Genomic DNA, 114,447 nt, shown 5'->3' on the forward strand with positions numbered 1-114,447 from the left:
GATGTTTTCCGATGCGATCAGCTCGATTTCATCGCGCTGGCGGCCCAATTCGGATGTGATCGAGCCAAATAGCTCGGGGTCACGATCGGCAAGGGATTGGGTGAAGAAACCGGTATCACGAAGATTGGCGTTCATAATGGCTCCACAGGGCTGGGGTTTATCTGGCGGATTTCCTATCGGAAACGATAGAATTCAGAAAGGCTGTAAAGCGACGAATTGGCCTGCTATGGCGTCAAGTCTGGCCTATTGCGGAAAGGTATGTTTGTTTCGGAACCAAATGTGCAGCACTGGAAACCATAAAACATGACCAAGAGAATCGCCTTTCTGGCCAGCGATGCCAAAGTGGCGCAAACTGCCCGAGACTCTCTTGTGGCGTGCTATGGAAATGCCGCACCCAGGGATGCGGATGTGGTTGTCGCGCTGGGTGGGGATGGTTTCATGCTGCAAACGCTGCAGGGTATCCAGCATCTGAATACACCAGTCTACGGCATGAACCGCGGGACCATCGGGTTTCTGATGAACGAATATGCCGAGACCGATCTGATGGCTCGGCTTGCCGAGGCAGAGGAAGAGGTCGTCAACCCATTGGCAATGACCGCGATGGATCAGTCTGGTCAAAAACACGAAGCGCTGGCGATCAACGAGGTGTCGCTGTTGCGTGCAGGACCGCAAGCAGCGCAACTCAGGATTAGTGTGGATGGGCGTGTTCGCATGGCCGAGCTTGTGTGTGATGGCGCATTACTCGCTACGCCTGCGGGTTCAACGGCTTATAACTACTCCGCGCATGGACCTATTGTTCCGATTGGCGCAGACGTGTTGGCGCTGACACCCATCGCGGCATTTCGCCCGCGAAGGTGGCGCGGTGCTTTGCTGCCGAAAATGGCAAAAGTCAGGTTCGACGTGATCGATGCTGACAAGCGACCTGTTATCGTTGCGGCTGATTCAATATCTTTTCCAGATATCGACTGGGTCGAAATTAGGTCTGAAACGAGCATCCAACACCGGATACTTTTTGATCCGGGGCATGGATTGGAGGAGCGACTGATTTCCGAGCAGTTCACATAAATGTGAGCGAATTGATAAATTTCCTGTCGTTTGTGTGAACCAGTTCACATGCACACCGATAATGGTTTGTTAACTTCAACTTGCCCGGAGAACACGCCAAGGTGGAAGTGAGTGGCCATCTGACGGTGTTTTCGAATGATTGCGCAGTTTTTGCGCTGGCGAGGGTGGGTGGTGCTACGCTCGTCTTCTGAAATCCGGGCATATTTTATTATGCGGACCCCGGGCACAAAACCCCGGGGTCTATTTTTTGTAGCAAACTGCTACGTAGGCACAAGTTGGACCTAATTGCTCATTTGCTCCCATAAAATCGGGGCCATCTGCCCAACACGCTCTTCGATGGCGGTTGTGGCATCTACGGCCATGTCTTCGCGCCAGCGCCGGGCGGCGATCTGAATGTTGATCGGTTGGGGACCATTCGGCAATTCCGCAAGGCGTGCGGGAACGCTGGCAGCGGGCAACCCCAGAAAGTTCATCGCATAAGAATATACTGCACAGCCCAGCACCTCATGAACACCCTCCGCGCCTTCGGTGTCTCGATCAGGCTTGAAAAATGGCTGCGGCAGAAATGGAGACAGGACTAACGGATAATCCTGCAGGAACAATGACCATTCGCGCGCATGGTGGCTGCGCTGCGCAAGGGCCTGAATCAGATCGTCTCCGACAATCGGGGGAAACTCTTGGAAATAAACTTCAAAAATGTCGCGGATGGTTTGCGATCCGGCAGCTTCGATATCACCTTTCATCAGGGTCAGCACTTCACCCATCAGCGCGCGGTAGCCCAACCTGCCGCATTCGAACACATCTGGCGGATCAATCTCTTCAACCAGATATCCAGCATCTACTAAGGCGTCCCGTGCCGTTTCCAGCGCCTTGTCTACTTCTGGATGCAATGCGTAGCCGAACGTGTTTTTTGTGAAGGCGACCTTGATCGGTCCGTCTTGCATATTGCCGCGCCAGGGCAGCTGTACGTGAAAGGGATCCCGAAGGTCTGGTTCAATCAGGCTCGGCATAGACAGGTGTAAATCTGCGGCCGTTCGGGTAATCACCCCCTGAACAGACATCGACTGCGCCAGCATTCCCCGCTCGGCCTTTTGGCTTGGGTTCCACGCGGGTACGCGGCCAAGCCCCGGCTTCACCGTCACCGCACCATTGGCTGCGGCGGGAAAACGCAGGCTACCACCGATATCGTTGCCATGACCCAGAGCGCCTATTCCTGCCATAACGGCCGCGCCGGCGCCACCAGACGATCCGCCGGGTGAGATATGGCGGCCCCAGGGATTATGGGTGCGCCCATGAAGCGGGTTGTCCGTATCAGCACGGAATGAAAATTCGGGGGTATTGGTCCGCCCGATGACAATCGCACCTGCTTTTTGCAAGTTTGAGACCACAGGAGCATCATCTGGTGCAATGACATCCTTCAGGGCCACCACGCCATTGGTGGTTGCATGATCTTTCTGGTCCACATTCACCTTGATCGTAACCGGAACACCATGCAGCGGACCAGCCAAAGCACCATCACGACGGGCACGGTCAAGAGCGGATGCACGCTCCATCGCCTCCGCACCAAGATCTTCCACAACTGCATTCAACTCGGGGTTCACTTGATGCATACGCGCCAATGCATCCTTGACGACTCCCTCCGCGCTCAGATCGCCCTTTTTTGTCAGAACAGTCAGTTCGGTCGCACTCAGACGCCAGATCTCGCCGTTTGTCATGCTCGTCCTCCTCACCTCAACCTGAGGGGAGGCGGGACCAATGACAAGCCCCAGTAAGACAAAACGGATCCACCCTTCATCTGGCCGAAAACATCCCGGAGCGCGAGGCAGAGCTTCGCATTCGCGCTTTGGCGCAAATCAAGTGCGCCTTTTTGGTGCACTGTTGGATTCCATTGCAAAGTTACTTTGCGTAACCGATGGTTTGCAGGGCCGATTTGATCTCGTCCAGAATAACTGGATCATCGATGGTGGCAGGCATCTTGTATTCATTGCCATCCGCAATCGACACCATCGTGCCTCGCAGGATCTTGCCCGATCGCGTCTTGGGTAGGCGATCTACAACCACCGCATTCTTAAACGCAGCGACAGGCCCGATTTTGTCCCGGACCATCTTGACCACATCCGCCACCACATCCTGGTGGTTCCGTTCAGATCCGGCATTGAGGCACAAGAATCCAACCGGCATTTGCCCTTTTAGTTGGTCCGACACGCCAATCACGGCACATTCTGCCACATCGGGGTGCGCAGCCAGCACCTCTTCCATTCCGCCAGTCGACAAACGGTGGCCAGCAACGTTGATGACATCATCGGTGCGCGCCATGATATAAAGATAACCGTCTTCGTCGATCATGCCTGCGTCACCGGTCTCGTAGTAGCCCGGGAAATGCTCCAGATACGACTTCTTGAACCGCGCCTCGGCGTTCCAGAGAGTCGGCAGCGTACCTGGGGGCAATGGCAGCTTGACCGCGATAGCTCCCAGTTCACCTGGTTTCATGGGATGACCACCTTCGTCCAGAATTTGAACGTCATAGCCTGGCATGGGCTTGGCAGGTGAACCCAATTTGATCGGAAGTTCCTCGATACCAAGTGGATTACCCGCGATTGTCCATCCGGTTTCGGTTTGCCACCAATGATCGATGACCGGGACATTCAACGCATCCTGTGCCCAGATGATGGTGTCCGGGTCGGCCCGCTCACCTGCAAGATATAGCGCCTTCAGGTGGGAGAGGTCGTATTTCGACATCAACTCCCCATTGGGGTCTTCGCGTTTGACGGCGCGAATGGCTGTAGGGGCCGTGAAAAAACTTTTGACCTTATGTTCGGAGATCACGCGCCAGAAGGTGCCAGCGTCTGGCGTGCCAACGGGTTTGCCTTCGAACACAATGGTCGTATTGCCATGGATTAGCGGAGCGTAGCAAATATAGGAATGCCCCACGACCCAGCCCACATCTGAGGCTGCCCAGAATACGTCACCTGGATCAACGTTGTAGATGTTCTTCATCGTCCAATTCAGCGCGACCAGATGGCCAGCGGTCGGGCGCACGACACCTTTTGGAGCTCCGGTGGTGCCCGAGGTATACAGGATATACGCCGGATCGTTGCCGTTTACAGGCACACATTCTGCGGGTTCAGTTCCGTATTGGAACCCATGCCAATTGACATCGCGCCCTTCGATAAGTTGTGCAACCTCCTGTTCACGCTGGAAGATTACGCAGAACTCGGGCTTGTGGCTAGCAAGATCGATCGCGCCATCCAACAGCGGTTTGTAGTGCACGACACGACCCGGTTCCATCCCGCATGAAGCGGCGATGATCGCCTTGGGTTTCGCATCATCGATACGCACGGCCAACTCGTTGCTGGCAAAGCCGCCGAACACCACCGAGTGCACCGCTCCAAGGCGGGCGCAGGCCAGCATGGCCTCCAACGCTTCGGGGATCATCGGCATATAGATGATGACCCGATCCCCTTTCTCAACGCCTTTCGCGCGGAGCGCACCGGCCAGATTAGCGACCCTGTTGCGCAGCTCGACGTAGGAGATTTCGCGTTTGGTATGTGTGATGGGACTGTCATAGATGATCGCGGTCTGCTCGCCACGACCGTTTTCCACATGCCGGTCGACTGCGTTCCAGCACGTATTTACCTTGGCATCGCTGAACCATTCATAGAGAGGCGCATTGTCGTCGAACAGAGCTTTGCTGGGTTCTTGAACCCAGTCGATCCCTTTTGCGGCATCCATCCAGAATGCTTCGGGGTCGTTCTTCCAGCTCTCGTAGACGTCCTGATATGCCATGATGGCCTCCTCCCAAATTCCTCGCGTTTTGTGTTAGGCGCCGAAGGTGCCTCGGGCAAGCGACGCGGAATGCGGCGCGTCAGTTTATCGCAAAATCTTTGCAGAACCTTTCAGATTGGACTGCAAAGTTTTGCAAATTCTCTGATATTTATGACCTTCAAGTTGATCCATCTAAGGTTTTGCAAATCTGCAAACTCACCGCTGCAAAAGCGACAGTGCCAATAGAATCAACTTGGGCAACTGGTCAGGAGCCCGGTCGTGTATATCCTTTTACCGCCGCGCCCAGTTTACCCGTAATGTGCCACTGGCGTTCCGGCGATGGCCGCCATGTTCAACAGCCCCCGGGCGGTGATTGATGGCGTTACGATATGGGCTTTGTTTCCCATCCCCATCAAGATCGGCCCCACCTCTAGCCCGTCCGCTTTCATCTTGAGGATGTTACGCACCCCGCTTGCTGCATCCGCGTGTGCGAAAATTAGGACATTCGCAGCGCCATCCATACGCGAGTTCGGGAAAATACGTGCACGCAATTCAGGATCAAGGGCCAGGTCCAAGTTCATCTCGCCCTCATAGCTGAAATCGCGCGGCTCAGAATCGAGGATTTCAAGGCCCGCCCGAAGGCGCTTGCCCGATCCCTCTGCCTGATTGCCGAACTGCGATTGCGAACAGAATGCAATCTTCGGCTCCAGTCCGAACCGCCGCACGTGACGGGCTGCGCCGATGGTTGTTTCGGCCAGTTCCTCGGGGGTGGGCAGTTGCCGTACATGCGTGTCGGCGATGAATAGAGGGCCGTCTTCCAGAATCATAAGTGACAGCGCGCCGTGCGGGCGTAAATCGCCATTATCCAGAACTTGCTCAACATAATTGAGATGCCAGCGGTATTCACCGAATGTACCGCAGATCATGCTGTCAGCCTCGCCGCGATGCACCATGATCGCCGCAATTGCAGTATTGTTGGTGCGCATGATGGCTTTTGCGAGGTCCGGAGTGACCCCCCGCCGCTGCATGATCTGGTGATATGAGTTCCAGTAGTCGTAGTAGCGCGGATCGTCCTGCGGGTTCACGATCTGGAAATCCTGCCCAGGCCGAACCGTCAGCCCCAATCGTTCGCATCGCGCGTCGATTACGTCCGGGCGACCAATCAGGATCGGGGTTTCTGTGGTTTCTTCCAAAATAGCCTGAGCTGCACGCAATACCCGCTCGTCCTCGCCTTCCGCAAAAACGATCCGCCGGGAAGCAACTGCAGCGGCTTCAAATACTGGCCGCATCAGAAGAGCCGATTTGAACACAGTCTGATTCAGCCGTTCTTTATAGGCTTCGAGGTCATCAATGGGCCGTTTTGCGACCCCACTTTTCATGGCTGCTTGCGCAACAGATGACGAAACGACTCCGACGAGGCGCGGGTCGAAAGGTTTGGGGATCAGATAATCCGGCCCAAAGGTCAATTGCTCACCCTTGTAGGCTGCCGCAGCTTCAGCGCTGGTTGTCGCACGGGCCATGTCGGCAATTCCGTCGACGCAGGCGATTTGCATCTCGTCATTGATTTCAGTCGCACCAACATCCAAGGCACCCCGGAATATGAACGGGAAACATAAGACATTGTTCACCTGGTTCGGGAAATCGCTGCGGCCGGTTGCAATGATCGCATCTGGCGCAACTTCGCGTGCCGCTTGTGGCAGGATTTCCGGAGTTGGGTTGGCCAATGCAAAGATGATCGGGGTTTTGGCCATCTTTTCAACCATCTCGGGCTTCAACACGTTCGGTCCGCTCAGCCCCAGGAACAGATCGGCATCCGGGATCACATCATCCAGAGTGCGCAGATCGGTTTTTTGGGCAAACTGGTCCTTGTGCGGGTTCATATCCTCGGCGCGGCCCTCATAGACCAGACCGTGAATGTCGCACAGCCAGATATTCTCGCGTTTGACCCCAAGCTTCACCAACATGCTGAGGCAGGCGATCCCTGCGGCGCCACCACCGGTTGAGACAACTTTGATATCCTCAAACTTCTTGCCTGCCACATGCAGGGCGTTCTTGGCAGCGGCGCCAACAACGATCGCGGTGCCGTGCTGGTCGTCGTGAAAGACGGGGATATTCATCCGCTCTCGGCACAGTTTTTCAACAATGAAACAATCCGGTGCCTTGATGTCTTCAAGGTTGATCGCGCCAAAAGTCGGTTCCAACGCGCAGACGATATCTGCCAGTTTTTCGGGGTCAGGCTGATCCACCTCGATGTCAAAACAGTCGATGCCAGCGAATTTTTTGAATAGGACCGCCTTGCCTTCCATCACCGGCTTTGATGCCAGAGCACCGATGTCGCCGAGCCCCAGAACCGCAGTGCCGTTCGAAACAACCGCCACCAGATTGCCGCGCGCAGTATATTTTTCGGCATTGGCTGCGTCGCTTTTGATCTCGAGGCTGGCTTCGGCCACACCTGGCGAATAGGCGCGTGCAAGGTCCCGGCCGTTTGCCATCGGCTTCGTGGCCTTGATCTCAAGCTTTCCGGGCTTTGGATGGGCATGATATTCAAGCGCAGCCTGTCGCAGGTTCGGTGTGTCAGACATCGGCAATTCAACTCCGTTCCAATATTCGTTTGATGGTTAAACCATTTCTCAACGCTTGGCTATGTCGCCTCGGATTGCTGTCGAAATAAGGTCTCACGGATACGTTAAGGGGTCGCTGGTTGAGATTTGATGCTTTGCTTCTATGTACAGTCAATTCCCGACAATCTAACGGGCCTCAGAAGCGACGGATCTGGTCATGCGCAATAAAAACAAAGCTTGTGCTGATGCGCAAACGGCCACCGCTTTTGACAGGCTTGGCACCAAAGGGGGTGCCTTGGTTGGTTCGCTTTCTTTGGCTGTTGTTCTGCTTTGCGTGATCATGATCTGGCCTTTGCAGGCCGCAGCATTCAACCAAGAGGGCGGCTTGATCGAGACAATTTCAGCCACTGCGTTGCTGGCTGCCGGGCTGGTCGCGCTGGTGCGTTTTCCAGGTCTCTCGCGCTTATATATTGCACTTGTCTGCCTACTGTTGGCCGAGCGCGAGCTGGAAGCAGAGGTCTACACCGAAGGCAGCGTACTTTTCGTCGTGCTAGAATGGCTGGATTTACTGCTTGATGCGACCACAGTCCGGATCGCTTTGGGCGTGATTGTCATTGGTGGCTTGCTTCGGCACGGGATACCAAACGGAGTACGGGCACTTAAGATCCGCGCACCATTTCTGATGGTCTTTGCCCTAGCCGGAAGTGTTGCGGTACTGGCGCAGATACTCGAAGAAGTCAGTGGATTTTTCTCGGAAAGCCTTTCGGTCACGATGGCTACACGCCTGTTCGTGCTGGAAGAAACGCTGGAAATGTACTTTTCAATTGGCATTTTGGCCGCTGTTCTGATCGGATGGCCAAAAATCAGATCCGAAGAGATACAGAATGACAAGCGATCCGAAAGACTTCCAGACGCGCGCTGAAATCCGCCTGCCGACGCAGGAACTCCGCAACGATATTCCGTTCTATACCAAGGTGCTGGGGATGCGGATGGACATGATCTATCCAGCCGACGATCCAAATACCGCTGTGTTTTCCGGACATGGTTTGCGTTTGCGGATCGAGAAAGACGCACCCGAGTCTCCTGGGACCTTGCGCATTTTGACGTCTGACCCCGACAGGTTCGCTGACGGCCAGCGCAGTCTTGTCGCACCAAATGGCTCCCGGATCGAAATAGAGGAACTGGATCCACCGCTGGTTATGCCGGAAACGGTTCATTCATTTGTTGTTCGCCGCCTCAAAGATCAGGCGCCTTGGATCATCGGGCGGGCAGGAATGCACTATCGCGATCTGGTGCCTGACAGGTTGGGCGGTTCGATCATCGCCAGTCATATCCGCATTCCGGATGGCGGCCCGGTGCCGGACATGGTGCATTTTCACAAGGTCGGGTTTCAGCTTATCTTCTGCATCCACGGTTGGGTGGATGTGGTTTACGAGGATCAGGGAGAGAAAATGCGCCTGACAGCGGGTGATTGCTTTATTCAACCGCCCGAAATCCGTCACCGAGTGCTTGAGGCATCGGACAACGTGCAGGTGATCGAGATTGGTGTACCGGCTGAACATGTGACCGAGATTGACCACGAGATGGACCTGCCAACACCACACTTCCGACCGGACCGCGAATGGCAGGGCCAACGGTTTGTTTATAATCAGGCCAAAGACGCGGAGTGGATACCTTTCCGTCTGCCCGGATATGTCTGTCGCGACACAACCATTGCCGAAAACACCAAGGGTGTCGCGGGTGTGCAGGTCGTCCGTCGCGGGCAAGGTCAGCCAAAGTGGGCCAGCCACGATACTGATATCCACTTTACCTTTGTGATGGATGGCGAGGTCACACTTGAGGGTGAGGGGCGCGAACCCTATCGGCTGGAACAGGGCGACGCCTTCGTCATTCCACCTGGCATGAGAACTCGTTTGTCTGATCCAACTGACGATGTCGAATTGTTGGAAGTAACGCTGCCCGGCACATTCAATACGACCTTGGGCTAAATGCTTGTGATTATCCGCGCTCGGGGGCTTCAAATTCCCCGGCGCTTTCATTTAGGGTATGGCATTCTGACCAAGTGATCAAAAATTGGGAATCGTCATGTCTTTGAAAGATGCTGCTTTGGCTGTTCGTGAAAATGCGCACGCGCCTTATTCGAATTTCAAGGTCGGTGCGGCGATCCGGGCAGGTTCAGGCACGGTGTATATCGGCTGCAATGTCGAAAACGTAGCCTACCCAGAAGGAACCTGCGCCGAGGCCGGGGCGATTGCCGCGATGATCGCCGCAGGCGACAAAGAACTGACCGAAGTTTACGTGGTTGCGAGCAGTCCGCATCCGGTGCCACCCTGCGGCGGATGCCGTCAGAAACTGGCTGAATTCGGAAAAGGCGATGTGGTGGTCACTATGGCGACTGCCGACGGTCTGGAAACCAAAACCACAATAGCTGATCTGTTGCCGGGTGCATTTGGTGCCGCGCATATGGGGGACACCTGATCAGATGGATGCGCGTTCGATTATCGCCAAGCTTCGCCGTAACGAGATACCGACATCAGCCGAATTGCAGTGGTTCGCACAGGGGTTGGCTGATGGTGGCGTAAGTGACGCGCAGGCGGGAGCCTTTGCCATGGCGGTCTGCATGGGTGGGCTGGGGGCTCAGGGCAGGGCTGATTTGACGGTTGCCATGCGTGACAGCGGTGAGGTGCTGAACTGGGATGTTGATGGCCCGGTGATCGACAAACACTCGACTGGTGGAGTCGGGGATTGCGTCAGCCTGGTTCTCGCCCCGGCCCTGGCCGAATGCGGGGCCTATGTACCAATGATCTCGGGCCGGGGGCTGGGCCACACCGGCGGCACTTTGGACAAACTCGAAGCAATCCCCGGCGTGACAACACAGATCGGCCAGACAAGGCTGGCGCAGATACTGAATGAGACCGGCGCTGCGATTGTCGGCGCTACGGGGCAGATCGCACCGGCGGATAAACGGCTATATGCGATCCGCGATGTGACGGCGACGGTGGAAAGCCTTGATCTGATCACTGCGTCGATCCTGTCAAAGAAGCTGGCCGCCAGCCCGGATGCGCTGGTGCTGGATGTCAAGGTGGGCAGCGGGGCGTTCATGAAGACGCTGGATGAGGCGCGCAAGCTTGCTCGGGCGCTGACCGAAACGGCAAATACCGCGGGGTGCCGGACCTCAGCGGTTATCACCGACATGAATCAACCGCTTGCTCCAGCACTTGGCAACGCGCTGGAAGTTGCCGAAGTGATGAAGGTCATGACCAGCGGGCAAACCTCACCCTTGGCCGAAATTTCTGCTGAACTGGGTGGCGTGTTGATGGCAGATGCGGATATGTGCGCATCGGCGGAAGAGGGCCGGGCGCGGATCGCAGAAGTAATATGTGACGGGCGCGCCGCCGAACGGTTTGGCCGCATGATGGCCGCTGTCGGAGGACCTGTGCACTTCGTCGATACCTGGGCGCGATTCCTGCCCGAAGCAAACGTGATCCAAGAGGTACCTGCGCCCCGCGATGGCTACATCTCTGCGATAGATGGTGAGGCACTAGGACTGGCGGTGGTTGCCCTGGGTGGTGGACGCCAGGTTGAGAGTGATGAGATCGACCCGGCGGTTGGATTGTCGAATATCTTGCGGTTGGGTCAGCACGTTCAGAAGGGCGCGCCATTGGCCGTGGTCCACGCAGCCCGAGAAGATGCAGCGCGACTTGCGTCCGAGGCGGTATTGAATGCCGTAACGCTTGGCGATGCGCCAGTAGAACAACCTCCGCATGTACACGAAAGGATCAGCGCATGAGCCGCGCTTTCCTTGTTGTTATGGATTCGGTTGGTATCGGCGGCGCGCCAGATGCCGATCGGTTCTACAACGGCACCACGCCCGATACGGGTGCGAACACGGTGGCTCATATTGCGCAGGCCTGTGCCGAAGGGCGCGCAGAAGAAGGACGCTCCGGCCCATTACATTTGCCAAATCTCGACGCTCTGGGACTGGGCGCTGCAACGCGACTGGCCTCAAATGATGTCACGCCGGGGTTAGAAGCCACACCAGCAGGTCTCTGGGGATGCGCGCGAGAGTATTCGCCGGGCAAGGACACGCCTTCTGGCCATTGGGAATTGGCAGGCGTTCCGGTGCCGTGGGATTGGCACTATTTCCCGGATACGACACCTGCCTTTCCCGCCGAGCTGAGCCAGGCAGCGGCTCAGGCTGCAGGTACCGAGGGCATTCTGGGCGATTGCCACGCTTCTGGCACGGCGATCATCGCTGAATTGGGGGCCGAGCATATGCGAACCGGCTGGCCGATCTGCTATACATCTGCCGACAGTGTGTTCCAGATTGCCGCACATGAGGAGAGCTTTGGCCTCGACCGTTTGCTGGATTTGTGCAAGGTGCTTGCGCCGCAGCTTCACGAAATGAAAGTTGGCCGTGTGATAGCTCGGCCATTCATCGGAACACCGGAAACCGGATTTACCCGCACCACCAACCGCAAGGATATTGCCATCGTACCCCCAAAGCCGGTGCTGACAAACTGGGCGCAGGACGCGGGTCGGCACGTGTACGCAGTTGGCAAGATCGGCGACATCTTCTCGATGCAAGGGATCGATACGTTGCGCAAAGGTTCGGATGCCGAACTGATGACCCATCTTTCTGATCTGGTGGATGGGGCCGAAGACGGCAGCCTGACATTTGCCAACTTTGTCGAATTCGACAGCATCTATGGCCACCGTAGGGATATCAGCGGCTATGCCCGCGCGTTGGAGTGGTTTGACCGCGAGGTCGGGGTCATCCTGCAAAAACTGCGCCCGGGTGACCTGATGCTGCTGACCGCTGATCATGGCAATGATCCCAGCTGGATCGGAACCGATCACACGCGCGAACAGGTGCCGGTATTGAATGCCGGACATGGCACAGGTGAAATCGGCCGGATCAACTTTGCCGATGTCGCTGCCAGTATCGCGCATCACCTGAATATCCCGGCGCAAGGACCGGGGCGGAGTTTTCTATGACAGCGGCTGACCAACCCAAGATCGAACTTCACCTGCATCACGAAGGTGCAGCGCCACCCGCCTTTATTCGTCAGTTGGCCCATGAAAAGCGCGTGGATCTGAGCGGGATCTTCAAGCCAGATGGTTCGTATGATTTTCGCGACTTTGCACATTTCCTCAGTGTCTACGAGGCTGCCTGCGAGGTTCTGAAATCGCCAGAGGATTTTCGCCGATTGACGTTGGCCATTCTCGAAGAGAGCGCAGCCAACGGGGTGGTGTATTCTGAAACTTTCCTAAGCCCCGATTTTTGCGGCGGAGGAGATTTGCATGCATGGAAGGACTATTTGACCGCGATCCAGGATGCCGCTGATGAGGCCGAGCGCAAATACGGGATTACGCTGCGCGGTGTCGTGACCTGTGTGCGCCATTTCGGACCCGAGCAAGCCAAGCGCAGTGCACATTGTGCGGCCGAAACTGCTGGGAACTGGATCACCGGATTTGGCATGGGCGGCAATGAATCCGTTGGAACGCAGGGTGATTTCAAATGGTCCTTTGAGTGCGCGCGCGAGGCAGGGCTGCAGTTGACCACACATGCCGGTGAATTTGGGGGTCCCGATAGTGTGCGGGACGCAATTCGCGATTTGGGGGTCGAGCGTGTGGGCCATGGTGTCCGTGCCATCGAACACCCGGACCTAGTGCATGAACTGATCGACCGGGATATCACGTTGGAAGTGTGTCCGGGCTCGAACGTGGTTCTTGGCCTATTCCCCGATTTCGCGGCGCATCCCATTGCGAAACTGCGCGATGCAGGTGTCAAAGTGACCGTGTCTACTGACGATCCACCGTTTTTCCATACCACGATGCGGCGCGAATATGAGATGTTGGGTGCAGCATTCGGCTGGCAAGCCGAAGATTTTGCAGCCCTTAATGTAACGGCCCTTAATGCGGCCTTTTGTGATGAAGAGACCCGCGCGCGGGTCAAGAAAAGACTGGAGACATCATGAGCGATCACCTGACCGTCGTCGACCACCCGCTGGTGCAGCATAAACTGACGCTCATGCGGGACAAGGGCACCTCGACCGCCGTGTTCCGGCAGTTGTTGCGCGAGATCACGTTGCTGTTGGCCTATGAGGTCACCCGCGAGATGCCGCTGACGACGCGCCGCATCGAAACCCCGATGGAAGAGATGGACGCACCCATATTGGCGGGCAAGAAGCTTGCGTTGGTTTCGATCCTGAGGGCCGGAAACGGGATGCTGGACGGGGTGTTGGAGCTGATCCCCTCGGCGCGGGTCGGCTTTGTGGGTCTCTATCGCGATGAAGAGACGCTTAAACCTGTACAGTATTATTTCAAAGCCCCCGAAGGGCTGAAGGACCGTCTGGTCATTGCTGTTGATCCGATGCTGGCAACTGGCAACAGCTCGGCCGCAGCGATCGATCTGCTGAAGGAGCAGGGGGCCGCAGATATCCGTTTCCTTTGTCTTCTGGCTGCCCCCGAAGGCGTGGCTCGCATGAAAGAGGCGCATCCGGATGTCAAAATCGTGACTGCGGCGCTGGATCGTGAGTTGAACTCCAAGGGCTACATCATGCCGGGCCTGGGCGATGCCGGGGATCGGATGTTCGGCACCAAATAGGCGCTATTGCCCGCAGATATTCTGCAGCCGGACCCAATCGCGGTCCGGCAATACCTGTTCCAAAGTTCGACCTGCCATGGGGTCCGCCTCGATCAACCCGAGAACGGACTCGCCTGTGATGTCAACAGCATAAGCGTATGGTGTTGAGGGAAGGGCGGCCTGAGCGAACATTGCCAGCAGATCATCATCACTAATCTGTGTTTGAGGTTCTGCCAGGATTTCTTCGGTGTAGGTATCGACGATTTCAGTGGTCAACTCACCAGTCGTCAACAGTCGAAACGCGGTTGTTGGGCCCGTCCGATCTAACAGGTCGTCCAACGGTGCCTGTTGTGCCGCGCGAGCGCGCGCGGCGATAACATACCCCGCGGCAACGGCGGGGTCTTCATGATCCTCCACCAGCGCGCGATTCAGCAATACAGTCCCCCCCGGCAGGCTTAGGCTGTTGGACAAACCTGCGGGCAGAATCACGATCTGTCGAACACCAGTTCGGTTTGCAAGCCGGTCCAATGAGTCCTGCGCCTCGGGTGAATTGCATGCCTTGCCTGATACCCTTTCAATGCGCTGCAGGATCGTATCGCCGATCTCTTGCTGTTTGATCTCTGGCACGACTGAAACGACATGACGCTGCAAAGCGCCGGGCAACCACAGCAAAAGAACTGCCACAACGGCCAGCGCCACCCCCGCAACGCTGAGCCAGCGCAGACGACCGGGGTGCGGTCTGGCGCGGTCGATGGCACGTTGCAGACGATCGATGGCCTCGATCATCGTGGTTTCCGTTTCTGCAAGTTCCAGCGTTTCGCCAGGATCGCCGTCGGGACAATAGATGGCGGGATACGCACCCGGGTTTTGACGCTCTAACGCAGCCAAAGACCAATGCGTGAGCGCGCTGTCATTGAAATCCGAGATCGTCAGAGTGGCTTCGCCAATCGAAACCACAACCTCACGCCGCTGTTCATCGGGCGAAGGGCGCCACAAACCGGTGGCTTCGATCCGCTGGTACTGTTTGAGTGCGGTCATCGGTTAATGCTGCTCGAGTATTATTTTGCGCTAAGCTTAGCATGGCAAAAACCAGTGGCGCAAACCTGTTGCGTCAGGTTTGTGAAATGTGCTGATTGTAGCGGGTAGTTTTCTGGCCAGCACTGGCTAATCAAGCGCAGAGGCGGGAATGCAGTTACAACAACAATCCCATTCGATGCTGGCGTCTTTACTGATGGTCGCCTCGATGGCCATTATCGGCGTCATCGATAACTTTGTGATCCGGGTCGCCGAAAGCATTGGGCTATGGCAGTTTCATCTAAGCCGCGCGACGTTGATGTTACCCCTGATTGCGCTTCTTTCGGTTCTTGGCTTGGGCGGTTTGAAACCGCGCCGGTACGGCATCGTCGCGGTGCGTAGCGTATTGATAACCATGGCGATGCTTTTTTATTTTACAGCTCTGGCTCTGATGCCGATTGCGCAGGCGTTGGCAGGGCTGTTTACCTCACCGATTTTTGTGCTGCTGATTTCCGCGCTTTTTCTGAAGCAGCATATCGGCCCCTGGCGGATCGTGGCCGTTCTTTTGGGCTTTGCCGGAATACTCAGTGTTTTGCAGCCTGACCCCAATTCATTTGATCTCAAGACGCTGATCCCAGTAGCTGGAGGTTTTTTCTATGCTCTCAGCGCCGTTGTAACCCGCACGCATTGCCGTGATGAAAGCACCGTCGCCCTGCTGGCCGCGATGGTGGTGACTCTGGGATTGGCTGGGTTGATTGGTCTGATATGGCTGGCTGTATTTCCGGTTGATGTGCCCGAAGGCCCAGAGGGGTTTGCCATGCGCGGTTGGGTCTGGCCGATACATGAAGCCCTGCCTTGGGTGGTGATGCAGGCGATCGGGTCTACGATCGCCGTTTTCATGCTGATAAAAGCTTACCAATTAGGAGAGCCTTCCTACGTCGCCGTATTCGAGTATTCGGTCATGATATTCGGACCCCTCTTTGCATGGATTGCCTTTGGACAATCGGTAGGAGTGATGCAGATCGTCGGTATTGGCATGATCGCAACTGCAGGAATTTTATTGGCATGGAGAGAGAAGCGCACTGCCGGAAAGCTGCCCAAAGCTCTGCCAAATTGAGGACGTGTGTAGATAAAGCAAAGTTACTTGCACATCGCATATAGTTTCCAGGTGTCGTGCAAAGCGATCTTTGCTGCCAAAATTGTTCCGGTAAATCACATGAAATGTGGCCAAATGGTCCTTATTTCGCCGTAATTGTGGCAAAACTAAGCCAGCTCGTGGCACTTTAGCATGGTCAATCTGAGCTATGTCGAAGTGCCAAGAGGGGGGCGCAAGTGTTAGAGTTAGTGAGTGTTTCGGGGTATTCGAAACGTGAGGGTCAAGGCCCGCAACCTCTTCAAGAGTCAGCCGTTTCAGTGCGCCGCGGTGGATTGCTGCATGGGACCAGGGTTGCAACAACCCGTGGCTGGAAGCCGGTTGAAAATCTGGTTTCTGGCGAACTGGTGCGAACGCTGGATCACGGTTTTAAAGAATTGCGCCGTGTCTGCGCCGATAGCGTTGTGGTTCCAGGGGGGGAACGCAGGCCAGAGTATCTGCCGGTCCTTGTCCCGGCTCGCGCCGCGTATAATGGGCGGCCGGTCTGGCTGATGCCAGAGCAGGGAATGGCGCTGGATCAGACTAAATTGGATCTGGGAATTGAGGGGCTCTCAATTGTTCCTGCGCGTATGCTAAGCGGTGTTGGCAATCTCAGATCAAATACTCCGGCGCAAACCTTTGATGTGACGTCGTTGTATTTTGATCAGGATGAAATTGTCTTTATCGAGGGAGGATTCCAAGCCTACTGTCCTGCGGGAGGTATGGGACCGGTCTGCACATATGAAGTTGCCGACGAAGAAGATGCTGATCTGTTGATCGAAGCGGTGGCCATGAAAGGCGACATATCGGTTTTTGCAAACCCATTGGGTGCGCTGCCTGCGCCCATCCCGCAAGAACCAATATTCCCTATTCGCCCTCCTAAGGGCATCCGTCGGCCAGGGCGTCCAGGGCGTCCAGGGCGGCCTAATGCCCTGATCTTGTTTCTGCGATCGGACTGGCGCATCTGAACGTAATCTGCTGGTGCAAAACAGGTTGCGCCAGCAGTTCAATATCAGGCAGCTTTGGCCGCTGGGTTGAAGCGACCATAGAAACTCTGACCTTTCTCGGCCATTTCGCGCAGGAGCGGTGGGCACGCAAAACGCTCGCCATAGGCCCCGGTCAGTTGGTCGCAACGCTCAGCCGCATAGGGCGTGCCGATGATGTCCAGCCAACTGAGCGGACCACCGGACCAAGGGGCAAAACCCCATCCAAGGATCGCACCCACGTCGCCTTCGCGGATGTCTTCCAGAACACCTTCTTCCAACGCGCGAACCGCTTCCAAAACCTGCGCGAACATCAGGCGTTCCTGCACTTCGATCAGGTCGGGTTGTTCGGCAGCCAGCGGGTATTTGTCCTGCAAACCCTTCCAGTATTCGACGCGCTTACCCTTGTCGTCATAGTCGAAGAATCCGGCATTGGCCTTGCGGCCTAGACGCCCCTGTTCCTCCATCCAGAAGATCAGATCGTCCGAGGGGCTATCAGGATAGGCATCGCCCATCGCTGCTCTCGTGGCCCGTGCGATCTTGGCCCCGAGATCGATTGAGGTTTCGTCCGTCAACTGGATCGGTCCTACCGGGAAACCCAACTGCCGCGCGGCATTATCTATCAAGATCGGACTGACGCCCTCGGTGATCATCCGAGCACCCTCGTTGATATAGGGGATGATGCAGCGGTTGGCGTAGAAGAAGCGTGCGTCGTTGACCACGATCGGCGTTTTGCGGATCTGACGCACGTAATCCAGTGCTTTTGCCACTGCCCGTTCGCCAGTTTCCTTGCCCTTGATGATCTCAACCAGGAACATCTTCTCAACTGGTGAGAAGAAGTGGATGCCGATGAACTGCTCAGGCCGCACACTTGCCTTGGCCAGATCGGTAATCGGCAGAGTCGAGGTATTCGAGGCAAAGATGCAATCCTCAGGGATGATCGCTTCGACCTTCTTGGTCATCTCGGCCTTGACGCCCGGGTCTTCGAACACGGCTTCGATGATCAGATCGCAGCCTTTGAGGTTCTCTAGATCGGGGGTCGCGGTGATCTGGCCCAGCATGGCCTCTTTCTTCTCAGCCGTAACCTTGCCGCGCTTGATGCCCTTGTCCAAATAGGCCTCGGAGTAGGCTTTTCCTTTGTCGGCTGCTTCCTGATCACGGTCGATCAGAACAACTTCCATGCCCGCTTGAGCCGAGACCAGAGCAATGCCTGCGCCCATCATGCCAGCACCCAGAACGCCGACCTTCTTGACCCTCTGATCGGGCACATCCTTGGGCCGTACAGCGCCTTTTTCCAGCGCTTCCTTGTTCAGGAACAGCGACCGGATCATCGCCGACGAGGACGGGTTCATCAGGACGTTTGTAAACCAACGCGCCTCAATCTTCAGGGCGGTGTCAAAGTCAACCAAAGCGCCTTCGTAGATTGAACTCAGCAGAGCCTTGGCAGCGGGGAATGCACCTTGGGTTTTGCCGTTCACCATTGCGCTTGCGCCAACGAAGGTCATGAAGCCTGCAGGGTGATAGGGCGCACCGCCGGGCATTTTGTAGCCTTTCGCATCCCATGGTTTGACCAGATCGGAATCCTTGGCGTTCAGAACCCATTCCTTGGCCGCGGCAACCGGATCGTCCGCCACGGCGTCGATCAGTTGCGCACCTTTGGCCTTCTTCGGGTCCATCATCTTGCCTTCCAGCAGTACCGGAGCCGCCGCCATTGCACCAACCATCCGGCTGTAGCGCATGGTGCCGCCGCCGCCGGGGAAGATGCCCAGAAGGATTTCAGGTAAGCCGATTTTAGCTTTGGGATTGCTGGTCATCACGCGGTGATGGCAGGCCAATGCGATCTCGGTCCCGATCCCGGCGCAGGTGCCGTTGATGGCGCAAGCCACTGGTTTGCCGCCTTTTTTGGACTTGGGGTCCATGCCCGCCAGCTCCAATCGACGCAGGATGTTGTGGCCGCTCATGACAAAGTCGAACAAAGCCTGAGCCGGCTCGTCTCCGGCTTCCTGACGGATCGTGGCGAGGGTGCTCAGATCCATGCCGCCCGCAAACGACCCTTCCTTACCGCTGGTGATAACAATCCCTTTGATCTCATCATCTGCCAGCGCCTGATCGATCAGTTCACCGACCAAAGTGAAAGCCTCGCGGCTCAGGACATTCATGGATTTGCCCGGAACGTCCCAGGTGATGAAGGCAACGCCGTCGGCGTCTTTGCTGAGGGTGAAATCAGTCATTGTCATCTCCAATCTGGTCAGCCGTCAGCGGGCTGCCATCCTTGCAGGTAAAGCGAAAGTCGTCGCCCTCGAACTTCACCATCATGTCTATGTCGCTGTAATAGCCGGTCTCGGTCGGGGTCCGTGTGCCCACCACCAGAAAACTCGCGGGCGCGTCGGTTTTGTTCACAAGGTGATGGCCATTGGCGTCACCTGCAGGCCAGGCGGCGCAGTCACCGGGCAGCATCTCATGCTCTCCATCGTCATCGATCAGCACACATTTGCCGCTGAGCATGATTGCAAACTCGTCCTGCTCCATGTGGTAATGGCGCAGCGAGGACAGCCCGTTCGGTTCCAGCCGTACGATGTTGACCCCAAATTGCGTCAGACCGTTCGCATCGCCCAAGGGTTGGACGTAGCGGTCATCGCCCGCTCTTGCCAGTTTGCCGGGATAGCCCGAACCGTTCCGAAACGGTATTTTGGAAAGATCAATTTTAGGCATCAGACACGCTCGATAATGGTTGCCGCACCCATGCCGGACGCGATGCAGAGTGTGGCCAGACCGGTTTCCTTGTCCTGACGCTCCAACTCATCCAGCAGGGTTCCGATGATCATCGCACCAGTCGCGCCCAGCGGGTGACCCATCGCGATCGATCCGCCGTTCACGTTGACCAGAGAGGGATCGACATCAAACGCCTGCTGGAACCGCAGCACGACCGAGGCAAAGGCCTCGTTCACTTCGAACAGGTCCAAATCGCCGATCTTCATGCCGTTGTCGGCCAGAATCTTCTCGGTCACAGGAACCGGGCCGGTCAGCATGATGGTCGGGTCGGTGCCGATTTTTGCGGTCGCCTTGATGCGCGCGCGCGGCTTCAGGCCGTATTTCTCGCCGAACTCCTTGTTGCCGATCAGTACAGCCGCCGCACCATCCACGATGCCCGAACTGTTACCGGCGTGGTGGATGTGATTGATGCGCTCAAGATGCGGGTACTTGATCATCGCAACCTTGTCGAAGCCCGGCATTTGCTCGCCCATCATCTGGAAGGATGGGTTCAGCGCGCCGAGGCTTTGCATATCAGTGCCGGGGCGCATGTATTCGTCGCGGTCCAGAATGGTCAGGCCGTTCTGATCCTTGATCGAGATCACCGACTTATCAAAGCGGTTGTCTTTCCACGCAGCAGCCGCGCGTTTCTGAGATTCAACGGCCAGCGCATCCGCATCGTCGCGGCTGAAACCATATTCGGTTGCGATAATGTCGGCCGAGATACCTTGCGGCACAAAATAGGTTTCCATCGCCAAAGACGGGTCAACGGCAATCGCCGCACCATCGCTGCCCATGGCCACCCGGCCCATCATCTCAACACCGCCTGCGATATAGGCTTCACCCGCGCCGCCTTTGACCTGGTTTGCGGCCAAGTTCACGGCCTCCATGCCCGAGGCACAGAAACGGTTGATCGCCAGGCCGGGGATCGATTCATCCAGATCCGAAGCCAGAACTGCTGAGCGTGCCAGACAGCCGCCTTGCTCCATCACCTGCGTGACGTTGCCCCAGATCACATCCTCGACGGCGTGACCTTCCAGATTATTGCGCTCTTTCATTGCGTTCAGGGTCAGGGCCGACAGACGCACCGAGGTTACCTCGTGCAGGCTGCCATCCTTGCGGCCCTTGCCGCGCGGAGTACGCAGGGCGTCATAGATATAGGCTTCGGTCATGGGGTCTTCTCCTTAAGCTCGATCCGACGGGTTGCCGGGCATCAGGTCGTAGGGGTGTTTCCAGCCGGGCTGTTCGCTGAGGCGCGTCAACCAGGCGTCAATATTGGGCCAGTCGGCGCGATTAAAGCCGAATGGTTCGGGGTAATAGAGGTAGCCGCAGCAGCTGATGTCAGCATTGGTCACGCCGTTGCCAACGATCCAGTCACGGCCGTCAAGATGGGCGTTCAGCGTCTGATAAGCTGCCTTTAGGCGACCCTGATTAAACGCGATAACATCCGGGTTGCGGTGCTTCTCGGGCAAGAAGTTGATCAGGAAACGGGTCAGCCCGGCCATCGAGCTAAGCTTGTGGTTGTCCCACAGAACCCATCTGAAGATCTCGTAATTTTCATCACGATCTTTGCCGCCGAATTTTCCGGATTTTTCCGTCACATAAGCCTGAATCGCGCCGGACTGACTGGTGCGAAAATCACCGTCCACCATCACGGGGGCTTCACCCATCTCATTCACTTCTGCCCGAAATTCAGGGGTGCGCGTCACACCCCCGAAGAAATCAACAAAGACCGGCTCCCAGTCCAGACCGGACATTTCCAACGCAAGCGCGGCTTTGTAGCTGTTTCCGCTTTCACCAAAGCAATGCAGTTGAATGGTCATGAGCGCGCCCCTCCCAAGGCATAAAGATATGTTTTCGGTGCTACCATCAGTGGCCAGCACGAAGTTTTAACGTTTTCGAGCTTCCAGCTCTGAATTAAATATGCGCAGCCTATGCGTCAGGTTTTCGTGATCGATCACGCTGTTGAAGTTCTCAAAAAGGAACGACAAAGCCTCACCTTCATCCAATCCCGCTTCTCGTGCGAAACCGCGGAGCTTACGATAGCCGTCCTCGGTCATCGCGACCGGAAATCGGCGGGTCAGGCGAAAGCGTTTTGGCATCTTGTCTCCTCCGTTGGTGGGCTCGGGTTGCTTTAACCGAGCCCACACTGAGATCAGAAGTTCGCCGCGTCCAGTGCCATTACCGTGTCTGCTCCGGTCTGGATGCGGGCCAGATGCATGGCTGTCGCGGGCAGGCGGCGGGCCATATAGAAGCGACCGGTATTGATCTTGGTCTCGTAGAACTCTTTATCCGAGGCACCGCCGTCCAGTGCGTCCTGAGCGGCCTTTGCCATCTGCGCCCACATCAGGCCCAGACAGACATGGCCGAACATGTGCATGAAGTCGTATGACCCGGATAGAGCGTTGTTTGGATTCTTCATGCCTTCCTGCATGAAGTACATGCCAGCGGCCTGCAGGTCCTTGGAAGCGGCCTTCAGCGGTTCGATGAAGGCTTTATCGTAAGCTTCGTCCTTGCCGCCGTTTTCCTTGCAGAAGCTTTTGACCATCTCGAAGAAGGCCATGACATGCTTGCCGCCGTCCTGGGCCAGCTTCCGACCCACGAGGTCCAGCGCTTGAACGCCGTTCGCGCCTTCGTAGATCATCGCGATGCGGGCATCGCGGGTGTATTGCGACATGCCCCATTCTTCGATGTAGCCATGGCCGCCATAGACCTGCTGCGCCTGAACAGTCATGTCGTAGCCTTCGTCAGTCAGGAAGCCTTTGATGACTGGCGTCAGCAGTGAGATCAGCCCGTCCGCGTCTTTGTCTCCCGAGCGGTGCGCCTTGTCGATCATGGTCGCGCCCCACAGGATGAACGCACGCGCACCCTCGGTGAAGCTTTTTTGATCCATCAGGTTGCGGCGGATGTCGGGGTGCACGATCAGCGGATCGGCGGGGCCGTCCGGGTTTTTCACGCCTGTAACATCGCGGCCCTGCAGGCGATCTTTTGCGTATTCCAAGGCGTTTTGATAGGCCGCTTCGGCCTGAGACAGGCCTTGCATGCCCACACCTAGACGCGCTTCGTTCATCATGGTGAACATGGCGCGCATACCTTTGTGCTCTTCGCCCAGCAGCCAGCCGGTTGCCTCGTCATAGTTCATGACGCAAGTCGAGTTGCCGTGGATGCCCATCTTCTCTTCGATTTTGCCAACCGAAACACCGTTGCGCTCACCCGGGGTGCCGTCTTCGTTGACAATGAACTTGGGCACGATGAACAGCGAGACACCCTTGATGCCCTCGGGGCCGCCGGGGATTTTGGCCAGAACCAGATGGATGATGTTGTCAGCCATGTCGTGATCGCCAGCCGAGATAAAGATCTTCTGACCGGAAATCTTATAGCTGCCATCGTCCTGCGGTTCCGCCTTGGTGCGCATCAGGCCCAGATCGGTGCCGCAATGCGGTTCCGTCAGGTTCATGGTACCGGTCCATTCGCAGCTGACCATATTGGGCAGGTACTTGTTCTTCTGCTCGTCAGTGCCGTGCGCCAGAATGGCTGAGGCCGCGCCGTGGGTCAGGCCCTGATACATCACAAATGCCTGGTTTGCGCCCGAGAACATCTCACCCACCGCTGTACCGATGACATAGGGCATATTCTGGCCGCCATACTCTTCCGGCATGTCGAGGCCCGTCCAGCCGCCTTCTTTCATCTGCTCAAAGGCGTCTTTGAAACCTGTGGGAGTGTACACAATACCGTTTTCCAACCGGCACCCTTCGGTGTCGCCCACCACGTTCAGCGGGTGCAATACGTTGGAGGCAACCTTGCCAGCCTCTTCCAGAACCGCGCCGGTAAACTCGGCTTCCAGTTCGTCATAGCCGGGGATATCCGACTGTGAGATTTTCAAAACGTCGTGCAGGATGAACTGCGTGTCTTTGGTCGGCGCGTTGTAGACGGGCATGTGAAGCTCCCTTAATTCATATGTCCGGAGGCGGGTTTATTCAGCCGCCTTCTTTTCCTGTTTCATCGAGGCGATCACCTTCTCGCCCCAGCGCAACTGCTCTTTCAACTCGTCGATGGCCTGTGTCAGCTCTTCGCGGCGCGATTCCATGTCAGCAAGGCGCTCGCACGCGATTTCATAGGTGCGGGACATCTGTGTCAGCTGTTGGTCACCCACGTGATACAGGTCCAGAAGCTGGCGGATTTCCTCGAGGCTGAAGCCAAACCGCTTGCCGCGCAGGATCAGTTTCAGGCGTGCACGATCCCGTTTGGTGAACAGGCGTTTTTGGCCCTCGCGGATCGGAAACAAAAGCTCTTTGGCCTCGTAGAACCGCAATGTGCGGGGCGTGACATCATATGTCTCGCACATTTCGCGGATGGTCAGCAGATCTTCGGTCATGGTTCAAACTCTCATCACTGGCGTCATGCAACCTGAGTTGCGCAGTCGATGAGCGTTTTACAACACACAAGTGACGTTTACGTAATGCGGACGCTGCGTCACAAATAAGTTGACGTAACATCCGGTCGCGTAAACAGGGGTTTCGGCAATTTTGTTGCCGTAAGGGAAGGGGGCTATTTCAGCAATTCGACAGTCTGATCGCGCAATTGCTGCAACGCATCCATCGCCTCATCCAACTGCGCGCGTTGCTGACGTAGCTCTTCCATTTGTCGATCTGCCATCTCGATGAAGGTCGCCATCTGGGCCTGATCGCCCTGATCTTCGTAGATCAGCAACCACTGGCGAATCTCTTCCAGAGGAAATCCAAACTTGCGACCACGTAGGATCAGCTTCATTCTTGCGCATTCACGAGCACCATAGAACCGCGACCGACCTTCGCGGTCCGGTTGCAGCAACTCGATATACTCGTAATAGCGCAGGGTGCGCGGGGTCACGTCGAACTCGGCGCACATCTCTTTGAATGACAAACGGGTGTCGGACATTCTGGGTCTCCTCGGCTGCAACCTAGGGCGTCGTTGCGGCAAGCGCAACAGGTGGGCTTGCCCTTGGCGTAAACGCAGGCCCATAAAGGGGCGGCTATAAGGATAGGACCCAACCCCATGGTCGATAAGACAGTTTTAGCGCGGCAGTTCATCGAGGCGATTCCGCATGCAAAAGCCCTGAGGCTTGATTTGACCCATATCGGAGAGGGTGAGGCCGAAATCTCGATGCCCTACAACGAGCAACTAATCGGCGACCCCAGAACCGGAGTAATCCATGGTGGCGCGGTTTCTGCCATGCTTGATACTTGCTGTGGTGCCGCGGTGATGAGCCACCCATCGGCCCCCGGAGGAACCGCTACAATCGATCTTCGTATTGACTACATGCGGGCCGCGACGCCCGGTCAAAGTATCCGGACGCGGGCGACCTGCTATCACATCACGCGCAATGTGGCCTTTGTTCGTGCGACGGCGACGGATGATGACAGCGACCGACCGGTTGCTACTGCCTCGGGCGCATTCACCGTGGAGGGGCGCTGAGATGGCAAGACCTCGCCCCGAACCCATGCAGGTAGTCAAGCAACGCCGTGATGCCGCTCTGACCGCTTTGGTCGAAGGTGTGCCGTATATTCGGTTCCTCAACATTACATTCGACCGGCGTGGGGACGAACTGACAGGTGTTCTGAATTTCGATGAGAAGTTGATCGGCAATCCCTTTCTGCCTGCCATCCACGGCGGTGTGACGGCGGCGTTCCTGGAAGTCACTGCCGTTATCACGCTGAGTTGGGAGCATATGTTCCCCAGGATTGAAAGCGGTGAGATCGGTGCCGAAGATATCTTGACCGACGAGAATATCCGCTTTCCCAAAACCATCGACTTCACGGTCGATTACCTGCGGTCTGGCTTGCCGCGAGACGCTTATGCACGCGCATTCATCAACCGATCGGGTCGACGTTATGCTTCTGTCCGGGTCGAGGCTTGGCAGGACAACCACGCCAAACTCTTTGCGCAAGGCACCGGGCATTTCTTAATGCCGCAGCCTCCGACAAAGCCGTGAGCTTGGAGGAGGCCAACGCGCCCATCACCCATCGGCGCGTCTTGAAAATCGCGATGCCGATCGTGCTGTCGAACGCGACCGTGCCGATCCTTGGCGCGGTCGATACCGGCGTTGTCGGTCAGATGGGGCTGGCAGCACCTATCGGGGCTGTGGGTATGGGCGCGGTGATCCTGTCGGCGATCTACTGGATATTCGGCTTTCTGCGGATGGGTACCACCGGGTTGGCCGCGCAGGCACGCGGTGCGGGTGACACAGCAGAAACCGGAGCTCTGCTGATGCGGGGTCTGTTGCTGGGCGGAACGGCTGGGTTGGTCTTCATTGCGGCGCAAGTCTGGGTGTTCCTTGGGGCCTTTGCACTGTCTCCAGCCAGCGCCGAGGTTGAGTCTCTGACGCGCGCTTATCTCGAGATTCGCATATGGGGGGCTCCGGCCACCATTGCACTCTATGCAGTAACAGGCTGGTTGATCGCAGTTGAACGCACGCGAGGTGTATTCATCCTGCAGATCTGGATGAACGGGCTGAATATCGTACTGGATCTATGGTTCGTGCTTGGCCTTGGATGGGGTGTCGAAGGCGTTGCCATTGCCACTCTGATCGCCGAATGGACAGGCCTTGCGCTAGGCTTATGGCTGTGCCGAGAGGCGTTTGGCGGCAACCAGTGGCGGGATTGGCCGCGAATTTTTGACCCAATGCGTTTGCGTCGGATGATGCAGGTAAACGGTGATATTATGGTGCGCTCGGTTTTGTTGACCGGGGCATTCACAACGTTTCTATTTGTCGGTTCCGATCTGGGCGACGTGAATTTGGCGGCCAATCAGGTGCTGTTGCAGTTTCTCGAAATCACTGCCTTTGCTTTGGACGGCTTTGCCTTTTCGGCTGAAGCTCTTGTCGGAGGAGCTGTCGGCGCACGCGACCGCCGCAAGGTCCGGCGCGCGTCGGTCATGGCTTCGCAATGGGGCGTTGGCGGGGCCGTCGGGCTTGGGCTGGTGTTTTATTTGGCAGGGCCGGCGTTGATCGATCTGATGTCAACATCGCCCGAGGTTCGGGCGACGGCACGCGAATATCTGTTCTGGGCTGCTCTGGCACCGGTCATCGGGGTGGCAAGCTGGATGTTCGATGGTATCTATATCGGCGCCACCTGGACCCGCGATATGCGCAACGCGATGATCCAGTCGGTCGCGTTGTACGTGGTGGCGTTGTTCGTGCTGGTGCCGACGATGGGCAATCATGGCCTGTGGTCCGCGCTGATGGTCTTGAACATCGCGCGCGGCCTTACGCTTGGTTGGCGCTATCCTCGACTTGAGGCACAGATCGCCTAAAGCAAGTCCAGCAGGTTCTCGGGCGGGCGTCCGATAGCGGCTTTGTCGCCTGCGATGGCCAATGGTCGCTCGATCAGGATCGGGTGGTCGACCATGGCCTGAATAAGCACCTCATCGGGCGAGGTCTTGGTCAGACCCTGCTCTTTGAACGTCTTCTCTCCGGTGCGCATCATGCTGATCGCCGGGATATTCAGCTTGGCCAGAACTGTCCGGATTTCATCAGCCGAGGGCGCGTCTTCAAGATATTTGCGCACCTCAGGCTGTGCACCGTTTTCCTGCAGCAATGCCAGCCCCGCGCGGGACTTGGAGCAGCGCGAGTTGTGCCAATATTCGATCATAGCCAGTCCTCTCGTTTGCTGCCCACCGCCTGCGCGACCGAGGTGTATCCGTCGCGTGCCAGCAGGTCATCCAACCCCTGCGCGATTTCAGCGGCCAGAGAAATCCCGCCATAGACCATCGCCGTGTAGAACTGCACTGCGGACGCTCCGGCGCAGATCTTGGCATAGGCCTGTTCTGCCGTGCTGATGCCGCCAACCCCGATCAGCGGGATATCTGCGCCCGTCAACTGGCTGAGCTGCGCCAGCACTCGCGTAGATTTCTCGAACAGGGGCGAGCCGGATAGGCCACCGGCCTGATCCTTGTGTGCACTGCGCAGGCCATCGCGCGACAGTGTGGTGTTGGTTGCGATCACCGCGTCCACACCGGTTTCACCAGCGACATCGGCGATGTCCTGCAATTCAGCTTCGGTCAGGTCCGGGGCGATTTTCAGGAAGATCGGGATCGGGCGGGGCAGGGCATTACGTGTCTCAATCACGCCGCCTAACAAAGCGCCCAATGCCGCTTTGCCCTGCAAGTCCCGCAGCTTTTCGGTATTGGGTGAAGACACATTGACGGTGGCAAAGTCCAGATGCGCAGCGCAATGGGCAAGCACTTTGGCAAAGTCTCCGGGCCGATCATCACTGTCTTTGTTGGCCCCAAGGTTCAACCCGATCACTGCGTCGTTGGGGCGCTGCGCCAGACGCGCAGCCATGACCTCCATACCTTCATTGTTGAAACCAAAGCGGTTGATCGCCGCGTGGTCTTCGGTCAGGCGGAAGAGGCGCGGTTTTGGATTGCCGGGCTGTGGGCGGGGTGTCACCGCGCCCACTTCAATAAACCCGAATCCAGCACGCGAAAGTGGTGCCAGTGCCTCACCATTTTTGTCAAAACCCGCAGCTAGTCCAACGGGGTTTGGCAATTCCAGGCCTGCAACACGGGTTTTAAGCCGATCCGATGTGACCGGCCCGGGCGTTGGTGCCAGCCCCGAGGTCAGGGCCTTGATCGAAAGCCCATGCGCGATTTCAGGGTCAAGGCGGTGCAGGGCGGCCAACCCCAGTTTCTCAGTCATTTTCATCCGAAGGAATCTCCACCTTCTGTCGGCGCACAACGGATCAGGCGCGAGGTTTCAACGGCGGCTTGCCGGTGCATCACGGCAGCGCGATAAGCTGGGTCGGTCACCATCTCAAGAAACGCATGGGCGGTGGGATAACGGGCGATGAACACTTCGTCCCATTCTTCATCCTGCGGCCCGATAAGCGTAGTCTGAAACGTACCGCGCCAAAGGATCGTTGCACCTATGCGGGCGATGATTGGGGCAGTCTCTGCCCCGTAGTTGCGGTAGGCTTGCGCTCCGGTCAACCCAGCATTAGCCAGCGGATGATCCGACGGATACTGTGCTGTCTTGCGGAACTTCACCAGGTTGAGCATCTCGATCGGATGGTCACGGTTGAGGTCTTTGAATGCCTCAAACTGTTCCCGAACCGGGTCGATGAAGCGGGTCATTCCATCCCCTCCGGGAACCGGTGGACTTGACCATCAAAGGGCAGGTCTTGCGACCAAATCACGTCCGACATTCGAATTTGACGATAAAGGTGAGGAAACAGCGCGCCGCCGCGCGAGACCTCCCATTTCAGATCGTCGCCCATAGCATCGGCATTACATGCCAGAAGTGTTAACCCCGCGATACCAGCGAAATGCTTGGCGGCAGTCTCCTCAGCCTGCTCTGCGGTTGAGAAATGGACGAACCCATCTGTCACATCAATCGGAGCCCCGTTCGAGGCTCCGTGTGCCTGCAAGTCGGCCCACTCGTCGGCCCGGAAAATCTTGTAAATCAGCATATCGGTCTGATGCCTTGCGCGGCTGATGGAATCAAGCTGGATTTCCCCCTTTGACTCTTTGCTGCGCAACGCGCACGATCACGACAAAACAACGATAGGGAGTTTTGAGATGTTCACCCGATTTTTAACTTCGGTCGCTGTATTGGGCCTGACAGCCGGTATGGCAGCGGCCGAATACAAGCTTACGATTCTGCATACGAATGACATTCACAGCCGCATCGAATCCATTAACAAATACGATTCGACCTGTGACGCCGAGGGTGAGGCCGAAGGCAAATGCTTTGGTGGCGTTGCGCGCCTGAAGACAATTGTGGATGCCAAGCGCGGCGAATTGGCGGACGAAAATGTCCTGCTGCTGGATGCGGGCGATCCGTTTCAGGGTTCGTTGTTCTACACGACCTATAAAGGTGCTGCCGAAGCGGAATTCATGGAAGCCATCGGTTACGATGTGATGGCGGTTGGCAATCACGAGTTCGATGACGGCCCTGCGGGCTTGGCGGCTTTCGTAGATACGGTCAGTTTCCCTGTGATTTCGGGCAATCTGGACTTGTCTTCTTCGACTGAACTGAAGGGCAAGGTGGATAACCACGTTGTACTGGACGTCGGCGGCCAGAAAGTAGGCATCATCTCAGCCCTCGCAACGGATACCGTTGAAACTTCGAGCCCGGGCAAAGACGTCGTTTTTCAAGACGAAATTGAAAGCCTTCAGGCCGATGTCGCTGCCCTGCAGGACGAGGGTGTGAACATTATTATCGCGCTGACCCATGTGGGGCTGCCCAAAGATATCGAGATCGCCGAGAAAGTGCCGGGTCTGGACCTCGTAGTTGGCGGGCATTCGCACACATTGCTGTCGAACACGAATGAAGACGCCGCAGGCGCCTACCCGACAATGGTGGGCGACGTCCCGGTGGTTCAGGCCTATGCGTATTCGAAATATCTGGGTGAGATCGTGCTGACATTTGACGATGACGGCAACCTGATTTCGGCAGAAGGTGAGCCGATCCTGCTGGATGCCTCGGTCACTCCAGATGCAGATATCGCGGCGCGTGTCGCGGAAATGGGCGCCCCGATTGAAGAGATGAAGCAGCGTGTTGTTGCCAATTCTGGCGCGACCATCGAAGGATCTCGTGATGTTTGCCGTGTGCAGGAATGCGAGATGGGCAATCTGGTTGCGGACGCGATGCTTGCGCGTGTGGCAGATCAGGGTACTCAGATCGCTATCGCCAACGCTGGTGGGCTGCGTGCTTCAATCGATGAAGGCGAAGTGACCATGGGCGAAGTTCTGACGGTTCTGCCGTTCCAGAACACGCTCTCGACCTTTGAGATCAGCGGCCAGGGTGTCATCGACGCACTTGAGAATGGCGTGAGCCAGGTTGAAGAGGTCAAAGGTCGCTTCCCGCAGGTGGCGGGCATGACCTTTACCTGGGATCCATCGGTCGCACCGAATGAAGGCCGGATTGTCGAGGTCATGGTCGCCGACGGTGACGGCTTTGCGCCTATCGATCCGGCGGCGACATATCTGGTTGTCACAAACAACTATGTCCGCAACGGTGGTGACGGGTACAGCGTATTCTCGGGCGATGACAAGAACGCTTATGACTTTGGCCCCGATTTGGCGGATGTAACGGCCGAATACCTTGCCGAGAACGCCCCATACCAGCCCTATCTGGACGGTCGTATCAAACAAAAGTAAGGTTATCACAACAAACAAACAGGAAGGCCGCCCACTAAAGGCGGCCTTTTTTTGGTTCAGTCGAACTTGTACTCAGGCCAAAGCGCCTGGTCGAAGCCGTCTAACATGGGTTGAATGTGGTCTGTGACATCACGCCAGCCGCCTATGGAACGGGTCGAGATTTTCTGGCGTACCTGATCGACACTGGCAGTGCGCACTTGCTGTGTGTTTCTTTCAGGGTGCATCATCTGTTCGTCCCATCCGATGCCGCAAAACGCTGTAATGTTTTTGCTATGAGTTTCAGGATCGGCGACCAGCTCTTCGTAAGATACCGACAGGATACGGTCCCCGAAGATGTTGTTCCAGTGCGCCATATAGCACCTGTACAGGTTGGCTGAATGCGCAATTGCCTTAAGATCAGACGCATAGCGCAGCCCCGGTTCAGGAAAACGCCTGATCCATTTGGATAGGCCCACATCCCGCGGATCGCGGATCATGTTGATAACCCGGGCTTCAGGGAAAGCCGCTAATAAAAATCCAACCCGCTGATAATTGTGAGGCATCTTGTCGACAAATGTAGTTGTACCCTTGGGGGTCGGTGGCATTAGTCTGCGGAATTCCTGCGCAAAGTCTGCGGCGGCTTTCGCGTCAAAAGGCGTGTTCGAACCCAGATAGGAATTTGAGAGATCAGCCCCCAGCATAAGCTCTCCACAGCCAACAACACCGGGTAGAGAACTCAACATCATTTCCATCAATGTCGTGCCCGACCGGGGCTGCCCCACGACAAAAATCGGTCTTGGCTCGCTGTCAGGCATCGAACCAATTGAAGACATATCATCGGTGAACAGGCTGCAAATTTCGCTTTGCTTTTTCTCTTCAATTGCAAAGTCATACGGGTTTGTCGCATGTTGTGCCGCATTGGCGCACGCGAATAGAGGCAACGCCACATGCAACCCTTTGCGTGCCAAAGTCACGTTTGCCTTTGCAAAGCCAAGCAATGAATCGTCGTGATCGCTTTGTGAAATCGCGGTTTCAATGGTGTCGGCAAGTTCGTCTGCTTGCTTTTCATCCGCTACCATGGACATTTGGTATAGCGCCACAGCTGAAACAGGATTTGCCGCAAGAACAGAGAGCAAGATCTGCCTTGACCCGTCCTTGTCGCCAGCCTGATGCAGGTTCACCGCTTTTCGGATGGCGATGTCTTCTTTTTCAGGTGCTATCTCAAAGGCGCGTGAAATATCTTCGGTGCTTTGTTGCGCAAAGCCGATCTGCCCATAGGCCCGGGCACGCGATGATAGCAGGTCAGCGTTATCAGGATCAGTCGCTAATTTTTGCGTGGCATGTTCGATGATCAAGCGCCAGTTCTGCCCTTTGAGCTGGATTTCGTCGATGACACGAACCAGTTCTTTGCTGTTGGGGAAACGCGCTAGCTTTTGTTCGGCATACGTAAGCGCGCGTGGGATTTGCCCTGTTTGCATCAGCGCATTTGCCAGATTTTCAACAAATTGCACATCGTCTGGCTTCATGCGCGATGCTTCGGCGAAATGGGGAATGGCTTGCTTGTACCGCTTCATCTCGGTGAGCACAAAACCAGCAATGGCTTGATAATCTGAATCCTTGGGGAATTTCTTGATGCCCAGTTGCGCCTTTTTCAGTGCCTGAGGCAGCTTTCCCGCCTCAAGGTCACTTAGTGCTTTGCTTTTGAGAGAGTTCGGGGTCTGTTGTGCCATTCGAGCGCAGGTCCCATGAATGAAATCTATTTAGAAAGTTCATTACCCAAGCGCACGCGTATTGCAATGGCTCATCAATGCGGCGTTCCGGTGTCACTGATGGCCGCTTGCTTTTCTTCTGCCGTTAGGCGCGATAGACCGTTGGTATGACATTGAAATTCTCCAGTCTGGCACAGCTTTACAGCCACGAGTTTGATACGGTCATTGACGTGCGAAGCCCAGCTGAGTTCGCCGAGGATCACATGCCCGGCGCCATCAACCTTCCCGTTCTGAACGATGAAGAGCGTGCGCGGGTTGGCACCATGTATGTCCAGCAAAGCCCGTTTCTGGCCCGCAAGTTGGGTGCGGCACTGGTGTTTCGCAATGCAGCGGGTCACATCGAGAACCGACTTAGCCACCATGAGGGAGACTGGAAACCCTTGGTTTATTGCTGGCGTGGTGGTCAGCGATCCGGGTCCTTCGGCTGGATGCTGCAACAGATTGGCTGGCGTGCCGAGGTGGTTGAAGGCGGATACCGGTCCTACCGCCGGTTGGTGAAGCAATATCTTTATGATGATGCGCTGCCCTATCGGTTGGTCGCGCTGGACGGATACACCGGGACGGCCAAAACTGACCTGCTGGCGCACCTGCGGACGCTAGGTGTTCAGGTGGTTGATCTGGAAGGGTTGGCCAATCACCGAGGATCATTGTTGGGCGAAATGCCCGGCGGCCAACCCAGTCAGAAAGCGTTTGAATCCGCCTTGACCGCAGCTCTGTTCGAAATGGAGGAGGCCCGGCCCATCGTAGTTGAGGCGGAGTCGTCGAAAATCGGAAGCCTGATCTTGCCACCCAGCCTTTGGTCTGCCCTGTGTTCGGCACCCCGAATTCAGATCAATGCGCCGATCGAGGCGCGCACGGCGTATCTGGTCTCAACCTATGACGACATCCTGTCGGACGGCGAAAGGTTACGAGACCGGTTGTCCCCGCTGCGGTTTCATCGCGGCCATGATGTTGTCGATGGTTGGTTGGATTTGATTGACGCGGGGGACAAAAGGGCTCTGACTCAGGCACTGATGGAGCAGCACTATGATCCGGCTTACGCCAAATCCCGTAAAGCACAACACGCTGAGGTAATCGCCCAGATTGATGCCTCGTCACTTGATGGCAAGGGGTTGTCCGCGACAGCGGAACAGATCGTAAGGATACTTGATCAGTTGTGAACGTGCAGGCCCGGTGTCGTGTTCAGGTGGCCGATCAGAGCAGCAGGATAGCCGACGGCCTGCAGTTGGGCACATAGATGTTCAGCCTCATCGGATGCAACAGCTGCCAACAGGCCTCCGGCTGTTTGGGGGTCGAACAACAGGTCAGCTTTGCCTCCGGTTGGAAGTTCAGGGGTTATGGCGCGGTTATCGGCGTAGATTGTGGATCGGATGCCCTGATCACTTAGTTCAACTGCACCTTTCATAACCGGGACCTGCGCCAGAGACAGGGTCGCGCCACATCCCGAAGCCTCACACATGCCCTGCAGGTGACCTGCCAGACCGAATCCTGTGACATCGGTCATCGCGTGGGCGCCTCTTAAGATGTGGGATGCCTCGCCTTGCGGCTGAATCAAGTGCTCGAAAGCGGAAACGACCCAATCTCCTTTTGCTTGCCCGGCCATTTCAGCGGCCATCAACACACCGCTGCCTAGTGGCTTTGTCAGGATCAAGGCATCACCGGATTTCGCACCGCCTAGCGTGATGGGTTCGGCTTCGCAAAGACCTGTCAACGTGAAGCCAATGGTCAATTCATCACCCATCGAACTGTGCCCGCCGACAATTTCAGCACCGGCCTGATGCATGACGGTGCTGGCAATCTGCATGATCTCGGCCATTGTACGTTGCTGGAGTTCAGCGGACATGCGGGGCAGGATGATTGTGGCCGTCGCGGCCTGTGGCTGCGCGCCCATCGCCCAAACATCACCAAGTGCGTGAACGGCGGCAATCCGGGTCATCAATGTCGGATCATTGGTGAAGCTGCGCAGATGATCCGCAGTTATAACCTGTCGTACACCACCGGCCTTCAGCAATGCCGCGTCGTCGCCGGGCAGGTAAGTGATGTCAGGCTTTTCAAGCCGCGGCAGTTCGGCCAGCGCGGTTTGCAGCGCTCTTCGACCGATTTTGGCACCGCATCCACCGCACATCGGCTTTTCTCCCAGTGCCTCTTGCATCCCAGTAGTGTGATACCGAGGCAGAGGGGGGGCGGGCATTTGGGGCAATTCACGAAATCTGTTCATGAAACGCTGATCAATGCGGTTCTTCCACTTCCACATGAGCGGTCCGCTGAACGAGGTTCCCAATCGTTCGGCCAGCGCAGATTTTTGGCCGAGCGAGATGAGCTTCAGGTAATCCTTTTGAGGCGCATACCGCCTCATCTTCCCGGCACCCAGTGCCGCGCGCAGATTGTCATACAAGATCGGTGCCTCGCGCACCGCGTATACCCCGGCTTTGGGACGCGGGTTTTCTGAAAGGTGCGCACAATCACCGGCGGCAAAGATCGCAGGATCGCTGCATTGCAGGAACGCGTTCACCTGGATGAAGCCGTCTTGAAGCGCGAGGCCGCTGTTGGAAATCCAATCATATGGCCGTGCGCCTGCCGCTCCGGTGATGAATTCGGCAGCGATCTGATGACCGTTTGACAGATCAATTCGCCCCTTTGAAATTTGTTGAATGGAAGCTTGCTCAAGAACCTCGATCCCTAGTTGCTTCATGGCCTGACGGATGGTTGCTGAGGCTTTTGGAACTGTTGCGGACAGGGCGGTTGCATTATCGATCAAAGTGACCTTTGCCGTGCGCCCCTTGGCACGCAGGGCATGGGCCATTGCCATGACCAATTCAGCACCGGCAACACCGCCACCGATCACCGCGACCGAGGCGGGGCCGGGCTCTGAAAGATACTCCTCCCATTGTGCGGCGAAGCGGCCAAGGGGTTTGGCGGGGACCGCATGGTCGGAAAACCCGGGCAAGGTAGGCATATCTGACGTGATACCCACGTTGACCGAAGCGACATCAAACTCCACCGGCGCGCGTCCGGGAACATGGATTTGACGTCTGTCCGGATCGATCCCCTCAACTGTGCCCAATATTACCCGAGCCCCTGCGTAGCGGGCGAGACGGACCAGATCGATATCAAGTTCCCAACGCTGATAATGGCCAGCAACAAAGCCCGGCAACATTCCCGAATAGGGCGCGGTCGGGCCGGGATTGATCACCGTAACACGTGCGCCCGGCAACGGGTTCATCCCCCATTTGCGTAGCAGTAGCGCATGGGTGTGACCCCCGCCAATCAGAACCAGATCGCGGGTCAGGGGCAGCGGTGGTGTGTGCATTGTAACTAGTTCGCGCTGTGGTCCGGGACGTCTTCAACCTGCTCAACGGCGTGGGTGGCCCAAAGCTCATCCTCGCCCGCATCAGGCAAATCACTGGGCTTTTCGTGTCGATGAATGTGCCATTTGGCAATGAACAGGGCCGTGATCGGTGCCGTCAGGAAAAGGAACAGCGTAATCAACAGCTCATGCAGTGAAAGTTTGCCCTCAAGCAGTACTGAATGTGCGATCGAAGCCAGGAGTACACCTCCCACACCCAGCGTTGTCGCTTTGGTTGGTGCGTGCAATCGCGACATCGGGTCTTTCAGCTTGATCATTCCAAAGGAGCCGACAAAGCCGAATATGCCCGAGACGATCAGGAAGAAGGCAATGAGCAGTTCGAAGATGAATGTCATGCCGCCCTCACTCGATGATGTTGCCGCGCAGCATGAAGCGCGCGTAGGCCACGGTTGAGACAAAGCCTAGCATGGCGATGATCATCGCGGCCTCAAAGAAAATCTCGGTTTCGATGCTCAGCCCATACAGTATCAGCAATGCGATGGTGTTGATCACCATTGTATCCAGTGCCAGTACACGGGTGCCCACGCCATCTGCAGTGATGATCCGCCAAAGGCACATCATGATCGCCGCTCCGAAACAGGCGAATGCAAAATATATCGCATATTCGATCATTCGAAAATCTCCTTAAGGCGGCGCTCGTAGCGGCTTTTGATCTGGTCGCGCACTTCCTCGGGGTTTGGCGCATCCAAGCAGTGTACCAGCAGATTGTGCCCTTGTGCGGACAGATCACAGCTAACGGTACCGGGTGTCATGGTGATAGTTCCAGCAAGTACAGTGATCGCTTCTGGCGTACGCAGTTCGAGCGGGACACAAACGAAACCAGGTTGGCGGTCGGCATCCTTTTTAAACAGGATAATTCGAGCGACTGCGATATTGGCCATCACGATATCCCACAGCACGACCAGCATGTACTCCACGACCATTGGCCAATTGCGCAGCTTGGGACGGTCAGGCCAATAGGGTTGCGTGATGAACGGAATAATGATCCCCAGCAACAAGCCGAACACAAGCGAATTCAGAGACGGCGAATTCGCCAGTAAAATCCAGACGATCGTCAGCAATACGGTCAGATGAGGGTGCGGGAATATCCGGCGTAGCAGCTTAATCATTCTTCCCTCCCCAGCACGGCCGAGATGTAGTTCTCGGGGGTAAACAACTGTTCTGCGGTTTTACTGGTGTACTGCAGTGCCGGGCCAGCAAATAGTGTGAGCAGTACCAGACCAAGAACCGCGCCAAAGACTGAGGTAAACGCAAGGGCTGCGTGTGGTTCGGGCGCAATTGCGGTGGCAACTGATTCTTCTTCTGAATCTGGTTCAGTTGGCGGGATTGCCTGTACGTCGTGGCACTTCCAGAAAATGAGTGTGCCGGCACGGGCCAATCCGACAATGGTCACGAATGATCCGATCAAGATCACAGCCCAGACCGCATTGGCATCCGGCGCCCCGCGCGAGGCGTCAAGAACAAGTAATTTGCCGATGAAGCCGGATAGTGGGGGCATTCCTGCCATCGCAATGGCACCAACAAAGAAGAGGGCCGAGATCAGCCCGGTTTGCGGCATCGGTGCAGTCGGCGTGATGGCACCTCCACGACGTTCCATCACCATATCCGCCACCAAGAATAGCAAAGCGGTCGCGAGCGTCGAATGGAAGACGTAATATAGGGCTGCCGCCGTTGCGACCTCGCTGAATAGTGAGATAGCGATGAGCAATGTTCCCATCGAGGTAATGGCGCAGAAGGCAACCATCCGTGCGATATGCTGTGAGCCCAGAATGCCTACGGCACCAACCGCCAAGGTGACCAATGCTGCAGGTTGCAACCACGCACCAACCAGCCCTTCGGTTGCGGCAACGTCCGGCCCGAAGACCAGAGTATACACCCGCAGGATAGAGTAGGCCCCGACCTTTGTCATGATTGCAAACAGGGCGGCCACAGGTAGAGGCGCATTGGCATAACTTGCAGGAAGCCAGAAATGCAGCGGCAGCACGGCAGCCTTGATACAGAACACCAACAGTAGCAGAACGGCCCCAACCCGTAGCAGGGCGGTATCCTCGGGTGGAATTTCTGCGACCCGAACAGCCAGATCAGCCATGTTGAGCGTGCCGGTGACGGCGTAGATAGTTCCAAGCGCAAACAGGAAAAGGGTTGAACCCAGCAGGTTGTAGGTGACGTATTGCACCCCTGCCTTCAGCCGGACCGCTCCGCCTCCGTGTGTCATGAGCCCGTAGGAAGCGATCAGAAGGACCTCGAAAAACACAAAAAGGTTAAAGGCGTCCCCGGTCAGAAAGGCCCCGCAAACGCCCATGAGCTGGAAATGGAAAAGGGCGTGGAAATGCTTGCCCCTATCATCCCACCCTGATCCGATGGCGTAAAGAACGATGGGCAGGGCCAGCAACGCCGTAAGCAGCACCATCATGGCCGACATCCGGTCCAATACCAGCACGATGCCGAATGGCGCAGGCCAATCGCCCAGCTCATAGACCTGGATTTCCCCGGTTGTGGCTTGCGCTGTGATGGTCAGTGCGATCCCCAGCAGCCCGACTACCCCCGCGACCGAGAATATGCGTTGCAAATCCAGATGATATCGCAGGACCATGATGATGAACGGGGCCAGGATCGCGGGCAGGACGATCGGCGCAACGATCCAGTGGTTCATGCGTCTTCTCCCGGTGCATCCACGCTGTCGCTCGCACTCATGTCAATATGGTCATCCTTCGAGGACAGATAGGCAGACAGGGCGATCATCACGATCACCGCGGTCATCCCGAACGAGATCACGATTGCCGTCAGAACCAGCGCTTGCGGCAGTGGATCGGTATAGGGCACATCTTCGTATTTGTTCAGAACGGCCGGGGCGTCCAGCGCCAAACGTCCTGTGGCGAACAGGAATACGTTCACGGCATAGGTGATCAGAGACAGGCCCAGAATAACCGGGAAGGTTCGTCGGCGCAGGATCAGGAATATCCCGGCGGCGGTCATCACACCTACGGCAGAGGCTACGAGCGCTTCCATCAGGCCTGCTCCTTCTCATTTTCATCTTCCGGAGGATTGTCCCGCAACGGATTGATATCCATCGGGAATTCCTGCGCCATGCCCGGCTGCCAGGCGAACCGCGACAGGCTGTCGAGCGCCAGCATCACCGCCCCCAATACGGCGAGGAACACTCCGGTATCGAACAGAATTGCAGTGGCCCATTCGAACTCTTCCAGAGGTGGCCAGTGGATATAACCGAAATCACTTGTCAGGAACGGGCGCTCATTAAACCACGCGCCTAAACCGGTGGCGGCGGCAATCAGGACACCCCAGCCGATCGTGCCGTGGTAATAGAACCGTTGCCGTTCGATGGCCCATGTGTATCCGCTGGCCATGTATTGCATCAGATATGCGATGGCGACGATGAGGCCTGCGATGAAGCCACCTCCGGGCTGGTTATGGCCACGGAAGAAGATGTAGGCACCAACCATCAAGGCAATTGGCATCATTACCCGGGTGGCGACAACCATCATCAGAGGATGCGAGTCACCTGACTGCGGCCAGTGCGGTTTGCGGTTCAGCAAATAGCCGCGCACGTTGGTGCTCAGAACCGCTTCGGTCAGGGCAAAGATGATCAGGGCGGCAATACCCAGCACGATGATCTCGCCAAACGTATCAAATCCCCGGAAGTCGACGAGGATTACGTTCACCACATTGGTGCCGCCACCGCCTTTGTAGGAATTCGCAAGATGGAAATCTGAAATCGTCGGAAAGGCGAAATCCCGCATCATCAGCGCGTAGATCAACGCGCCCGAGCCGATCCCGGCCACAACCGAAATCGCTGCATCGCGCCAGCGCCGTGCGGCGCTGCTGTCCCAAGGCGTTTCGGTGGGCAGGAAGTTCAGCGACAGCAACAACAGGATCATGGTTACAACTTCAACTGAGATCTGCGTCAGTGCCAGATCGGGGGCCGAGAGATAGTTGAACGCCATGGATACGATCAGACCGACAACCCCAATCAACACCAGCGAGAGCAGGCGGTTGCGGTGAAACCACATGATCGCAAGTGTCGCCGCAACAAGGCAAATCCAACCGATGATGGGAATGATCTGGGCCGGGAGCGGCACCCTGGTTTCTATGCCTATCGTGCCAGTTGCAAAGGCGTAGTAACCGATGCCAACCGTGAAGGCGATCAGGATGATGGCATAGCGGCTGATCACGCCGTTGTGCAGCTCATCCGTGATCCACTGGCTAAGGCGGGTCAACACGCTGATGACTGCTTCGAAGATCACCTTGGCCTCGGGGCGGGGCAGGGCATTCCAGATCTGCTCACCCCTGCGATGCAGGGACAGCAGGAATAAACCACCCAGTGTTGCTACCGCTGACATGTAAAGCGCGGGCGTGAAACCATGCCACAGTTTCAGCGAATAATAGGGCAGCTTCTCACCACCAATCACGGCGCTGGAGACAACCGCGACCAGAGGGCCGACGATCGCCGCGGAATAGAGGCCAATAAGGACCACCAGAACCACAAGGAACGCAGGCGCCAGCCACAACCCGATAGGGGGGTCATGTGGGTGAGCTGGATAATCTTTGCGTTCAGCACCCAGGAAAACATGCGCGACAAAGCGGAAGGAATAAGCGGCAGAGAACAGCGCGGCCAATAGCGCCAAACCGGGAACCAGATAATGCGAGTTCAGCCAGGTTGTGTGCACCGTCTCTTCCAGCATCATCTCTTTCGACAAGAAACCATTTAGCGGAGGCAGACCAGCCATCGACAGCGCTGCAATGGTACCGATGGTAAAGGTGATCGGCATCAGTTGACGCAATCCACCCAAGCGCTTGATGTCTCGTGTGCCGGTTTCGTGGTCAATGATACCAGCGGTCATGAACAGAGCGGCCTTGAATGTAGCGTGGTTGATGATGTGGAAGATGGCTGCCACAGCCGCGATCTTGGTGCCAAAACCCAGCAGCATGGTCACCAATCCAAGGTGTGAGACTGTCGAAAATGCAAGCAGTGCCTTGAGATCGTCCTTGAACAGCGCAATCACTGCACCCAGCAGCATGGTGATCAGCCCGGTGGTGGCGACGATGTAGAACCACGTATCCGTCCCAGCCAGAACCGGCCACATCCGGGCCATCAAGAACAGACCGGCTTTTACCATCGTGGCAGAGTGCAGATAGGCTGAAACTGGTGTCGGTGCAGCCATGGCGTGCGGTAGCCAGAAATGAAACGGGAATTGTGCCGACTTGGTGAAACAGCCCAGCAGTATCAGGATCAGCGCGGGCAGGTAGTAGGGCGACGCCTGTATCAGTTCTTTGTTCTGCAGGATGACGCTTAGATCGTAGGAGCCAACGATGTTGCCCAGGATCAGCATCCCGGCGATCATCGCCAGCCCGCCTGAGCCGGTGACAGCCAGCGCCATCCGGGCACCTTGCCGCCCTTCGGGCAGATGCCTCCAATAGCCGATCAAAAGGAATGAGCTTAGGGACGTAAGTTCCCAGAAAATAAGAAGAAGTAATATGTTGTCAGACAGAACGATACCGACCATCGCGCCCTGAAACAACAGTAGATAGGTATAGAACTGCCCCATCGGATCTTCGCGTGACAGGTAAAACCGCGCATACAGGATTATCAGCAAGCCGATCCCTAAGATCAGCAGCGCGAACAGAAAACCCAGCCCGTCGAGCATGAAATTCGCGTTCAGCCCCAGCCCCGGTATCCAGTCAAATCGCGCAGTCACCACCTCGCCGCGCATGACGCTGGGAATATGGATCAATAGTCCCATCAGGGCGAGGAATGTGGTCAGCCCTGCCGCGGAAGCTGCTGCGTTTCGTCCTGCCCGGATCAAGAGGGCTGGAAAAACAGCTCCGAGGAAGGGAAGGGCCGCGATAAGGAATAGGGACAAGTGCGATACTCCGGTCTGTGCGGTCAAGTTAGTCCTGATTTTGTAGGGAAAAATTCCGAACTGTCCAGAGATTGGGCTGTTTTTTCGAAGAGATTGACCATTGCAAAGTTGTTCGGGGGGCGATGACAATATCTTGAACAACGCGCGCGAACAGGGGCGCGAAATGGTGGCGTGCTTGTGATATGACCCAAATTTACATCAGGAGGCGCAATTTGGCAGAACACGCGATCAAAACCCGTCGATGGGTCTTCCTTGGAGCTGGAACGGTGATAGCCGGAGGCTTGGCGCTCCGGGAATACCGTTTGATTCCACAGGATTACGCAGGACATCAGATCGCGGTTTCCACTGCCCACCAGCACGTGCGGCAGGGGGATATTGTTCTGATCGACATCCGTACCCCTCGCGAATGGCGCGCAACGGGGATCGGTGAAGGTGCCCATCCGCTCGACATGCGACGCGAAGATTTTGTGCCCGTTTTGGATCAATTGCTCGAGGGCGATCGCACCGCGCCGGTGGCATTGATTTGCGCGCGTGGTGTACGTTCTGCCCGGTTAAGCAACCAACTGACTAAAGCGGGCTTCACCAATGTCATCGATGTGCCTGAGGGTATGCTGGGGTCGGCCGCCGGACCAGGTTGGGTTCGCGCGGGTCTGCCCGTCAATGATTACAAAGAGGATACGTAATGCGAGCGAGATTATGGCTGGCTTTGGGCCTTGCCTTCACGGGGGAAACCGCTCTGGCCGTTTGCGGTGATCAAGATGGGGTTTGCAAGACAGATGCAGGCGCGTATCAGATCGAGTTGCCGGCGGATAACAATCCGCCGCTAGTCGTATTCATGCATGGCTATGGTGGCACGGGTACTGGGACACTCAAGAACAGGGCAATGGTCGAACCGCTGCTGAAACGAGGCTACGCCGTGATGGCCCCCGAAGGTTCCGAGCGGAATGGTCGTCAAAGCTGGAACTTCTTTCCTGGTTGGGACGGGCGTGACGAGGCCGATTTTTTGACCGAAGCCGTTCAGGATGCGGCCAATCGGTTTGACATTGACCCCGGTCGGGTAGTGCTAAGCGGTTTTTCAGCGGGTGCATTTATGGTTTATTACCTTGCCTGCGCGGCGCCGGAAACCTTCTCGGCCTATGCACCGGTTTCAGGCGGTTTCTGGAGGCCGCATCCGGAGACTTGCGAAGGACCGGTCCGTCTGTTCCACACCCACGGTTGGACAGACAATGTGGTTCCGTTGGAAGGGCGCATACTCGGCGGAGGCCGGTTCCATCAAGGTGATATCTTTGCTGGTCTCGAAATTTGGCGCGTTGCCAATGAATGCGTCGATACCAAACCCAGCGGGTTTTTAACCACTGGCCAGTTCATGCGTCGGAACTGGATGGGATGCGCTGAAGGAAGCGCGCTGGAATTCGCGCTGTTTCCAGGTGGACATACAGTGCCCAAAGGTTGGGCCGATATGATGGTGGATTGGTACGAGGGCTTACCCGGCAGTTGATTACTCTGCCGGGGTGACGATGCCCTTGCCTTCGATCAGGCGCTTCAACTCATCACGATAGAGCCGTGCTGACCGGGTGATAGCAGGCTCGCTGACGTCTTCGCGCATCCCGACCATACGACGCGCAGCGCCCGCTGATACGCCGCTCAGCGCCGAAAGCGGGATTGCCAGCGCAAGACTGATTGCGATTGGGGCCAACCAAACTGAGACGAGACCAGCAAGAATACCAACGCTCAATGCCACACCGCTTACGGTTTCAAGCGCGTGACACAAGATCAAGGTCCGCAGCCCATAGCTGCCGCCATCACGGGCCTGCGGTGACCAGCCTTTTTGAATGCCCAGGGTGGTCCGGAAAACCGCGATCATCTGCTGCACCATCAAAATCGGAGCATAGAGAACTGATAAAACGACCTCGGACAGGAATGAAGTAAAGAACTTACGGGTGCCGCCGAAATCGGAATATCGTACGCCGCTGAGGGGCAGTGCGGCCACGCCCAGAACCTTGGGGGCCAGCAGCATTGCGTACATCACCAAAATGATCAGTACGTGGCGTGTTTCGGACATCTCAGGCCATTGCGGGAAAAGCGGATTATCGGGGCTGAAGTAATGCAGAACCGAGGCATCCTTGCCCTGGCCGATCAAAGCCCACATCACCAAAAGCGCAAACCATAGCGGCGACATCAGATATCCGACCGCACCGTGAAACATATGGAAGCGTGAGACCGCACGGAACCCCGTCGAACCAAGCAGTTTCAGGTGCTGCAGGTTGCCCTGACACCAACGGCGGTCGCGCATGGCGTGGTCGATGAGGGTGGGTGGTGTTTCTTCATACGATCCGCGAATGCGTGGCAAAAAGCGCACGGCCCATCCGGCGCGACGCAGCAGTCCGGCCTCGACAAAATCATGGCTCATGATCAGCTTGTCCTGCCCATTGAGAGATTTCAGCTTCGGCAAGCCCGCGCTGGAGGCAAAAGCGCTTGTGCGGATGATGGCGTTATGGCCCCAGTAATTGCCTTCTTGCCCGCACCAGCGGGCCAGACCTTCGGCAAATGCGATACCATAGACACCATTGGCAAATTGCTGCATCCGGGCGAAAACCGACTGCGCGCCGATCAGTTGCGGATAGCTCTGGATCAGGCCTGCACCCGGATCACGCGCCAGCGCGTCGGTCAAACGGCTGATCGCGCGACCTGTCATCAAGCTGTCGGCATCCAGCACCAGCATCGCATCCCAATCCGCGCCCCAGCGGCTGACCCAATCGGCAATGTTCCCGACCTTGCGATCCGTGTTTGTAGGGCGGCGGCGATAGTAAAGCTCCAAACCTGGTGCCAAGGTTGTCCGCAACGCCTCAACGCTGGCCTGTTCCTGCGCGGCGATCTCGGGTTCGCGCGTGTCGGACAGGATGAACATTGCATAATGGTGCTGACCGCCGCGTTGCTGCAGGTCTTCAAGCATTGTGCGAGCATTGCCCAGAACGTTCCAGGGCACCTCGTTGTAGACCGGCGTCAACAGCGCCACGCGCAGCGGCTGCGGTCGGCCTTCGCGATTGGGCTGCTCCTGACGGGACAGCGAAACCATGCCCAGCAACACGGTACAGACCGTGAATGAAATCCAGAAGAAGTTGAAAGAGATCAACGTTAGCAGGATACCTTCGACCAGGTTGATCCCTTCGGCGCTGAACCAGTCAGACATGACCCAGAGCAGGCCCAAAGTTGCCGCCATCGCCGGTGAAAAGGCCAGCGCACGCCAGAATCCGGCTGATGGTCTCCGATCACTAGTCGGGGCCTGCGCATCGCGGAACCCCTGCGCAAAGTTCTGCGCGGGCATCGCCAGAGGGGCCTCGGGCGGCATGATATGAAGATCGCGGCTCATGAGGTCCAACGGTATAGCCAGACTTCAGAGGCCGGCTGTTTGTCTTTCAGCAGTTGCGCGCGCAATTCGACATGGTTGCGTTCACCAGGTTCAAATGAGAACGCCAGTCGTAATCCACCTGTATCTGGATTACGCTGCAACACTCCGTCCGACGTCTCAGCATGAGGCGAGTCGACAAAAACAGTCATCTCCTCGGGGTCGTCAAACAGATCGCTTGGTTCAAAGTCGATCACGGCCAACCGTCCTTCGCCAAAGGTATTATCGCCCATGGCCGTATTGATGACCCGCGCGACGGGTGTGCGCTGAGGTTCTTCGCCCCAGATCAGGCGATAGGACATATCAACTTGGCTGCCTGCCGCGTACGGTTCCATCGGCCGCCAGTAGGCGACGATATTGTCATAAATTTCCTGATCTGCGGGTATTTCTACCAGCGTGACAGACCCCTTGCCCCAGTCCCCATTGGGCTCGACCCACAAGCTGGGGCGCTTGTGATAGTTGGCCTCAAGATCAGCGTAGTCTGAGAATTCGCGCTTACGCTGCATCAGGCCAAAGCCACGTGGATTCATATCCACAAAGGAGGCGATCTGCAGGCGGGTTGGATTGGCCAATGGCCGCCATAGGACTTCGCCCGCACCATTCCGGATCAGCAACCCGTCGCTGTCGTGAACTGCGGGGCGAAAATCATCGAACCGGCTGTGATTGGTCTGATCGAACAGGAACATGGATGTGCCTGGTGCGATGCCGACATGGGACAGTTCGGTGCGTGGAAACAGCGTTGCGCTGACGTCCATGATGGTGTCGTCACCTGGCGTGATTTCAAACCGGTACGCACCACTGACGCTGGGGCTGTCCATCAGGGCGTGGACCACCATGTTCCGCTGTCCCGACGCGGGCTTTTCGAGCCAGAAGCGAATGAAATCGGGAAATTCCTCCCCATCGGGATCGCCGGTTTTCAGCGCCAAACCGCGTGCTGACAAACCATATGCTTCGTGCAAACCGATCGCGCGGAAATAGCTGGCACCCTGAAAGACGCAGAACTCGTCGGTTAACCCGGGCCGATGCATCTCGGCACGCAGGCGGAACCCCGAAAAGCCCAGCGTTTCGTCTGCAGGCAAAGAGGGAACGTCTTCGCTTTTTGTGAACATGTCCAGATCAAAGGCAACAGGTGTCACATGACCATGGTCGACGGTTGAAATTTGCACTGCGCGAGGGAAGTAAAGTCCGGGCGCGAAGAAATCGACTTCGAACGGTGACTTGGTGCTGTACCAAAGGCCTTTTTCCAATTGGAAACGGATCGAGCGATATTGCTCATAGTTCAGATCCTGCCATTCTTGCGGCACCATCTCGCGTTCTACATAAGGTCGGCTTGCCAGATCGCGCGCCATTTCGATAACTGTGTTGCGGTCAAAGGCGACCTCACCGCCGGTCGCATGAGCTGCCGGAGCGAGGATCAATGCCGTTGATGAGGCGAGGAAAGCGCGGCGTGTAAAATTCATTTCTTAGTCTTCCAAGGGTGTGACTTAAACCACGCGGCCAGATAGGCCACGCCGATGATCATGGCAAAGCCAATCATGTTGGCGACAAAGACACTGGCAACATCCCGCCCACTCAGGTCCAATCCGACGCCGATAAGTCGCGCTGCAGCCATGGAAAATACAAAGACCGCAAGCGACTGCTGCCCGACTTTGGTGATGACACTCAGCAGGAACTGCCAAACCTTCGCTGCGGTTCCCTGACCGGTGGCGATCAGGCGGTGGCCATGCTCACCGGCAACAACCCAGCCCAGATAGGCCAGTGAGAGGAAATGCAAATATCGGAAAAGGCCAAAGTCTGTCTTGTTGCGGAACTCTTTGGTTACCGGCCAGACTTTGCGGATTTCATCAGCGAGATCGGGTGCTGCGGCATTTATCCAGGTAAAAACCTTCCACGAACCAAACGGCATCGAGAAGATCAGGAATAATGAGGCCGCCCAGATCAACGTTTTTGAAACCGGCGGGGCGGGAATCCAGCCGCGCATGAACGCGAAGCCAGTGAAGAACAGCAATTGCCAGCCAAACGGGTTGAAGAACCATTGCCGGTCCGACCAGGGCTCTGCAGGCAGATCAAGGTAATCGTATTGCGCGATCAGCCAGATCGTGACCGATGTCAGGGCGACTGCCCAAAATCCGATGCGATAGAGCCCCATGAACAGCGGCATCATCGCAAGCACCACCAGATACATCGGTAGGATGTCAAAATAGTTGGGCACATAGGTCAGAGTGAACAGCCCCACGATCTGCGTTGCGGGGTCATTGAAGAAATGCTGCAGGTTCAGCGACGAGATATAGTTTTTCTCGAACAGCCCGCTTTGGTTCAGCGCTGCCATAGTCATAGCGACGAAGAAAAACAGACAAATATGCGCCCAGTAAACCTGCCAGATACGGAACGAGACGCGCGCGGTGCCCATCAACCAGCCCTTGCGCATGAACGCTCCGCCAAAGGCGATGGCCGAGGCCATGCCGGAGCAGAAAACAAAGATTTCGGTTGCATCCGAAAACCCGAACCGAGCAGGAATCCACTTGGCCCAAGGATCGTTCGGGATATGGGCAATAAGGATGATAAACATCGCGATACCGCGATAGAAATCAAGGCGCGGGTCGCGCGTGCGGGCAGGGGTGGCGGTTTGAGGCGCCACCGGAGCAAAATCAGAAGCGGGCGATGCAGTCGCCATACGGTTTCTGTCCTTCTTGGTCTTTTTTATTGTTCTTATTCGGCGGGGACGCTTTGTGCGTCGCCATTGTCGCGTGCGGCCTCGATCAATGCGCGGCGGGCGAGGGCATAGTTGTCTTCGCCACCGGAGCGCTTGGCGCGGCGGTCGTCAAGAATGCGCTCGACAGCATCCAGACGGCCGGCGCGCAGGCCTGAATCAATTGTGATGCGCTCGAATACATCACGTTGGGCGTGGCTGCCACCAGCCAGCTGCATTCCACCACGTGCGTCTGACAAAAAGTCAAAGGCTTGGCCATAGAGGCCTTCGCCAAAGGCCTCAAGCCCCTTGGCCGCAGCGACGCCGGGATCAGACATGCGGATCGGCGTATCGCCCTGGTTACGCTGGGCATCGCTCTGGATGCGGTGCAGTATTTTGCTGGTCGCATCCGAACGGTTGTCGCCAGTCAGGGCCAGCATGTAATGCAGGTCGGCAAAGATCAGGCAGCCGTCTTCGGTTCGGGCAGCGCTGAGATCGGCCAGTTCTTCCCAGCGGTTGCCGACATCCACCCCTTCAAGCTCTAGCCGGGACAGCAGCGAAGTCGCATTCGAGATATCGCGGTAATCGTCGGTCTTGTCCTGACGGATGTGGTGATCATACAAAGCCATTACTTGATCGACCTGACCCAGATCCAGATGCATCAGCGCCTTGTGCCACCACACATGATAGCGGAAATTGTTGCAATGCGCCCAGGCATCCTCGCGCCCCGCAAGCCAGTCAAGGCCCAACTGAGCATTTCCCGTCATCTCATGCACATGCGCGACGGCGTGCAATCCCCAAGCATCGTCGGAAACCATCCAAAGAGCCTGACGCCCGGCGATCTCGGCTTTCTCGTAGGCACCCGTTTCCTCAAGAGCAAATGAATGGCAGCCCAGCAGATATCCACGCCCGGCGTGGTCAGGTTCGTAAGCGGGCATCACGCGTTCAATCGACCGGCGCATCCCTTGCGAATCTCCCAAAACGAACCGAGTGGCGTGGCTGAGTTTCATCGCCAGAGTGTCCGTGGGGTGCGCCCGAAGGATCTCTTCGAATTTCTGTATCGCTTGCGTGGGAAGGTCGGCCATATACATCGCCAGTGCCTCGACATACAGCCTTTCACGGTCCGAAACTGGCTGACGTTCCATAGCTGCATTGGCTGCGGTCAGCGCTTCGGCCGCGACCGCGATCATCTCGCGGCGCCCCAGTAGGACCATGAACAGACCTTTGATCGCGTGACCCAAGGCAAAGTCCGGCTCAAGCTCCAGCACCTTGCTCAGATGCTGCGGCGTTACGGCTGCGTGCGCCATGAACCCAAGGAGAACACCATCCCACGCCTCGACGCTTGCGGGCTGGGTCAGGGTGTTCATCTGTCCAAAAACGTCTTGTTTCATGCTTGGGTCCAATCTGATTGCGGCATTCTATAGTGTTTGATGTAACAGAGTGTGCCGCGGGGTCGTAACAGTATCGACCCTGCTCTCGAATTGGTGAAAACGCGTGTGTGGAAAACGCGAAAAAAACCGCCGATTCAAGGGCATGTTTCAGCAACTTGCCGCCTAATCAGGCAGAGTGTTTCAATCTTCGAAGGGGTTTTCTGCGTTTAGAACAGCTTGTGTGTCAGCGCCACAGACTGGAGGTGCACTGCGATATGTTACAGGTGTACGGGACAGGTTCAGAGGGTTTCCGATCAATTGCACCTCACCGGGTGCAGCCTGCATAGTGACCTGCATCCGCCGGGCAGCGACCTGATCTGAGGCGAAGACCTGATCAAGTGTTTGCACAGGACCAACCGGTACTTTCAGTTCTTCCAGCCCTGCAATAACGCGGCTGGTATCCAGCGCCTGTACGGCAGGGCGAAGGATTGCATTCAATGAGTCACGACTTTCAAGACGGGCAGGATTGGTGGCAAATCGCGGATCGTCAGCAAGCTCTGGGTGTTGGATGAAACTGCAGAATCTTTTGAACTGGCTGTCGTTTCCGACCGCAAGAATCACGTGCCCGTCGTTGGTTGCATATACGTCGTAAGGGACAATGTTTGGATGCCCGTTGCCGCGCCGTTGAGGCACATTGCCCGAGGTCAGGTAGTTCACGCCTTCGTTGATCAGCCAGGCCACTTGCGAATCCACCAGCGCAAGGTCGACCTGCTGGCCTTCGCCGGTCAGATCGCGATGCCGCAGGGCGGCCAAAATACCGACGCAGGCATACATGCCGCACATCACATCGGCGATGCCAACGCCAACCTTCATTGGTGCGCCTTCGGGATCTCCAGTCAGCGACATAACTCCGCCATAGCCTTGTGCCATCAGGTCATAACCGGGTTTCGATGCGTTCGGACCGGTCTGCCCGTAACCCGAGATCGAGCAATAGACTAGGCTGGGAAACTCATTGGACAGGGTGGCGTAGTCGAGCCCGTATTTCGCAAGCCCGCCGGGTTTGAAGTTCTCGATCAGGATATCCGCATGAGACGCCAATCGTCGGATTTCCGCTTGTCCTTCCGCCGAGGCGATATCCAAAGCGACCGATTTCTTGTTACGATTGGATGACATGAAATAGGCGCTCAAATCCGAGCGGTTACCATCCGCGTATTCGACGTAGGGAGGGCCCCATTGCCGCGTGTCGTCACCTCCGGTCGCTGGGTTTTCGATCTTGATGACGGTGGCTCCCAAATCACCCAGCAGTTGCGTGCAGGTCGGGCCAGCCAGAATGCGCGACAGGTCCAGTACCTTTACGCCTTTGAGCGGTCCTTTAGATGCGGCCATCATATCCTCCACGGTCAATTTCCGCAGCAATGACAGTGAATTTGTCGGCTTTCAACGCCTGATCCAGCGCAGCCCGCAATTCGTCGCGGTTGCGCACCGTATGACCGTACCCGCCAAAGGCGCGCCCCATGGCGGCAAAGTCATGGCGGTCGAAATCGACACCTCGATTGCCCATCTGGCGTTGGCGTTGCTTCAATTCGATTAGGGCAAGGCTGGCATCGACAAACACAAGAAAGATCGGGTTGCCGCCCATTTCGGCGGCGGTCGAAAGCTCTCCGGCGACCATCAGAAACCCGGCGTCGCCCGAGAAGCTGATCACGGGGCGGTCCGGTTCGGCCAGTTTCAGTCCAATCGCCATAGGGACAGCGCACCCCATTGTGCAGAGCGCCGAAGACTGGATCAGCCCGCGCTCCTCCGAACACTCCCACATCTGGCTGAGCAGAATGCGATGGGCGCCACTGTCGGCGGTGGCGAGTGTCTCAGTTGGTAGCACTGCACGGGTTTCCGCGATGATCGCCGCCGGTCCCCAGTCTTCATCGGTTGGGAAGGCTTCTGCCAGTGCTGTCTTGACTTGATCCGGTTCACCATTCGGCCAAGTCTTGCGGGCAGGGTTGCCCTTGGCGATGGCCTCAAGTGTTGCGCTGGTGTCCGCCACCAAATTTAATCCGGCCTGATGCATATAGTGATCGTTCACTACAGCAGCAATGTCGATCACTCGCTTGTCTTCCGGGTCCCAAATCTCGCGCCAGCCAGGGCGCATTTCTATGGGGTCATAGCCCAGGCACAGTACCAGATCAGCCTGTTCTACCAGCGGAACCAGATGCTTGTCGGCCAGCGGCGAAAGACCCGCCCCACCCAGACACAGCGGATGATCCTCGGGCACCACCCCCTTGGCCTTGTAGGTCGTGACGAAGGGAATGTTGAAATGCTCCAAAAACGCCCGCACGACACAGCGCGAGTCGTCGTAGAGAATATCGAGACCAATGATCGCCATCGGGCGTTCGGCCTCGGCCACCCAACGGCGAGCCTTTTCCAGACATTCAGCGCCAGGTGCGACGGGTGCGACTTTCGCGAGACGACGGTGTTTAACCCCCGATACACGCGTATCGGCCACCGAGATTGGCACATCGATGTGCACCGGACCGGGGCGCGGCTGGTTCGCAAGCGATACCGCCTTGTCGGCGATGATATCGGCCCCGTCAGCAGTTAGCATGAATGTGCCCTTGGTGATCGAGCGGTAGACTTGCGAGTGATCCATCACCTGATGAGTGTAGGTCAGCGCTTCGTCCGCATCGACGCATCCGGTCAACACGATCATCGGAACGCGATCCTGCAATGCGTTCGCGACCACGTTGATCCCATTCATTGCGCCCGGGCCAAGCGTGGCCACCAGAATCGCAGGCGCGCCATCGCGATGATGAACGGCTTCGGCCATGAAACCGGCTGCGTTTTCATGTTTGGTCAGATGAAAGGTGATACCTGCGCTTTCCAGCGCATCCACCAATGTCAGAACCTCGCCACCGGGCATTCCGAACGCGTGGCGGCATCCGGCCTCGAAAAGGCGTTGTGCCAACAGATCCGCAGCGCGGGGGGACAGGTCCTGCATCAATCAAGCTCCGACAAGTTTATCTTTCAGCAGATTGCGGAGGACGCGCCCGGACGCAAGCAGCTTCACGTCAGTGTGACTATTTGACGGCGCTTTCCGCCACGGCCTGAAACTTTTCGTCTAATTCGGTGGCAATCCCGCGCAGCGCCTCACCGCCTTCATCCGTATATGGGGCGAACACAAAACTCGGGGTTTTGTAGGACAGGGTAGCAGTGCCATCCTTTTCCTCGGTCACATAGAACCGGATAGGCGCTTCGATCATCGCATTGGTCGAGGTTTCAAGGACCCGAACCGCGTAGTCGTTGTTGAATGCGCCGATCACCCGATTGCCCGGAATGGTAATGCCGCGCGATGCCGCTGCTTTGGTCGGCCCGGCCTGTGTGACCACGATCAGGCCGTTCTCTTTTACCGCGGCCTTTGTGTCTTCCACGAGGCTCTCATAGCTTTTTCCGCTGGAGTAGATCGCCCATCCGGCAAGAGGTTCAATGCCGTCGGCCCAAGCAGGCATGGCCAGCAGGCAGATCGCAGCACAAAGCGCCCTCATGTTCTATCCCTTCCTGTTGATTGGAGAATAGATGACAGAAAACCGCTGAAACGGGGCTCACAATCCTGTGCGCGCGTCAGGCCGTAAGTTTCTTCAGCAGATAGATATCCATGATCCAGCCGTGATCAGAACGGGCTTGCGCGCGCGCGTCCAGAATGTCTTGCGCCACATCCGCCAACGGGCCTTTGATCAGAATCTCTTCTTTCATGCCCACATATGCCCCCCACCAGATGTCATAATCGGCCATTTTTAGGCTTTGGAACGAGCATTCGCCATCCAGCATAACAGCCACTTTTGATGCCGTTTCAGGCCATCCCTCATCGCGTATGCGGCGGCCGGTAGTCACGATATAGGGTGCGCCCAGATCATTGATCGGGATCGCATGGGCCGCAGTTAACGCCTGCAACGCGGTGACGCCCGGGACAACCTGGACTTGTGGCTGCGGGTCCAGTCGAGCGGCGATCCTGAGCGAACTGTCATACAGCGACGGATCACCCCAGATCAGCAACGCGACCTTCTGCGCGTCGGGGTGGGCTGAAATCGCCTCATGCCAGCGCAGGGCAATTGCGTCGTGCCATTCGTCGACACCTCGCAGATAGCCGTCATCTGCCCGACGTTTGGGAACGTCGAAATAGGCGATCCGCGGAGATTTTTCGGTGACCTGCGCGATGATGTCTTCGCGCAAACCGGCCAGATCAGCTTTGTTCTCTCCCTTACGCGGGATCAGGATCAGGTCTGCAGATCTGATCGCCTGCGCGCCCTGAAAGGTCAGGTGGTCGGGATTGCCGGTGCCGATCCCGATCAGTGTGAGATCATACATCTTCGAACTCCACCAGCGGGCCGTACAGGATCAAGGCGGGAGCAGTGCCTATCTCGGTGCGCAGTCTGTCGGAAAGCTCTCCGATGGTGGAGCGATGTAAGGATTGCTCGGGGGTTGAAACGGATTCGGCCATCAAGGCAGGTGTGTCCAGCGGCAGGCCATGCGCTTTCAGCGCTTCGACAAGCAATGGAAAAGTGCGCTTGCCCATGAATACGACCGTTGTCGCGCCAGCATCGGCTAGGGCGGGAAGATTCAGATCGGCAGGCAGTTTGCCACTCGCGTCATGCCCGGTGACGAATTGAACACGACGCGCAGTCAGGCGCCGGGTCAGAGGAATTCCCGCAGCCGCAGCCGCCGCGACTGCCGAAGGGATGCCGGGAATGATCTCGTATTTGATACCGGCGGCCTGCAACGCGACCAATTCTTCCTCCAGTCGGCCGAACAATCCTCCATCACCGGATTTCAGCCGTACGACATGCTGGCCGGTCTGCGCATACTCCACCAATAATCGGCTGACGTGATCCTGCTTGGGCGAGGGGCGACCGGCGCGTTTACCTACGCCCACCAGATCAGCGTCGTCACGTGCATGGGTCAAGATCGGGCCACTGCTGAGATCATCAAACAGCACCGCATCGGCCTTCTGCATCCGGTCCACGGCCTTGAGCGTTAGCAGCTCCGGATCACCCGGACCGGAGCCGATGAATGAGACAAACCCGGTCATACCGTTGCCTCCGCGATCAGGTGAAAGAACGTACCGGTGACATTGCCGCGTCGCGATCCTGTCTGAGGGCCTTCAGCCCCTTCGGCATCGAAGACCCGCGCAAGAGGAGCGTCAGGTTGCTCGATGATCGAGGAATAATGGAACTCATGTCCGCGCAGCGCGGTACCTGTCGCAAAGCCGGGCATCGGAGCCAAAAGTTCAGCCCTACGATAGCCAAGGTTGAATTTGCGCTTTTGGTATGAGGTTTGCAGACCCAACAATCCCGCCATCTGATGTGGGGTGCCATCTTTGTCGACCAGCACTTTCCCCAATGCCATGTACCCCCCGCATTCACCATGCACGGGCCGCGTTTCCGCGTGTTTCCGCAGCCCGGTCAAGAAGGTATCGGCCGCAGCTATTGTTCCCGCATGCAGCTCAGGATACCCCCCCGGCAACCAGACCAGATCGGCATCAGCGTCTGGCGCTTCATCGGCCAGAGGTGAAAAGGGCTGTATCTCTGCACCCGCGCTGCTCCACCCTTCCAGAAGATGCGGATAGGTAAACGAAAACGCTGCATCTCGGGCCAGAGCGATCCGCTGCGCCGGGGGGGGCGGCAGCGCGGCCGACGATGGCCCAACGGGGCCCGAGGAGGCCGCCTTTTTGATCGCTTCCAGATCAACATGTTCACGCAGGAACGCGGCGTAACCGGCAATTGCGGTTTCCAGATCAGGGTGTTCAACCGCTTGGATTAAGCCTAGATGCCGTTCGGGCAAGGTAAGATCGCCTCGGCGTGGAAGTACCCCCAGAACCGGTAGTCCGGCGCGCTCCATGCCCAAACGGGTCAGTCGTTCGTGGCGAGGGCTAGCACAGCGGTTCAGGATGACACCGGCAAAAGGCAAATCGGGGTTATACATCCGAAACCCAAGTGCAGTCGCCGCCGCTGATTGCGCCTGTCCTCCGACATCCAGAACCAAGACGACCGGCCATCCCATACGCAGCGCCGTTTCAGCGCTTGATCCATGTCCCAGTTCTCCGGGTTTGGCGACGCCATCAAACAAACCCATCGAACCCTCGGCCACTACGATGTCGGCACCCTCGGCTTGCGCGGATATCGCGCTTAGCAGCGGATCTCCCATCGCCCAGCTATCCAGATTGAACGAAGCGCGGCCTGCCGCAGCGCGGTGAAAGGCCGGGTCTATGTAGTCGGGCCCGCTTTTGAACGGCTGCACGGTCAATCCGTCCTCAGCCAGCGCCCGGAGCAACCCCAGCATGACCGTGGTTTTGCCCGTGCCCGATGACGGTGCGGAAATCAGTAATCCCGGGGGGTTAGTCATCGCCGTGGCTCCAGCTCGACCACGGGCTATCGGCGCTTTGAGGGCGATAGCGACGGTCGTAAGTTTTTGAATACAGGCAGCTTTCGTCAAACCCTTCACCTGCGAGCGCCGGACCAACCATTATCAGTGCGGTGCGCGAGATGCTTTCGTCCAGCGCCTCTTTCAGCGTGGCCAGAGTCGCGCGGATGATCCGTTCATCCGGCCAGCTGGCGCGGTAGACAACGGCGACCGGGCAGTCCGCACCATAGGCAGGGGTCAGGTCGGCGATGACATTGTCCAGATTTCCGATCGACAGGTGAATGGCCAGAGTAGCACCTGTTTTAGCAAAGTTTTTCAGCGTCTCACCTTCAGGCATCGAGGACGCGCGCCCAGGCGTCCGGGTCAACACCACCGATTGCGCCAGTCCCGGAAGGGTGAGTTCAGTTCCTAGAGCAGCAGCTGCGGCGGCAAAAGACGGGACACCGGGCGTGACGCTGACCGGGATTCCCATCTCTTTCAGACGTCTGATTTGCTCTCCCATCGCGGACCAGACAGAGAGGTCCCCGGAATGCAGCCGCGCCACGTCTTGCCCGGCTTTGTGCGCTATTTCGATCTCGGCCATGATCTGATCCAGATCCATCGGAGCCGTGTTCACGATCTTTGCGCCGTCGGGGCAGTGGCTCAGAATCTCCTCGGGAACCAATGAGCCTGCATAGAGGCACACAGGGCAGGAGGTGATGATATCGCGCCCGCGCAGGGTTAGCAGGTCGGCAGCACCCGGTCCGGCGCCGATGAAATGAACGGTCATTGTTGTCCTCCGATGGCGACGGCGCAGGTTGCAAGCCGGTCGTCCGAGATTTGTCTGGGTGAAATCAGCCGCGCACCATGCCCGGCGGCAGCAAGAGCGGATGCTTCGGCCACGCTGCCGGTGCCGTATGTGGCACGACTGCGGGGCGAGCAGGTGAGGGTACGTTGCCCGGCAAGATCATGTGCCGGGACGAAATGAACCGGCAGCTCAGTAACCTCTGCAAGTGCGACAAGTGCGGCATGTCCGTCCTTGTCTGCAACGGTTGCCAGAGCATCGACTGTTTTTCCTGTCGAGGCCAGATCAAAGGCAGCGCGCAGACTGGCCAGCGTAGCAGAAGACGAGAATCCGAGCCCGGCGACGATCATAACGTGAGGCTCCACTGCACAACTGGATAAGTAGATTTCCAACCCCGCCGTGGACCAAGCGAAGCAGCCTGCGCAAGTTCGATGCGCAACAGGTCTCCGCCCATCTTGTCGTGCCACGCAGCCAGCAAGGCTTCGCTTTCCAATGTCACTGCGTTGGCGACAAGTCGCGTACCGGCGCGGAGATTTGCGTGTAGCCAGTTCAACAGCTCCGCGCTCAGGCCGCCTCCGATGAAAACGACATCTGGTTGGTCAAGGCCAACCAACGCCTCAGGTGCGATACCATGAACGACCCGCAACCGATCCTGCCCGAGCGCATCGGCGTTTCGGCGAATGCGCTCGGCCCGATCTTCACGCGGCTCGATTGTCGTTGCAGTCAGCGTCGGATCGCACATCAGCCATTCGATGCTGATCGAACCGGTGCCGCCGCCAATATCCCACAGTTGTTCTCCTCTACGCGGGGCAAGGGCCGACAGGGTCAGTGCGCGGATAGGGCGCTTGGTGATTTGCCCGTCGGTTTCGAAGATATCATCAGGCTTGCCCGAGGCTTTGGGAAAGGCGCGCCCTGTGCCCGCGACGTCCAGCCCGACACAGACCGGATGTTCGAATGTTCCTAGCAGCGCTTCGGTCAGCGATACGCTCCGCGCGCGTTCACGGGGGCCGCCAAGAGCCTCCATGACATGCAGGGTACAATCGGCAAAGCCGGTTTCACCCAGATAAGTTGCAAGATCAGCCACCGCTTTTCCATCACGCAGCAAGAGAATGGCGCGGAGGCCCTGCGCCAGGTGGGGGCGCAAACGGGTCAGGGGGGCGGCGTGCAGTCCAAAGGTTAGCGTGTTTTCAAGCGGCCAACCAAGCCGCGCAGCCGCTAGCGAAAAGGTCGACTGGCCGGGTAGGGCGGTCCATTCGCTCGCATCGAAATTTCGCGCGATGACGGAACCGGCCCCGAACCAGAACGGATCACCCGAGGCCAGAACAACAGTTTGACGACCGCGTAATCCGGTCAGTATCGGAAGACCATCGGCAAATGGAGCTGGCCATACAATCTGTTCGGCGTTGCTTTTGGGAATCAAAGATAGGTGGCGAGACGGACCCATGACAATCTCGGCGCGATCCAGCACTTGACGGCTTGCGGCGGAAAGGCCATCCAGTCCATCTTCGCCCAAACCCAATACGGTCAACCACGGAGTTTCAGACATGCCCAACCTCCTGATTCTTGGCGGGACGACCGAGGCAAATGCTCTGGCAAAATCCGTTTCCGAACAAGGTATTCCGGCCACGTATTCCTACGCGGGCCGTGTCGACACGCCACGCCCGCAGCCCGTTCCCACGCGCGTGGGCGGTTTCGGAGGAGCGGAGGGGCTGGCGCGTTACATCCGCGACCAAGAGATCAGCCATATCATAGACGCAACCCACCCCTTTGCCGCGCAGATGAGCCGCAACGCCGCGGAAGCCTGTGCTGCGACGGCGACTCCGCTGGCGGCGCTGACACGGCCTGCCTGGGCCGCTCAAGATGGCGACATTTGGCAGCACGTTCCGGACATCGACAGTGCCGTCGACGCGCTTTCTGGTCCGGCTCAGCGCGTGTTCCTTGCTGTTGGTCGCATGCATCTTCAGGACTTCGCTGCCCAGCCTCAGCATCACTATCTTTTGCGGCTGGTGGATGAGCCTGAAACCGTGCCGTTGCCCATCGGCGAAGTGGTTGTCTCGCGCGGTCCGTTCACCGTCGAAGACGACCAGGCGTTGATGCAGCGTCACGGAACGCAATTGGTTGTGTCCAAGAACGCGGGCGGCATCGGCGCGCGCGCAAAGCTGGATGCCGCAAGGGCGCTGGGTCTTCCGGTTCTGATGATTGACCGTCCGCTGTTGCCGCAGCGGACTGAGTTCGAAAAGGTTTCGCAGGTCTTGGACTGGCTGGTTCATACCTGATCCTTGTCAGGCGTGAATCTCGGCGTGTAAACGATCGGTTTGCCGTCGCGCTCGATCACACGGGTCAATGACGAGCCGACGATCACGACGGTCTGCATGTCCGCCATGTCTGGCGTGGCCTCGGCCAATGTTGAAATCCGCAACTCTTCATCCGAACGCGACACTGCGCGGGCGAACAGGATCAGGCGTTCTGGCTCACATTCCTCGCGAAGGATTTCCAGTGTTTTTACAAAGCCTTCTGGGCGTGACTTCGAGCGTGGATTGTAGAATGCCATCGCGAAATCCCCCTGTGCGGCGAGACGCAGGCGCTTTTCGATCAAGGACCACGGTTTCAGATTGTCGCTGAGGTTGATGGCGCAGAAATCGTGCCCCATCGGCGCGCCCGCACTGGCGGAAGCGGCCAGCATCGCAGTGATCCCCGGCAGTACGTCGATCTGAATGCTTCGCCATTCAGCGGGACCATTCTCCATGGCCTCGAACACGGCAGCGGCCATCGCGAACACGCCCGGGTCTCCGGAGGAAACAACCACGACACGCTTGCCCTCGGCCGCCATCCGTAATGCGTGCTGCGAGCGGTCGATCTCGACCCGATTGTCACTGGCATGTAGGGTCAACCCTTCACGCTCAACAACGCGCGCGACGTAGGGGATGTATCCAACAACATCCGTCGCCTCGGCCAGAGCAGCGGTAACCTCGGGCGTGACCAGAGCTTCGTCTCCCGGTCCGAGGCCGGCTATTTTGACCCAGCCACTCATGGGCGACGGCCCTGACCGTGAACCAGGATGATCGAGAAATAGGGGGTGATACCCTCGCAATTGTCCGAGAGTTTGCAAACCCGCTGGTTGGGCATCTGGGCGTATTCGACGATCCATGCACGGTCATATAGATCAGCCCGTTTCAAGGCGCGTTTTACCTTGTCAAAGTTGCGACCGATCTTCATGACCACCAACGCATCGGTTTGGGTCATGCGTTCGGACAGCGTATCCTCGGACAATGTACCGACCAGAACCGTCAGGACGTCATCACCCCAGGTTATTGGATCGCCGGTAGCGGTCCAGGCACCCGACATTCCGGTAATGGCTGGTACGACCTCGACCTTAGATATATCCCGTAATCGATTGTAAAGATGCATGAATGACCCGTAGAAGAAAGGGTCTCCTTCGCACAGGACCACGACATCCTCACCATTCTCTGTCAACGACTTCAGGTGCGCGGCGCAATCCTCGTAAAACACGGAAAGCAGCTCGTTGTACCTCGGGTCCGTCACCGGGATTTCGGTTGTTACGGGATACTCCATCGCAAACTCGATAGCGTCGCCGGGGATCATTCCATTGACGATCTTGCGGGCCTGCCCCGTGCGGCCCGGCTTGCGGAAGAACGCTACGTGGCGCGCATTGCGCAACAGGCGGTCTGCGCGGACGCTCATGAGATCCGGGTCACCAGGGCCAAGGCCCACGCCGTAGATCTTGCCCCCGCTCATTCCGCGCGACTCGCGATGGCGTTGATGGCAGCAACGGTGATTGCACTGCCACCCAAGCGACCTTTGACGATGCAGGAGGGCACAGGCTGCGCTTCCCACAAGGCGTCCTTTGATTCGACTGCGCCGACAAAGCCCACAGGGCAGCCGATGATGGCGGCCGGGCGCGGACAATCTGGGTCTTCCAGCATGTTTAGCAGATGGAATAGCGCAGTCGGAGCGTTCCCGATCGCGACCAGCGCGCCGCCAAGATGCGGACGCCACAACTCTAGCGCAGCGGCAGAGCGCGTGTTGCTCATCTCAGCGGCCAATGGGCGCACGCGTTCGTCATGCAGAGTGCAGATTACCTCATTATCCGCAGGCAGGCGGAAGCGGGTCACACCTTCGCTGACCATGCGCGCGTCGCACAGGATCGGTGCGCCATTTTCCAGCGCGGTGCGGGCCGCTGTGACGAAGCCGGGCGAGAAATGCACGAACTCCTCCAGCCCAACCATTCCAGCGGCATGGATCATGCGCACGGCCACTTGCTCTTCATCGGCATCGAACCGAGCGAGATCGGCCTCCGAGCGTATGGTGGCAAAGCTCTGTTTGTAAATCGCCGCGCCGTCGGTTTCGTATTCATAGGGCATCAGGTGAAGTCCATGGTCATAAGTTTTTCTTCGGTCAGGCCGCGTTGGCAGGGCTCATCCCCTGCGCGACCTTGTTTGACAAGATCGAATCGTCCGTTGCATCCCACTAAAGTGACATCTGCAGGGCCCATCCGGGCGCACCCCTTTGCACATCCCGAGACATGCAGAGATCCGGGCACTCGAGCCGCCAAAACGCGCGCGATCTCTCGCGTTTCCACTTGCGCCTGCGGACAGAACGGCGTGCCAGGGCAGGCGTCGGTGGTCATCAGCGGGTCAGTACCGTCTGTGACGAAGGCTGGTGCGGGAGTATCTGCTCCGCTTTCCAGCAGGATCAACCGCCACGGTGTAACTCGCAGGGCAGATGCACCGCTGCTCTCGATCAGTTTCGAGAGCGGGCCCGCGGGCAATTGCCCAAACGTCGCGCCCAAAAGTGTTCCCAACTCGCAAGCGCCAGGCTGTAGCAGGGTACCTATTGGGCCGGGCGGGCTGCCTTGCCATTCGAGCGGAAGGTCTTGCGCAGAGATCACGCGGGCCATTCGGCGTGTCTCGGGCGTATAGGTTTCAGAGAACCACTTTGCCAGTTCGATCAGTCGATCGATGGCATCGGCTTCAGAAACAGACCGCCCGGTCTCAGCACCGTCAGCACGCAGAATCAGGTCGTTTTCGCCGGTTTCCACGCGAATGTCAGCCGAGTCTCCGGCTAATAGGCGCTCGGGTCCAGTATCAATTGCAAATCCGAACTTGGCGGGCAGCGAGGGCAACTCTGCTAGGCGGTCAATCAGATGCTGCGTTAGTCGCGCTGTCAGATCACCTGCACGGTAGAGCGGTGTGACTAAAATATTCCGTCTGATCTCGATGCCGGGCTCGGCATCGAGAAGGTTCAGATCAGACAGCTCGGCCAATAGCGGCTGGTGGTCGGCTTCCTTGACGCCGCGCAGTTGCAGGTTCGCACGGTTGGTCAGGTCAATAGTGCCATTGCCGAAACGGTCGGCCAATTCGCACAGACCCAAAGCCTGCTGAGCGCTAAGCCGCGCCAACCGCGGGCGTACGCGCACGACCAGCCCATCGCCGGACATCATCGGGCGATGGGCGCCGGGGCACCAGCCTTGGACGACAGGTTTGTCGGTGAGAGCGCTCATCCCAGACCTTCCAAACCGGCACGGATCGAGTTTCGGCGCGTATTCCATAATCCAGCATCCAACAAGGCGCGGAAACGGTCTTGCATCGCCTGATGCGCACGCGGGTTCGCCTCTTGTAGAAAGGCATCGACGCCTTCGTCGCCAAGCGTGGCTTCATGATAAAGATCGAACAGATGCGGCGCGACGGTGCCAGACAAATGTGCAAACGAGGCCATGTGATCAAGCGTCGCTGCAATCTCGGCCGCGCCTCGAAAACCATGCCGCTGCATCCCCGCTATCCATCCTGGATTGGCGGCGCGCGCATGAACCACGCGGCTAATCTCTTCGGGCAAGGTACGGGCGCGTGGATTTTCCGGGTTGGTATTGTCCAGATGATAGAGCTGAGCGTTACCACCGGTGATTTTCTTGGCGGCAGCAAACCCGGCCTCATGCGTGGCATAGTCATTCGCCAATAGCAGGTCGGTCTCCGTCAGGTCCTGGAGGTGTACAAAGCTGTCAGCATTGGCGACACGCCGCGTAATGCCATCGACGTCCTTCGTGATATGCTCACCTTCCAGTGCAAAGGAACTGGCATCTAACCACGCCTCACCCGCCTTTGAGCGGGCCTCATCGGTGTAGATTTCGGATAGTTGGGTCATGTTGACGCCATAGCTGCCGGGGGCCGGTCCAAAGACCCGTGCTGCCGGTTCCTGACCGGCATAAGGGTTCCAATCGGGCGCCTCATCCCGTTCAGATAGTGCCCGTACGGTCTGACCAAAAAGCGCCGAAAGCGTTGGGAACACATCACGGAACAGGCCCGAGACCCGTAAGGTCACGTCCAGACGCGGACGGCTGAGGTCGGTGATCGGTAGCACTTCGATGCCCGAAACACGCTCCGAGCCTTTGTCCCAAACCGGTTTCACACCCAGCAAGTGCAGCGCCATGGCGAATTCCTCGCCTGCGGTGCGCATCGTGGCCGAGCCCCACAGGTCGACGATCAACCCCTTAGGATAGTCGCCTTCTTCCTGCAGGTGTCGACGCACCAACTCCTCTGCCAGCTTGACGCCTTGAGTATAGGCCGCACGCGTGGGCACAGAACGCGGGTCGGTGGTATAAAGATTCCGCCCAGTAGGCAGCACGTCTGAGCGCCCGCGATAGGGAGAGCCTGAAGGTCCGGCTTCGATCCGTTTGCCAGCTAGCGCATCGACCAGAGCATTGCGCTCGGCTTGGGCAGAAGGCGCGGGGTCGAAGTCACCCGTCACATCTGGAACCCGTCCAAAGATGTGCAGACCGTTGCCGAACTGGCTTTCCTTGATGTCGCAGACAAATCGATCAATGCGCGTGATCGCCTCGGCGATGCAGGTAGCTTGGTCGAGACCAAGGTCGCTTTCCAGCCCGATGGCCTGTGCCTCATCGCGGATATCTTCTTGCAGGCGGTCACGGCGCTTGGGGTCCAGACCGTCCGCGTTCGAGAACTCATCCAGCAGTGCTTCCAGCCGAACCATGCGATCCGGCGTACCACTTTCTTTCATCGGGGGCGGGATATGGCCCAGCGTAACTGCACCGATCCGGCGCTTGGCCTGCGCAGCTTCGCCGGGGTCATTGACGATGAACGGGTAGATCACCGGGAGTTTACCGATCAACGCCTCGGGCCAGCATTCATTGCATAAAGCGACCGATTTACCTGGCAGCCATTCCAGCGTGCCATGGGCACCAATATGGATCAAAGCATCCGCGCCTATCCCTTTGCGTAGCCAAAGGTAAAAGGCGACGTAGCTGTGCCTAGGGGTGCGCGAAAGGTCATGATAGTCATCCTCGCGCAGTTCTGGCATGCCGCGTTCTGGCTGCAGCGCAACCACAGCGTTGCCACGCCGAAGGGCCGTGAAATGGAATGCTCCATCTGCGAACGCTGGATCGTCCTCGGGGTCTCCCCAGACCGCCTGCAGATCGGCGCGCAATTGATCGGGTAGCTCTGCATGCGCAATCAGGTAGTCCCGCAATGACCATGAAATCCGGGCGCCCAGCAGGGTTTCGGCAATCGGCTCGGCCGGTGCGGTTGCATATCCCTCATTCTGAAGATCGGTCAGCATCGCTTCGGCTGAAGCAAGCGCATCAAGGCCAACTGCATGCGCCATCTGCCAGTCCTTACCCGGGTAAGTCGACAGAACCAGCGCCGGTATTTGATCCGAACTGGGCTTTTCGTGCAGGTCCAGCCAGCCAGAGACCCGATCGATGACAGCTTCGATCCGGTCAGGTTCGGGCTGGTGGGCAAAACGCGAATATTCCAGATAAGGATCGCGCTTGCCCGGTTCTTTGAACGACACGATGCCCGCGTTAATCCGCCCGTCGACCTCGGGCAGCACCACATGCATGGCGAGGTCAGCAGGCGAAAGCCCGCGTTCCGCTTCTGCCCAGGCTTTGCGGCGCGAGGTCGCGAGGGCGACCTGAAAGACGGGCACATTGGCAGCATCCAAGGGTGAAGTGCCTGATGTGCCCTTGCCCGAAAAGGAGGTGGCATTAATGATCGCTGAAGGTTTCAGCGCCACGATCGTCTCACGCAACCAGTCAGCGGCGGTTGGCGCTTTGAGCGACGGGGCGAACAGGCCAAGGGCCTCGAATCCACGCGATCGCACACTGCGGATCAAAGCCGCGATTGGGGCAGTGTCGGCAGAGGTCAGGTAGGCCCGGTAAAACGTGACAATTATGCGTTTTGCATCGCCCGAAAAAGCTGTGTCCGCCGGTATCACGCCACGATCAGGGCACCAGGCGCCGTAATCCGGTATGGTTTTTGCCCCCATCACCGGACCGGCATATAGTCCCGCCGCCAGTGCCATCTGCGCGAGTGCGGCCTGCGCCGCAACCTCTCCGCCTGTATCACACAGATGCGCCAAGCGCCGCAGGGTTGAGACGGGCAGGGTGGAGTACTCATCCAGCCGCGTATCTTCGCGCCCGTCCGCAGGCAGGACAGCCAGTGCGATCCCCTTGGCCTGTGCCAGTGCCAGAACCTGCTGCAAGCCGTAAGACCAATATGGCACGCCGCCAATCAGGCGGATCAGGATGCCTTTGGCCCCCTCAAGCGTCTGTTCCACATATGTGTCGACTGACAGGGGATGTTTTAGAGCTGTTAGGTTGGCCAACCGCAGGGTTGGCATGCGCCCGTCTGGCCCGCCACCGCGATGCCAGCCCGCCGCGAAAGCGCCAAGATCACTGTCAGAAAAGGACAGCACCACCAAGTCCGCCGGGCTCTGGCCCAGATCGGTTGGGGTCTCGGTTTCCTCTAACCCGTGGCTTTCGCGGAAGACGACGTGCATGAATCTTACTCGGCGGCCTCGGTCACACCCACAAGGATATCACGGATTTTGGCCTCTTTGATATCATCATGCTCGGCGATGACCACGAGGCGCGAGTGGCGCTCTTCACCAGGTTCCCACGGGCGGTCATACTGATGACGTACCCGCGAGCCGACGGCCTGTACCAGCAGGCGCATGGGCTTGCCCTGAACCGCGGCATAGCCTTTGACGCGCAGGATGTTCAGTTCCTTTGCCAGGCGTTCGATCTTGGCGACCAGATCCAGCGGATCAGTCTGTTCCGGCAGTTCGACGATGATGCTTTCAAAATCGTCATGCTCGTGATCGTGATGACCATCATGATGGCTGGGACGCGCTTCCATGTCGTCCTCGGCGGCAGCTTCAAGGCCCAAGACAACGCGCACGTCCACGACACCTTCGGCGACTTCGACGACGGGTAGGGGGCGAGGGGCTTCGGCCGCGATGACCTCTTTGGCTTTGGCGACACCTTCGGGACCGGCCAGATCCGGCTTGGTCAGCAGGATGATGTCGGCGCAAGAGATCTGATCTTCAAACACCTCCGATAGTGGCGTCTCGTGGTCGATCGACTCATCGGCAAGGCGCTGGGCGTCTACCGCTTCGACATTGGGTGCGAACCGACCAGCAGCGACAGCTTCGGCATCGGCCAAAGCGATCACGCCGTCGACTGTGATTTTCGAGCGAATGTCTGGCCAGTCGAACGCTTTGAGCAGCGGCTTAGGCAGGGCCAGGCCCGAAGTTTCGATCAGAATGTGATCGGGGCGCGGCTCCAAGGCCATAAGCGCTTCGATCGTGGGAATGAAATCGTCGGCCACAGTGCAGCAGATGCAGCCATTGGCCAGTTCCATGATATTTTCTGCTGGGCAATCCGGGATTGCGCAGGATTTCAGGATATCGCCATCGACACCCACATCGCCGAACTCATTGACTACAACAGCCAAGCGCTTGCCTTGCGGGTTCTGCATCAAATGCTTGACCAGCGTCGTTTTGCCCGAGCCCAGAAAGCCGGTGATCACGGTGACGGGCAGTTTTTCGAGATTGCTCATTTCAGCGCTCCAATCGGGGGAATACGGGCCGCGCAATTCTTGCGGAAGTGTTCGGGGCGTTCACGCCATTTGACCAGCCCGTCCTCGGTCTGAAGGTACTTGGTGGCACCTTCAATGATGGTTTCGACGTGATCGGTTTCGCTCAGATGCTCATAGACGAATGTCCATCGATCAGGTCCACCACGCAGCACGATAGAACAGCCCTCATCGCAGTTTGAAAGGCATTCTACTGCTTTCAAGGTGATGCCCTCGGGCAGGGTGGCCTGTTCAAGCGCTTTGTGCAGCAATGTGCCGGGGCGTTGGGCGTCGTCTTCGACGGGTAGGCCGCGACGACAGGTGGTGCAGACCAGCAGTTCGACCGGTGTGGTGTCGGTCATGTCTCTCATCCCCCCAAATCCTCTTCGTGGGGGACGGGGTTTCATGCGGGCCGATCAAAGCCCCACACCGGAACACCCCGTCCGGTTTCATCTTCGGGCGTTGGCAGGTCTCCCGGCTTGCGGATGTCAGAGCGGTGCTCTGTCGGATGTCCCGCCTTCCCGGCATTCGCCAGTGGCTTGGGCACCCTCTCCGGTCACGGTCGCGGGGGCGGCTGCGTTTGACGGAAAATCCGCTGACGCATTCCCTTTTCATCTGCTGCTGCAGACACCAACACTTGGCTCTTGGGACAGCATCACCCCCCTTGTCAAGCGAGTCTCGCTCAACTGTGCGTACAGGGGCAAAAAAGCGACCTCTGAGGGTCGCTGGACGGCATGACTTAGGTCAACGGGCGTGTTGGCATGTGCATGGAAAGACGAACAGGGAGAGCGTCATATGAAAGTAGGCTTCATCGGGCTGGGAAACGTGGGCGGAAAATTGTCGGGCTCGCTGCTGCGCAATGGGATTGACCTGACCGTTCATGACCTCAACCCTGATCTTGTGTCTGGTTTTGTCGCGCAGGGTGCGAAGGCAGCTGAAAGCCCCGCTCAATTGATGCGGGATTGTGACGCCGTGATTACCTGTCTGCCATCTCCTGCCGCCTCGGACGCGGTAATGCAGGAGATGCTGTCCGAAGTGACATCCGGTAAGATCTGGATGGAAATGTCCACCACCGACGAAGCGGAAGTAAAACGATTGGGTGCTTCGGTGATCGAACGTGGGGGGGCTGCAGTCGATTGCCCGGTATCGGGCGGATGTCATCGGGCGGCTACGGGCAATATTTCGATCTTCGCAGGTTGCGATCGGGAAACATTTGAGCGCATTCTGCCGTTCCTGACGACGATGGGGCGCCGCGTTTTGCACACAGGCGATTTGGGATCGGCCTCAGTGTTGAAGGTGCTGACAAACTATTTGGCAACCGCAAATCTGATCACTTGCGCCGAGGCTTTGGTGACCGCAAAGGCCGCAGGGATGGATCTTGGCACGACCTATGAGGCAATCAAAATTTCATCGGGCACATCATTTGTACACGAAACGGAAAGCCAGGTGATCCTGAATGGGTCGCGCGATATCTCATTCACCATGGATCTGGTCAAAAAAGACATCGGTCTGTTTCAGGAGGTCGCCGACCGCGCCGGGGTGCCGCTGGAGATAAACCCGGTGATGATGGAAATCTTCGACGACGGAATCGCACGTTACGGTGACCGGGAACTTTCCCCCAACATTATCAAACGCCTTGAGGACGCCACGGGGCTGGATATCCGTGCTCCGGGGTTCCCCGCGGAAATGCAGGATGATGAGCCGGAAGAGCCGGGTTACGAAGTGGTTCCTCAGAATCGGTAAAACATAATGTGCTGATGTTCATGAAGAGTTTCGTTTGATGATGCCACGGCTATCTGCGGTTCGGAGGTGGCAATTCGGATTGTCGCAGGAAAGCTCTGATGAAGTCGTCGGTTAACTCAATTTTAGCAAACGCTGAGTGCATATTGAGTTCCATCAATTTCATCAGATCCTCCTGGGGCGCTGAGCGCGGTAGCCAGTTATTCCTGGGACTTGCTGCGTTGGACAAATTCCGGAGGCTATTCTAAACAGATCAACAATAGTCCGATAATGGCACAGGCAAGAGTTTAACTTATGGGAAACGAGACCTTTCTCATCGTGACGACGATGAAGAACGAAGGGCCATTTATGATCGATTGGGTGGCTTACAACCGCGCAATCGGGTTCAATGATATCCTGATCTACACCAACGACTGTTCTGATGGCACAGATGTCATCGGTGATCGGATGCAGGCCTTAGGCTGGGCGCATCATGAGCGCAACAAGATCGGACCACGCGCTGCGCCCCAGAACCGGGCTTTTACCCGATCTCGCAGTCATCCGAGCTATCAGTCCGCAAATTGGATCATGAGCCTGGATGTGGATGAATACATCAATATCCGTTTGCCTGAAGGCAATGTTCAGTCACTGGTAGAGGCAAGCGGTGAAGCTGATGCAATATCGATCTGTTGGCGTATGTTCGGAAATGCCGGCTTAAATGACTTTGTCGATCGACCTGTCCCTGAGATGTTCTTTCAGGCGGCCACCGAAGACAGCTACCCCCATCACCGGACGAAAGGTTTCAAAACGCTATTCCGAAATAACGGCAAGTTTAGTCGGTTTCGCGCCCACCGTCCTCGGATAAATCCAGAGGATGCCCCAAATCCTGACGCACCGTACGAAGGGGTGTTGTGGAGAGATGCAGGCGGAAACCTCTACCCGGCAGATCAGGTGAAATGGAAGGCGTGGCGCGGATTCAGCCATGAATTCGCGCGTATTCACCACTATGCAGTACGAAGTACCGATAGCTTTCTTGTCAAACGTGAACGGGGGCGGACTAACCATGTTGGCCAGGACCAAGGTCTGAAATACTGGCTTGTAATGAATCACAACGACGTCGAAGATCGCTCGATCTTGGGCCACATGCCCGCCATGCATGACATCAAAGCCGAGATGATGGCTGATCCTCAGCTGGCCGAACTTCACCACAAAGCCTGCGAATGGCATAGTGCAAAAGCCGAAGAATTGAAGGCCAGACCTGATTGGCTCGATTTGGTTGAGGCCTTGCAGAATTCTCATATTGGAGAAGACGCCCATGGCTGAAACCGTATCCGCCGAGGACCGCCGCAAGAAACAAGCCCTGCAGCGCGAGCGGAAAGATGCGCTGAGGCGCGAAATGCTCAGGACAATGCCGCACGGAAAGCTCAGCATCGAAATCGGCGTCTGGCGGGGCGAGTTTTCGCGGATATTACTCGATGAATTGAAGCCTTCTAAGCTGTGCCTCATCGACCCATGGGGCGTGCAGCCCGACGCAGATGGTGGCGCATCTTTGGCCGGAGCGCGTAGCCAAAACGATATGGACCGCATCTATGAAGCGGTGAAAAACACATACGCCTCTGAGATAGCGAAGGGTCAAGTTTCGGTAATTCGCGATTTTTCGGTTCCTGCGCTGCGCCTGTTCGAAGATCAGAGTATCGGTTTCGCCTATCTTGATGGAGACCATTCATATGAAGGGGTCAAAGCGGATCTGGATGCGGTATTGCCGAAGATGATCGAAGGCGGTGTCATCATGTTGGACGACTACCATCGGAGGGGATGGTGGAAAGATGGTGTGATGCGTGCACTCCACGAGTTTTTAGGCGCAAACTCGGCGGGCTTGCGTCTCAAGGCGATCAAAGGTGCTCAGGTCGCGGTTCAAAAGCTATAAATAATGAACCAATTTCATATCGAATTGGGGATGTTGGCACCCGAGGAGGACCTACAGAAGATGGCGCCACTTTGGTTCAACCGCAGGGCTTGCAATGACTGACAGGATCGTTGTCTACACGACAATGAAGAACGAAGGCCCGTTCATTATTGATTGGGTGTCCTACTACCTGTCACTCGGCATTGACCATTTCCTCATTTACACCAACGATTGTGATGATGGCACCGATCTGATTGCAGAACGGCTCGGGGATCTGGGCATTGCAACCCATGTTGATAATTCGGTCAAGCCAAAGCAAAGCCCGCAGAACACGATGCTCAGGCGAGTTCGTTCACATCCGAGGTTTCTTGATGCGGACTGGACCTTTTCGCTGGACGTTGATGAATATCTGAACATCCGCCTTCCTGAACCCTCCATGCACAAGTTGCTGGAAAAGTTACAGGAAACCGCAGGAGAGCCTTTTGATGTTGCCTCTTTTGCCTGGAAACTATTCGGATGCGGAGGCATTGAAAACTTCAGCGATATTCCAGTGGCTGAGCAGTTCTTTCTTTGCGATACTGAGCAGGGCTTTTATTCGGGCGTTGCGGGCGGGCTGAAGAGTATAACGCGCAACAACGGGTTATTCACCCGATATGGTCCGCATCGCCCCAAAGGAGTTGCGCCTGAGCGCATGTCCGAGATCAGATGGGTTGATGGTGGCGGGCAACTACTTGACCCCGAAGCTGTGACCTGGCGTGCCACATCCAACTACCGCCATGATTTTGCGCGTATCCATCACTATGTGACGCGTTCAATCGGGTCGTTCATGGTTAAACGGGATCGGGGTAAAACCAATCATATTCACGATGATCAGGCCGAATCCTATTGGAACAATATGAACGCGAATTTGGTTGAGGACCGGTCGATCTTGCCGCTTTGGGAAAAGGCTGCGGTAGAGCGGGAACGTTTGATGTCTGATGACCAACTGGCGTCCTTGCATGCCGCCGCGTGCTCTTGGCACGCGCAGAAAATTGTCGAGCTAAATCAAAGACCGGATTGGGTGGAATTCCGAGAGTTTTTGCACCGGTACAAGACCATGGGCCCCGGTCGCTGACGCATCTCAGGGCCGTAAGAAGTCCTGACGGGGCACCATTCAAAGACGCTGAGGCATAGCTTAATGGCCGCACTGTCGCCAGCGTTAGCGCTCTTGGGGTCTATCGATCAGGGATGCAATACGGCACCGAACAGCGGGAGCGTTCCAACACATGGGAGACAAGCGCAATCCTGACAGAAAAATGTTTCAAGTGGTCCGATATCAGTCCGTTTCCGAAGGAGCCGCCGTTGGCAATTGCGCAGGGTTGAGTGGCCGGCTGAGTAATATCGCGAGTAGTTGCTTCTTCTAACAGTTCACTGCACGACAAACGACACAGTAACCCTCGTCCGCCTTTTATCCTCGTCCTGTATGGAGAGTCGCATCGTGTGCCGCCCAACCGGCAGTTCAGCCGAACGTGCGAGCAGGCGCGAACCTTCGACTGAGGCGTGCTTCATTATTCGTTTGGTCACATTGATCCATGCTGGACCCATACGATAGTCGATCCGAATTGACGACAAATCAACTGCCGTATTTCCTCTCGGGCTAATGTCTACATCAATATTGACAGGCGACTGGACAATATCCTTTTTGGGCGAATTGAAATTTACGAAGGGGCCATCGGATTGAGTAACGGTCAATCCTCGGTCTAGAGACTCAGTAATTTTAGGTTGATTGTCGAGTTCTGCCATTTCAGCTGGAGTAAGCAGGGAGAACGCTTCTTGCTCGCTATTTCGCGGAAGAAGACTCCAAACGGAAAAGGCCAACACAAACAGTATTGCACCAATCAACAACCATCTCGCACGCATTACCCACACATACATCACCTTAAGCAAACCAGAATGAAACGAGACTATCACACAACGAGACAATATCTCAATTTGCGGGACTTGGTCTGAAATCGAGTCGCCCAATTGTAGAAGAAAATGGGCATTGCGCATGGAATCACACGGCAAGTCTTGCGGCGCGATAAAAGCCCAAATCGGGCTACATTTCCCCTATGTGACCCCAAAGAACAAGCATTTGTATCGCTCGGTCTGAGGAGGTCGTGTAAGCTATTGAATTCTTTTGGAGGCGAGTACCAATTTCGAACCCGCGCAAAGGAACTCTATTTCTTAATAAATAACAATTTTTTAGTGAAATGTTGGCGGTACGTGGGTTTGTGAATGTCGCGGGATTGTTGGTTGAAATTGTTCATTGGCTTGTCTTCGCGGTCGATATCGATTGTCGCATGATGGTGCAACACGAGGGGAAGCGGCCCAGGCTTGCCTAAGTCCGCTGATTGGGATGCGGGTCGGTTGATCAGTCAGATATGAGAGTTGGATGCGGAGGTAACTCACCGACCACGAGGCAAGGAGATGGCGCACTGGCTGATGACGGCACCGGGAATTGGGCCGCTCGTTGCCACTGCACTAGTTGTCCTCTCGTTCCCGAACAGGATTCTTCGCCAACATCTAAATTCATTGATCCTCGTCAAGATTGGAAAAGGTATGATGTGATACAGTTGATGCCAAAAATGGGGGCTATCATGAAAGAATTAGTCGAGATTGGAAGAACATTTGTTCAGGCAATGCGTGATCGCAGGGGCCTTGCAAATGTTGATGAAATGTATGCCGAAAACGCTCAATCCATAGAAGCGGTTGTGCCTCCGGTTCGACAGTTTCGCATCACGAAAGGCCGTGATGCTATCAAAGGGAAAAGAGAGGATTGGCTGGCAGCTCATGAAATCATCGAACTCGACGTCGATGGCCCCTATGTTCATCCCCCAAACCGCTTCAGTGTGCGATACAAGGCCAAGGTAACGCAGAAGGAGACTGGGCAACGTATCGCCCTGAGCGAGATTGCTGTTTATTCGGTAGCAGACGGAAAGATTGTATTGGAAGAGTTCTTCATGTTGCCGAAGTAGGAGCGGCAATCCGCAATACTGACGCAGTGTTGGTTTCATCCGCACGCTGGAAGTGTGGCTTGTAAGTGCTTTGATGCGATGGATGGACAATTGGGCATTTGTTTCTACCGCGTGATGCTTGGCCTGGAGATCTGACCGGTAATGCGCCTTGTTTCATTCGCAATGCCGATACGACCGGGATGTCTTTTGACGCGATACCGAGGACGCTTGGTTGCGCAAGATCAAGGTAATTAGATGCATTTTTTGCGATAATGCTGCCTCACCCCAATCGCACCAAAGGAGGAGGATCAGAAAATGCTTGAAGACAAAAAAAACCCGCAACTGTTTGCTGGAACACATCCGCTATCTGATAATTTTCGACGCGAAATGGAATCCATGATGTCACGCTTTTTCGGGGGCGCAGCGCCATTCCTGCCACTGGAAACAGCCGCGCAACGCACGGGCTTCCCGTCGTTGGACATGACGGGTGCGATTTCGCCGGCGATTGACATCCACGAGACGGATGCGGCGATAATTCTCACCGCTGAATTGCCGGGCCTCGAAGAAGACGATGTCGAAGTCGAAATCAAGGACCGCAGATTGACCCTACGAGGCCAGAAGAAGGTCACGCATGATGACACGGGCGATCTGCGCGTTAGTGAGAGAAGCTATGGCAGTTTTACCCGGACAATGACGCTGCCTGATGCAGTCGATATCGAGGAGATTTCTGCTGCGTTTGACAAAGGGGTCCTGCACGTCACGATGCCGAAAACCGAACCTCAGGATCCCAGCCGAAAGATTAAGGTCTCATCGAAATAGGCGCGATGGAGGCGCACGCGCAACCATCATGGTCCGGGCAGCATGCGCGGACCCTTGGTGTTCTTAAAACGAGCACATTATTGCCCACCATAGCGGTTTCACTGCTGGGCATGATAATGTGCCAATAGCGCTGGAGAACTGAGATGGACGATGCGGACGCCTGACAAAAGCGATGTGGAAAGTGAAACGGGCGATGTCCGTGCATTTCTGGAGAGCTTGACCGGGCCGTCCCGCGGAACCGTCACCTGGCTTGTCGGCAACGCTTTGGCTGCTTCGGTGGGTCCTGATTGTATCCTGAAGTTCAGGCGGAAAGAGGATTTGCCCCCGCATGACGAAGACGTGGCGACCATTCAGTGGTCGCAAGGCGGTTACACGCTAAACGCGTTGCCCGGCCGGGATATCTGGGTCAACGGTCAAAAAACCGCTTCTACAATTCTAGGGCATGGCGACATGATTGAATTCGGTGAAGAGGGCCCCATGTCGCGCTACAGGGTGTGTGACCACTCATTCCCTGCACATCATACGGTCGAAGACATAATAAGTGACGCTTATGTGTATACGCGCTCCAGCCGACGACCCTTCGCCAGAAAAATGTCCGGTGCGCTGCGCGAAGGCGGGCGTCGGCTGACATCACAAACCACGGTTTTATTCAGGGTTGCCGTTATCGGTGTGCTTCTTCTGATCTTTGCCTTTGGCTATTTGCTTTTTCAGAACGACCGGAAGCTGGCGGACAGCCTTAAACAGGAATCTCTCAAGATCGAGGCGGTTGCCGTGATGCTCGCGCAGACACGAGAAGATGCATTGACGGCGGATGATCTGGTCGCGCTCAGAGAGGCGTTTGACAACCAGGTAATTTCCACCGAGCAGCGCCTTGGGACATTGGAAGACCGTGCAGGTGCGTCCAGGCGGGTAGTCACGGCCTCGACGCGATCCATTGCCTTTATCCAAGGGGCCTACGGATTGCGACAAACCGAAAGCGGTAAATTGCTGCGGCATGTGCTTGGCCCGGACGGGGAGAAACTAAAAACTCCATTCGGGAAACCATGGATTGAACCGGATGCAACAGGCGCGCCGGCAGAGTTTCAGTTCACCGGAACCGGGTTTCTGCTGCATGGCACCTCTCTGTTGGTGACCAACCGTCATGTCGCCTTGCCCTGGACTACCGGGGATCGGGCGCAGGCCCTGAAGGCCGCAGGGCTTGAGGCCGAGATACTTAGTCTGCTGGCTTATCTGCCAGAGCAATCCAAGCCAATGGAAGCGGTATTGCTTAGGGCAAGCAAAACGGCCGATCTGGCGCTTCTGTCTGTTGATGCGAGCCGGGTTCAAGGGCTCGGGCTTTCACTGGCACCTGACCCGCCGCGGGCAGGTGAAGAAGTTTTCCTGCTTGGATTTCCGACTGGCCTTAAGGCCTTGATTGTGCAGGCCGGGCCGGACTTTCTGAAAACGCTTGAGAGCGATGGCACCGTCGATTTCTGGACGATTGCAAAACACCTTTCAGAGCAGAACAAGATCCGGCCTCTGGCCAGCCGGGGGATCGTCGCCCAGACCAGCCCTGGTGCGGTCGTTTATGATGCGGAAACCACAACCGGCGGAAGCGGCGGACCTGCCCTGAACCGAAACGGCGAGGTGGTTGCCATCAATGCCGCGATCTTACCGGAATTTGGCGGCTCGAATATTGGCGTTCCGGTGTCACACCTCAAGACACTTCTCGATGAAAGCGATTGATCCGCATATTTAATCGCGTGTCTGATAAGACGAGTTTTGCACAATAAAAACCACAGCCAGAGGAACGATAACAGAGATCAAGGCCACGGTAATCAGCAAGTTCCCCAAGTGGCTATAGTCAGCGACGGAGGCAACGGTACCCGTTCTGGGATCGGTAACCGCGCGGGTAACGGTAAAGATCTGATTCAGGTATTTTGTACCGAGGCTGCTTGCTGACAATGCCATGTTGGTGAACGACGCCATGACTGCGAAAAAGGTAGCTTTCAGATGTGTTGGGGCGTTGCGCGCGATCCAGGCCAACATTGGGACCATCGCGATCTGACCCAGCGGTGACTCGACTGCTGTGTCGAGTATGGCGATAAACCTTGCATCCACGACCCCACCAGTGCGCGCGGCCGTCCATTCATGCACCCCGTAGTACAAGGCAAGGTTTGGCAGGGCCAGCACTCCTGCGGCAATCGTGAGTAACACTACAACCTGCGCAATCGAACGACTTGCCATAATCGGCCTGAGGATAATCAGGCCAAGCAGAGCAAGCAGTGAGGTCAGAAGCGCTAGAATGGCCAGGAACTGTTCGTCAAACCCAAGCTCGTCGATCTCGAACCAAGTCAAGCCCGGTCCTGGCAAGGGAACTGCTCGAAAAACGAATATGATAGTTGCTGTCCCGATCAGAACTTTGGCCTGTTTCGACTCCAGCTCTCTCAGCAAACGCGACATGAGGTAGAGAATGACCGTGAGCGACACCGCAAAAACGGTCTCTTGCGCAAAAGCGAAACTTGCTGTCCCCAACACTATGCTGAGAACAACAAACGCAAGTCCGCCCAGCAGTATCGGCCACCTGACTTCGGTGGTTTGATCTGGTCTGTGCGGAAGGTGTCCTTGACGAACGAGGCGACGCTGTATCAGAGCGTGAAGAACCACTCCGCTGATCGAAAGCAAGGGGATAACCAGAGCGACAAGATAGACCTGACCGTAGAGAACCAAACGATCGCCTTTCTCCAGATCTTCTGACCCCGAAAAAATCCAGATGTTAACCGCTGCGACTCCTGCAAACCCGGATATGATCGCGATCCTGCCGAGGGTCTGCATTGTGGTGTGCCGTGCACGAACTTCTTCCGGCGCAAAAGCGCGTCCGTCGCGGTCCGATTGCGGCACCGCTTCTACTGTCATGGCGTCAGCAACGACATCCTGAATGGCATAACCTGAAGGAGCCAACATCAAAGCAACGACGTACCAATCCTCTAGTGGCATAATGCCGGCCATATGGTCAGGCGCAGCCACAAGCCTGTACATGATGAGCAATGACGCCGTGATAAGGGTTGCGCCAACGACAATCAGCAGGGATTTCCAGCGCCAGAACAGATCAACCAGATGACCCAGCGGCATTTTTAGAATCCACGGTAACCCGGCCCAGAATGCCAATCCCGCAACAAAAGCGGCGGATAGATTCAGATATTCCTTAAGAAAAAACGCACCGACGACGGATGTTAGTCCCGAAACCCCGGCCGCAAAGTAAACCATCAATGGTGGTAGGTAAGACCATTGCAATTGCTCGATCAGATCAACAAAGGTCCGGTGCCACCAGCCTGAAATCCGCCTTCCAAGTGTTGATCGGTCAGTGTTCATGCGTCAGTCGGACCCCGTTCTGGTGACCCTGTGCTGTCGGTTTTCCTCTCAGAGAAATCCGGCACCAAAAAGCAGGGCGCTGGTCAGCACCCCAAGGATTGGTACAACAAGAGGTACGCGGAAATGTTCCCGAGTTGACCCAGGCCGAGACTTCAGCAATATCAGCGAGATATTGACCAAAACAAACACTCCCAAAACGATCTGGGATGTGCGTTCCGCCAGTATTCCGATTGGCAGAGTTTGCGTCAGCAGAAGGATTATCGCAACAACCAACAGTGTTGCGACGACCGGTGTTTGGGTTACCTGCGGGACAGTCGCCAGTATTTTCGGCAGATGGTCCCGGTCGGCAAGGCCATAGATCACTCGCGACGCCATGATCATCTGGATCAGGACGCCGTTGACTGTCGCAACAACCGCGACTGCGGCGAACCCCTGTTTAATCACTTCGGGTGCGTTCGTAAAAACCAGGGTAAGCGGAGCTGCCGAAGCTGACAAGGCATCGATAGGAACAACAAGCAGAACCGTCATTGATGTCGCCAGATAAAGACCCGTCGCCAGAACGAGTGTCAAAAGGATGGCCTTTGGAATTGTGTGGGTTGGGTCTTTTACCTCTTCGGCGACGTTTGCCATGTCCTCAAACCCGACAAAGGCAAAAAAGGCCAGCAGAGATGCCGCCATAATACCGCGCCAGGTATTGAGCTCGAGTCCCGGCACCATCTCACTAATTTCATAGCCTTGCGCTTCCTGCACGGACATGCCCCAGCCAATCACAAAAAGAAGCCCCGCAATCTCGATGACCGTGATCACGGCTGCCACAAATACCGATTGTGTAATGCCCCAGAGTGCAATCAGACCCATGACCGACACAACGCCGATCGTAAGTAACGCGGTGCTAAGCCCCGTCAGGGTGTGAAGGTATGAGGCCGCCCCGATCGCAACAGCGGAGGCTGAAATAATCCCAGACGCAGCAACGGCAAGACCGATTAGAACCGCCATCCAGCCCCTTTGAAATCCCGCTTCAACGTATGCCGCTTCTCCCGCGCTTACGGGAAAGCGTGTCGCGAGTTCGGCGTATGACAAAGCCGTCAGCGAAACGACGAGAGCAGCAACAAGAAACGAAATTGCAGCATAAGGGCCCGCGGCCTCGGCGGTAGCGCCGACCAGCACATAAATTCCCGCACCGACGGTAACACCGAGCCCATATAGTGTAAGCAACGGGGTGGTAAGAGAACGCCGGAGTTTAGGTGCCGGTGGATCAACTGTATGCATTCACCTCACTCCTTGATGGACAATTGCCTGGGCGCCGAAGCAGTGCCGCAAACAAGCACCCCAATCATAAATCAAGGGCTCGTCACCACTCATGCCGAGCTTCCGCTAAAACATTCATACTTTGATATGTAATGCTTCATTTGGCATTGATCTATATCATTAGGCGCTAAGACCCGATCAGCGAGGCGGCTTCGACTGCTACGATCGTCCTTTCGTGATGGTTTTTCTCAGTTGGTACTCAAAGGCTGAATATGAGCGAGATCAATGAAACATTCATTCGATATCGCGTATTCTCAACTCGAAATGCTGAACTTGTCGGAGGAACAGATGCTAGTTTGTCGCACACTTCTTTTGTCAATTTTTACTGCAAGTGCTGCACTGGCGCAGGACATAGACCTTCAAAATGGGCACGATCTCTACAGAACTTATTGTTGGCAATGCCATGGTTTCGAGGCCACAGGAGATGGTCCAATGGCGGAGATGCTGGCAATAAGAACACCTGATCTGACGAGGCTCGCGGCCCAAAACGACGGCGTTTTTCCGATTGAGGCGGTGGCGCGTCAAATTGATGGGCGCGCACCATTGCTCGCGCATGGCGGAGAAATGCCCATTTTCGGACCAGCTTTGGATTCGGATCAAAAAGTTGCGCTGACCATGCCTGACGGCCAGCCGATGTTCGCAGGTGTTCCGTTGGCAAATGTAATTTATTACCTGGAGTCTATTCAAATCGAGTAGGATGGTACAAATGCCGCCATTAGATTGTAGAGCACCACTGCTTAAGTTTGGTGACACTGGTTGATCTACATTAAGGTTATTTTTTGCGAGATCTGGTAACATTCAGCATTTGGAAGATGAGGAGGAATCTCCAATGCCTGAAGAGAAGCCAAAATCATGTTACTCCAACCCACTTGTCGATGTTTTTAAGCAGATGCAGCCGACTACCACGGCCAATCCGTTTTTAGGCGCTCAGCTTGAGCAATTCTGGGACACGCAGGAAAAATCACTTAAAGAGGCAGAGGCCTTTGCTCAACATTGGTTTGAGAGGCGTCACGAGGCTGTTCGAACCGCACTGGAAGCTGCGCGTTCGGCGTCTGCCGCAGACCCGACTGATCCGGCGAAAGCACTGCAAACCATAGCAGAGTGGCAGAAGCATTCAGCCGAACGCCTTGTAGCTGACGCACAGGAATGGTTCGAAACAGTTGCCCGATGTGCCGGATATGCAGCGGAAACCGAAGCCGAAGCAGTAGAAAAGACGATAGATGATGTTGCAAGCACAGCAAAGAAAGCGGGTAAGTCTTCGAAATCAGAACCGGTTTAGAGTGCCGCATCACTGCGGAGGCCAGATAGATCGTAGCTGGAGCAATGGAAGGTAGCTAATATGTATAAAAACATTCTGGTACCGGTCGCGCTGGACAAAGATCATGATACACAGGCTTCATTTGAAGCTGCTCGTTTGCTGGCGAATGCAAATGCGGAATTCACAGTGCTCCATGTGCAGGAACCGATCCCTGCATATGTGGCATCCCAGATACCCGAGGAAGTTCTGGCAAACACGCGAAAAGAGCTTCAGGAAGGCCTACATCGGAACGCTGCAGAGCTACCGGGTGCGAAACCGCGGCTTATCTCGGGGAGCGCTGGCCGAGCGATCGTTGATTTCGCAAATGAAAACGACATCGATTGCATAGTGCTGGCCTCACACAAGCCGGGAATCGAAAACTTATTTATTGGGTCGACTGCGAACCGGGTCGTTCACCACGCCAAATGTTCAGTCCACGTGATCCGCTGAGTCGGTTTGTGGTAAGTGCCGCAGGTCGACTAAGCGTCGTGGATGAGTCGACTTTCCAGACCCGAGTTATTTTACGATCGTCACACGCTGCATGACCATGTGGAAACGGAAGGCGTTGATAGGCTCAATGAGTGGGTCCGACTGAATGGGCTGCGAAAGTTGAATTCAGGGGAATGGCATAGCCATGAACAAACACCTGCAATTTTGCTGTGTAGGTCCAAACGCCGATCTTTCCGCGTCTTCCTCTCAAATCTCGCACTCCGGCGGGAATCAATCTTTTGATTAAAGATTGCCCGACCTCGTCCGTCTTATCTATTGCCTCGATCAACAAATCGCTAACCACCAACGAGGCTTTTGGTTTCCGGGACAGCTGCTCAAGCCTGCTTGCGACGTTCACGGTATCGCCGATGACACTGTATTCAAGACGGCGTCGGTTTCCGATGTCACCTGAGACAACGGGACCGAACTGGATGCCAATCCCAATGCGCGCCGGAGGAAGCCCTTCGGCACTCCTGTTACGGTTCCAGATGCTCAATGTCTCAAGCATGTCATGGGTTGGAAGCTTCATAGACCGCGCGGCACTTGAAATTGATGCCAGTACTAATTGAGGCCCGCGACGAAGAACGGCAATGGGAGGGTGCTGTTGTCAAGGGGCTCGATGCAAACTCGGAACCTCAAAAGTCGTACGACAAATCTTTCATCTACAAACAAGTCGCACGCCTCGGCCGGGCTGTCGGACCTGAAGCAAGACAAGACCAACTAAACTCGTGGCTTAGGTTCAGCGAGGTCACCTAAATCGAAATCAAGATTTCCTCTGGGTATTGGCCCGTTCTCGTTGAAACGGGAACAAATCACATGCAAATCAAATTTCGTGAATGAAATAAATTTCAAATAACAAAATTAATACCGAAAATGTTTGACGCCCCCTTCGCGGCGACCTTAAAAGTGGAGATGCAATAAACATCATATAGTGAAATATCTTGCGATTCAGGTGAGGAGGAACAAGGCACCTCAACAGCAAGAGCTTTCTGCAGGGAGGAAATCTATGAAGTACAGTGGATTAAACACATTCTTCGCATCCGCCGCATTGGCAGTTGCTGGAATCACTGCCGAGTCGACGCAGGCCGAAGGCATCATGTGTGAACCCGGCGAGACTTATGTTATGAACGTCATGGTTTCGGGCCATCCCTATTGGGTTCCGGTTTATCAGGGCTTCAAGCAAGCGGCCGAGGCGTTTGGTTGCGATACTGTGTTCTCAGGAACGCCTGACTATGACATCACCAAGCAGATCGCCTCGTTCGAGCAGGATCTGGTAAAGTCGCCAGCGGGTGTTTTGCTGCATCCGATGCAATCCGATCCTTTCATCGAGCCAATCAATCGCGCCATCGACGGCGGCACTGAGATTGTGACATTCGCCGCCGACAGCCCGAATTCCAAGCGTACCGGCTATATCACGTCGGACAACCATGCCGAAGCGAAGTTCGCTGCCGAAGAGATTGTCAAACAAGTGGGTGACAGCGCCGAATATGCGGTTCTTGAGAACCCGGGCCAGTCGAACCATGACCTGCGCGTGACGGCTCTAATCGCGTATATGGAGGCGAACTATCCAAACATGAAACTGGTCGGTCGTCAGGCCACGAACCAGGACAGCAATGCGGCCTATCGTGCGACGGCTTCGATCATTCAGGCCAACCCGAATGTGGCGGCGATCTGGATCCCCGAAGCCGGCTCGGCGGAAGGTGCGGTTGCAGCCAAGCTGGAAGCCAATTCGGATATCTTGATTATGCATGCGGATGTGACGCCCACGACCTTGGAGCATATTCGCGCGGGCAACATCCACATGTCTCTGAACCCCAACCAGGGCGTGCAAGGCTTCATGGGCTTCATGGCAGTGCATCTGGCCAACCGGTCGGGTGTATTCGATCCGTTCAATGACTGGAGAACCAGCGGCTTCAACCCGGTTCAGATCCCGTTCATGGACAATGGCTTTGCGGTCATCACCAAAGACAATGCCGACAGCTTTGATCTGAACGTCTACATGGAAGGCCGCGATCCGGCCTGATCGGGTAACTCCCCAGTGAGCCGCCCGTGCAGTTCCGATTTTCACGGGCGGTTCCAGCGACAAATAAGAGACACCCCAGAAGGTGCTGCCATGCAAGATGACGTGATCCTTCAGATATCGAACCTCAGCAAGTCCTTTGGCCCGGTCAAGGCGCTGCGAGGGATCGATTTTGAACTCCGCAAGGGGGAAATCCACGCGATTGCAGGCGAAAACGGTGCAGGCAAGTCGACCCTGATGAACGTGATCGACGGGATTTTGCAGCCGGACAGCGGGCAGATCGTTCTGAACGGCAAAGCAGTCAAAATCTCGTCACCAACGATGGCGCAGCAACTGGGTATCGGTTTCGTTCATCAGGAAATCGCCCTGTGTCCGGATGTGTCGGTGGCCGAGAATATCTTCATGGCCAAGACCAATGTCAGCCGGTCCTGGCTGATGGATTATTGCAAACTGGAACATGACGCCGTGGATGTGTTTCGCCAGCTCAGCGATATCGACCCATCGGTTCTGGTGAAAAACCTCTCGATCTCGAACCAGCAACTGGTTGAGATTGCAAAGGCCTTGACGCTTGATTGCCGCATTCTGATCCTGGATGAACCTACAGCCGCACTCACGGAAACCGAGGCTCAGACCCTTTTTGGGATCATGCGCAATCTGGCGGATCAGGGGATCTCGATCATCTATATTTCGCACCGTATGGTCGAGATATTCGACAATTGCGACCGGGTGTCGGTGTTCCGGGACGGTCAGCATATCGTCACGAACAATGTGGCCGATGTTCAGCCCAGCGATGTGGTCAACGCGATGGTCGGGCGGGTGATCGATAATCTCTACCCCGACAAACAGGAGGTGCCCTCAGATCAGGTCATCCTTGACGTGCGCAACCTGACCGAAGCGACGCGGTTTCGTGATGTGTCATTCACGCTGAATAAGGGTGAAATTCTGGGTATTGCGGGTCTGATCGGCGCTGGTCGCAGCGAGATCGTCAAGGGCATCTGCCAGCTTGAGGGCGAGGTGACCGGACAAATCTGGCTGAACGGTGAAGAACTGAACCTGCGCAATTACCAGGACAGTATCGCCAAGGGGATGGTGTATTTGTCCGAGGATCGCAAAGGGGATGGGGTGTTCCTGGACCTGCCGATTGCCGCCAACGTCTCGGCTCTGAAGCTGGAGCAGGTGGCCAACGGGATCGGTTTGATCCAGTCGGATTCCGAGGAAGCGCAGGCCGAGGCGTTGGGGCGCAAGCTGAACCTCAAGTGCGGGTCGTTGAGTGATCCGGTTTCATCTCTGTCGGGGGGAAATCAGCAAAAGGTGGCGCTGGCCAAGATGCTCTCGGTCAACCCGCGCCTGATCTTTTTGGATGAACCGACCCGTGGGGTTGATGTGGGCGCGAAATCCGAGATTCACCGCATCCTGCGCGATCTGGCCAATGATGGCGTGGGGATCGTGGTGATCTCATCCGAATTGCCCGAACTGATCGGTGTCTGCGACCGGTTGCTGGTGGTGCGCGAAGGACGCATCAGCGGGCAGGTCACGGACGATGAGATGACAGAAGAAAACATCATGCACCTGGCCTCGGTCATGGACGCGCAGGCCTCGATCGCATGAGCGGAGAGACGAATATGGACAACACCGTAAATCTGGCCCAAGCGGGTGCAACCGACAACACGCCTCTGCTGAAACGCTTGTTTCGGATGCGCGAGACCGGGCTGATCGTCATCATTCTGGCGCTGTTCCTGATTATGTCCTTTGCTTCGCCCTATTTTCTGACCTGGGCCAATATGCGCGCCATGTCGATGGCATTTGCCGTCGATGGCCTGCTGGTGATTGGGATGACGATCCTGCTGATTTCGGGCGGGATCGATCTGTCGGTGGGGTCAGTGACGGCACTGGCGATGGTGATCGCGGGGTGGCTGTTCCTCAGCGGAATTGACCCTTGGGTCGCCTCGGCCATGGCGATTGCGCTGTGTACGGGGATCGGAGCTTTTATGGGATTCGTCGTGACCAAGGTGGGGCTGCACCATTTCATCGTGTCGCTCGCGATCATGGTGATCGCGCGGGGCGCTTGCCTGCTATTCACGGGAGGGCGACCACTGGGCCTTTATACCCTGCCGCCCGAGTTCAAATTCATCGGGCAGGGCACCATCGGCCCGATCCCGATCGTGATCGTGATCTTTCTAGTCTTCGTGATCGCCTTCGACTTCATGCTGCGCCGGACGACCATGTTCCGCAAAGTGTTCTACACCGGCAGCAACGAGAAAGCCGCCGCCTATTCCGGCATCCGCACAAAGAAGGTGATCTTTCTGACTACCACGCTCTGTGGTATCGCGGGCATTATCTACATGGCTCGATTTGGCTCGGCGCAACCCACTTTCGGGCTGGGGCTGGAACTGACCATCATCGCCGCCGCTGTCATCGGCGGGGCCAGCCTGAACGGTGGATCGGGGTCGATCCTTGGTGCGATCCTTGGCGTGATCTTGCTATCATTGGTCTCCAGTTCATTGGCGCTGTTAGATGTGTCGGTCTACTGGCAGGACATCATCCGCGGTTCGATCCTGCTGGCGGCGGTGACCATCGACCATTACCTCAACAAAAGGCGCGGGTGATGGTCGACAAGAAGAAAGACTTTGAACTGATCCGGCAGATCCACACCGTCCTGGTCCTGCATTACCTTGAGGGCAAGAAACAGGCCGATATCGCGCGCGACCTGAACCTGTCGAATTCGAAGGTCAATCGCCTGATCACTCAGGGCCGCAAGATGGGCATGGTCAAGATCGACATCGAGAGCCCGTTCGAGACGCTGATGGATATCGAACGGGGTCTGACCCGTTCGACCACACTGTCGGAGGCTATCGTGACCCCCTCGGTCGCGGGCAGTACCGAAACAACCCTACAGCAAGTTGGCCGTGCCGCCGCAAACCATCTGATTGAGACGCTGCGGGATGGCGATGTCATCGCGATCACTGGCGGCAAGGCGGTCAGTGCCACGGTCGAGGCGTTGGAGCCCGAGCGTGATTTTGACGTTACCGTGGTGCCGCTGACCGGAGGCATTCAGGGCAAGCACTATACGGACGTGAACCATCTTGCGACGCTGATGGCCGACCGATTGGGCGGCAAAACCATGTTGCTTCACGCGCCTCTGTTTGCCGAAAGCCGCGATCAGCGCGATATGCTGGAACAGGTGTCCACGATCCGCGAAGTGCTGGACCTCGCCCGTCGCGCCAATGTAGCGCTGGTGGGTGTCGGGTCCATCGAGCCCGAAGGTTCCAGCTACTACGACTTGCATCCGGTGCCCGAGGCAGACCGCAAGATGTTGATGGGCATGGGCGTGATTGGAGAGTTCCTTGCTCATCTGATCCATATCGACGGATCTGTGTCGAATTATGCGCTGAATTCGCGGTTGGTCTCGGTTGCGCCGACCGATCTGACCCCATGCACACGAGTGATCGGTGTTAGTGCGGGGGCACAAAAAGTATTGCCGATCAAGGCGGTGCTGAACGGAAAGTTTCTCAATTCGCTGATCCTGGACGAAGATACAGCGACTGCAGTCATACGGGAAATGGAAGGAACACGAGATGTCGCATGAGATGCTGACTCGCGAAATCGGAGCATCCGGGATCGAAGCCTCGGTCATCGGGCTGGGCACATGGGCCATCGGTGGCTGGATGTGGGGCGGCACGGATGAGGCCAAATCCATCGCCGCCATTCAGGCCTCGGTCGATGCGGGCGTGACACTCATCGACACGGCGCCTGCCTATGGGCAGGGTGTGGCCGAGGATATTGTAGGCAAAGCGCTGAAAGGCCGCCGCGACAAGGTGGTGCTGGCCACCAAATGCGGGCTGATTTGGCACACGCAAAAGGGCAACCATTTCTTTGACTATGACGGCAAGCCGGTGCATCGCTATCTGGGCAAGGACGCGATTATCTATGAGGTCGAACAAAGCCTGACCCGTCTGGGCACCGACTATATCGACCACTACATCACCCACTGGCAGGACCCGACCACCCCCATCGCTGAGACGATGGAGGCACTGGAGACCCTGAAACAGCAGGGCAAGATCCGGTCCATAGGGGCCAGCAACACCTCGGCAGACGAGGTCAAAGCTTATGTGGCCGCCGGTCAGCTGGATGCGATTCAGGAAGAATATTCGATGGTCAAACGCGACATCGAAGGCACGCTGCTGCCCGAATGTCGTGAGAATGGCGTGTCGGTTCTCAGCTACTCCTCGCTGGCCTTGGGCCTGCTCAGCGGCAAGATCGGGCCGGATCGAGAGTTTACGGGCGACGATCAGCGTAAGGACAATCCACGTTTCTCCATGTCGAACCGGCAGAAAGTGGCGGATCTGATGCAGACCATCGCACCCATTGCCGAAGCGCATGGCGCGACGCTGGCGCAGACGGTCATTGCGTGGACGGTGCAGCAGCCGGGGATCACCTTCTCGCTATGCGGCGCGCGCGATGCAGCGCAGGCGGTCGAGAATGCAAAGGCCGGTCGGTTGCGTCTGACCGAGGCCGAGATTGCCGAAATCGACACCCAGGCCCGCGCGCATCTGAGAGATCTGGACAGCTAAGCCCTGAACCCCGCGAGAAACAGGACCACCATGTCAGAACAACGACAACAAAACCTGGCAAATCTGCGCAAAAACGCCGCGTTTGACGTGGTGATTGTCGGCGGGGGCGTCAACGGCATTGGGGTCTACCGCGAGCTGGCCCTGCAGGGCCTTCGGGTGCTTCTGGTTGAACGGAATGACTTTGCCTCGGGCTGCAGTGCTGCGCCCTCGCGGATGATCCATGGAGGGCTTCGTTATCTGGAGAATGGTGAGTTCGATCTGGTGCGGGAATCCCTGCAGGAACGCGATGCCCTTCTTCTGAACGCACCGCATATGGTGCGGCCCTTGCCGACGGTCATTCCAATCACCTCGGTGTTTTCGGGTATGTTCAACGCAGCGGCCAGCTTTATTGGCTGGCAGGGCAAGCCTTCGAGCCGGGGCTCAGTGCCGATCAAACTGGGCCTGTCGCTTTATGATTGGGTAACGCGCAAGCGGCGCATCCTGCCCAGGCATCATTTCAACAGCGCCGGCCAGACCCGCAAGGACTGGCCCGCTTTGACCCCAAAGGCCACACGCTCGGCGGTGTATTATGATGCCCAGATCACCCATCCTGAGCGGCTGTGCGTTGAGATGATCCGCGATGTCGCGGCCGAGGCCTCGGACTGCATCGCATTGAACTATGCGGAAATGACGCGGGATGACGACAGCTATTCCGTCACCGACCGGCGCAGCGGTGCCACTGTGCCAGTGATGCCTAAAGTGATCGTCAACGCCACCGGAGCGTGGCTTGATGACACGGTCAATGGGCTAGGTGGCCGGGTCAATGAACGGATGGTCTCGGGCACCAAGGGATCGCACCTGATCATCGACAACCCAGCGCTGCACCAGGCGCTTGGCGGTCATATGGTCTATTTTGAAAACACCGACGGGCGCGTCTGCATCGTCTTTCCCTATCAGGGCAAGGTCCTGGCCGGATCGACCGATATCCGCGTTGACAAGGCCGAACGGGTGCGGTGTGAGCCCGACGAGCTGGACTATATCCTGGGTTCGCTGCGACTGGTGTTTCCGGGGGTCGAGATCACGCTTGATCAGGTGGTGTTTAGCTATAGCGGCATCCGCCCGCTGCCGCGCAGTGATCAGGATTTCACCGGGCGCATCTCGCGCGGGCATGATACGCGGCGGTTGGACGGGGATGTGCCGCAATTCTGCATGGTCGGCGGCAAATGGACCACGTTCCGCGCCTTTGGTGAACAAGCCGCAGATGAGGTGATGGCTGAGTTGGAGCACACACGCCGGGCCTCGACCCTTGGGCTGCCCATTGGCGGCGGTGCGCAATTCCCTGATGATCGTGAGAGCTTGAAATCCCGTCTGGTTGCGGATTTTCGCATCGCACCCGAGCGGGCACATCACCTGATGGAGCACTATGGGACACAAGCGGATGACGTGGCGCAGTTCTGCCAGTCTGTTCAGGACGCACCGCTCACGCAAGGATGCCTCTATACTCGCGCCGAAATCATCTGGCTGACGCGCACCGAATATGTCGAGACCCTGTCCGACATCGTACTGCGTCGGACCGCGTTGGCTATCACGGGGCAAATCTCGAACGCGCTGCTGGCACAGCTTGCCGATGTCTTTGCCCATGAGCGCGGCCTTAGCCCGCAAGAAACCAACGATCAAAAACAAGCACTTATTAATGAATTGTCCGAGTTTTATGGCGTCACCGCCGAGGCTCTGGCCGCACGAAACAAGAAACGGAGAACAGAATGCGTGTAAGCACCAAGGCCCGGATGAACCGGATGTTTACCAATGGGGGCTGTCTGGACGTGGCGATTGACCACGGGGTCTGTAATGAGCCCAGCTTCATGGTTGGGCTTGAGGATATGGCCAGTGTCATGGACACGCTGATAGGGGCCAAGCCGGACGCGATTCAGTGCGCCTATGGTCAGGCGGATCTGCTGCAATCGCGGCCCGAAAAGGACAAGCCCGCGCTGGTCATGCGGATCGACATGGGCAACCCCTATAACGATCAGCGCCACCGGGTCATGTGGTCGATGCTGCAAAACGCCGACGAGCCGATCATCGGTGCGCTGGAGATGGATGCGGCTGCCGTTGTGGTCAACCTGTTCATGCTGCCCGATGAGCCCGAGCTGTTCCGCCAATGCGTCGAAAACATCAGCAAGGTGCGCGCGGCCTGCCACAAATATGGCATGCCGCTGATGATCGAACCTCTGGTCATGCTGCCCAATGATGTGCGTGGCGGTTATCAGGTGGATGGCAATGCTGAAAAGATCGTGACGCTGGTGCGACTGGCCTCGGAAATGGGGGCGGACATCATCAAGGCCGACCCCACAGAAAACCCCGAGGACTTTCATCGCGTGATCGAGGCCGCGCGCGTGCCGGTTCTGGTCCGTGGCGGTGGCAAGGAAGATCTCAAGAACGTGCTAATGAAGTCCGCGGCCCTTATGGCACAAGGCGCGCAGGGGATGGTCTATGGCCGCAATATCTATCAGCACGACAACCCCAAGGCGGTTGTGGCGGCGCTGATGGCGATGATCCACAATGGCGCCAGTGGCGAAGAAGCGTGGGATATCTATAACCGTGGCTAAGGACGGGTATATTCTGGGGCTGGATGCAGGGAATACGGTCATCAAGGCCGTGCTCTTCGATCTGCAGGGCCGCCCCGTGGCGATGCAGGCGCTCGACGGTCAATCCTCGACCCCTCAGCCTGGGCATGTGGAACGCGACCTGAATGAGCTATGGTCCAATGCCCGGCAGGTGATCGCCGGATGCATCGAAAAGGCCGGGGTTGCGCCCAATCAGATCATCGGTGTGGGCTGCGCGGGCCATGGCAACGGGCTTTATCTGCTGGACAAGGCGGGCAAACCTTTGGTGGGCATCCAGTCTCTGGATGCCCGCGCCGCCGGATTGGCCGAGGAACTGTCCGAAGCCGCAGGCGACGCGCTGCATGCGCTGTGCCTGCAAAAACCGTGGCCGTCCCAGACGCCAGTCTTACTGGCCTGGATCAAACGCCACCGGCCCGATGTCTATGCGCAAACCGGCACGGTCATGCTGTGCAAGGATTTCATCACCTACAAACTGACGGGTGAACGGGTCAGTGATATCTCGGATATGTCCGGTTGTGGCCTGACGCAAATGCCGGATTGTACCTATGATGACGGGTTGCTGGCGCTCTACGGCCTTGGCGATGCGCGCGATATGCTGCCGCGCCTGATCGACCCGGCGGAGATTGCCGGAACCGTCAGCGACGAGGCCGCGAACGCAACCGGTCTGAACGCAGGTACGCCTGTTATCGGCGGCTATTTCGACGTAGTTTCCAGCGCGATGGGGTCAGGCGTTGTCCGTGCCGGAGAGGCCTCGATCATCGCAGGGACGTGGAGCATCAATCAGGTGTTCTCGGATACGCCGGCGGTTAATGACGATCTGTTTATGGCCTCGGGCTTCGGACCAAACCGCTTCGTGAATATCGAGGCCAGTGCCACCTCGGCGGCTAATCTGGAATGGTATGTGCGCGAATTTGTCGAACGCGGCGCGCATCACGATGACCCGTTCGGATACTGCAATGTCAAAGTGGCCGAGGTCACGCCCGCAGCGGATGATCCGTTTTTTCACCCGTTCCTCTATGGCTCGGGGCAGGCGGCGTCATTCCGGGGTGGGTTCTATGGCGTTGCCGGCTGGCATGGCGAAGGTCACATGTTGCGCGCCTTGTTCGAAGGCGTGCTTTTCGAGCATCGCCGACACATCGAAGTTCTGAAATCCGCAGAGGTCAGTTTCGATCGGGCGGTTCTGTCCGGTGGCGGATCGCGCAGCCCGGTCTGGCCGCAGATGTTCGCCGATTGCCTCGGCGTTCCGATTTACGTGGCCGAAGCGCAGGAAACCGGAGCCTTGGGTGCGGCCATCGGGGTTTCGGTCGCCACAGGCACCTACGGATCGTACGAAGAGGCCATCACCCAAATGACCCGCCGCAAGTCCGAGTTCCAGCCCGACACCGAAATGCAAGCGCACTACGACGCCCGGTATGCGCAGTATCTCGCGCTGATCAAGGCGATGCGCGGGTTTTGGGACTCTGCTCAGGCAGCAATCGAAAGGTAAGCAAATGAAAGCTGTGGGTTTTTTGAAATCACTACCAATTGAAGCACAGGATAGCCTGTTGGATGTGGACCTTCCCGAACCGGAGGTGCTGCCCAACGATCTTCTGGTGGAGATTGAGGCGATCTCGGTCAACCCCGCAGATGCCAAACGCCGCATCCGCACCGCAGCGGAGCAGGACCATGCGGAGCCGTTCATTCTGGGATATGACGCTGTTGGCATTGTTCGCGATAAAGGGCCCGAAGTTACGGGTTTCACCAAGGGCGACCGGGTTTGGTATGCAGGCGATGCCAATCGCGCCGGGTCCTATGCTGCGTTTCAGGCGGTCGATCATCGGATAGCGTCACATGCGCCGTCCTCGGTCAGCCCGGCGGCAGCGGCGTCATTGCCCTTGGTCTCGCTGACCGCGTGGGAGATGCTGTTTGACCGGCTGCAAGTGCCGACAAATGAGGCGCCTTCCAGTCTGTTGGTAATCGGCGGGGCCGGAGGGGTCGGATCGATCACCATGCAACTGGCGCGCAAGCTGACCGGTCTGCATCTGATCGCAACCGCCTCGCGCCAGGAAACGGAAGACTGGTGCCGGGATATGGGCGCGCATCAGGTGGTCAACCACCGCGATCTGATTGCCGAGGTACGGGCGGCGGGACACGAATCCGTAAGCTATATCACTCAATATGCCGACACCGCGCAGCATTGGGACGCCATGTGCGAGTTGATCGCGCCGCAGGGCCGGATTGGCACCATCGTCGAGACCCCTGATAAGCTGGACATTTCAGCCCTGCAAGGAAAGTCTGCCGCGCTGATGTGGGAATTGATGTTCACCCGATCTCTGTTCGGTACCGCGGATATGGCGCGGCAGGGGCAGATATTGGACCGGGTTGCCCGCTTGGTCGATGACGGGATCATCCGCACGACCGAGCAGAAAACGCTGCACGGCTTGTCTGCGGCTACATTGAAAAAGGCACATGCGATCATTGAAACCGGTCGCATGATCGGCAAGCTTGTCGTCGCGTACTAACCAGAAAGACCAGGAATTCATGACCGACGCGCGGAAACTTGATGGGGATTACGACTATGTCATCGTTGGCGCGGGCACGGCGGGTTGCGTTCTGGCTAATCGCCTGACCGAGGATCCCAAGACGCGGGTCCTGCTGCTTGAGGCCGGCGGATCCGACAACTACCACTGGGTTCATATTCCGGTGGGCTACCTCTATTGCATTGGCAATCCGCGCACGGACTGGATGATGAAAACCGCGCCTGAGCCGGGGCTGAACGGGCGCTCTCTGGTGTATCCAAGGGGCAAGGTTCTGGGCGGATGCACCTCGGTCAACGGCATGATCTACATGCGCGGGCAGGCGGCGGATTACGATCACTGGCGGCAGCTGGGGAATACGGGCTGGGGTTGGGATGACGTGTTACCCTATTTCCTGAAGTCAGAGGATCACCACGCCGGTGACAGCGACATGCACGGTAGCGGAGGCGAATGGAAGGTTTCAAAGCAGCGGCTTCAATGGGACATCCTGAAAGCGGTCCAAGAAGGGGCCAAGGAATTCGGCATCCAGCCGCGCGCGGATTTCAACGACGGCAGCAACGAGGGTACAGGGTTTTTTGAAGTCAACCAGCAAAACGGTGTGCGCTGGAACACGACCAAAGGCTTCCTGCGACCGGCGATGAAACGTCCAAATCTGCGGGTGTTGACCCACGCGGAAACCGAAACTCTGCTATTTGACGGCAAACAGGTTACGGGCGTGCGTTATGTTCGTAAGGGCACGCGGTATGATGCTTTTGCCGGCGCCGAGGTTTTGCTGGCGGCTGGGGCAATCAACTCACCCAAGATTTTGGAACTGTCGGGTGTGGGACGCGGCGATGTGCTGGCCGAACATGGCATCGCTTTGCACCACGAAAGCCCTGGCGTCGGTGAGAACCTGCAAGACCATCTGCAGATCCGAACAGTTTTCAAGGTCCAAAACGCAAAGACTTTGAACACAATGGCGAACTCGTTGGTTGGCAAGGCCAAGATCGCACTGCAGTACGGGTTGACGCAATCAGGGCCCATGTCGATGGCCCCCAGTCAGTTCGGAATGTTCACAAAATCGAACCCTGATCTGGCCACGCCCGATCTGGAATATCACGTACAGCCCCTGTCGACGGACAAACTGGGCGACCCGCTGCATCCTTTCCCGGCCATCACCGTCTCGGTCTGCAATCTGCGCCCTGAAAGCATCGGAACCTGCCATATTCAGGGGGCGGAGACCAAGGTACAGCCCCATATTCGCCTGAACTACCTGTCGACCGACAATGACAAGCAGGTCGCCGCGAAATCCGTGCGGCAGGCGCGGATGATCATGACGGCAAAGGCGCTGGAACCCTATCAGCCCGAAGAAATCCTGCCGGGTCCGGCGATGGAATCCGAGGAGGATTTGGTGAAAGGCGTGGGGGATATTGCCACCACGATTTTCCACCCCGTCGGCACCTGCAAGATGGGCTCGGATGCCTCAGCCGTAGTGGGAATAGACCTTCGGGTGCATGGGCTTGATGGATTGCGTGTGGTTGATGCGTCGATCATGCCCAAGATTGTCTCGGGCAATACGGCCTCACCTGTTGTGATGATCGCTGAAAAAGCGGCGGATATGATCCGCAAGAGAGCTTGAAATATGAACGAGATTGTAATCATCGCACGCATCATTCCGGAAGACGGTCAGTCAGATTTAGTGCGAGCCGCCATCGAGGAATTGGCATTTGCCAGCCGTGAGGAGGCAGGCAACAAAGGCTATGATGTGTTCGTTTCACCCCACCGAAGGTCAGAGTTTCTGATCCACGAGATTTGGTCTGGCGCTCAGGCGATCATCAATCACGGGCGCATGTCACACATGGTCCGGTTCAAGGAGGCCGTAAACGGAAAGGCCCAAATTTCCGTTCAAAAGTTGGCGAAGCTTTAAGCGCTGCGGGATTCGTGTTTTCGATTTTTCGCAGAGTTTCAGAAAGGTTTTTCTCTCTTTTTCTAACCGGATTTCAGAGAGTCCGTTCGTCTGCCGAGTGTTTGAGTTCACTTGGATAAAATATTTATTATTATCAGTGTATTGCGGGATCATTAGGCTGATCTAGAACGTCAATTTTTTTCATTGAAGAGTCGTCAAGAAAGTTGACTCAGCAAGAGGAAATGATAATAATAACACTTACTGCAATAAATTTCAGTCTCGGTTCCTGAGGAGAGGTGCTGGCTGGGATCGCGGCTCCGTAGCGCACCGCTCCGGATCGACCGCACTCTGGAGAAAACAAAAGGGAAGAGAGAAATATGCAGCGGAGGAATGTACTAAAGGCGGGCCTGCTGGCAACGACACTGACGTTTGTAGGTGGGGCAGGGGCATTTGCCGAGGATGGCAAGCGGATCGCGTTCTTTGTGTCTGACTTGTCGAACGTGTTTCACCAGTCTCAGGCGGCCGAAGCAGAGCGCTATGCCAAGGAAAAATACGGGGCCGAGGTTGTGGTGTTTGACGGGCAGGCGGATTCTGCCGTGATGACCCAGAATGTCGATCAGGTTGTTGCGGGTGGTTTCGATGCCGCCACATTGCATATTTGGGATGCCGAGGCCGCGACGCCCGGCGTTGAAGACGCGCTGGCCGATGATGTCGTGATGACCTCGTTCTTCAGCCCAATTACCGATACCGGCATCCCGACCGCGCGCAGTGACGAGGCGGCGGTGTCTTTCGAAATGGGCGCGCAGATGGCGAAAGCTTGGAAAGAGGCGCATCCCGACAAGCCCATCGTGATGGTGCAATTGGGTTGGCCGAACCATACCGAGGTGAATTCGGGCCGGACCGCGCCTTTTGCCGAAGGAGTACTGTCGGTTGACCCGGATGCGGAAAATCTGGGCGCGCTGGATTCGAGCAAGGGTCAGGAAGCTGCGAAACAGATCATCGTAGACCTGCTGACGCAGCGGCCCGAAGTAAACTTGATTTACTCCGAGGCCTCTAACTTGACCGTTGGCACAATGGCCGGTCTGGCGCAACTAGGGCGCGGTAAGTTCGACAACGGAAAGCCTCTGACCGAAATCGTGGCGAGCGTCGACTTTGACTCGGTCGAGTTCGACCAGGTCTATGACCCGAATTCCAGCCTCAAAGTCTCGATGGGTCTGCCGCCGGTTGAAACCGCACAGGGCCGCATTGACCTGATCATGGATGTGCTTGATGGTAAGGTTCAGCCAACCTCGGACACTGCTGAAGAATTCTTCTACAAGGCCTACACCGTGTCCTACTGGTCGATGCCGAAAGAAGAGGCCGAACAGTGGCTGAAAGATCAATTCGGCGGCTGACCGGCTGATCTGTCATTCGTCCAACATCGGGATCTGCGTATGGGTCCCGGTGTTGGTGGCAAAACAATCAAACTTGGATAAGCTGACATCAAGGCGCGGCCATTTTGCGCCTTCTGGAACGGCGCGGGCAAAAAGGGGATGATCGTGCAGAATGCTTTTGCCGAAAACGCGCAGGAAAAAGCACTATCTGTCAGAGAGTTGACCAAGGACTATCCTGGCGTGCGGGCTGTGGATACCGTGTCTTTCGATATTGAACGCAACACCGTGCATTGCCTTGTCGGCGAGAACGGGGCCGGAAAATCGACCATTGTAAAGATGCTGACCGGCGCGCTGGCCCCGACCAGCGGTTCGATGGCCATTCTGGGTCAGAGTTTTGAGCCGAACAGCACGCAGGACGCCCGCGAAAGCGGTGTGGGGACGCTGTTTCAGGAACTGCATGTGGTCGATCAGCTGACCGTTCTTGAGAACCTGACCTTGGGGATGGAGGCCAGCCGGTTTGGCTTTTTAGTCAAGTCCAACCTTGAAGATCGTGTCGTCGAAACCCTTGCCGCGATAGAACCGACGATTGACCCCAAAGCGCGTGTTTCATCGCTGAGTGTGGCGCAGAAACAGATTGTCGAGATTGCCCGCGCGGCCTCTTCCGGGGCTAGTATTATCATTATGGATGAACCCACCGCTGCCCTGTCGGAGCGCGAGGTTGAACGGCTTTTTGGGGTCATCCGCCGTCTGCGGGACTCGGATGTGACGGTCATCTATATCTCGCATAAATTGGATGAGATTTTTGAGCTGGGCGATAACGTTACCGTCCTGCGCGATGGCAAGCACATCGCTACAAAACCTCTGGCAGACGTGAATGGTCGCCCAGAGTTAATCGAGATGATGGTCGGCCGTGCGATTACCCATGAATATGAACCGCGTGGTGAGATCGCGGGTAAACCGGTGCTAACGGTCAAGGGGCTGACCAACCACCTGCTCAAAGACGTGTCTTTTCACGTGAAAGGGGGTGAGATCGTCGGCTTTTACGGTCTGGTCGGCGCAGGTAAGACCGAGGTTGCGCGCGCCATCTATGGGGCCGACAAAGCCGACGGGCGGATCGATTTCAAGGGCCGCAAACGTGCGGCTTCTCCCAAGGAGGCTATCGCCGCAGGCATCGCTCTGGTGCCCGAGGAGCGGCGTACGCAGGGTCTGTTCACCGAACTCACGATCCGGCGCAACATTCCGATCATGAACATCCGTAAACTGGCCAGTTTCGGTGTTTTTCAGGATGAGCGTGAGAAAGAAGTCGCCCGCGAATATGTCGGCAAGCTGGGGATCGCAACGAATTCGATTGAGAAATATGCCGAGAAACTCTCGGGCGGGAACCAGCAAAAGGTGGTCCTGTCGAAATGCCTGTTTGCAGATGCGGATATGCTGTTGCTCGACGAACCCACACGCGGCGTCGATGTGGGCGCGAAATCCGAAATCTACGACCTGATCCGCGATCTGGCCAACAATGGCCGAGCGATCTGCATCTTTTCATCCGAACTCGAAGAGGTGCTGGGTATCTGCGACCGGGTATTCCTGATGTACGACGGGCGCATCCAGGCTGAAATCAAGAACGGGACAGAGGTCGACATTCAGCATATCCTGAATGTTGTAACCGGCGGGGGCGGTGAAAACAAATGACCGATCAGGCAGTTGCAGGCCGCAGGCTGGCCAAACAGGACAACAGGCTGAGCGATGAGATGTTCATCACGTCTCTGGTGGCCGGGGCCGCTGTGGCGTTGTTCCTGCTGGCGTCCATTCTGGTGCCGAATTTCTTTCAGTTTCAGAATGTTGTGAATCTGGTGACAAACAACTGGGCGGTGATCTCGCTGGGCGTTGGGGTCACGTTCCTGCTGGTCTCGGGCAATTTCGACCTGTCGGTCGGAGGTATCGTGGCGCTGTCCGGCGTGCTGGCTGTGTGGTTCGCGCAGGCGACGGATGGGGCCAACGCGCTGTCTTCGGGCTGGGGAATGCCCACGTGGCTGGCAATGGTCTGCGCGCTGATCGGCGCGATGTCGATCGGAGCCGTCAACGCCGCCTTTGTGGTCGCGCTGCGGGTGCCGTCGATCATTGTCACGCTGGGCACGATGATGCTGGCGCGCGGGATCGCTCAGGTGGTCACGCAAGGTTCGCAACGCAACACCAACCTGCCGGCGGATTTCGGGACATTGGGGAACATGACCATGTTCGGCACCTCGATCAAACTGCCGGTGGTGCTAATGGCGACCCTGATCCTTGTGGCGGTGTTTGTCGAACGCAAGACCGTCTTCGGGCGGCTAACTTATCTGATCGGCGCCAACCCCGTCGCCTCGCGCCTGTCGGGGGTCGACAATGCGCGGCATGTGGTCAAGCTATACCTGTTCAGCGCAGTGATGGCTGGGGGGGTGGGTATCCTGCTCGCGTCCGAGTTCAAATCCGGGTTCTCGAACCGCGGCACATTGATGGAGTTTGACGCGCTGGTGATCTCATTGCTGGGCGGTGTTGCAATCGCGGGTGGGTTCGGCTCTGTCATCGGAATGTTCTTTGGCGCGATCATTCTGGCGACAGTGACTTCGGCGGCCACTGGGTTGGTGCTGTCGCCAGACTGGCAATTCACTCTAAAAGCCATCGCCGTGTTCATTGCGATCATGGCCCAGACATGGGCCCTGGCCCGGAGGCATGCGGGATGACCGATTTGACCCAATCCCCACATTCCGGTGACCGGCTAAAACGGTTCCTGAAAGACTACTACATCTATTTGGTCCTGATCCTTGTGGTCGTAGTGCTCAGCACCGCCAATCTGGACAAGTTCCCGCTGTTCGAGCGCGGCAACTTCCTGAGTGAGCGCAATATCATCAACATCCTGCGCGTTTCGGCCCCGATCCTGACGCTTGCAGGGGCGTTCACGCTGCTGATGATCTCGGGCTATATTGACCTTTCCGTGGGTAGCGCCATGAGCCTAAGCGCGGTGGTCTATGCCCTGTTGGCCATCAACGGTGTACCCTTTGTGCCTGCCTTTCTGGCAACAGTTTTCGTCGGCGTTCTGTTGGGTGCGATCAACGGCTTTCTTGTGATCCGATTAAAGATTACGCCGGTGATCGCCACGCTGATCACACTGAGTCTCTATAAAGGTATCGCACTATTGTTGGTCGAAGATGGCGTTTCGGCCATCAAATCCAGCGGAGGGTTGAAAATGCCGGGTTGGTTTAACGACTATGGTCGCGATGGCGTCTTTTTGGGTCTGCCTTGGGCATTCTGGGTCGCCATTTTGGTCACGATCGCAATGATTGTCGCGCAGGATCGGATGAAGTTGGGGAAATACGCGGCAGCGACTGGGGGCAATTCAATGGCGGCGAAATTGTCGGGCATTGATACAGCGCGGACAGTGATCATCCTTTACGTGCTGGTTGGCATCTGCGCTGCATTGGCTGGGATCGCGCGGTCCAGCTTTATGTCGCTGGGCGATCCATTGTCAGGTGACGGTATGGAGTTAACCGCTATACTTGTAGTTCTGTTGGGTGGTACTGCCTTCAGTGGCGGTGAAGGGCGTGTTCTGAAGTCCTTTATTGGGGCTCTGATAATTATGTCTCTAACCGTCGGAATGTTGACACTGGTGCCCGCCTATTTCCAAACTCTTGTAGTGGGAGCCGCGTTGTTGCTGGCAGCGGCGTCGAACCATTTGGTGAGCAGAAAGGACAGTGAAAGTTGAACGCAAGCGGACCTGACCCAAAAACCGTGCGCCTGATTGCACGTGTCCTGACCCTGCATTTTCATGAAGGTCAATTGCAGGCCGAGATCGCAAAAAATCTAAGGTTGTCGACTGCAAAAGTTAACCGGCTTATCAAGCAGGGCCGCGAAATGGGTATGGTCGAATTTCGTATTCACAGCCCGTTTCAGCGGTTGTTCAATCTGGAAAACCAACTGAAACAGCGATGGTCCGGTGTTGAATTTCTTGTGGTCGATACCGTCACCGAGAATGCGGGTACCACGCTGAATTTGGTCGGTAAGGCGGCAGCTCAGCATCTTCAGGACATTGTGAAAGAGGACGATGTCATCGCAATTTCGGGAGGCAAAGCCCTGAGCGTTGTTGCCAATCACCTCCAACCTCAAGGAGCTACGTCGAACATTGTCATACCAATGACGGGCGGTGTTCAGGGACAGCACTATACAGACGTAAACCATCTGGCAACGCGCATTGCAGATGGGCTTGGCGGTACGGCAACTCTTATCCACATTCCATTGCACGCAGATACCAAGGAAGAGCGCGACATGCTCCTGTCGGTCCGTGCGGTCAGCGATGTGCTCAATCAGGCACGGAACGCAAATGTCTCGTTATTGGGGCTGGGTGCAGTAACCGATGAGGATGCGACCTACTACAAAGCTCATCCGTTGTCTGACGAGGAACGGGTAAAGCTGTACAACAGCGGAGTTAGGGCTGAACTGCTCGGGCATCTGGTCGATTGTGAAGGAGAGTTGTGCAGTAGTGAGCTTAACTCCAGACTTGTCAGCCTACCGCTTTTAGACGCCAAGTTGGTTCCAATACGAATTGGCGTAGCGAGCGGTAAAGAGAAAGTTGAACCGATCTTAGCTGCATTAAATGGCCAACATATTAACACGTTGGTGGTTGATGAGGTAACGGCCCAATCAGCATTGGATAGTGTGAAAAATAGATAGCATCTCTGCTTCCCCCAGCTCTTCTGAGTGCCTGTATTGCTCTTAGGCAGAACTGACTGGGTTTATTAGACCTAACAGCTCTCGATCGCAGACGCGTGAGATACGCTGGTGCAGATGCTTGGGCAACAAATCCGCTTTACCTCTCTCAATTTCCTCGAGAAACTTCAAAAAAAACGGTGCCATCTATAATCTTTTTGCACGTTTCAACGCGACGCCGTTGTTTGGTCGCCCGGGCCTAACCGGCGCATTGCGCCAAAAGGCAATCAGAATAGCGAACTACGCCTTCGAAGATGCGATGTACCGAATGGAATTACAAAATCTAACAAGAGCAAGAGAGAGATGGGACGTCGAAGCCTACGTGAATAAGACGATTTCTAGTGACATGATCCCAATTGGAACAGGTTATGGTCTGTCCTTGCTGGAGGCTTTCATGATCCACGAAGCTCTTCACATCGCGATGGGTGCTGATGAGGAAGAAAACCAGTCTGGCTAACGTATCTTTGTAAGTCTTTTGAATGGTACATCAGCTATACCAACTGCCTTGGTGGAATTAGCGAAGACCAGCCGGGCCGGAACATCGCGGTCCGTCTGGCACCTAATACTCTTGTAGGGCTAACTCACCCGAGACTGCGGTCGATCATCGAACTCGATTGATTAGGGTGGTTACTTCCCTACAGCGAAGCTAAGAACCTTTGCAGACTGCGTTGCATCGCGCACAGGGGTGCGGGGGAGGGCACACGTGAAGCGACAGGGCATGCCGCTTGGCATAGGTAGACAGAAAGAACGGCTTGATCGTGAGAGTAGGTATAGACCTGAGTACATGACTTCGGAGGGCAACAACCTGCTCATCAAGGGCAACAACCTGCTGGCGCTGCATTCACTAAAGGCGCGCTATGCAGGTGGTCCGTTTCCTTTTTCTACTCTTGCTAGTTTGCCGGGACTGGAGAAGGTCTCTCCCCACCACTGGGGCAAAAAGTCACGAAAAGCCGACCAATTCGAGAATATACGATGACGCGACTTCACTACATCCTAATAAGTTTCTTCGGTGCCGCTTCGATTTTGGGCATTGCAACGCAGAATAGCGACGAGTTTCTTGTTGCCTATCTCGGAGTAATCGTACTTGCCGTATGTGGGTTATTTGTTTGGGGTGGTGTGAAGTTCGTTCGCTATACTCAGAGCAGACTAGATGCTGACATGGTGGTCGAAAGGTTGAAGGTAGCCGCCTTGGTTCTGTTCTTTGTTGTTTCGCCCGTAGCCTTCATCCTCGTGTTGGATGTTCGCGATGGCGGAAGCCGAAGTTTCGATGCCGATACGCAATATGACTATCTAAGAAGGTAGTGTCTTAACGGTCGATACTTGGTACACAGCGCAGTTAAGAAAGCACCATGAAACTTAACAACAAGTCGCCTGACCACTACATTGCTAGTGCATCATGTTTGGCAATTTGACTGCAATCAAACACGACTGTTAGGACAAATAGATTACTGCAGATGCACTTCGCGCATCGTACCGAACTTTGCAGGCATTCGACTTGCTGCCATCCGACCTTGATAACTGCACACATAACGCGGCGTTTATCGTTGCGTACTTTCTTAGTCATGGGCGGCATGGAAAAGATTGGCCCGGACAGCAGAGCGGAGGTCATAGAAAAAGTGACTTCCATAGTGCTCGAAGCAGTGCGGATTGAAGCTGGCCACTTTGCTTTGAAGATGGAAGAGGCCATGCGGAATGGCCCCGACCCGAGTATCGGTCAGTTGGCTTTGTCAATGGTGATGCGGTCAATGGCCTCTTTCAATTGGGCCAGCGTGTAGCCTTCCCGATTATAGACCTCTTGCTTGACACCTGATCGTGCATTGCCAACGATGCATTGCACAATAGGTTCGGGAACATCCGCTTGGCTCAGTCGTGTTACGACTGTATGGCGAAGGCAGTGAAATACTAGCGCGGGTTCCTTAAGCCCTAGCTTAGGCAGAAAACTCTCATTGCACCAGCGCCCCAAGGTTCGACCATAGCCACCGTTGGCGTTGTAGTTGTAGTCTGGGAATAACCGGGTGCCATTCGATCTTCTGTCCACGAATTCGAGGAAGCCTACGCCGATCAAATCCGGGTGTACCGGGACTTTCCGTCGAGCTGCAGTTGACTTTGTACGTTTGTTGTCGTCGTCACCTTCATCCATGATGTTGAGGAACCATACGCTGCATTCCTGCTGCATTGCGCTTACAGCTTTCTCGAAATAACCCTTGTCGTTCAGCCGTTCCGAGTATTTGTCGAGCGAAGCCTTGAAGTACCGATGCACCATTGATCGGATTTGGTCTTGTCTTAGTCGTGGCACGTTCTCTTGATCCGGTATTAATCGACCGCAAGATGCTAGAAATCGCGCCAGATCACTAGCCCTATGCGGGCATCGGGTACGCAGCGATATTCTGACAGATGTTCTCTTTTGCTCAGAAGACGGAGGGATAGGCCAGCGGAAGTAATAAACGCCGTGTCTTGAATGGCTTAGGTAGGATGACTGCATCATTGTAGGTGTGTCCCACTTTGTGTCACACCCGAGCACCACAGGGCTAAGTCAATGATTTAGAATGAAATGGAGGCGAGTACCGGAATCGAACCGGTGTACACGGATTTGCAATCCAGAAAGAACGGACGCGAAAACAAAGGTTTAAGGGTGCAAAACACCCCCTGACAAAGAGTGAACAAAAAGCGAAAGTTTCAAAGCCAAATTCGCCGGTTCAAAACGAAAAAGGCCCCGTCACAGCGGCAACTGTGAACCGGGGCCAAATAGAAAAAGCCTGTCAGCTTTCGAAGTACGTTAGCATGATCCACTACCGCTTCGCAAACGCTCAGTCGGCTTTTTCGCGACCTCTGACCGGAGAGGTGGCCCAATGAGCTGGCGCATCGCAAACGAATGCGCAGAGCGTCGCTTTGGCAGTGCCGCGCGCAAACAGATCATCATGTTTCTCGCAGACAAGGCGAGCGATGACGGTTCGGGCATCTGGTGTTCCAAGGGGACGATCCAGCGCCACACAGAGCTCAGCGAGAGCACGGTCAAGCGCACTATCATCGACTTCCTGCGGGAAGGCATTCTGATCGAGACTGGGCGGCGGCAGTGTAAGAACGGCTACACCGTTATTTACCGCATCGTTCTGGAACGCGTGGCCGCGCTTGAGCCCACGGCTGAGCCCGACATTGAGACGGGGGTCACTGTGAACCCCGTCCAGCCTGAACCCGGTACGGGGTCCACGGTGAACGGGGTACGGGGTTCACGGTGGACCCCAAACCATCCTAAAACCATCCATAAACCACCTACGCGCAGGCGCGAGGCGGAGGAGGAGGTTGAAGATCTTGAAGCTGAGAAGATCTTGGCGGCCTATCCAGAAGACAGGATCCGAGACCGGCGGACCAGTCTGCTTTTGATCGCGGCAGCTGTGAAGGCCGGGGTGAAGCCCGATGACCTGCTTCAGGCGGTCAAAGCCTATGCCAAGGAAAGCGAGGGCTACACGCGCAGCAAGGTCTGTTTCTCGGACAATTGGTTCAAGATGCGCCGATGGGAGAAGGGGCTCGCCCAGATACAGGCCGATCGCGAGAAGGCGCGAGAGGCCGAAGCCAAAGGGCGCGCCAGCCTTGCCGAATGGATCCACGAGCGCCATCCCCTGTGCCGCCACATCACAAACCGGCAGATTGAGGATTTGATTGCGTCAAAGTTGGTGACGCCTGAGCAAGTTCGAGCTGCAGGGCTGCAGGCATAAGTGCGGCTCGATTGTTACGCCATGGCGCAAAAAGTAGATATTTACGTTGCAGCGTAATTTGTTTTAATTTACGCTGTGCCGTAAAAGGAGCCACACCATGGACCTCACAGCACGAACGGCCGAGCAGATCGGCGAGGCACTTCGCCGGACGCGCAAAGCGCGCGGCTGGACCCAAAGCGACATCAGCGCGCGTACGAATTTGCGCGTCGCGACGATTTCGTCGCTGGAAAACGGTGACGCGGGAACCAAGCTCGCAACGGTGCTCGCTGTCATGGCGGCACTTGGGCTTGAGTTCCGATTGGTGGAGCGCTGCGGTTCGCTTGAAATTGAGGATATCTTCTGATGGCCAAACGCGGGCGTAGCGGTACGATGCAGGTGCTTCTGAATGGAAGGCTGGTTGGGGCTTTGCGTCTCGCGGGTTCGGGCGCAATCAGCTTCACTTATGATCCGGATTGGTTGGCGTGGGAACATGCCATGCCCATCTCGCTGTCCCTGCCTTTGCGCGAAGAGGCGCACCAAGGCGGCCCTGTCATTGCCTACCTGGAAAACCTGCTGCCGGACAATCAGGCGATACGTGAACGCGTTGCCGCTCGTGTGCGTGCTGGCGGCACGGACGCATGGCACATGCTGGAGAAGATCGGACGCGATTGCGTGGGAGCCTTACAGTTCGTTTCGGGTGAGGTTCCCGAGGTTGGTTCACTCGAGGGGGAGCCCGTATCCGAGGCACAGATTGCGGATATGTTGCGCAACCTCGCGAGCGCTCCGCTCGGCCTGGATGAGGAAGACGACTTTCGCATTTCTATCGCAGGGGCACAGGAGAAAACAGCGCTGTTGCGCCATGAAGGCACGTGGATCCGTCCATCGGGACTTACCCCCACAACCCATATCCTCAAGACCCAGCTTGGTGTCCTGCCTGCAGGGATCGATTTGTCCGACAGCGTCGAGAACGAGTATTTCTGCATGAGCTTTTGCCGTGCCATGGGCATGGATGTCGCGGAGGTCGAGATTGCCGACTTTGAAGACGTGCGGAGCCTTGTCGTGACGCGGTTTGATCGGCGCTGGACCAAAGATGGCCGCTTGATCCGCCTCCCGCAGGAAGACTTTTGCCAGGCGCTCACAGTTCCACCCAGTCAGAAATATCAAATGGATGGCGGGCCGGGGATCACCGAAGGGATCGGGTTGCTGACTGGCAGTGATGACCCTGAGGCGGATCAGCGCGTGTTTTTCCGCGCGCAGGTGCTGTTTTGGCTTTTGGGAGCAACCGACGGGCACGCCAAGAACTTCAGCATTGCATTGCGTCCTGGCGGGTTCCGTATGACCCCGCTTTATGATGTGTTGAGTGCCCAAAAAGCGGTGGATGACGGTCAAATTCGCCAGAACCGGATGCGCCTCGCGATGGCGGTCGACGGTCACTACCGGATCAACGAGGTGGTGCCGCGCCATTTCCTTCAGGCTGCAAAGGCGGCTGGCTACGGTGTGGCGCTGGCGGAAGAAGTCTTGTCGGGCATCGCGGCGGAGCTTGAACCCGCCTTGGACAAGACACTCGCAGACTTGCCGGATGGGTTTCCACAGCCATTGGTGGAAGTTATTGTTGCTGGAGTACGACGTCGGGCGGCTGCCTTTCATGCCGTATGATCCGCAGATCATATTTCCGCTTTATGATCGGTAGATCATATTGGCTTCGAGCAATCTGCAGTCCCGATGCAGATCTTGAAACTTCCTATGCCAGTTTTGATCGGCTAGCTCAGAGACGGATAGCCAAGCTCAGATCCTCTACGCCGCGTTTCTGATTGCTGAACATAAGCGGGCAACCGTGTCAGACGCGGAGCAAGCACCGCTCCAACAAGAAAATTCCCCTGCGCCAGCGCATTCCTCGCGAGGCAATTATCCCGCTGACATCCCCTTGGTGCCCGCTTTGGCCATGTTCATCGAAACACTCAAAGTGAGGATTGAAAATTGGCTACGCAAACTCTGAAACTGAACGTCAAATCCGGCGAAAAAGACGGCAAGAACTTCTGGGACCGCTGCGGTGTCCTCTTCGTCAACACCGACGACAGCGGCAACATCCCGCATCTGAAAAGCTGGAGATCATCCGTTTGGTTGAGCAGTCACATCTGCCAACCAAACGAACCCTGGATAAGCTCGGCATTCCCAAATCCACATTCTATCGCTGGTATGATCGGTATCTGGCGGGCGGTCCGGAGGCCCTGGAGGATCGCAGTCCCAGACCTTCACGGGTCTGGAATCGGGTTCCCGACCCGGTTCGTCAGAGGATCGTGGATCTGGCTCTGGCGGAAAGCGAGCTATCGCCTCGGGAGCTGGCCGTGCGCTTCACCGACACGGCAAAATACTTTGTCTCAGAGTCTACGGTGTATCGTGTTCTCAAAGAGCAGGATCTGATCACCAGCCCAGCTCATGTGGTTTTGGCAGCTGCAGACGAGTTCAAAGACAAGACGACAGCCCCAAACCAGCTTTGGCAAACCGACTTCACTTACCTGAAGGTGATTGGTTGGGGTTGATTCTATCTCAGTACGATCCTGGACGACTACAGCCGCTACATCATCGCCTGGAAACTCTGCACCACGATGAAGGCGGCCGACGTCACCGACACGTTGGATCTGGCCCTGCAAGCTTCCGGCTGTGATCAGGCAACGGTCCTGCACAAGCCAAGACTGCTAAGCGATAACGGGTCCAGCTACATCTCGGGTGAACTGGCCGAATGGCTTGAAGATCAGCAGATGGAACACGTCCGGGGCGCACCGTATCACCCGCAAACCCCGGGCAAGATCGAACGCTGGCATCAGACCATGAAGAACCGGGTTCTGCTGGAAAACTATTTCTTGCCCGGCGACCTGGAACGTCAGATCGGCACCTTCGTCGATCACTACAATCACAGGCGCTATCACGGGAGCCTACAAAACCTCACGCCCGCAGATGTCTACTTCGGGCGCGGGCAAACCATCCTAAAACAACGAGAAAGGATCAAACGAAAGACCATCGAAACGCGACGCTTGCTTCACCGCAAATCCGCCGCATAATCACACCAACCAGATGAGCCAGATCCTCTCTTAGATCAAGCCCCTCTCAGGCCCAAAACCCCTGACGACGGACAGGTGATACCCTCATGGCTTCCCGGCTGCCATCCCAGCATACGGCCACCTTTTCAGGAGAAACCTGACCTTCAAAGGCCTATGGCAGAACCAGCACGGGGTGCCCGGACCCAACGGCTGCATGTTCAACAAGCTTTGCGCGATCATGAACTGACCGCTTCTCATGCTTTGGGTAGCCGGCGTCGCCATCTATCGATCGGACCACATCCGCCTCCGTAAGAACGGTGACTGCGGGTTTAAGATCAGCAGCCGATGCGAATCCCTCGCGATCAAGGCGCAGAACGTTAGGGCGGAACGCCATTTACTGACGAGTGTCAGGAAACAAACAGGTTACCATTTGCTCGTAAGCGCGATTGATATCGCTTGAAAGGCAAGAACGCGCTTCCGACTTATTGCCTTCTTTGATCGCTGACAGCAACTGTAAGTGGATTTCGTTCGAAATCTGCAGGTGACCTCGGATATTCAGAAGATGAAAATAGGGGGATACGCGTAGCCACAGGTTGCGAATGATCTCGAGCGCGACAGGATTTCCCGATTGCTCGTAAATCGTAAAGTGGAACAAGTAGTTAGAATGTATGAAACCATGATTGTCAGACGCTTGTTCGGCTTGGACCATTTCCGTGAGATGATCTTCCAGTGACCGAATGAATTCTGGCGTCTGATTGTCGATCGCCCGAGACAGTGCTGCTGGTTCAATTTCGCAGCGCACATCTCGAAGATATCTCAAGTCCTGTCGTTCGAGTTTAGGGACTCCCATGGACCGACCTGACAGGTGTGTCAGTGCCCCACTATGGGCTAGTCGCGCCATCGCTTCGCGAATTGGCATAGGGCTCACACTAAGCGCCTCACTCAACGTTGCGACCGTTACGGGCTGACCAGGTTCTAGCCCGCCTTCGAGGATAAGCTCGCACAGTTTACTAAACACGATATCCTGCAGGTTTTCGCGCTTGAGCGGCTGCATTTTTGAAAGGTCATGCATGTATTTTTTATATGCCTCGCATACCGCTTTTGTCCATCCTAAATTTTATCATTGACCTTTGATCAAATATCAAACATGAATTATCAAGACGCGCGGCAAATCCAAAGGAGGGCTGTTTGCTGCACGTTGCCAGATTGTTTGCCTTAGGCGGCGCCGCCTGTTTGCGCCGCCGATAGGAGATACGGCCCGGACGTTGCGTTCCTTCCGGGGAGGTGACGTTGGGCAGGATGCTCCCGTGAGGAGGTGCAAATCTGTCGCAGATACCGCTGCTGTCGACATGGCGGCTGAAACACCCGGCCTAGTTATTTGGCCTGCAAAAAAAGTAAAAAGGAGAGGAACTCATGATCAAAGATTTAACCAAAACCCTTCTGGTAGGTCTCGCCGTTACCGCTGCGGGTGCCACGACGGCCGCCGCACAAACGACGCTGCGTATCCAGAACCACCTGGGGCAATCGTCACCTTACGGCGTCGCAATCCAGAAGTTTGTCGAAGACGTAGCCACCATGTCGGACGGCACGCTTCAGATCGAGATGTTCTATTCGTCGGCGGTGGTTCCGACCACGGAAACTTTTGACGCCGCAAAAAACGGAATCATCGATTGTGACATGACCAACGGCGGCTACCAAGTAGGTAAGAATGCGGCATTCCAGTTTGTCGCAGATACGATGGGCGGCTACGATACGCCGCTGCAACTCATGTCTTGGATCTATCAGGGCGGTGGCAGAGAAGCGATCAACGAACTTTATGCGACTCATAACATGACCTACATTGGGGGCCATGTTGGCGGTCATGAATCGCTGAACTCCTCTCGTCCGCTGAACGGTATCTCTGATCTGGAAAACTTCAAGTTCCGTTCGCCTCCGGGTATGGAATCAGACATCTTCTCCAGCCTCGGCGCCAAGCCTGTCGTCATGGATTTCACCGAGATCGTCACGGCGCTTGAGTCGGGCATCATCGATGGCGCCGACGCGTCGACGCTTGCGACCAACCTGAACATCGGCATTTACGATGTTGCCAAGCACACCACCTACCCGGGCTTCCACTCGATGTCGGCAGACCACCTGGCATGCCGCTCCGATGTCTGGAACGCACTGTCGGACCAGCACAAGACAATCATCGAAGTGGCTGAAAAGGCGCTGGCGATGGAAGTGATGATGTCGACGCTGATCCAAAATGGTGAGGCGCTGCAGAAATTGCCCGAGATGGGTGTGACCACATACAACTGGTCGGAAGAAGACCGTGCGACTTTCCGAAACGCTGCGTTGGCCGCGTGGAAGGATTGGGGTGCTAAATCCCCCGAAGCTGGCAAGCTGGTTCAAAGCCACGTCGAATTCCTTCAGCGCATCGGCCTGCTGGAGTGACTTCGCAGAGGTGAAAAAATTGAAAACCACCGGCGGTTCCCGCCGGTGGCACTTATAAAAACCGAACCCAAACGCTGGTGAATACGCGTTTACGCTGGGAGGCCAAGAAAATGACCGAACATGAAAAGACAGGTCTGCTGGATCCGATCACATGGGGCATCAGCCGAGTTGCAATGTGGCTCCCGGCATTCATCGTCTCGATCATCTTTCTGGAAGTCGTTTTACGCTACCTATTCTTGCGGCCAACGCTATGGGTCAATGAGACCTCGCTTTGGGTCGCGGGCGCTGTGTATCTGATGGCCGGTCTCTACTCTATGCAGCAGCGTAGTCACATCCGGATATTCATTCTCTATGATTTGGCACCGCTCTGGCTGCGGCGGATTTTCGATATCCTCTCAACCTTCTGCGTGTGCATTTTCGCGGCGGCGCTGATTTGGGGCGGATACAATGAGGCCGTTGAAAAACTCCTGAGTTGGGAGCGGTACGGCACGAAGTTCAATCCACCGATACCGGCCACCATCAAACCACTCATCCTAATCACAATGGCGCTCTTGGCGCTCCAGGCGATTTCTAACCTGATTTACGATTGGAACACCGAACAGGGAGAGAAACACTACGGCGAAGAGGACTTCGAAGAGCTGCTCGAAGACCTCGCTGAAGATCATCTGGATGCACGCCCGGCGGGAATAGCGGCGGACCATGAAGACTGGATTGACGGCGCATCAGAAGGAGAAGTCCAGGATAGCGACGACTTCTCCCCTTCCGACAGCAAAAAAGAATAACCCCGAGAAGCGCGGAAAGGAAAGACGCAATTATGGACATTGGAACGATTTCGCTCGTCTTGCTGGTAGGAATGCTCCTCCTACTTGCGATTGGTATGCCGCTGGGATTTGCCTCAGGTTTTCTGGCCGTTGTCGTCATGGTCATGAAGTTTGGCCCCGACCTCCTCTTCGGTCAATTTGGCACCGGTCCGCTGAATATTCTGCTTCAGCGAATTTACGGGATTACGACAAGTTATGTCCTGGTCTCAGTGCCGCTGTTCATATTCATGGCGAACTTGCTCGAACGTTCAGGCATCGCGCGGGACATGTACTCGACCCTCGACGTTTGGCTTAATCGCACCCGCGGTGGAGTTGCCGTCGTCACCGCGCTCATGGCGATTGTCATGGCGGCAATGTCCGGCATCATCGGTGGCGAGGTGGTGCTTCTGGGACTGATCGCGCTGCCACAAATGTTACGGCTTGGCTACAATCAGAACCTTGCAATCGGAACCATCTGTGCCTCCGGCTCTCTGGGGACAATGATTCCGCCGTCAATCGTTCTGATTTTCTACGGCCTGGTTACCGACACGTCCATCCATGCGCTGTTCCAGGCAGCCTTTGTCCCGGGATTCATACTCGCGTTCTGCTACATTGCGTACATTTTGATCCGAACCCGAATCCAACCTGATCTGGCGCCTTTACCAGAGACTTCCGAGAATGACTTGTCAGGTGAAGAAAAGCGTTTGTACGGCCTCGCCCTGATTGCCATGATCGTCGGCACAGGGTCCTTGATCTTGTCCCTGCGTGCGGTCTTCTTCAACACGCTCGGGACGATTGAGATTGACACGAGCTATGTATCCCTTGGCTTCATGATCAAGTCCGCCATTCTTTCGGCCGCGCTTTTTGCCTACCTCATGTTCGTTGTTGGTCTTGAAAGAGCCAAGACAGCTTGGGAATACGGCAAGGGCATGGTTGCGCCTCTCCTGATCGTTTTCGTGGTCCTAGGCTCCATCTATGGCGGAATAACCGGGATCACCGAGGCCGCCGGAATCGGTTCGGTTGCAGTGCTGTTGCTGATCATTTTCCGCGGTGAATTCTCTTGGGTTCTGCTACGCGAAGCGTCGATGCGAACGTTCAAATCCACCGGGACAATCATATGGGTGACAATCGGCGCGACTGCGCTCGCCGGTGCCTATACGATCGCCGGCGGCCCGACCTATGTAGCCAACCTGATCGTTGGGCTGGAGATGCCGACGCTTGGCGTGCTACTGATCATGATGCTGGTGTTCCTGTTTATGGGCGCCTTTATGGACTGGACCGGAATCGTGCTGCTGGTCATGCCCGTTTTCCTTCCGATCGTCCTCAAGCTTCCTTGGGAGGAACTGGGGTTGACCGGTGGGCTTGACTCGCAGTTGGCGGTTCAAGTCTGGTTTGGCGTGCTGTTTTGCGTGAACATGCAGGTCAGCTTTCTGTCACCACCGTTCGGCGGCGCGGCCTTCTATCTTAAGTCCGTTGCTCCTCCGCACATCACGCTGCCGGATATTTTCAAGAGCTTTCTGCCCTTCATAGGCATTCAGATCATGGTGCTGATGCTCATCCTCCTGGTTCCGCAAATCACGACCCTGTTTCTTCACTAGAGGCAAGTCGGGCCTCCGTTTCCTCCCAGACGGGGGCCCGAGAATCTCTGGTGTGGGGGGAGAGATGGAGAAAAACGAACCAGTTCGCAAACGCATCGGTACGCCTTCGTTCAATCAGTTTCCTGCATTTGGGCGTACGGAAGACCGGTTCAATCGAACAGACGCCGCCGCTTGAAAACAGGGGTCTCCTAAAGGCTTTTTTGCCCTGCAACGGTTGATGGAAGCCGTCTTCTCAAGAGGCCTGCACGAGCATGTGCAGGTTCTTCAGCGGATAGAAAGTTTTGAGGTGGAGGGCTTTCTTCGGCCATTGACAATTAGAATGATCTTTGATCAAATATCAAAGAGATAAATTCAACACATGCCCGGCAGATCCAAAGGAGTAGGCTTTGTTGCAGACACTCGCGAAGAAAACCGCGCTCACCACAACGTTGACCAGCATCGAAGGCGCAGCGGTAGAGGTGGAGTCACAAAAAATCCTTTTCTTGAAACGCTTTATCGGAAACCACCGGCGGGCCGAGGCACCAAGTATGGTGACGGCCTTAACCTCGCGGCCCGATTGTGCCGCTTGAGCCGAACCTCGGAGTTTAAAACATGGTGCAAGCCCCTAATGCCGTCTTTCTTGGTCGGATCGCCGTCGATCTCTATGGCGAGCAATTTCACAGTCCTTTGGAGGAAACCCGAAGTTTTGCACGTTACCCGGGTGGCTCCAGTGGCAACATGGCAATAGCAGCGGCGCGAGCTGGCGCAACGGTCGGGCTGATTTCGGCGGTCGGGAACGATCCAATGGGCCGCTACCTGATGCGTTCATTGCGTCGAGAAGGCATTGATACACGTGCCATGACCGTGAATGGGGACCGGAGAACGGCCCTAGCTTTTCTTGGCATGCTCAACGGCGAGGCCGACCAGCTGGACTTCTACCGGGCCAATTCTGCGGACGCGTGTATCGAGTTTGACAAGATCCCGACGGATTACTTTGTGAACGCCCAGTTCCTAGCGCTAACCGGGACTCATGTGGCCGACGCGGAGGCTTGGCGAGCGGCCTCGCCGATTGTGGATGCTGCTGAGGCGGCAGAGGTGCCCCTGGTGTTGGATATCGATTTACGCCGCTCATTATGGTCGGAATTCCAACTCGGGCTGGAAGGGTCAGTGGCGCGCGTGCGCGACCTGCTGCCTCGGGTTTCCATAGTCGTTGGCAACGAAGAGGAGATAGCGCTGATCCTTTCCGGTGACATAACACTTCCCGCCGATGTCACGGTGGTCAGAAAGCTCGGGCCGAACGGGGCGCGCTGGTCGGGAGCCGATGCCGAATTTCAGGTTGCAGGGCACAAAATCGATGTCGTCAATCCGGTAGGAGCAGGGGATGCGTTCTTAGGCAATCTTACTGCCGCGTTGCTTGTCGGCGCGTCGCCACAGGTGGCGTTGGCCAGAGGTAACGCCGCCGGAGCGCTGGTGGCCACGAGGCATGGCTGTGCAACGGAAATGCCTTATCCCGACGAACTCGACCTCTTCCTGGATGGAGTTGCCCAGGATGATCCGGAGCTGAGTCAACTGCACCGAGCGCACAGTAGGCCGCCGCTGGAGCTACCTGTGCTGGCTCTGGCATGTGACCATCGAAAGCCCTTCGATGAGCTCGTAAGAAAACACAATCGGCCGCACGAACACGCCCAACGTTTTAAAAACCTGGTCTTCAAGGCAATGCGCTTGGGAGCAAAGGGCGTAACGGGGATGCAGTCCGGTATGCTCATGGACCCGAAATATGGGCAAACCGTGCTCGACCGGCTTGCGGACGACGGTATCTGGACCGGGCGTCCCATCGAGGTGACCGGATCGCGCCCCTTGATCTGCGAAGCGGGGCACGCGCTGGCACAAGACGTTGCGAGCTGGCGTCCGGGACAGGTTGCCAAAGTTCTGGTCTGGTATTCTCCTGACGATCCCGACGAGCTGCGCGCTCAGCAGATCGACACGCTGAAGTATCTCCAGGCGTCCTGTCGCGCCGCAGGCGCTGAATGGATGCTGGAACTCGTGCCACCGCTCAACATGCCGCGCGATGGCGAAACCCTCATCCGGGGCGTGTCTCAGTGCTACGAAACCGGATTGCGGCCCGACTGGTGGAAATTGCCCGCGCTGACCACTTCGGACGGTTGGACGCAGTTGGACGAGACGATCCGCGAACACGACGACACCTGTCGAGGAGTGATTGTGTTGGGGCTGAACGAACCCGCTGATTTGCTTGAGGCTGCATTGCGCCTCGCCGGTAAGAGTGCCTGCTGTCAAGGTTTTGCGATTGGCCGGACAATTTTCGGTGGTCCCGCAGAATCGTGGTTTTCCGGCGACATCGACGACGCGGAAGCGGTGGACCGCATGGCTGTCACTTACAAACGACTGATTGAATTTTTTCTGGACGGGAGGAGTATGAAATGATGCAAGGTGTCACCAAGCGCAGCGAAAAAGCCGGGGATGTCGACCTCGTGGAGTGGCCCGAGCCGGTCGCACGACCCGATCATGTGGTTCTTGACGTGGCCGCCGCAGGTATCTGCGGCACGGACCTTCATATCTACCGCAACGAATACAATGTGAAACCGCCTGTTGTGATGGGCCATGAGGTCTGTGGCAGAGTCGTCCAAACTGGAGAAGGAGTTGACAAGGCTCTGATCGGGCAGCGCTTTGTTGCCGAAACCTTCTTTTCAACTTGCGAAACCTGTCGCTATTGCCGGAGCGGGAGGCCCAATCTTTGTCTCGATCGTCGCTCCATCGGAAGCCACGTTAACGGTGCAATGGCGCCA

The 114,447-nt window shown here is 56.6% G+C and carries 106 protein-coding genes, 2 pseudogenes and 1 riboswitch (1 of these 109 only partly in view); of the genes and pseudogenes, 56 read left to right on the plus strand and 52 right to left on the minus strand.

What is annotated here, in order from left to right; genetic code table 11:
- A pseudogene (glyA, locus tag ACRZ91_RS00005) lies at nt 1-135 on the minus strand (serine hydroxymethyltransferase); the annotation flags it as partial.
- Between the two features lie 168 nt (nt 136-303).
- Here glyA and ACRZ91_RS00010 point away from each other — a divergent pair.
- Nucleotides 304-1,065, plus strand: coding sequence for an NAD kinase (locus ACRZ91_RS00010; RefSeq protein ID WP_170468759.1), 762 nt, complete (start codon nt 304-306; stop codon nt 1,063-1,065).
- Nucleotides 1,066-1,346: 281 nt separating this feature from the next.
- Here the strand turns inward: ACRZ91_RS00010 and ACRZ91_RS00015 are convergent, their stop codons facing one another.
- The 3 genes from ACRZ91_RS00015 to ACRZ91_RS00025 form a co-directional block, all read right to left on the minus strand.
- Nucleotides 1,347-2,780, minus strand: a complete 1,434-nt coding sequence (locus ACRZ91_RS00015) for an amidase family protein (RefSeq protein ID WP_480901667.1) — start codon at nt 2,778-2,780, stop codon at nt 1,347-1,349.
- 181 nt (nt 2,781-2,961) lie between these two features.
- Nucleotides 2,962-4,851, minus strand: a complete 1,890-nt coding sequence (gene prpE / locus ACRZ91_RS00020) for a propionate-CoA ligase PrpE (RefSeq protein WP_480901669.1) — start codon at nt 4,849-4,851, stop codon at nt 2,962-2,964.
- 287 nt (nt 4,852-5,138) lie between these two features.
- A complete protein-coding gene (locus tag ACRZ91_RS00025) occupies nt 5,139-7,412 on the minus strand; it encodes an NADP-dependent malic enzyme (RefSeq protein ID WP_170538726.1) in 2,274 nt (757 codons plus the stop codon).
- A 196-nt stretch (nt 7,413-7,608) separates the two neighbouring features.
- Between ACRZ91_RS00025 and ACRZ91_RS00030 the strand changes: the two genes are divergently transcribed.
- The 7 genes from ACRZ91_RS00030 (at nt 7,609) to upp (ending at nt 14,001) form a co-directional block, all read left to right on the plus strand.
- Nucleotides 7,609-8,313 (plus strand): hypothetical protein, encoded by a 705-nt coding sequence (locus ACRZ91_RS00030; protein ID WP_480901672.1) that lies wholly within the window; start codon nt 7,609-7,611, stop codon nt 8,311-8,313.
- Nucleotides 8,276-9,379: a cupin domain-containing protein gene (locus ACRZ91_RS00035; protein WP_480901674.1), complete on the plus strand. Its 1,104-nt coding sequence runs from the start codon at nt 8,276-8,278 to the stop codon at nt 9,377-9,379. Before ACRZ91_RS00030 ends, ACRZ91_RS00035 begins: the two co-directional genes overlap by 38 nt.
- Before the next feature lie 97 nt (nt 9,380-9,476).
- On the plus strand, nt 9,477-9,869 hold the full coding sequence (locus tag ACRZ91_RS00040; protein ID WP_170468775.1) for a cytidine deaminase: 393 nt from the start codon (nt 9,477-9,479) through the stop codon (nt 9,867-9,869).
- A gap of 4 nt (nt 9,870-9,873) precedes the next feature.
- On the plus strand, nt 9,874-11,181 hold the full coding sequence (locus ACRZ91_RS00045) for a thymidine phosphorylase (RefSeq protein WP_480903357.1): 1,308 nt from the start codon (nt 9,874-9,876) through the stop codon (nt 11,179-11,181).
- On the plus strand, nt 11,178-12,389 hold the full coding sequence (locus ACRZ91_RS00050) for a phosphopentomutase (RefSeq protein WP_480901676.1): 1,212 nt from the start codon (nt 11,178-11,180) through the stop codon (nt 12,387-12,389). Before ACRZ91_RS00045 ends, ACRZ91_RS00050 begins: the two co-directional genes overlap by 4 nt.
- The gene (locus ACRZ91_RS00055; RefSeq protein ID WP_480901678.1) at nt 12,386-13,372 is read left to right on the plus strand and encodes an adenosine deaminase; all 987 of its coding nucleotides are present in this window, start codon (nt 12,386-12,388) and stop codon (nt 13,370-13,372) included. Before ACRZ91_RS00050 ends, ACRZ91_RS00055 begins: the two co-directional genes overlap by 4 nt.
- The gene (upp, locus tag ACRZ91_RS00060) at nt 13,369-14,001 is read left to right on the plus strand and encodes a uracil phosphoribosyltransferase (protein WP_480901681.1); all 633 of its coding nucleotides are present in this window, start codon (nt 13,369-13,371) and stop codon (nt 13,999-14,001) included. The genes ACRZ91_RS00055 and upp overlap by 4 nt, the downstream gene beginning before the upstream one ends.
- Before the next feature lie 3 nt (nt 14,002-14,004).
- Here upp and ACRZ91_RS00065 read toward each other — a convergent pair whose 3' ends face one another.
- On the minus strand, nt 14,005-15,018 hold the full coding sequence (locus tag ACRZ91_RS00065; protein WP_480901682.1) for a hypothetical protein: 1,014 nt from the start codon (nt 15,016-15,018) through the stop codon (nt 14,005-14,007).
- A 148-nt stretch (nt 15,019-15,166) separates the two neighbouring features.
- Between ACRZ91_RS00065 and ACRZ91_RS00070 the strand changes: the two genes are divergently transcribed.
- Both ACRZ91_RS00070 and ACRZ91_RS00075 read left to right on the plus strand, forming a co-directional pair.
- Complete coding sequence (locus tag ACRZ91_RS00070) at nt 15,167-16,111, plus strand: DMT family transporter (RefSeq protein ID WP_480901684.1); 945 nt, start codon at nt 15,167-15,169, stop codon at nt 16,109-16,111.
- Between the two features lie 215 nt (nt 16,112-16,326).
- On the plus strand, nt 16,327-17,094 hold the full coding sequence (locus tag ACRZ91_RS00075; protein ID WP_480901686.1) for a Hint domain-containing protein: 768 nt from the start codon (nt 16,327-16,329) through the stop codon (nt 17,092-17,094).
- 44 nt (nt 17,095-17,138) lie between these two features.
- On the opposite strand, the gene ACRZ91_RS00080 is transcribed toward ACRZ91_RS00075, so the two are convergent.
- The 8 genes from ACRZ91_RS00080 to ACRZ91_RS00115 all read right to left on the minus strand — a co-directional run bounded on the left by ACRZ91_RS00080 (nt 17,139) and on the right by ACRZ91_RS00115 (nt 24,777).
- A complete protein-coding gene (locus ACRZ91_RS00080; RefSeq protein ID WP_480901688.1) occupies nt 17,139-19,340 on the minus strand; it encodes a 3-hydroxyacyl-CoA dehydrogenase NAD-binding domain-containing protein in 2,202 nt (733 codons plus the stop codon).
- The gene (locus ACRZ91_RS00085) at nt 19,333-19,821 is read right to left on the minus strand and encodes a cupin domain-containing protein (protein WP_480901690.1); all 489 of its coding nucleotides are present in this window, start codon (nt 19,819-19,821) and stop codon (nt 19,333-19,335) included. Before ACRZ91_RS00085 ends, ACRZ91_RS00080 begins: the two co-directional genes overlap by 8 nt.
- Nucleotides 19,821-21,032, minus strand: a complete 1,212-nt coding sequence (locus ACRZ91_RS00090; protein ID WP_480901692.1) for an acetyl-CoA C-acetyltransferase — start codon at nt 21,030-21,032, stop codon at nt 19,821-19,823. The genes ACRZ91_RS00085 and ACRZ91_RS00090 overlap by 1 nt, the downstream gene beginning before the upstream one ends.
- A 12-nt stretch (nt 21,033-21,044) precedes the next feature.
- Entirely contained in the window at nt 21,045-21,683 is a 639-nt protein-coding gene (locus tag ACRZ91_RS00095) for a glutathione S-transferase family protein (protein WP_010438890.1), read from the minus strand.
- A gap of 66 nt (nt 21,684-21,749) precedes the next feature.
- Nucleotides 21,750-21,962: a hypothetical protein gene (locus ACRZ91_RS00100; protein WP_010438892.1), complete on the minus strand. Its 213-nt coding sequence runs from the start codon at nt 21,960-21,962 to the stop codon at nt 21,750-21,752.
- A gap of 53 nt (nt 21,963-22,015) precedes the next feature.
- Nucleotides 22,016-23,797: an acyl-CoA dehydrogenase C-terminal domain-containing protein gene (locus ACRZ91_RS00105; RefSeq protein WP_480901695.1), complete on the minus strand. Its 1,782-nt coding sequence runs from the start codon at nt 23,795-23,797 to the stop codon at nt 22,016-22,018.
- Between the two features lie 36 nt (nt 23,798-23,833).
- Nucleotides 23,834-24,235, minus strand: a complete 402-nt coding sequence (locus tag ACRZ91_RS00110; RefSeq protein WP_039536426.1) for a MerR family transcriptional regulator — start codon at nt 24,233-24,235, stop codon at nt 23,834-23,836.
- Between the two features lie 173 nt (nt 24,236-24,408).
- Nucleotides 24,409-24,777 carry a MerR family transcriptional regulator gene (locus tag ACRZ91_RS00115; protein ID WP_170468808.1) on the minus strand — a complete coding sequence of 123 codons (369 nt, stop codon included), beginning with the start codon at nt 24,775-24,777 and terminating at the stop codon, nt 24,409-24,411.
- 117 nt (nt 24,778-24,894) lie between these two features.
- Here ACRZ91_RS00115 and ACRZ91_RS00120 point away from each other — a divergent pair, with 117 nt between their 5' ends.
- The 3 genes from ACRZ91_RS00120 to ACRZ91_RS00130 are packed head-to-tail and all read left to right on the plus strand — an operon-like array spanning nt 24,895 to nt 27,150.
- Complete coding sequence (locus ACRZ91_RS00120) at nt 24,895-25,314, plus strand: PaaI family thioesterase (protein WP_480901698.1); 420 nt, start codon at nt 24,895-24,897, stop codon at nt 25,312-25,314.
- Between the two features lies 1 nt (nt 25,315).
- Nucleotides 25,316-25,831: a PaaI family thioesterase gene (locus tag ACRZ91_RS00125; RefSeq protein WP_010438904.1), complete on the plus strand. Its 516-nt coding sequence runs from the start codon at nt 25,316-25,318 to the stop codon at nt 25,829-25,831.
- Nucleotides 25,832-25,833: 2 nt separating this feature from the next.
- Nucleotides 25,834-27,150, plus strand: coding sequence for an MATE family efflux transporter (locus ACRZ91_RS00130; protein ID WP_480903359.1), 1,317 nt, complete (start codon nt 25,834-25,836; stop codon nt 27,148-27,150).
- Here the strand turns inward: ACRZ91_RS00130 and arsC are convergent.
- From arsC to ACRZ91_RS00150, 4 genes are read right to left on the minus strand one after another with little or no spacing between them, the layout of a single operon-like run.
- Nucleotides 27,147-27,488 (minus strand): arsenate reductase (glutaredoxin), encoded by a 342-nt coding sequence (arsC, locus tag ACRZ91_RS00135; protein ID WP_480901701.1) that lies wholly within the window; start codon nt 27,486-27,488, stop codon nt 27,147-27,149. The two genes, ACRZ91_RS00130 and arsC, sit on opposite strands and share 4 nt — an antisense overlap.
- Nucleotides 27,485-28,543, minus strand: coding sequence for a quinone-dependent dihydroorotate dehydrogenase (locus ACRZ91_RS00140; RefSeq protein WP_480901704.1), 1,059 nt, complete (start codon nt 28,541-28,543; stop codon nt 27,485-27,487). The genes arsC and ACRZ91_RS00140 overlap by 4 nt, the downstream gene beginning before the upstream one ends.
- Entirely contained in the window at nt 28,540-28,971 is a 432-nt protein-coding gene (locus tag ACRZ91_RS00145; protein ID WP_480901706.1) for a DUF1330 domain-containing protein, read from the minus strand. The genes ACRZ91_RS00140 and ACRZ91_RS00145 overlap by 4 nt, the downstream gene beginning before the upstream one ends.
- A complete protein-coding gene (locus tag ACRZ91_RS00150) occupies nt 28,968-29,306 on the minus strand; it encodes a DUF952 domain-containing protein (RefSeq protein WP_480901708.1) in 339 nt (112 codons plus the stop codon). The genes ACRZ91_RS00145 and ACRZ91_RS00150 overlap by 4 nt, the downstream gene beginning before the upstream one ends.
- Before the next feature lie 109 nt (nt 29,307-29,415).
- On the opposite strand from ACRZ91_RS00150, the gene ACRZ91_RS00155 reads away from it, so the two are divergent.
- Entirely contained in the window at nt 29,416-30,999 is a 1,584-nt protein-coding gene (locus ACRZ91_RS00155) for a bifunctional metallophosphatase/5'-nucleotidase (RefSeq protein WP_480901711.1), read from the plus strand.
- A gap of 56 nt (nt 31,000-31,055) precedes the next feature.
- Here ACRZ91_RS00155 and ACRZ91_RS00160 read toward each other — a convergent pair whose 3' ends face one another.
- A complete protein-coding gene (locus tag ACRZ91_RS00160; protein WP_480901713.1) occupies nt 31,056-32,708 on the minus strand; it encodes a tetratricopeptide repeat-containing sulfotransferase family protein in 1,653 nt (550 codons plus the stop codon).
- A gap of 146 nt (nt 32,709-32,854) precedes the next feature.
- Here ACRZ91_RS00160 and mnmH point away from each other — a divergent pair, with 146 nt between their 5' ends.
- Nucleotides 32,855-33,907, plus strand: coding sequence for a tRNA 2-selenouridine(34) synthase MnmH (mnmH, locus tag ACRZ91_RS00165; RefSeq protein ID WP_480901715.1), 1,053 nt, complete (start codon nt 32,855-32,857; stop codon nt 33,905-33,907).
- Here mnmH and selD read toward each other — a convergent pair.
- Genes selD through ACRZ91_RS00200 form a run of 7 tightly spaced genes read right to left on the minus strand, consistent with a single transcriptional unit; the run spans nt 33,898 to nt 41,993 of the window.
- Nucleotides 33,898-36,057 carry a selenide, water dikinase SelD gene (selD, locus tag ACRZ91_RS00170; RefSeq protein WP_480901717.1) on the minus strand — a complete coding sequence of 720 codons (2,160 nt, stop codon included), beginning with the start codon at nt 36,055-36,057 and terminating at the stop codon, nt 33,898-33,900. The genes mnmH and selD overlap by 10 nt on opposite strands.
- 5 nt (nt 36,058-36,062) lie before the next feature.
- Nucleotides 36,063-36,449: a Na+/H+ antiporter subunit G gene (locus ACRZ91_RS00175; RefSeq protein WP_010438925.1), complete on the minus strand. Its 387-nt coding sequence runs from the start codon at nt 36,447-36,449 to the stop codon at nt 36,063-36,065.
- A 7-nt stretch (nt 36,450-36,456) separates the two neighbouring features.
- Nucleotides 36,457-36,726, minus strand: a complete 270-nt coding sequence (locus ACRZ91_RS00180; protein ID WP_010438928.1) for a K+/H+ antiporter subunit F — start codon at nt 36,724-36,726, stop codon at nt 36,457-36,459.
- Nucleotides 36,723-37,220 carry a Na+/H+ antiporter subunit E gene (locus tag ACRZ91_RS00185; protein ID WP_170470849.1) on the minus strand — a complete coding sequence of 166 codons (498 nt, stop codon included), beginning with the start codon at nt 37,218-37,220 and terminating at the stop codon, nt 36,723-36,725. The genes ACRZ91_RS00180 and ACRZ91_RS00185 overlap by 4 nt, the downstream gene beginning before the upstream one ends.
- Nucleotides 37,220-38,767, minus strand: coding sequence for a monovalent cation/H+ antiporter subunit D (locus ACRZ91_RS00190; protein ID WP_260025106.1), 1,548 nt, complete (start codon nt 38,765-38,767; stop codon nt 37,220-37,222). Before ACRZ91_RS00190 ends, ACRZ91_RS00185 begins: the two co-directional genes overlap by 1 nt.
- Nucleotides 38,764-39,123, minus strand: coding sequence for a Na+/H+ antiporter subunit C (locus ACRZ91_RS00195; RefSeq protein ID WP_010438934.1), 360 nt, complete (start codon nt 39,121-39,123; stop codon nt 38,764-38,766). Before ACRZ91_RS00195 ends, ACRZ91_RS00190 begins: the two co-directional genes overlap by 4 nt.
- Nucleotides 39,123-41,993: a monovalent cation/H+ antiporter subunit A gene (locus ACRZ91_RS00200; RefSeq protein WP_480901721.1), complete on the minus strand. Its 2,871-nt coding sequence runs from the start codon at nt 41,991-41,993 to the stop codon at nt 39,123-39,125. Before ACRZ91_RS00200 ends, ACRZ91_RS00195 begins: the two co-directional genes overlap by 1 nt.
- A 212-nt stretch (nt 41,994-42,205) precedes the next feature.
- Between ACRZ91_RS00200 and ACRZ91_RS00205 the strand changes: the two genes are divergently transcribed.
- A complete protein-coding gene (locus ACRZ91_RS00205; RefSeq protein WP_480901723.1) occupies nt 42,206-42,676 on the plus strand; it encodes a rhodanese-like domain-containing protein in 471 nt (156 codons plus the stop codon).
- Nucleotides 42,676-43,491 carry a CE1 family esterase gene (locus ACRZ91_RS00210; protein WP_480901726.1) on the plus strand — a complete coding sequence of 272 codons (816 nt, stop codon included), beginning with the start codon at nt 42,676-42,678 and terminating at the stop codon, nt 43,489-43,491. Before ACRZ91_RS00205 ends, ACRZ91_RS00210 begins: the two co-directional genes overlap by 1 nt.
- On the opposite strand, the gene mdoH is transcribed toward ACRZ91_RS00210, so the two are convergent.
- The 13 genes from mdoH to cbiE form a co-directional block, all read right to left on the minus strand.
- Nucleotides 43,492-45,363 (minus strand): glucans biosynthesis glucosyltransferase MdoH, encoded by a 1,872-nt coding sequence (gene mdoH / locus ACRZ91_RS00215; RefSeq protein WP_480901729.1) that lies wholly within the window; start codon nt 45,361-45,363, stop codon nt 43,492-43,494.
- Complete coding sequence (locus ACRZ91_RS00220) at nt 45,360-46,859, minus strand: glucan biosynthesis protein G (RefSeq protein WP_170468850.1); 1,500 nt, start codon at nt 46,857-46,859, stop codon at nt 45,360-45,362. Before ACRZ91_RS00220 ends, mdoH begins: the two co-directional genes overlap by 4 nt.
- Nucleotides 46,856-48,073 carry an OpgC family protein gene (locus tag ACRZ91_RS00225; RefSeq protein WP_480901733.1) on the minus strand — a complete coding sequence of 406 codons (1,218 nt, stop codon included), beginning with the start codon at nt 48,071-48,073 and terminating at the stop codon, nt 46,856-46,858. The genes ACRZ91_RS00220 and ACRZ91_RS00225 overlap by 4 nt, the downstream gene beginning before the upstream one ends.
- Nucleotides 48,074-48,108: 35 nt before the next feature.
- A complete protein-coding gene (locus tag ACRZ91_RS00230) occupies nt 48,109-49,479 on the minus strand; it encodes a tetratricopeptide repeat protein (protein WP_170468855.1) in 1,371 nt (456 codons plus the stop codon).
- Between the two features lie 180 nt (nt 49,480-49,659).
- The gene (locus ACRZ91_RS00235) at nt 49,660-50,844 is read right to left on the minus strand and encodes a CaiB/BaiF CoA transferase family protein (RefSeq protein WP_480901735.1); all 1,185 of its coding nucleotides are present in this window, start codon (nt 50,842-50,844) and stop codon (nt 49,660-49,662) included.
- The gene (locus ACRZ91_RS00240) at nt 50,831-52,450 is read right to left on the minus strand and encodes a thiamine pyrophosphate-binding protein (RefSeq protein WP_480901737.1); all 1,620 of its coding nucleotides are present in this window, start codon (nt 52,448-52,450) and stop codon (nt 50,831-50,833) included. Before ACRZ91_RS00240 ends, ACRZ91_RS00235 begins: the two co-directional genes overlap by 14 nt.
- 79 nt (nt 52,451-52,529) lie before the next feature.
- Nucleotides 52,530-52,994, minus strand: coding sequence for a DUF302 domain-containing protein (locus ACRZ91_RS00245; RefSeq protein WP_480901739.1), 465 nt, complete (start codon nt 52,992-52,994; stop codon nt 52,530-52,532).
- Between the two features lie 76 nt (nt 52,995-53,070).
- Entirely contained in the window at nt 53,071-53,814 is a 744-nt protein-coding gene (cobF, locus tag ACRZ91_RS00250) for a precorrin-6A synthase (deacetylating) (RefSeq protein ID WP_480901741.1), read from the minus strand.
- Nucleotides 53,807-54,535, minus strand: a complete 729-nt coding sequence (cobA, locus tag ACRZ91_RS00255; RefSeq protein ID WP_170538794.1) for a uroporphyrinogen-III C-methyltransferase — start codon at nt 54,533-54,535, stop codon at nt 53,807-53,809. The genes cobF and cobA overlap by 8 nt, the downstream gene beginning before the upstream one ends.
- A complete protein-coding gene (locus ACRZ91_RS00260) occupies nt 54,532-55,848 on the minus strand; it encodes a cobyrinic acid a,c-diamide synthase CobB (protein WP_480901743.1) in 1,317 nt (438 codons plus the stop codon). Before ACRZ91_RS00260 ends, cobA begins: the two co-directional genes overlap by 4 nt.
- Nucleotides 55,841-56,635, minus strand: coding sequence for a precorrin-4 C(11)-methyltransferase (gene cobM / locus ACRZ91_RS00265; RefSeq protein WP_170538798.1), 795 nt, complete (start codon nt 56,633-56,635; stop codon nt 55,841-55,843). Before cobM ends, ACRZ91_RS00260 begins: the two co-directional genes overlap by 8 nt.
- A complete protein-coding gene (locus tag ACRZ91_RS00270) occupies nt 56,632-57,000 on the minus strand; it encodes a cobalamin biosynthesis protein (protein ID WP_480901745.1) in 369 nt (122 codons plus the stop codon). The genes cobM and ACRZ91_RS00270 overlap by 4 nt, the downstream gene beginning before the upstream one ends.
- Nucleotides 56,997-58,196 (minus strand): precorrin-6y C5,15-methyltransferase (decarboxylating) subunit CbiE, encoded by a 1,200-nt coding sequence (gene cbiE, locus ACRZ91_RS00275; RefSeq protein WP_480901747.1) that lies wholly within the window; start codon nt 58,194-58,196, stop codon nt 56,997-56,999. The genes ACRZ91_RS00270 and cbiE overlap by 4 nt, the downstream gene beginning before the upstream one ends.
- On the opposite strand from cbiE, the gene ACRZ91_RS00280 reads away from it, so the two are divergent.
- Nucleotides 58,195-58,926 (plus strand): cobalt-precorrin-6A reductase, encoded by a 732-nt coding sequence (locus tag ACRZ91_RS00280; protein ID WP_480901750.1) that lies wholly within the window; start codon nt 58,195-58,197, stop codon nt 58,924-58,926. The two genes, cbiE and ACRZ91_RS00280, sit on opposite strands and share 2 nt — an antisense overlap.
- On the opposite strand, the gene cobJ is transcribed toward ACRZ91_RS00280, so the two are convergent.
- From cobJ to ACRZ91_RS00315, 7 genes are read right to left on the minus strand one after another with little or no spacing between them, the layout of a single operon-like run.
- Nucleotides 58,917-59,681, minus strand: coding sequence for a precorrin-3B C(17)-methyltransferase (gene cobJ / locus ACRZ91_RS00285; RefSeq protein ID WP_480901753.1), 765 nt, complete (start codon nt 59,679-59,681; stop codon nt 58,917-58,919). The two genes, ACRZ91_RS00280 and cobJ, sit on opposite strands and share 10 nt — an antisense overlap.
- Nucleotides 59,678-60,406, minus strand: a complete 729-nt coding sequence (cobI, locus tag ACRZ91_RS00290) for a precorrin-2 C(20)-methyltransferase (protein ID WP_480901756.1) — start codon at nt 60,404-60,406, stop codon at nt 59,678-59,680. The genes cobJ and cobI overlap by 4 nt, the downstream gene beginning before the upstream one ends.
- Entirely contained in the window at nt 60,403-61,032 is a 630-nt protein-coding gene (locus tag ACRZ91_RS00295) for a precorrin-8X methylmutase (protein WP_170779219.1), read from the minus strand. Before ACRZ91_RS00295 ends, cobI begins: the two co-directional genes overlap by 4 nt.
- A complete protein-coding gene (locus ACRZ91_RS00300; protein ID WP_480901758.1) occupies nt 61,032-62,171 on the minus strand; it encodes a cobalamin biosynthesis protein CobG in 1,140 nt (379 codons plus the stop codon). Before ACRZ91_RS00300 ends, ACRZ91_RS00295 begins: the two co-directional genes overlap by 1 nt.
- Nucleotides 62,168-65,461 (minus strand): cobaltochelatase subunit CobN, encoded by a 3,294-nt coding sequence (cobN, locus tag ACRZ91_RS00305; RefSeq protein ID WP_480901761.1) that lies wholly within the window; start codon nt 65,459-65,461, stop codon nt 62,168-62,170. Before cobN ends, ACRZ91_RS00300 begins: the two co-directional genes overlap by 4 nt.
- Nucleotides 65,462-65,466: 5 nt before the next feature.
- A complete protein-coding gene (gene cobW, locus ACRZ91_RS00310) occupies nt 65,467-66,522 on the minus strand; it encodes a cobalamin biosynthesis protein CobW (protein ID WP_480901763.1) in 1,056 nt (351 codons plus the stop codon).
- Nucleotides 66,519-66,899 carry a DUF1636 family protein gene (locus tag ACRZ91_RS00315; RefSeq protein ID WP_170468906.1) on the minus strand — a complete coding sequence of 127 codons (381 nt, stop codon included), beginning with the start codon at nt 66,897-66,899 and terminating at the stop codon, nt 66,519-66,521. The genes cobW and ACRZ91_RS00315 overlap by 4 nt, the downstream gene beginning before the upstream one ends.
- Nucleotides 66,900-66,984: 85 nt before the next feature.
- Nucleotides 66,985-67,187, minus strand: a riboswitch (cobalamin riboswitch).
- A 145-nt stretch (nt 67,188-67,332) separates the two neighbouring features.
- On the opposite strand from ACRZ91_RS00315, the gene ACRZ91_RS00320 reads away from it, so the two are divergent.
- The 4 genes from ACRZ91_RS00320 (at nt 67,333) to ACRZ91_RS00335 (ending at nt 71,276) form a co-directional block, all read left to right on the plus strand.
- Nucleotides 67,333-68,280, plus strand: coding sequence for an NAD(P)-dependent oxidoreductase (locus tag ACRZ91_RS00320; protein ID WP_010438992.1), 948 nt, complete (start codon nt 67,333-67,335; stop codon nt 68,278-68,280).
- A gap of 291 nt (nt 68,281-68,571) precedes the next feature.
- On the plus strand, nt 68,572-69,579 hold the full coding sequence (locus ACRZ91_RS00325) for a glycosyltransferase family 2 protein (protein ID WP_480901766.1): 1,008 nt from the start codon (nt 68,572-68,574) through the stop codon (nt 69,577-69,579).
- Entirely contained in the window at nt 69,572-70,183 is a 612-nt protein-coding gene (locus ACRZ91_RS00330) for a class I SAM-dependent methyltransferase (protein ID WP_480901769.1), read from the plus strand. The genes ACRZ91_RS00325 and ACRZ91_RS00330 overlap by 8 nt, the downstream gene beginning before the upstream one ends.
- 94 nt (nt 70,184-70,277) lie before the next feature.
- Nucleotides 70,278-71,276, plus strand: a complete 999-nt coding sequence (locus ACRZ91_RS00335; protein ID WP_480901772.1) for a glycosyltransferase family 2 protein — start codon at nt 70,278-70,280, stop codon at nt 71,274-71,276.
- A gap of 293 nt (nt 71,277-71,569) precedes the next feature.
- Here ACRZ91_RS00335 and ACRZ91_RS00340 read toward each other — a convergent pair whose 3' ends face one another.
- Nucleotides 71,570-72,193 (minus strand): hypothetical protein, encoded by a 624-nt coding sequence (locus ACRZ91_RS00340; protein ID WP_480901774.1) that lies wholly within the window; start codon nt 72,191-72,193, stop codon nt 71,570-71,572.
- Between the two features lie 587 nt (nt 72,194-72,780).
- On the opposite strand from ACRZ91_RS00340, the gene ACRZ91_RS00345 reads away from it, so the two are divergent.
- From ACRZ91_RS00345 to ACRZ91_RS00355, 3 genes are all read left to right on the plus strand, one after another.
- The gene (locus ACRZ91_RS00345; RefSeq protein ID WP_480901777.1) at nt 72,781-73,158 is read left to right on the plus strand and encodes a SnoaL-like domain-containing protein; all 378 of its coding nucleotides are present in this window, start codon (nt 72,781-72,783) and stop codon (nt 73,156-73,158) included.
- 294 nt (nt 73,159-73,452) lie between these two features.
- Nucleotides 73,453-73,956: an Hsp20/alpha crystallin family protein gene (locus tag ACRZ91_RS00350; RefSeq protein ID WP_170468929.1), complete on the plus strand. Its 504-nt coding sequence runs from the start codon at nt 73,453-73,455 to the stop codon at nt 73,954-73,956.
- 150 nt (nt 73,957-74,106) lie between these two features.
- Complete coding sequence (locus ACRZ91_RS00355; RefSeq protein ID WP_480901780.1) at nt 74,107-75,681, plus strand: trypsin-like peptidase domain-containing protein; 1,575 nt, start codon at nt 74,107-74,109, stop codon at nt 75,679-75,681.
- A gap of 9 nt (nt 75,682-75,690) precedes the next feature.
- On the opposite strand, the gene ACRZ91_RS00360 is transcribed toward ACRZ91_RS00355, so the two are convergent.
- Nucleotides 75,691-77,307 (minus strand): MFS transporter, encoded by a 1,617-nt coding sequence (locus ACRZ91_RS00360; protein WP_480901782.1) that lies wholly within the window; start codon nt 77,305-77,307, stop codon nt 75,691-75,693.
- Between the two features lie 48 nt (nt 77,308-77,355).
- Nucleotides 77,356-78,576 carry an APC family permease gene (locus ACRZ91_RS00365; protein WP_480901784.1) on the minus strand — a complete coding sequence of 407 codons (1,221 nt, stop codon included), beginning with the start codon at nt 78,574-78,576 and terminating at the stop codon, nt 77,356-77,358.
- Nucleotides 78,577-78,840: 264 nt separating this feature from the next.
- Here ACRZ91_RS00365 and ACRZ91_RS00370 point away from each other — a divergent pair, with 264 nt between their 5' ends.
- The 3 genes from ACRZ91_RS00370 to ACRZ91_RS00380 all read left to right on the plus strand — a co-directional run bounded on the left by ACRZ91_RS00370 (nt 78,841) and on the right by ACRZ91_RS00380 (nt 80,362).
- Nucleotides 78,841-79,311, plus strand: a complete 471-nt coding sequence (locus tag ACRZ91_RS00370; RefSeq protein WP_170468940.1) for a cytochrome c family protein — start codon at nt 78,841-78,843, stop codon at nt 79,309-79,311.
- 133 nt (nt 79,312-79,444) lie between these two features.
- Nucleotides 79,445-79,894 carry a phasin family protein gene (locus tag ACRZ91_RS00375; RefSeq protein WP_170540353.1) on the plus strand — a complete coding sequence of 150 codons (450 nt, stop codon included), beginning with the start codon at nt 79,445-79,447 and terminating at the stop codon, nt 79,892-79,894.
- A gap of 60 nt (nt 79,895-79,954) precedes the next feature.
- Nucleotides 79,955-80,362: a universal stress protein gene (locus ACRZ91_RS00380; RefSeq protein WP_170468943.1), complete on the plus strand. Its 408-nt coding sequence runs from the start codon at nt 79,955-79,957 to the stop codon at nt 80,360-80,362.
- 124 nt (nt 80,363-80,486) lie between these two features.
- On the opposite strand, the gene ACRZ91_RS00385 is transcribed toward ACRZ91_RS00380, so the two are convergent.
- Nucleotides 80,487-80,930 carry an adenylate/guanylate cyclase domain-containing protein gene (locus ACRZ91_RS00385; protein ID WP_480901787.1) on the minus strand — a complete coding sequence of 148 codons (444 nt, stop codon included), beginning with the start codon at nt 80,928-80,930 and terminating at the stop codon, nt 80,487-80,489.
- Nucleotides 80,931-81,407: 477 nt separating this feature from the next.
- On the opposite strand from ACRZ91_RS00385, the gene ACRZ91_RS00390 reads away from it, so the two are divergent.
- The 19 genes from ACRZ91_RS00390 to ACRZ91_RS00480 all read left to right on the plus strand — a co-directional run bounded on the left by ACRZ91_RS00390 (nt 81,408) and on the right by ACRZ91_RS00480 (nt 101,405).
- A complete protein-coding gene (locus tag ACRZ91_RS00390; RefSeq protein WP_480901789.1) occupies nt 81,408-82,424 on the plus strand; it encodes a substrate-binding domain-containing protein in 1,017 nt (338 codons plus the stop codon).
- Between the two features lie 90 nt (nt 82,425-82,514).
- The gene (locus ACRZ91_RS00395; protein ID WP_480901791.1) at nt 82,515-84,029 is read left to right on the plus strand and encodes a sugar ABC transporter ATP-binding protein; all 1,515 of its coding nucleotides are present in this window, start codon (nt 82,515-82,517) and stop codon (nt 84,027-84,029) included.
- Between the two features lie 14 nt (nt 84,030-84,043).
- The gene (locus tag ACRZ91_RS00400) at nt 84,044-85,027 is read left to right on the plus strand and encodes an ABC transporter permease (protein WP_480901794.1); all 984 of its coding nucleotides are present in this window, start codon (nt 84,044-84,046) and stop codon (nt 85,025-85,027) included.
- Nucleotides 85,027-86,007, plus strand: coding sequence for a sugar-binding transcriptional regulator (locus ACRZ91_RS00405; RefSeq protein ID WP_480901797.1), 981 nt, complete (start codon nt 85,027-85,029; stop codon nt 86,005-86,007). Before ACRZ91_RS00400 ends, ACRZ91_RS00405 begins: the two co-directional genes overlap by 1 nt.
- Nucleotides 85,997-86,992: an aldo/keto reductase gene (locus tag ACRZ91_RS00410; protein WP_480901800.1), complete on the plus strand. Its 996-nt coding sequence runs from the start codon at nt 85,997-85,999 to the stop codon at nt 86,990-86,992. The genes ACRZ91_RS00405 and ACRZ91_RS00410 overlap by 11 nt, the downstream gene beginning before the upstream one ends.
- 30 nt (nt 86,993-87,022) lie before the next feature.
- Nucleotides 87,023-88,744, plus strand: coding sequence for a glycerol-3-phosphate dehydrogenase/oxidase (locus ACRZ91_RS00415; protein WP_480901803.1), 1,722 nt, complete (start codon nt 87,023-87,025; stop codon nt 88,742-88,744).
- Complete coding sequence (locus tag ACRZ91_RS00420) at nt 88,735-89,577, plus strand: class I fructose-bisphosphate aldolase (protein ID WP_170770219.1); 843 nt, start codon at nt 88,735-88,737, stop codon at nt 89,575-89,577. The genes ACRZ91_RS00415 and ACRZ91_RS00420 overlap by 10 nt, the downstream gene beginning before the upstream one ends.
- The gene (locus ACRZ91_RS00425) at nt 89,531-91,081 is read left to right on the plus strand and encodes an FGGY-family carbohydrate kinase (RefSeq protein WP_480901805.1); all 1,551 of its coding nucleotides are present in this window, start codon (nt 89,531-89,533) and stop codon (nt 91,079-91,081) included. The genes ACRZ91_RS00420 and ACRZ91_RS00425 overlap by 47 nt, the downstream gene beginning before the upstream one ends.
- Nucleotides 91,082-91,085: 4 nt before the next feature.
- Nucleotides 91,086-92,096, plus strand: coding sequence for a zinc-binding alcohol dehydrogenase family protein (locus ACRZ91_RS00430; RefSeq protein WP_480901808.1), 1,011 nt, complete (start codon nt 91,086-91,088; stop codon nt 92,094-92,096).
- A gap of 19 nt (nt 92,097-92,115) precedes the next feature.
- On the plus strand, nt 92,116-93,729 hold the full coding sequence (locus ACRZ91_RS00435; protein ID WP_480901810.1) for a GMC family oxidoreductase: 1,614 nt from the start codon (nt 92,116-92,118) through the stop codon (nt 93,727-93,729).
- Nucleotides 93,730-93,732: 3 nt separating this feature from the next.
- Nucleotides 93,733-94,017 (plus strand): putative quinol monooxygenase, encoded by a 285-nt coding sequence (locus ACRZ91_RS00440; RefSeq protein ID WP_170652425.1) that lies wholly within the window; start codon nt 93,733-93,735, stop codon nt 94,015-94,017.
- Between the two features lie 356 nt (nt 94,018-94,373).
- On the plus strand, nt 94,374-95,390 hold the full coding sequence (locus ACRZ91_RS00445; RefSeq protein ID WP_480901812.1) for a sugar ABC transporter substrate-binding protein: 1,017 nt from the start codon (nt 94,374-94,376) through the stop codon (nt 95,388-95,390).
- A gap of 144 nt (nt 95,391-95,534) precedes the next feature.
- Nucleotides 95,535-97,055: a sugar ABC transporter ATP-binding protein gene (locus ACRZ91_RS00450; RefSeq protein WP_480901814.1), complete on the plus strand. Its 1,521-nt coding sequence runs from the start codon at nt 95,535-95,537 to the stop codon at nt 97,053-97,055.
- Entirely contained in the window at nt 97,052-98,083 is a 1,032-nt protein-coding gene (locus tag ACRZ91_RS00455) for an ABC transporter permease (protein ID WP_170538859.1), read from the plus strand. Before ACRZ91_RS00450 ends, ACRZ91_RS00455 begins: the two co-directional genes overlap by 4 nt.
- Nucleotides 98,080-99,102: an ABC transporter permease gene (locus ACRZ91_RS00460; RefSeq protein WP_480901816.1), complete on the plus strand. Its 1,023-nt coding sequence runs from the start codon at nt 98,080-98,082 to the stop codon at nt 99,100-99,102. The genes ACRZ91_RS00455 and ACRZ91_RS00460 overlap by 4 nt, the downstream gene beginning before the upstream one ends.
- A 26-nt stretch (nt 99,103-99,128) precedes the next feature.
- Nucleotides 99,129-100,067, plus strand: a complete 939-nt coding sequence (locus ACRZ91_RS00465) for a sugar-binding transcriptional regulator (protein WP_480901818.1) — start codon at nt 99,129-99,131, stop codon at nt 100,065-100,067.
- 118 nt (nt 100,068-100,185) lie between these two features.
- Complete coding sequence (locus ACRZ91_RS00470) at nt 100,186-100,560, plus strand: hypothetical protein (RefSeq protein ID WP_480901820.1); 375 nt, start codon at nt 100,186-100,188, stop codon at nt 100,558-100,560.
- Nucleotides 100,561-100,806: 246 nt separating this feature from the next.
- Nucleotides 100,807-101,079: a hypothetical protein gene (locus tag ACRZ91_RS00475; protein ID WP_480901823.1), complete on the plus strand. Its 273-nt coding sequence runs from the start codon at nt 100,807-100,809 to the stop codon at nt 101,077-101,079.
- On the plus strand, nt 101,076-101,405 hold the full coding sequence (locus ACRZ91_RS00480) for a hypothetical protein (RefSeq protein ID WP_480901825.1): 330 nt from the start codon (nt 101,076-101,078) through the stop codon (nt 101,403-101,405). The genes ACRZ91_RS00475 and ACRZ91_RS00480 overlap by 4 nt, the downstream gene beginning before the upstream one ends.
- Nucleotides 101,406-101,817: 412 nt before the next feature.
- Here ACRZ91_RS00480 and ACRZ91_RS00485 read toward each other — a convergent pair whose 3' ends face one another.
- Nucleotides 101,818-102,399, minus strand: coding sequence for a site-specific integrase (locus ACRZ91_RS00485; protein ID WP_480901827.1), 582 nt, complete (start codon nt 102,397-102,399; stop codon nt 101,818-101,820).
- A gap of 553 nt (nt 102,400-102,952) precedes the next feature.
- On the opposite strand from ACRZ91_RS00485, the gene ACRZ91_RS00490 reads away from it, so the two are divergent.
- The 3 genes from ACRZ91_RS00490 (at nt 102,953) to ACRZ91_RS00500 (ending at nt 105,451) form a co-directional block, all read left to right on the plus strand.
- Complete coding sequence (locus tag ACRZ91_RS00490) at nt 102,953-103,816, plus strand: hypothetical protein (protein WP_170609991.1); 864 nt, start codon at nt 102,953-102,955, stop codon at nt 103,814-103,816.
- Nucleotides 103,817-103,913: 97 nt separating this feature from the next.
- On the plus strand, nt 103,914-104,159 hold the full coding sequence (locus tag ACRZ91_RS00495; RefSeq protein ID WP_170609993.1) for a helix-turn-helix domain-containing protein: 246 nt from the start codon (nt 103,914-103,916) through the stop codon (nt 104,157-104,159).
- Nucleotides 104,159-105,451, plus strand: a complete 1,293-nt coding sequence (locus tag ACRZ91_RS00500) for a type II toxin-antitoxin system HipA family toxin (RefSeq protein WP_170609995.1) — start codon at nt 104,159-104,161, stop codon at nt 105,449-105,451. The genes ACRZ91_RS00495 and ACRZ91_RS00500 overlap by 1 nt, the downstream gene beginning before the upstream one ends.
- Nucleotides 105,452-105,700: 249 nt before the next feature.
- On the opposite strand, the gene ACRZ91_RS00505 is transcribed toward ACRZ91_RS00500, so the two are convergent.
- Nucleotides 105,701-105,889 (minus strand): hypothetical protein, encoded by a 189-nt coding sequence (locus tag ACRZ91_RS00505; protein ID WP_170770090.1) that lies wholly within the window; start codon nt 105,887-105,889, stop codon nt 105,701-105,703.
- Here ACRZ91_RS00505 and ACRZ91_RS00510 point away from each other — a divergent pair.
- Nucleotides 105,868-106,854 (plus strand): annotated as a pseudogene (locus ACRZ91_RS00510) (IS3 family transposase); the annotation flags it as partial. The gene ACRZ91_RS00505 and the pseudogene ACRZ91_RS00510 sit on opposite strands and share 22 nt — an antisense overlap.
- Before the next feature lie 373 nt (nt 106,855-107,227).
- Here the strand turns inward: ACRZ91_RS00510 and ACRZ91_RS00515 are convergent.
- A complete protein-coding gene (locus ACRZ91_RS00515) occupies nt 107,228-107,887 on the minus strand; it encodes a GntR family transcriptional regulator (protein ID WP_170770241.1) in 660 nt (219 codons plus the stop codon).
- A gap of 359 nt (nt 107,888-108,246) precedes the next feature.
- Here ACRZ91_RS00515 and ACRZ91_RS00520 point away from each other — a divergent pair, with 359 nt between their 5' ends.
- From ACRZ91_RS00520 to ACRZ91_RS00540, 5 genes are all read left to right on the plus strand, one after another.
- A complete protein-coding gene (locus tag ACRZ91_RS00520) occupies nt 108,247-109,266 on the plus strand; it encodes a TRAP transporter substrate-binding protein (protein ID WP_170609999.1) in 1,020 nt (339 codons plus the stop codon).
- 110 nt (nt 109,267-109,376) lie between these two features.
- The gene (locus ACRZ91_RS00525) at nt 109,377-110,048 is read left to right on the plus strand and encodes a TRAP transporter small permease (RefSeq protein ID WP_170770243.1); all 672 of its coding nucleotides are present in this window, start codon (nt 109,377-109,379) and stop codon (nt 110,046-110,048) included.
- Nucleotides 110,049-110,080: 32 nt separating this feature from the next.
- Nucleotides 110,081-111,664, plus strand: a complete 1,584-nt coding sequence (locus ACRZ91_RS00530) for a TRAP transporter large permease subunit (protein ID WP_170610003.1) — start codon at nt 110,081-110,083, stop codon at nt 111,662-111,664.
- Nucleotides 111,665-112,255: 591 nt separating this feature from the next.
- On the plus strand, nt 112,256-114,085 hold the full coding sequence (locus tag ACRZ91_RS00535) for a PfkB family carbohydrate kinase (RefSeq protein ID WP_170610007.1): 1,830 nt from the start codon (nt 112,256-112,258) through the stop codon (nt 114,083-114,085).
- On the plus strand, nt 114,082-114,447 hold the 5' portion of the coding sequence (locus ACRZ91_RS00540; protein WP_170610009.1) for an alcohol dehydrogenase catalytic domain-containing protein. The gene runs 639 nt beyond the window's last position; only the first 366 of its 1,005 coding nucleotides appear in the window; the start codon lies at nt 114,082-114,084; its stop codon lies beyond the right edge, outside the window. The genes ACRZ91_RS00535 and ACRZ91_RS00540 overlap by 4 nt, the downstream gene beginning before the upstream one ends.

Source organism: Ruegeria sp. O11 (genome assembly GCF_056535285.1).

Bases quoted from the DNA above. Each gene is read 5' to 3' on its own strand.
- upp (WP_480901681.1), top strand. From the start codon at position 13,369: ATGAGCGATCACCTGACCGTCGTCGACCACCCGCTGGTGCAGCATAAA.
- ACRZ91_RS00360 (WP_480901782.1), bottom strand. From the start codon at position 77,307: ATGAACACTGACCGATCAACACTTGGAAGGCGGATTTCAGGCTGGTGG.
- ACRZ91_RS00115 (WP_170468808.1), bottom strand. From the start codon at position 24,777: ATGTCCGACACCCGTTTGTCATTCAAAGAGATGTGCGCCGAGTTCGAC.
- ACRZ91_RS00505 (WP_170770090.1), bottom strand. From the start codon at position 105,889: ATGCGGGATGTTGCCGCTGTCGTCGGTGTTGACGAAGAGGACACCGCA.
- ACRZ91_RS00380 (WP_170468943.1), top strand. From the start codon at position 79,955: ATGTATAAAAACATTCTGGTACCGGTCGCGCTGGACAAAGATCATGAT.
- ACRZ91_RS00065 (WP_480901682.1), bottom strand. From the start codon at position 15,018: ATGACCGCACTCAAACAGTACCAGCGGATCGAAGCCACCGGTTTGTGG.
- prpE (WP_480901669.1), bottom strand. From the start codon at position 4,851: ATGGCATATCAGGACGTCTACGAGAGCTGGAAGAACGACCCCGAAGCA.
- ACRZ91_RS00415 (WP_480901803.1), top strand. From the start codon at position 87,023: ATGTCAGAACAACGACAACAAAACCTGGCAAATCTGCGCAAAAACGCC.
- cobF (WP_480901741.1), bottom strand. From the start codon at position 53,814: ATGTATGATCTCACACTGATCGGGATCGGCACCGGCAATCCCGACCAC.
- ACRZ91_RS00040 (WP_170468775.1), top strand. From the start codon at position 9,477: ATGTCTTTGAAAGATGCTGCTTTGGCTGTTCGTGAAAATGCGCACGCG.
- ACRZ91_RS00400 (WP_480901794.1), top strand. From the start codon at position 84,044: ATGGACAACACCGTAAATCTGGCCCAAGCGGGTGCAACCGACAACACG.
- cobJ (WP_480901753.1), bottom strand. From the start codon at position 59,681: ATGAGTGGCTGGGTCAAAATAGCCGGCCTCGGACCGGGAGACGAAGCT.
- arsC (WP_480901701.1), bottom strand. From the start codon at position 27,488: ATGATCGAATATTGGCACAACTCGCGCTGCTCCAAGTCCCGCGCGGGG.
- ACRZ91_RS00210 (WP_480901726.1), top strand. From the start codon at position 42,676: ATGCGAGCGAGATTATGGCTGGCTTTGGGCCTTGCCTTCACGGGGGAA.
- ACRZ91_RS00300 (WP_480901758.1), bottom strand. From the start codon at position 62,171: ATGAGCGCTCTCACCGACAAACCTGTCGTCCAAGGCTGGTGCCCCGGC.
- ACRZ91_RS00050 (WP_480901676.1), top strand. From the start codon at position 11,178: ATGAGCCGCGCTTTCCTTGTTGTTATGGATTCGGTTGGTATCGGCGGC.
- ACRZ91_RS00100 (WP_010438892.1), bottom strand. From the start codon at position 21,962: ATGCCAAAACGCTTTCGCCTGACCCGCCGATTTCCGGTCGCGATGACC.
- ACRZ91_RS00440 (WP_170652425.1), top strand. From the start codon at position 93,733: ATGAACGAGATTGTAATCATCGCACGCATCATTCCGGAAGACGGTCAG.
- ACRZ91_RS00045 (WP_480903357.1), top strand. From the start codon at position 9,874: ATGGATGCGCGTTCGATTATCGCCAAGCTTCGCCGTAACGAGATACCG.
- ACRZ91_RS00110 (WP_039536426.1), bottom strand. From the start codon at position 24,235: ATGACCGAAGATCTGCTGACCATCCGCGAAATGTGCGAGACATATGAT.
- ACRZ91_RS00460 (WP_480901816.1), top strand. From the start codon at position 98,080: ATGACCGATTTGACCCAATCCCCACATTCCGGTGACCGGCTAAAACGG.
- ACRZ91_RS00495 (WP_170609993.1), top strand. From the start codon at position 103,914: ATGGACCTCACAGCACGAACGGCCGAGCAGATCGGCGAGGCACTTCGC.
- ACRZ91_RS00320 (WP_010438992.1), top strand. From the start codon at position 67,333: ATGAAAGTAGGCTTCATCGGGCTGGGAAACGTGGGCGGAAAATTGTCG.
- ACRZ91_RS00220 (WP_170468850.1), bottom strand. From the start codon at position 46,859: ATGAATTTTACACGCCGCGCTTTCCTCGCCTCATCAACGGCATTGATC.
- selD (WP_480901717.1), bottom strand. From the start codon at position 36,057: ATGCACACACCACCGCTGCCCCTGACCCGCGATCTGGTTCTGATTGGC.
- ACRZ91_RS00245 (WP_480901739.1), bottom strand. From the start codon at position 52,994: ATGAGGGCGCTTTGTGCTGCGATCTGCCTGCTGGCCATGCCTGCTTGG.
- cobI (WP_480901756.1), bottom strand. From the start codon at position 60,406: ATGAGCGGGGGCAAGATCTACGGCGTGGGCCTTGGCCCTGGTGACCCG.
- ACRZ91_RS00015 (WP_480901667.1), bottom strand. From the start codon at position 2,780: ATGACAAACGGCGAGATCTGGCGTCTGAGTGCGACCGAACTGACTGTT.
- ACRZ91_RS00370 (WP_170468940.1), top strand. From the start codon at position 78,841: ATGAAACATTCATTCGATATCGCGTATTCTCAACTCGAAATGCTGAAC.
- ACRZ91_RS00405 (WP_480901797.1), top strand. From the start codon at position 85,027: ATGGTCGACAAGAAGAAAGACTTTGAACTGATCCGGCAGATCCACACC.
- cobA (WP_170538794.1), bottom strand. From the start codon at position 54,535: ATGACCGGGTTTGTCTCATTCATCGGCTCCGGTCCGGGTGATCCGGAG.
- cobW (WP_480901763.1), bottom strand. From the start codon at position 66,522: ATGAGCAATCTCGAAAAACTGCCCGTCACCGTGATCACCGGCTTTCTG.
- ACRZ91_RS00425 (WP_480901805.1), top strand. From the start codon at position 89,531: ATGGCGCCAGTGGCGAAGAAGCGTGGGATATCTATAACCGTGGCTAAG.
- ACRZ91_RS00035 (WP_480901674.1), top strand. From the start codon at position 8,276: ATGACAAGCGATCCGAAAGACTTCCAGACGCGCGCTGAAATCCGCCTG.
- ACRZ91_RS00530 (WP_170610003.1), top strand. From the start codon at position 110,081: ATGGACATTGGAACGATTTCGCTCGTCTTGCTGGTAGGAATGCTCCTC.
- ACRZ91_RS00180 (WP_010438928.1), bottom strand. From the start codon at position 36,726: ATGATCGAATATGCGATATATTTTGCATTCGCCTGTTTCGGAGCGGCG.
- ACRZ91_RS00160 (WP_480901713.1), bottom strand. From the start codon at position 32,708: ATGGCACAACAGACCCCGAACTCTCTCAAAAGCAAAGCACTAAGTGAC.
- ACRZ91_RS00445 (WP_480901812.1), top strand. From the start codon at position 94,374: ATGCAGCGGAGGAATGTACTAAAGGCGGGCCTGCTGGCAACGACACTG.
- cobN (WP_480901761.1), bottom strand. From the start codon at position 65,461: ATGCACGTCGTCTTCCGCGAAAGCCACGGGTTAGAGGAAACCGAGACC.
- ACRZ91_RS00295 (WP_170779219.1), bottom strand. From the start codon at position 61,032: ATGCCCTATGAATACGAAACCGACGGCGCGGCGATTTACAAACAGAGC.
- ACRZ91_RS00395 (WP_480901791.1), top strand. From the start codon at position 82,515: ATGCAAGATGACGTGATCCTTCAGATATCGAACCTCAGCAAGTCCTTT.
- ACRZ91_RS00240 (WP_480901737.1), bottom strand. From the start codon at position 52,450: ATGCAGGACCTGTCCCCCCGCGCTGCGGATCTGTTGGCACAACGCCTT.
- mdoH (WP_480901729.1), bottom strand. From the start codon at position 45,363: ATGAGCCGCGATCTTCATATCATGCCGCCCGAGGCCCCTCTGGCGATG.
- ACRZ91_RS00120 (WP_480901698.1), top strand. From the start codon at position 24,895: ATGGTCGATAAGACAGTTTTAGCGCGGCAGTTCATCGAGGCGATTCCG.
- ACRZ91_RS00330 (WP_480901769.1), top strand. From the start codon at position 69,572: ATGGCTGAAACCGTATCCGCCGAGGACCGCCGCAAGAAACAAGCCCTG.
- ACRZ91_RS00410 (WP_480901800.1), top strand. From the start codon at position 85,997: ATGTCGCATGAGATGCTGACTCGCGAAATCGGAGCATCCGGGATCGAA.
- ACRZ91_RS00155 (WP_480901711.1), top strand. From the start codon at position 29,416: ATGTTCACCCGATTTTTAACTTCGGTCGCTGTATTGGGCCTGACAGCC.
- ACRZ91_RS00515 (WP_170770241.1), bottom strand. From the start codon at position 107,887: ATGCAGCCGCTCAAGCGCGAAAACCTGCAGGATATCGTGTTTAGTAAA.
- ACRZ91_RS00235 (WP_480901735.1), bottom strand. From the start codon at position 50,844: ATGGCCGCATCTAAAGGACCGCTCAAAGGCGTAAAGGTACTGGACCTG.
- ACRZ91_RS00355 (WP_480901780.1), top strand. From the start codon at position 74,107: ATGCGGACGCCTGACAAAAGCGATGTGGAAAGTGAAACGGGCGATGTC.
- ACRZ91_RS00150 (WP_480901708.1), bottom strand. From the start codon at position 29,306: ATGCTGATTTACAAGATTTTCCGGGCCGACGAGTGGGCCGACTTGCAG.
- cbiE (WP_480901747.1), bottom strand. From the start codon at position 58,196: ATGTCTGAAACTCCGTGGTTGACCGTATTGGGTTTGGGCGAAGATGGA.
- ACRZ91_RS00070 (WP_480901684.1), top strand. From the start codon at position 15,167: ATGCAGTTACAACAACAATCCCATTCGATGCTGGCGTCTTTACTGATG.
- ACRZ91_RS00260 (WP_480901743.1), bottom strand. From the start codon at position 55,848: ATGACTAACCCCCCGGGATTACTGATTTCCGCACCGTCATCGGGCACG.
- mnmH (WP_480901715.1), top strand. From the start codon at position 32,855: ATGACATTGAAATTCTCCAGTCTGGCACAGCTTTACAGCCACGAGTTT.
- ACRZ91_RS00125 (WP_010438904.1), top strand. From the start codon at position 25,316: ATGGCAAGACCTCGCCCCGAACCCATGCAGGTAGTCAAGCAACGCCGT.
- ACRZ91_RS00030 (WP_480901672.1), top strand. From the start codon at position 7,609: ATGCGCAATAAAAACAAAGCTTGTGCTGATGCGCAAACGGCCACCGCT.
- ACRZ91_RS00520 (WP_170609999.1), top strand. From the start codon at position 108,247: ATGATCAAAGATTTAACCAAAACCCTTCTGGTAGGTCTCGCCGTTACC.
- ACRZ91_RS00195 (WP_010438934.1), bottom strand. From the start codon at position 39,123: ATGGAAGCGCTCGTAGCCTCTGCCGTAGGTGTGATGACCGCCGCCGGG.
- ACRZ91_RS00390 (WP_480901789.1), top strand. From the start codon at position 81,408: ATGAAGTACAGTGGATTAAACACATTCTTCGCATCCGCCGCATTGGCA.
- ACRZ91_RS00335 (WP_480901772.1), top strand. From the start codon at position 70,278: ATGACTGACAGGATCGTTGTCTACACGACAATGAAGAACGAAGGCCCG.
- ACRZ91_RS00140 (WP_480901704.1), bottom strand. From the start codon at position 28,543: ATGAAAATGACTGAGAAACTGGGGTTGGCCGCCCTGCACCGCCTTGAC.
- ACRZ91_RS00090 (WP_480901692.1), bottom strand. From the start codon at position 21,032: ATGACCGAAGCCTATATCTATGACGCCCTGCGTACTCCGCGCGGCAAG.
- ACRZ91_RS00010 (WP_170468759.1), top strand. From the start codon at position 304: ATGACCAAGAGAATCGCCTTTCTGGCCAGCGATGCCAAAGTGGCGCAA.
- ACRZ91_RS00340 (WP_480901774.1), bottom strand. From the start codon at position 72,193: ATGCGCAATGCCCATTTTCTTCTACAATTGGGCGACTCGATTTCAGAC.
- ACRZ91_RS00525 (WP_170770243.1), top strand. From the start codon at position 109,377: ATGACCGAACATGAAAAGACAGGTCTGCTGGATCCGATCACATGGGGC.
- ACRZ91_RS00080 (WP_480901688.1), bottom strand. From the start codon at position 19,340: ATGACTGATTTCACCCTCAGCAAAGACGCCGACGGCGTTGCCTTCATC.
- ACRZ91_RS00345 (WP_480901777.1), top strand. From the start codon at position 72,781: ATGAAAGAATTAGTCGAGATTGGAAGAACATTTGTTCAGGCAATGCGT.
- ACRZ91_RS00500 (WP_170609995.1), top strand. From the start codon at position 104,159: ATGGCCAAACGCGGGCGTAGCGGTACGATGCAGGTGCTTCTGAATGGA.
- ACRZ91_RS00535 (WP_170610007.1), top strand. From the start codon at position 112,256: ATGGTGCAAGCCCCTAATGCCGTCTTTCTTGGTCGGATCGCCGTCGAT.
- cobM (WP_170538798.1), bottom strand. From the start codon at position 56,635: ATGACCGTTCATTTCATCGGCGCCGGACCGGGTGCTGCCGACCTGCTA.
- ACRZ91_RS00435 (WP_480901810.1), top strand. From the start codon at position 92,116: ATGACCGACGCGCGGAAACTTGATGGGGATTACGACTATGTCATCGTT.
- ACRZ91_RS00455 (WP_170538859.1), top strand. From the start codon at position 97,052: ATGACCGATCAGGCAGTTGCAGGCCGCAGGCTGGCCAAACAGGACAAC.
- ACRZ91_RS00190 (WP_260025106.1), bottom strand. From the start codon at position 38,767: ATGAACCACTGGATCGTTGCGCCGATCGTCCTGCCCGCGATCCTGGCC.
- ACRZ91_RS00225 (WP_480901733.1), bottom strand. From the start codon at position 48,073: ATGGCGACTGCATCGCCCGCTTCTGATTTTGCTCCGGTGGCGCCTCAA.
- ACRZ91_RS00280 (WP_480901750.1), top strand. From the start codon at position 58,195: ATGCCCAACCTCCTGATTCTTGGCGGGACGACCGAGGCAAATGCTCTG.
- ACRZ91_RS00095 (WP_010438890.1), bottom strand. From the start codon at position 21,683: ATGACCATTCAACTGCATTGCTTTGGTGAAAGCGGAAACAGCTACAAA.
- ACRZ91_RS00230 (WP_170468855.1), bottom strand. From the start codon at position 49,479: ATGAAACAAGACGTTTTTGGACAGATGAACACCCTGACCCAGCCCGCA.
- ACRZ91_RS00480 (WP_480901825.1), top strand. From the start codon at position 101,076: ATGACGCGACTTCACTACATCCTAATAAGTTTCTTCGGTGCCGCTTCG.
- ACRZ91_RS00375 (WP_170540353.1), top strand. From the start codon at position 79,445: ATGCCTGAAGAGAAGCCAAAATCATGTTACTCCAACCCACTTGTCGAT.
- ACRZ91_RS00055 (WP_480901678.1), top strand. From the start codon at position 12,386: ATGACAGCGGCTGACCAACCCAAGATCGAACTTCACCTGCATCACGAA.
- ACRZ91_RS00270 (WP_480901745.1), bottom strand. From the start codon at position 57,000: ATGATCGTCGCCGGGCTCGGATTCTCGTCTTCTGCTACGCTGGCCAGT.
- ACRZ91_RS00420 (WP_170770219.1), top strand. From the start codon at position 88,735: ATGCGTGTAAGCACCAAGGCCCGGATGAACCGGATGTTTACCAATGGG.
- ACRZ91_RS00385 (WP_480901787.1), bottom strand. From the start codon at position 80,930: ATGAAGCTTCCAACCCATGACATGCTTGAGACATTGAGCATCTGGAAC.
- ACRZ91_RS00105 (WP_480901695.1), bottom strand. From the start codon at position 23,797: ATGCCCGTCTACAACGCGCCGACCAAAGACACGCAGTTCATCCTGCAC.
- ACRZ91_RS00365 (WP_480901784.1), bottom strand. From the start codon at position 78,576: ATGCATACAGTTGATCCACCGGCACCTAAACTCCGGCGTTCTCTTACC.
- ACRZ91_RS00325 (WP_480901766.1), top strand. From the start codon at position 68,572: ATGGGAAACGAGACCTTTCTCATCGTGACGACGATGAAGAACGAAGGG.
- ACRZ91_RS00430 (WP_480901808.1), top strand. From the start codon at position 91,086: ATGAAAGCTGTGGGTTTTTTGAAATCACTACCAATTGAAGCACAGGAT.
- ACRZ91_RS00350 (WP_170468929.1), top strand. From the start codon at position 73,453: ATGCTTGAAGACAAAAAAAACCCGCAACTGTTTGCTGGAACACATCCG.
- ACRZ91_RS00315 (WP_170468906.1), bottom strand. From the start codon at position 66,899: ATGACCGACACCACACCGGTCGAACTGCTGGTCTGCACCACCTGTCGT.
- ACRZ91_RS00145 (WP_480901706.1), bottom strand. From the start codon at position 28,971: ATGACCCGCTTCATCGACCCGGTTCGGGAACAGTTTGAGGCATTCAAA.
- ACRZ91_RS00175 (WP_010438925.1), bottom strand. From the start codon at position 36,449: ATGACATTCATCTTCGAACTGCTCATTGCCTTCTTCCTGATCGTCTCG.
- ACRZ91_RS00490 (WP_170609991.1), top strand. From the start codon at position 102,953: ATGAGCTGGCGCATCGCAAACGAATGCGCAGAGCGTCGCTTTGGCAGT.
- ACRZ91_RS00025 (WP_170538726.1), bottom strand. From the start codon at position 7,412: ATGTCTGACACACCGAACCTGCGACAGGCTGCGCTTGAATATCATGCC.
- ACRZ91_RS00085 (WP_480901690.1), bottom strand. From the start codon at position 19,821: ATGCCTAAAATTGATCTTTCCAAAATACCGTTTCGGAACGGTTCGGGC.